Here is a 113042-nt window from a genome sequence, read left to right on the forward strand (position 1 = left end):
TCGCCATACGACGACACCCACTCCGCCGCCTGCTCCGGACCCGTCGCCAGCGACAACATGCCACCACGTCCGGCCAGTTCATCCCGGATCGCGGCGGACCGAAGCGCCACCACCCGAGCCGCGTCCTCAAGGCTCAGGGCACCGACCACCGCGGCGGCGGCGATCTCCCCCTGGGAGTGACCGATGACAGCGGCGGGTTCGATGCCCAGTGACTCCCAGACGGCGGCGAGCGAGACCATGACCGCCCACAGCACCGGCTGGACCATGTCCACCCGCCGCATCCAGCCGTCGTCGTCGCCCCTCAGCACCTCGGTCAACGACCAGTCCACGAACGGCCCGAGCGCCGCCTCGCACTCCCCGATCCGCGCCGCGAACACCGGCGAGGACTCCAGCAGCCTCCGCCCCATCCCCAGCCACTGCGACCCCTGGCCGGGGAACACGAACACCACACCCGCGCCCGAACCCGCCACCCCGGACACGGCATTGCCGGCCGCGCCGCCCGCTGCCAGGGCCTCCAGCCCGGCCGTCAGCTCGGCGCGCTCGCGCCCCCACACCACCGCCCGGTGCTCCAGCGCCGTGCGCCCCGAGACGAGCTGCCAGCCCACATCCACCGGCTCGCCGGCCACCCCCGCCAGCCGTCCCGCCTGCGCGGCCAACGCCCCGGTGGTACGAGCGGACACCACCCACGGCACCACCGGTGACCCCGACAATCCCTCGGGACCGGCGACCACTACGTGCCCCAATGCGGCCTCGGCAGGGGCCTCTTCCAGGATCACGTGGGCGTTCGTCCCGGAAATGCCGAAGGACGACACCGCGCCCCGGCGCGAGCGGCCGTCCGCCTTCCATTCCCGTTCGTCGGTGAGCAGGGAGACATGGCCTGCCGTCCAGTCCACGTGCGAAGTGGGCTCGTCCACGTGCAGGGTGCGGGGCAGGATGCGTGCCCGCATCGCCATCACCATTTTGATGACTCCGGCGACACCGGCCGCCGCCTGGCTGTGCCCGATGTTCGACTTCACCGACCCCAGCCACAACGGCCGCTCGGGCTCGCGCCCCTGCCCGTACGTGGCCAGCAGCGCCTGCGCCTCGATCGGGTCGCCCAGAGTGGTCCCCGTGCCGTGGGCCTCCACGACGTCCACCTCGGCGGCGGGGACCCCGGCGTTGGCGAGCCCGGCGCGGATGACCCGCTGCTGGGAGGGGCCGTTGGGGGCGGACAGGCCGTTGGACGCGCCGTCCTGGTTGATCGCCGAACCCCGCACCACCGCCAGTACCTGGTGACCGTTGCGGCGCGCGTCCGACAGGCGCTCCACCACCAGGATGCCGACGCCCTCCGCCCAGCACGTGCCGTCGGCCGCCGCCGCGAAGGGCTTGCACCGGCCGTCGGAGGCGAGGCCGCGCTGGCGGCTGAACTCGACGAACATGCCGGGCGTGGGCATGACGGTCACACCGCCCGCCAGGGCGAGGTCGCACTCGCCGTTCCGCAGCGACTGGACCGCGAGGTGCAGCGCCACCAGCGACGAGGAGCAGGCCGTGTCGACCGTGACGGCCGGGCCTTCCAGGCCGAGGGTGTAGGACAGGCGGCCGGAGACGACGCTCGCGGCGTTGCCCGTCAGGGTGAAGCCCTCGGCGGGTTCGGCGGCCTCGTGCAGCCGGTCTCCGTAGTCCTGGGACATGGCGCCCACGAACACGCCGGTCAGGCTGGAGCGCAGCGAGCCGGGGGCGATGCCGGCCCGTTCGATGGCCTCCCAGCTGGTTTCCAGCAGCAGGCGCTGCTGCGGGTCCATGGCCAGCGCCTCACGCGGCGAGATCCCGAAGAACTCGGCGTCGAACCCGGCGGCGTCGTCCAGGAAGCCGCCCTCACGGGCGTAGCTCGTGCCGTGGTGGGCGGGGTCGGGGTGGTAGAGCGCGTCGAGGTCCCAGCCCCGGTCGGCGGGGAAGGGGGAGACGACGTCGAGTCCGTCGCGGACCACGCGCCACAGGTCCTCGGGGGAGGTGATGCCACCGGGGTAGCGGCAGGCCATTCCGACGATGGCGATGGGCTCGCCGGTGTGGGTGCTGGTGCGATGGGTGCGGGGGGTGTCCGTGTCGCCGAGGAGTTCGGCGCGGAGGTGGTCCGCGAGGGCGGTGGGGGTGGGGTGGTCGAAGAGGAGGCTGGAGGGCAGGCGCAGGCCGGTGGCGGCGCCGAGCCGGTCGCGGAGTTCGACGGAGGTGAGGGAGTCGAAGCCGAGGTCCTTGAAGGTCCAGGTGACGTCGAGGGTCTCGGTGTCGTCGGGGCTGTGGCCGAGGACCATCGCGATGTCCTCGCGGATCTGGTCGAGGACGGCACGGGTCTGCTCGGCGGTGCTGGTGAGGCCGGTGAGGCGGGCCCGCCAGTCGGTGGCGGGGCCGTCGCCCACGGGGACGACATGGGTGTCCGGTGCGGGAGCCGACGCTGTGTGCCCGTCCTCCGTACCGGCGTTCTCGGTGCCGGTGCCGGTGAGCCAGTAGCGCTTGCGCTGGAAGGCGTAGGTGGGCAGGGGTACGCGGCGTGCGTCCGGGCCGGCGGCGAGGGCGGGCAGTGCCGGGGCGGCTCCGCGGACGTGCAGTCCCGCGACCGCGGTCAGCAGGGTCTGGGGTTCGGGGCGGTCGCGGCGCAGCGCGGTCAGGAACGCGGTGTCCGCGGGGCGGCCGTCGTCGGGACGGGCGGCGAGGCATTCGCGGGCCATGGCCGTGAGGGTGCCGTCGGGGCCGAGCTCCAGGAACGTGGTGACGCCTTGGTCCAGCAGCCAGTCGACGCCGTCGGCGAAGCGCACGGCCTGGCGGACGTGGCGTACCCAGTGGTCCGGGTCGCACAGTTCGTCGGCGGAGGCGGGGCGGCCGGTCAGGTTGGAGACGACGGGGACGGTGGGCGGGTGGAAGGTGAGGTCCCGTGCGACGGCGCGGAACTCCTCCAGCATTCCGTCCATGTGGGCGGAGTGGAAGGCGTGGCTGACCCGCAGGGCGCGGGTCTTGCGGCCGCGTTCGGCCCAGGTGGCGGCGTAGGCGGTGACGGTGTCGGCGTCGCCGGAGACGACGCAGGCGCCGGGGCTGTTGACGGCGGCGATGGTGATGTGGCCGTCGAGGGCGGCGAGTTCGGCGGCGACCTCGGCCTCGGTGGCCTCCAGGGCGGCCATGGCGCCGCCCTCGGGCTGGGCCTGCATGAGCCGGCCGCGTGCGGTGACGAGGGTGCAGGCGTCGGCGAGGGAGAGGACTCCGGCGACATGGGCGGCGGCCAGTTCGCCGACGGAGTGGCCGAGCAGATGGTCCGCGGTGACGCCGAGGGACTCGGTGAGGCGGTACAGGGCGACTTCGAGGGCGAAGAGGGCGGTCTGGGTGAGGGCGGTGCGGTCGAGCCGGGCGGAGTTGGCGGGCGTGGGTTCGGCGGTCAGGAGCAGTTCGCGGACCTCGGGGTCGAGGTGGTCGCAGACTGCGTCGAGTGCGCGGGCGAAGGCCGGCTGGGCGGCGTACAACTCGCGTCCCATGCCGAGGCGTTGGCTGCCCTGGCCGGAGAAGAGGACGGCGGTGCCGCCCTCGGTGACGGTGCCGCGGACCACGTCCGGCGAGGGGCGCCCGGCGGCGAGGGCGGCGAGCGCCTTGGCGCCCCGGTCGCGGTCGGGGGCGAGGACGACGGCGCGCTGGGCGAAGGGGGTCCGGGTGGCGGCCAGCGAGTGGCCGAGGTCCGCGGCGGTGTGCTCGGGGTGGGTGTCGAGATGCTCGCGGAGGCGGCGGGCCTGGGCGCGCAGGGCGGTGGCGGTACGGGCGGACAGCGGCCAGGCGACGGGCCCGGCGGGCTCGGGATCGGCGGCCGGTGAGGGTGGTGCGGCCGGGGCCTCGGCCAGCACGACGTGGCAGTTGGTGCCGCCCATGCCGAAGGAGCTGACGCCGGCGCGGAGCCGTTCGTCCGGCCGGGGCCAGTCGCTGAGCGCGGTGTGGACGCGCAGGCCCAGGTCGTCCAGCGGGATGTCGGGGTGGGGCTGCTCGAAGTTGAGGCTGGCGGGCAGTTGGCGGTGGCGCAGGGCGAGGACGGTCTTGAGGAGTCCGGCGATGCCGGCCGCGCCTTCGAGGTGCCCGATGTTGGTCTTGACGGAGCCGACGGCGACGGAGCGGCCCGAGGCCCGGGCGGCCGTGCCGACGGTGGCGCCGAGCGCGGCGGCCTCGACGGGGTCGCCGCGCCGGGTGCCGGTGCCGTGCAGTTCGACGTACTGGATGCCGGTGGGGTCGATGCCGGCGCGCCGGTATGCCTGGGTGAGGACGCGGCGCTGGCCCTCGGGGGTGGGGACGGTCAGGCCCTCGCCGCCGCCGTCGTTGCCGGTGGCGCTGCCCTCGATGACGCACAGGACGTGGTCGCCGTCGGCGAGGGCGCGGGAGAGGGGTTTGAGTACGACGAGACCCGCGCCTTCGCCGCGGACGTAGCCGTTGGCGCGGGCGTCGAAGGTGTAGCAGCGGCCGTCGGGCGAGAGGGCGCCGAACTTGGCGGCGCTGATGGTGCTGTCGGGGATGAGGTTGAGGTTGACGCCGCCGGCGAGGGCGATGTCGCTCTCGCCGCTGCGCAGGCTTTCGCAGGCGAGGTGGACGGCGACCAGGGAGGAGGACTGGCCGGTGTCGACGGTCATGCTGGGGCCGCTGAGCCGGAGCGTGTAGGAGAGACGGTTGGCGATGATGCTGCGGTGCAGGCCGGTGACGCTGTGCGCGCCGATGGCCGCGACGCCCTGGCGGTGCAGGAGCGAGGCGTAGTCGTCCCAGATGGCGCCGACGAAGACGCCGGTGCTGCGCTCGCCGAGAGCGTCGGGGAGGATTCCGGCGTCCTCCAGGCTCTCCCAGCCCAGTTCCAGCATGAGGCGCTGCTGGGGGTCCATGGCGGCGGCCTCGCGGGGCGAGATGCCGAAGAAGGCGGCGTCGAAGCGGTCGACCTGGTCGAGGTAGCCGCCCCGAGTTGTGTTGATCTTGCCTTTGGCGGTGGGGTCGGCGTCGAAGTGGGCGTCCGCGTCCCAGCGTTCGGGCGGGGTGGTGGTCACCGCCTCGCGGCCTTCGCGCAGCAGCGTCCAGAAGGCCGAGGGGTCCGGGGCGCCGGGGAGCCGGCAGGCGAGGCCGATCACGGCGATCTGCTCGGGCTGGGGCGCGTGCGCCGCCTGCGCGTCCGCGGAGTTCGCGTGTCCGCCGGAACTTCCCGTATTCGCCACCAGGTCTCCCATTGACGCTCGGCTCCCGTACCGCGGAGCCGAGTACCGGTTCGGACCGGACCGAGGTGAGGTGTCCGGGAGCGGAGCACCGCCCCGGGTTGCGCGAAACCCAGGGTTTCGGTCACCCGTACAGATGGTGCGGTGGTTCTGTGGCCCGGCCTTTTCGTCACCCCGTTGCTCCGGCCAAGATGGCCCCACACTAAGAACCCCTGACGGGAGACCCAACCCCTGATCTCATGTTCCCCGGGCAGGCAATTCAGGGGCGGGAATAGGGGTGGGGCCGGGTAGGGGTACCGCGGCCCGCGGCCCGGCTGTGACACTGCTCCGGTCCGTGTGCTGCCGAGCCGTGAGGGACGTGGACCGTGCCCGACGAAGCGACACGCAAGGCCCTGGCCGTCGCGCACTGCGAGCGCATCAACGCCGGTGATGTGGAGGGTCTGTTGGCCCTGTATTCCCCCGCCGTGCGCTTCGAGGATCCGGTGGGTGCCGGTCCTCGCGTCGGCCACGGGGCGCTGCGTTCGCACATCGGGGGCGCGCTGGCCGCCGGGGTCCACGATGCCTGTGGCGAGCCTGTAGCGGCGCCCGACGGGCGGCATGCCGCGGTTCCCGTGACGTCCACGATGAATTTCCTGCCGAACGGTCCGCTGATGGTGCGGCACGGAATTCTGACGGCGCCCGAGGAGCCGGAGAAGGCGCGTATGGAGTTCACCTGCATGCTGGTCATCGAGGTGGGCGAGAGCGGGTTGATCGAGGAGATGCGCGCTTATTGGGGCAGGTCGGACGTCCGGTTTCTCGAATGACTCCACGCTTTCAGGAAGGTGTGCCGCGATGCTGGACGAGGCGAAGCGCAAAGCGGTGGTCCTGGAGTACTGCCGGCTGATGAACGCCGGGGATCTGGACGGTGTTCTCGCCCTGTTCACGCCCGATGTGCGGTTCCAGGACCCGGTGGGCGCCCCGGTGCTGGTGGGACGGGAGGCGCTGCGGCGGCATCTGGGGGCGGCCGTCGCCGCGGGGATCGAGGAGCGGCCGGGCACGCTGACGGCGGCGCTGGACGGGTCGAGCGTGACCCTCGAAGTCTCCGGGACGATGGCCGTGCCGGGCGGCGCCGACGGCGAGCGGGTGGCGTTCCGGCTGGTCAGCCTGATGCGGGTGGACGAGACGGGGCTGATCTCGGAGGCCCGGGTCATCGCGGGCCGTTCCGATCTCACGCCGGTCACCTGAGGCGTACGGCGCTTCTGCGCGCGCCGGTCGTGTCAGGCACGCGGCGTCCCGGGGCGCGGTCAGCGCAGCAGCGCCCACTCCCCCTCGGTGAGGGGCGGCTCGGTCAGCGGCGGCTGGGCGGGGCCGGTCCGCAGGGCGTTGAGCACCGCGGGTGACTGAAGGCTGGAGACGGGGGCGGCGAGCGTGGTGACGCCCGCGGAGGCGGCGCTGACCAGGGGGTCGGACAGGCCCACGGTGCCGATGCGCTCGGAGAAGTCCTGGCGGCTGTGGAGCTCTTCGGACAGGCGGGGGTCCTTCGCCTCGACCCGGCAGTCGGGGTAGAAGACGTCCTGGGAGGCGGCGAGGATCCACGGGTCGTCGATGGCGGCGGCGATGCCCCGCATCGCGGTGCGGGCGAGCTCCGGCTTGCCCGACTGGCGGCGCAGCGTGCGGTCGAGGACGGCGACGGCTCGTGCGGCGGAGCTCATGCCGTGGCCGTACACGGGGTTGAAGGCGGCGAAGGCGTCGCCGAGGACGATGAGGTTGTCCGGCCAGCGCTCCAGGCGGTCGTAGTGGATCCGCCGGTTGGCGGTGGAGCGGGAGCCGCGGACGGGGCCCTCCGGTTCGGCGGTGGCGAGGACCTCGCCCACCAGGGGGTGGCGCAACCCTTCGGCGAAGGCGGTGAATCCGGCCTCGTCGGTGGGGGGTTCGCCGCCCCGGGTGCCGGAGAGGGTGACGATCCACCGGCCGTCCTCGATGGGCAGGATCAGGCCGCTGCGCCCGGGGACTCCGGACCGGTGGTCGGCGTACACGCTGACCATGGGGAAGCGGGCGGCGGCCCGTTCGGGCGCGCGGTAGAGGCGGGTGGAGTAGGTGATGCCGGAGTCGACCACGTCCTCCTCGGGCTGCGGGACGCCGAGGGGGGCGATCCACTGGCGGAGCCGTGAGCCGCGTCCGCTCGCGTCCACGACGATCTCGGCGTCCAGTGCGGTGGTATCGCCGCTGTCGAGGTGGCGGACCGTGAGGCCGGTGAGGTGCCCGCTAGTGCCGCGCAGTTCGTGGACCTCGGTGCGTTCCAGGACGGTGATGTTGTCGTCGGCGAGGACTTGGTCCCGGACGGTCCAGTCCAGCAGGGGCCGGCTGACCGCGATGAGGAACTGTGTCTCGGGGAAGCGCCGTTGCCAGCCGTAGGGGGACAGGTTGACCATGTCGGACTGGACGCCGATGCGGTGCGCGCCCGCGGCGCGCAGGCGTTCGACGGTGCCCGGCAGCAGTGATTCGACGATCCGCGCGCCGCCCGACCACAACAGGTGGGCGTGGCGGGCCTGGGGGACGCCCTTGCGCTGCTCCGGGCCACCGGGGAGGTCGTCGCGGTCGATGACGGTGACCCGGTCGAGGTGTCTGCGCAGGGCCCGGGCCGTGAGCATTCCGGCGAGTCCGCCGCCGATCACCGCACCGTGGCTGGGCTTTGTCGACACTGGGGATTCCTTCCGCCGCCACCCGGATCAGGTCTCGAAATGTAGGGAGACAAAGGCGGCGCACCAACCCCTAAAGTCACCGCTCCCCTATCGCGCGGCGCTCACTCGTGGCCGGAGGTACAAGCGGCTCGCCGTCAACCCCTAAACGGTTCAACAGGGGTATGCGATCACCCGACATCCGGAATATGTCGTACCGCTACCACGAGGTGTCGGAGAACGACGTGAGAAGCCATGAGTCGGCAAAGGTTCGGCAAGAATTCGGTCCTTGATCTGACGTAAGCTGTCGGCCCGGACGGCACTCAACGACGGCCCCGTGGCGCAAGCCTGACCAAGCGGGGCGTACGGGCGGACAGTCGGAGGTGGTCCTCGATACCAGCGTGGTCGGCCCGTATATACGCGAGCCTCCGCTCCGCTTCGACCCGGGCTCCACCACGCGAGGGCTACCGTCGACCGCACCTGGAGAAGCACTCGGCGCATCCCGTTGCCGGGAGGCGCCGGCCGCCGCGCGCGGCCGAACGAACATGAATGGCAACGCAGATGGCCAACGCCGGTTCATTCCATGTCATCGCGTTCGAGGGGGAAAGACGCGAGTGGACCTGATACAGCGGGAAGCACAGCTCGATCGGTTGCGCAGGGCATTCGACAATTGCAATGAACAGCACGACGGTCAGGTATGTCTGATCAGCGGCGGCGTCGGCAGCGGCAAAACCACGCTGCTGGAGGCCTTCGCCCGCCATGTGACCGGAAGGTCGGCCCAGCTGCTGAGGGCGGTCGGCTCACGAGCCGAACGCAATCTCCAGTTCGCCGTGATGGACCAGCTCATCGACAGCTCCGGCCTCAGCCGTTCCTCGATGCGCCAACTCGCCACCGCCGTACGTCATCTCGCGCTCCCCTCGCCTCAGGCACCACCCGGAGACGCCGCCGCGGGACCGGCCGGCAGGTCGGCCGCCCTCGCGGACAGCACGGCCCGTACGGTGGCGGAAGCGGCCGCCGCCTACCCGCCGACGCCGTCCTTAGGCACCGAACAGCCGCGCCCCTCCCCCGTGTCCACCGCACACGGCACGTTCACCTCCCTGCTCGACCTGGCCCGTCCCGCGCCCCTCGTGATCACCGTTGACGATGTGCACCACGCCGACCATGCCTCCTTACAGTGCCTGCTCTACGCGGTCCGCAGACTGCGGCACCGGCGGATCATGGTGGTGCTGACCGAGTCCTCGACCCTGTACACCCCTCACCCCCACTTCCGGGCCGAGCTGATGAGCCAGCCGTGCTTCTCCCGGATCGACCTCGCCCCCCTCACCGACGAGGCGCTGGGCCTGCTCGCCGAGACCCACCCGCTCCCCTCGGCCCGCCCCCGCATCGCCCGGCGGGCGCCGGCACTGACCGGCGGCAGCCCTCTGCTGATGCGCGCCCTCCTGGACGACCCCGCAGCGACCGGCACCGCCCCGCAGCCCGCGGCGCCCGCGACCGGCGCCGCCGGACCCGACACCGCGGTGGGCGGCAGCGACGGACCGCTCGCCCAGGCCGTGCTCCGCTCGCTCTACCGCCACGAGCCCGAAGTCCGCGCCGCCGCGCAGGCCCTCGCCGTACTGGACCGGCCCACACCGCTTCCGGTGCTGGCCCGGCTGCTCTCCCTGACCCCCGACCTGACGGCCCAGGCGCTCCAACTGCTGGGCCAGTCCGGGCTGGTGGACGGCGACCGGATCCGGCGCCCGCTCGTCGCGGCCGTGCTCTCGGACCTGCCGGCCGAGGACCGGCGCCGGATGCACCGCAAAGCGGCCGAAGCGCTGCACGAATTCGGTGCCGAGCCCGAGGTGCTCGCCGGTCATCTCATCAGCGCCGATTGGGCCGAGCCCGACTGGGCCGAGCCCGCGCTGTTCCGGGCCGCCGCCCAGGCGCTCGACTCCGGACGCCCCGACATCACCTCCGCCTGCCTGCGGCTGAGCCGGCGCCGGGGCCCGGACACCCCGTGGTGGAGCTCGTCCGACAGCCTGCTGCTGCGCTCCCGCTGGCAGTTGAACCCGCTGTCCGCCACCACCCACCTCGGCACGCTGGCCGCGGCCGAGCGGCCCGACGGCTACCCGCCGGCCGCCCTCGCCGGGGTGCCCGCGCTGCTGTGGCAGGGACGCAGCGAGACCGCCTGCTCGATCGTCACGGCCGTCGCCGCACTGCCCGACCCCACCCCCGAGACCCGCACCCGGCTCGCCACGGCACGGCTGCTGATCTCGCTGTTCAGTCCCGACCACTGCAGGCAAGCACGCACCGAAGCCCGGGCCATCACGGACTCCGGCATCGCCACCTCCGTCACCGGCCGCTACCTGGACGCGTTGGTGCTGCTCGCCGACACCCTCTTCCCGGGCGAGGCCACCGGCGACGCGGCGGCGAGCGCCGAGCTGATGATCCAGCGCCATCTCGACGACGACGGCGCGCTCGGGCTGCTGTCGGCCCTGCTGCTGGCGATGGTGTACGCGGGACGCCCCGCCCCGGTCCGCGAGTGGACACGGATGCTGCTGGCCCGGCCCTCGGTGGGGCACGTGCCGAGCTGGAAAGCCGTCCTGCACGCGATCCGGGCCGAGGCCGCGCTCCGGCTCGGCTGCCCCCAGGAGGCCGAGGACCAGGCGCGCGCCGCGCTGACCGTGATCACCCCGCAGGCCTGGGGGGTCGCGGTGGTCGGGCCGCTGGGCACCCTCGTGGCCGCGGCGACCGAGGAGGGCCGTTTGGAGGACGCCGACCGCTGGCTCGCCCGGCCCGTCCCCGCGGAGTCCTTCCGCACCCCGCTCGGACTGCACTATCTGGCGGCACGCGCCCGCTATCAGCTCGCCGTCGGCTCCCGGCGCTCCGCCGCCGACGATCTGCGGTGGATACGGCGGGAAATGGCGGACTGGCGGATGGACTCCGCGGCCCTGGTGCCGTGGCGGCTCGACCTGGCCCGGGTGCACATCGCCCGCGGGCAGCGGCAGGAGGCCGTACGACTGCTCAGGGAACAGCTCGAGCCCGCCCGCTCCGCGGACGAGCGGACCCGGGGCTCCGCCCTGCGGCTGCTCGCCGGTCTGCTGCCGCCGGAGCAGGGCGCTCCGCTGCTGGCGCGGGCGGTGGCGCTGCTGGAGTCCTGCGGGGACCGCCGGGAGCTGGCCCGCGCGCACGCCGACCGGGCACGGGCGCCCCGGCGCAGGACCGCACCGGACCCGACGGGCGGGGCCGTCCCTCCCCCGGCACGGCGCTCCCACTCCCGGACTCCGACGGAGGTGACGTACTACCCGGACATCGCGCGCCCCGCGCACCCGGAGCAGCAGGAGACTCGGGAGCGACCCGTACGTCCGGAACGTCTGGAGGGCGGGGAACGGCCTGCGCGTCCCGAACGTCAGGAGGGCAGGGGGCGCGCCGAGCGCCGGGACGACCGGGGAGTGCCCCTACGTCCCGAACGTCAGCAGGCCCAGCAGCGCGCCGAGCATCAGGACGGCCGGGAACAGCCCGTACGTCCCGGACGCCCGGAGCGGTCCGAGCGTCCGCACCGTCCGGAGCCGGTGGGCGGGCTGAGCGAGGCGGAGAGCAGGGTCGCCGCGCTGGCCGCGCAGGGCCACACCAACCGGCAGATCTCCAGCAAGCTGTTCATCACCGTGAGCACGGTCGAACAGCATCTGACCCGGATCTACCGCAAGTTGAACGTCAAGCACCGCAGGGACCTGGCGACCCGTCTGGCCGCCGCGGACGCAGTCGTCAAGTGACCCCCGGGATCAGGACGACGCCGACGCGTCCGCGGAGCGGAAGGCGGCCACGCTCTCGCGGATGGCCGCCGTCACGGCCCCCGGCTGGGCGTTGAGGTAGAAGTGGCCGCCGGGGAAGGAGCGGAAGCGGAAGGTGCCGCTCGTCAACTCCTGCCAGGCGCGGGCGTCGTCGAGGGACACCCGGGGGTCGCTCTCGCCGGTCAGCACGGTGACGGGCGCGGCCAGCGGAGGGGCACCGGAGTCGTGCCGGTAGGTCTCGACGGCCCGGTAGTCGGCGCGCAGCGCGGGCAGCACCAGGCGCAGCAGCTCCTCGTCGTCCAGGATGCCCTGCTCGGTGCCGCTCAGTTCACGGATCTCGGCGATGATCCCGTCGTCGTCCCGCAGATGGACCGTCTCCGCACGGAAGCGGTGCGGAGCGCGCCGCCCGGAGGCGATGAGGCCGAGCAGTTCACCGCCGCCGGAGTCCTCCAGCCGGCGTGCGATCTCGTAGCCGAGGACGGCGCCCATGCTGTGCCCGAAGAGCACCACGGGCCCTGCCGGGGCCGAGACAAGTGCCTTGTACACCTGGTCCGCGAGGTCTCGCAGATCGGTCGGGGCGGGCTCGCGATGCCGGTCGAGCCGGCCCGGGTACTGGACGCACAGGACGTCCAGCTCCGACCCGAGCGCCCGGGCCAGCGGCAGGAAGTAGGGGGCGGAACCACCGGCGTGCGGCAGCGCGAGGAGTTTGACGGCACCGGCCGGGCCGGGCTCGTACCGGCGGAACCAGGTGTCGAACTGACCGGAAACTGCCGGCATACGGGCCGTACCTCCTGCGATCGGCGTGCGTCGGGGCACGCGGACAGAACGCCAGATGATCACCACCCTACGAGCGGAACGGCCGCGACAGAACCCCTCACGCCCCCTACTCCTGGCGGACCGCCTGGCCGTACAGGGGTCCAGCGGACCCCCGCTGGACGCACGCACGAGTCGGGGTCGGTCACGGGCCGGGGACCGCGCGGCGTTCCGAGAAGTTTTCGGTAGCGGGTACGGGTGGCCGTCCGAGACGCCGACGACCGGGTGCCGCGCCGCGTGCGGGCCGCGGTGAGCCTGGGACGGCACGCGCCAACGGCACGGTGTGCAGGGCGTTTTGGCCCGTCGGCGCACAGCGTGCCCTCGCGTCCGGTTCCGCGGTGTGACATCCCTTGACGCGGGCCGGGCCGGTTTCTACAGTCCCATCCATCCGCCTACGTGTTTTTGCGCAATGTTTCGGAGCAGGCGCAGTCCGCTTTTCCGGCCCCTGGAGAGGACCGAGCGAGCACCATGAGCTATGCCAGACGACAGGCGTTGGTCGTGCGCGGTGGCCGGGCGGGCGAGAGCCCCGTCCGGACCACGAACCTCTTCCTGCCTTTCCTCCGCCGACAGGGATTCGATGTCCTCGTGGAGGACTGCCTGGAGGTGTACGAGGACAAGAAGCTGCTGGCGGAGACCGATCTGGTGGTCCAGTGCTGGCAAGGGGGCGACATCACGCCCAGGGAGAGCGCCGGTCTGCGTACGGCCGTCCAGAACGGCACAGGCCTCGCCGGCTGGTACACCGGCCTCATGAACGCCTTCCCCGAGGACCTCGACTACCAGCTGCTCGTCGGGGGGACGTTCCGGATCGACCCGTCGGAGACCGGCCGCCATCGGGTGCGGCTGGCCGCGGGGCGCGCCGACCACCCGGTGCTCACCGGTCTGACCGACTTCGACGCCGACGTCGTGCGGTACTGGCCACTCACCGATCCCATGATCGACGTCCTGGCGACCATCGGCTTCGACGGCGATGACAGCCGGCCGGGGGTGCAGGCCGTACCGGCGGTGTGGACGAGGACATGGGGGCGCGGCCGGGTCTTCGCCTCCGTCCTCGGCGCGCAGCCCGGTGACTTCGACATTCCCCAGGTACGCGCGCTGACAGAGCGCGGGCTGCTCTGGGCCGGCAGGTGAGGTGGCGGCCTGCGGCCCGCGTCCGCGAGGCCTTGACGGCCGCCGTGCTCTTCTAGCGTCGCTACCAATATTTTCGCAAATACCGCAGCCTTGTACCGGTAGTTCCAGTAAGCATCCTCTCGGCGGGACCCTCTGCCAGGGTTCACCGTCGCCTCACCGAGCACTTCGCACCGGGAAGAGAAGCCATGTCCTCAGCAGCCGCAGCGGGCCCCTTGCGCGTCACCGTATGGAGCGAGGGACGACACGAACGGCAGAACCCCGAGGTCGCCGCCCGTTATCCCGAGGGCATGCACGGCGCGGTGGCGGGAGCCGTCGCCGAGCACCTGGGCGAGCAGGTCACGCTGAGGACCGCGACGCTGGACGAGCCGGAGCACGGGCTGACCGAGGACGTACTGGCCGACACGGACGTGCTGACGTGGTGGGGGCACCTGGCGCACCGCGAGGTGTCGGACGAGGTGGTGACCCGCGTGCACCGCCGGGTGCTGGCCGGAATGGGCCTGGTCGTGCTGCACTCCGGGCACTGGTCGAAGATCTTCACCCGGCTCATGGGGACGACCTGCACACTGCGCTGGCGCAGCGAACGCGACCGCGAAGTGGTCTGGACGGTGGCCCCGACGCATCCCGTGGCGGCCGGTGTGCCCCACCCCTTCGTCATCGACGAGCAGGAGATGTACGGGGAGTTCTTCGACATCCCCGTCCCCGACGAGCTCGTCTTCGTCAGCTCCTTCAGCGGCGGCGAGGTGTTCCGCAGCGGCTGCGCCTTCCGGCGCGGCCACGGGAAGATCTTCTACTTCAGCCCCGGCGACCAGGACTACCCCGTCTACCACCATCCGCACGTCCGCCGCGTCATCGCCAACGCCGTGGGCTGGGCGGCTCCCGAGACGGAACCGTCTGCCCCCCGGCTGATCCACAGCGAGCCCGGCTGGTTCGAGTCCGACGGCGCACAGGGATGAGATCACCGTCCTTCAGGACGATGCCCCCGGACGGCGGTCCACTGCGGGTGCTGGTCGTGGGAGCCGGCGCCATGGCCCGGGTCTGGCTCCGCGCGGTCCTGGCCTCGCCGGACACGGTTCTCGCGGGCGTCGTCGACCTCGTCCCCGCCGCGGCCGAGGCGCTCGTACGCCGGGCCGGTGTGCCGGAGACGCCCACCGGCCCTGAACTGGCCGCGCTGGCGACGGCGACCCGGCCCGACGCCGTCGTGGACGTGACCGTTCCCGAGGCCCACCTCCCCGTCACGCTGGAGGCGCTGTCCCTGGGGCTGCCGGTTCTCGGCGAGAAGCCCGTGGCGGCCACCCTGCCCGAGGCGCTGCGGCTGGCCGCAGCCTCCGAGGCGGCCGGTGAACTGTTCATGGTCAGTCAGTCCCGCCGCTACGACCGGCACCTGGCCGCCCTCCGGGACCGCGTGCCGCTGCTGGGCAGGCCCGGCATCCTCACCACCGACTTCTTCCGGGCGCCGCATTTCGGCGGGTTCCGCGAGACCATGGCGCACCCGCTCCTCCTCGACATGGCGATCCACCCGTTCGACACCGCTCGATGGCTCCTGGACGCAGACCCGGTGTCCGTCCGCTGCGAGGCGTACAACCCCTCCTGGAGCTGGTACGCGGGCGACGCCGCCGCGACGGCCGTCTTCGAGATGGCCGGCGGCATCCGCTACGTCTACAACGGCAGCTGGTGCAGCGCGGGCCTGGAGACCTCCTGGAACGGGGCCTGGCGGCTGAGCGGCGAGCTGGGGTCGGCCACCTGGGACGGCGAGCACCCACCCGAGGTGGAGCTCTGCGAGGTCGACGCAGTACCGTCCTCGGAAGGCGAGGCCGGGCAGGCGGCCGACGCTCCGCAGGGAGTTGCCGATGCTCCGCAGGGAGTTGCCGACGCTCCGCAGGGAGTGGCGGGCGCCCTCGCGGAGTTCGTCCGCGCACTGCGCACCGGCACCGTTCCCGCCGGGGAGGTGCACGGCAACGTCCTCAGTCTGGCCATGGTGAAGGCCGCCGTGGCCTCCGCGCAGCGGGACCGCCGCGTGCACATCGGGCCGCTGATCGAGGAGGCCCTGACCGAGGCGCGGAAGGCTGCCACCGGACCGGAGGCAGCCCGCCTGCATGCCTGGCCGTCGGCGAGCGAGGCCCTGGCCGCCACACCGAGAGGACTGCACCGTGCTGGATGACGTCACGTCGACGGACAACGGGGTCCATGCCGCGACTCGGCTGCCGCGCCCCACCCTCGCGCAGATCGCCGAAACGGCGGGTGTGTCGGTGTCCACCGTCTCCAAGGTCCTCAACGACCGCACGGACGTCTCGCCGGACACCCGCGCCAAGGTCGACTCGGCACTGCGCGAGCACCGGTACGTGCGGCGCGGCGTGCCTGCCGCCGGTCCGACCGTCCGAACCGTGGACCTGGTGATGAGCGGACTGGACGGTTCGTGGCCGGCCAGCGTCGCCAGCGGCATGGAGGCGGCGGCGTACGAGGCCGGCGTGCACGTGGTGATCTCCGTGGCGCGCACCTCCCCGCCCCTGGGCAGGCAGCCGGGCAGGGACTGGGTGGACCGCATTCTGGAACGCGGCACCGTCGGCGTGGTGCTGGGCCTGATCGAGCCGACGGCGGACCAGTTGGCGCGGCTGAGGAAGGCCCAGGTGCCCTGCGTCGTCATCGACCCGCTCAGCGATCCCTCGCCCGATGTCATGTCCGTCGGTACGACGAACTGGGCGGGTGCCTACGAGGCGACGGCCCACCTCCTGGAACGAGGCCACCGCCGCATCGGGCTGGTGACGGGCCCGCCCGACCACCTCTACGCCCGGGCGCGCACGGCCGGTTACCGCTCGGCGATGGCCGCCGCGGACATCGAGGTGCCGCCGGAGCTGTTGCGGCACGGCACCTACGAGCGGGCCAGCGGCGCGGAGCAGGTCCGGGCGCTCATCGCGCTGCCCGAACCGCCGACCGCTCTGTTCATCTGCTCCGACCACATGGCCATCGGCGGGTACGAGGCGCTGGCCAAGGCCGGTCTGCGGGTGCCCGACGACGTCAGCGTGATCGGTTTCGACGACCTGCCCGAGGCCCGCTGGGTCTCTCCCGCCCTGACGACCGTGCGTCAGCCGCTCAAGGAGATGGGCGGCAGCGCCCTGCGTACCTTGCTGAGGCTGATCAACGGCGAGGAATTGGAGAGCCGCCGGGTCGAGCTGGCGACCACACTGGTGGTCCGGGACAGCACGGCCGTGCACAGGCCCGCGTGACGGGCGAACGAACTATTGCGCCACAGGCGGGATTTACGGCCCGCTGCTGCATACGAATGAATATGGCGAGCACGTGTTTTGGGGAGGCCGCCTTTCAGCAGGTCGTGGGCATCATGGAGGGGCATGTCCGCCCTCCGGAAGTCCCGGTGGGATATCCAAAGCGATGGGTTTTCATGGGATCTCAAGTCGCCGAGAAATTCACCGAGGACCGGCTGAAAGGTCTTCTTCAGTCCTACTTCCAGATCGATCCGGCAAGACTGGAGGGCTCGGTCAGGTTCTCCGATCTGGAGCTGGATTCGATTGCCGTGATGGAACTGGTCGTGGTGATCGAGGAGCAGACCGGGATCGACGTCCAGGAGAGCCTCCTCGAGCAGATGACCCTCGACACCACGCTCGCCCAGGCCGTCGAGGCCGTGGACCAGGCCTTGTCCACGAGCGGGGCCGCAGCGAAGAACGACGCATGAACCGTCACGCGGTGGCCGTTACCGGACTGGGTATGGTCACGCCCGCAGGAGTCGGCGTCGGCGCCACCTGGGACCGGCTGTGCAGCGGCGATCCCACGGTCACCCACGATCCGTTGCTGGACGGGCTGCCGGTGACGATCTCCGCCCAGGTGGCTGATGCCGACCTGGAGGCCGTGCTGGATCCCGGCCTGGCATGGCGCACCGACCGGTTCATCCGCTTCGCCCACGCGGCGGCCAAGGAGGCCGTCGTCGACTCCGGTCTCGACTCGGCGCAGTGGGACGGCAGTCGCGTCGCGGTGGTGATCGGCACCGGGGGCACGAGCTTCGACACCACCCTCAAGGTCTGCCAGATCATGGAGAAGGGTCGTCTCCTGGCGCTGTCGCCCGCCACGCTGCCCCGCAGTCTGCCGAACATGGCCGCCGGTGAAGTCGCGACCATGCTCGGGGCGCTGGGTCCCACCCTGGGCATCAGCACCGCCTGTGCGTCCGGTGCCACCGCCATCGGCATCGCGAGCATGCTGATCCGGTCCGGTGCGTGCGACATCGCGGTGGCCGGCGGTGCGGACTCGGGCCGGAACCGACCGGCGTCGGCGCTGTTCTGGCGGATGGGAGCGCTGTCCACCCGCGTCCACGACCCGGCCGGCGCCTCCCGTCCCTTCGACACCGACCGCGACGGCTTCGTCCTGTCCGAGGGCGCCGGCATCCTCGTCCTGGAACGGACCGAGCACGCCCAGGCGCGACAGGCCAGGGAGTACGCCCGGCTCAGCGGCTACGGCCTTTCCGGCGACGCGCACAACCCCACGGTCCCCCATCCGGAGGGTGCCGGTGCGGTGCGGGCCGTCAACGCCGCTCTGGCCGCTGCCGACATGGCGCCCGGCGACGTGGGACACGTCAATGCCCACGCCAGTGCCACACGGCTGAACGACCGTGCGGAAGCCGCAGCACTCCACAAGGTTTTCACCACCCCGCCCCCTGTCACCGCCGTCAAGAGCGTCCTGGGGCATCTGCTCGGCGCCGCCGGAGCCGTGGAAGCCGTCTGTTCGGTGCTTTCGCTGCACCATCAGCTCATCCCGCCGACCGCCAATCTCGACAAGATGGACCCGGAGATCGACCTCGACGTCGTCACCGGACTGCCCCGGCCTTCCCCCGGGGAGGCGGTGCTCTCGACCTCCTTCGGTTTCGGCGGCCAGAACGCGGCACTTGTGTTCCAGCGCTCCTGAATCGGCGCCCCGGCTTCGTGCGAGAGGCGGGCAGGCTGCTCCGGCAGCCCCCGTCGGACAGGGCCGAACCGCCGCCGACCGCCCGCCCCGAGGCCGAAAGTCCCTGATGAGCCTTCCTCCCGATCACCTGTCCGAACTCGAGCCGACCGTGGCCCGGCTGCTGAACCGCCATCTGGCCACCGCACCGGAGTGGTTCCCGCACGCCTACATCCCCTGGAACCAGGCCACCGACTTCGACGGCCCCCTCGACGGCTCCCCTTGGGAGGCCGACCAGTCCCAGCTCCCACCGGCCGTGGCGGACGCGCTGACGGTCAATCTGCTGACCGAGGACAACCTGCCGAGCTACCACTTCGAGATCGCCACCCAGTTCGGCCGCGACGGCGCCTGGGGCGCCTGGGTGCACCGCTGGACGGCCGAGGAGGACCGCCATGCCCACGCCCTGCGCGGCTACCTCCATGCCCGCCGTGCCGTGGACCCCGTCGCCCTGGAGCGGCAGCGCATGCGGCACGTGTCCGCCGGCTACACCAGCGATCACGCGTCCTTGCTGCACGGCCTGGCCTACGTCACGGTCCAGGAACTGGCCACCCGCGAGGCCCACCGCAACACCGGACTGGCCTGTGCCGATCCGGTGGCCCGTCAGCTGACCGCGCGGATCGCAGCCGACGAGAACCTCCACATGATCTTCTACCGGGACCTGTACGCGGCGGCGGTGGAGCTGGATCCCGACGGCGCCGTGGCCGCCCTCGCCGACGTCATCTGCGCCTTCGACATGCCGGGCACCACCATCCCCGGTTTCCGGCAGCGCGCCCTGCGGATCGCCGCGTCCGGCATCTACAACCTCGACGTCCACCGCCGTCATGTGCTGCAGCCACTGCTGCGCGCCCTGGGCGTGCTGACCCGCTCCGGTCTCGGCGCCGCCGGGGAACAGGCCCGGGACCGCATCGGGCGCCACCTCGACGAGTTGCAGACGCGCGCCGAACGCGCCGGCCGGCTGTTCGACCGGATGCGGGAAGCCGCTCCCGCGGCTCCGCTTCCCTGCCCGTCCTCATCCCTTCCGTACGACGAGAAAGGCGGCCCGTGAACTCCCGGACCGACGAGCTCCATCGCGCCGGCGCCACCACGGCGGACATCCAGGCCCACTACGACATCGGCAAGGACTTCTACGCCCTGTGGCTGGACCCCGGGCTGACGTACTCCTGCGCCCTGTGGGACGGCATCACAGGCGCGCCCGGGAGCACGGACGTGCTGATGCGGGCCCAGCGGGCCAAGCTCCGCCACCACCTCGGCCAAGCGGGCATCACGGCGGACAGCCGACTGCTGGACATCGGTTGCGGCTGGGGCAGCCTGCTGCGGACGGCCACGGAGGAGACCGGTGTCCGGCAGGCGGTCGGACTCACCCTCAGCGCCGACCAGCACGCACATGTCCGCTCGCTCGGACTGCCCGGTGTGGAGGTCAGGGTCGAGGACTGGCGTGACCACGAGCCGGACGACGTGTACACCGGCATCGTCTCGATCGGCGCGTTCGAGCACTTCACGCATCCGGCCATGTCCCGTGACGAACGGATCGGGGCCTACCGTGACTTCTTCGCGCGGTGTGCCGGATGGCTGCCGCCGCTCGGCCGGCTCAGCCTGCAGACCATCGCGCTCACCGACCACGCCGGCCACGACGACTCGGTGCCCGACTTCTTCGCCCGCGAGATCTTTCCCGGATCAGCGCTGCCACGGTTGTCCGAGATCGCCACCGCCTGCGAGCCGTACTTCGCGATCACCGCGCTGCGCGAGGACGGCGCGGACTACGCACGCACCGTGCGCGCCTGGTCCACCCGCCTCTTCCGGGCCCGGGAACAGGCCCAACTGCTCGTCGGCCCCGACATCTACCGGCGGTACCGCACCTATCTGCGGGCCAGCGAGATGGTCTTCATGCGCCAGGCCTCCACGCTGTACCGCCTCACCCTGCGTCGCTGGCCCGTCCGCCCGGGTCTCGCAGGGACCTCAGGACGTCAGGCTCTCCCCGAGTGACTGCAGGAGCTCGCGCCGGTGCGGATCGGTGTTCTCCATGGAGAGCAGGAGGTAGAGGCTGGCCTCGTCGTGGTGCGGGTCGTACGCGAACTCACTGCACACCCAGGCGCCGGCCGCCAGGTATCCACGGAGCTTGGGGGCGATCTGGAGACCCGGCTGACGGTCGGCCGCTGCGGGATCCCACCCGGCACGGGGGCGAACGCGGTAGCGCTCCGGGGCGAAGTGACCACCGGACACCACGTGGTCCCAACAGGCCGCGGCCAGAGCCCCGCCGTCGAAGAGAGGCACTGTCATGCGTCCGGTGAGCCAGGTGTGACCGCTGCGGGTCATGTACCGGATGATCCCGGCCCACAGCATGGTGATCACAGCTCCGGCACGGTGGTCGGGGTGAACGCAGCCCCGGCTGAGCTCCACCAGGTCCGGCCCCAGGTCACGGTGCGGGCTGAGGTCGAACAGGGCCTCTGACGTCAGTCCGCCCGTCCGGGCCGCGCCTTCGGGCGGGAGGAGCCGGTACATGCCGACCACCTCGCCGGTGTCCGTGCGGCGAACGACGAGATGGTCGCAATGCGGATCGAAGCCGTCCATCTCCCGGCCGCGCTCCGCACGGTAAGGGCTTTTGAGTTCTTCATTGAAAACCAGATAACGCAGCTTCTGGGCTTCCCGGATCGTATCTTCGTCGCGCGCGACAGAAACCGTGTAGCGCCTTTCTTCGGTATTCCGGGGCGAGGTGAAAGTACTCATATTCGTCCTTGCGGCGGTCTCGGCGGTGCACGGGCGTGTCGCAATTCGATGCAACCTGTTTACCATGCGTCTCCGGAACCCATCGCGAGGCGGGCGGACATCAGGCGGAGGAATTGCGGATACAGTCGCCCCATGCTTTCGGTCCAGTGGATTGTCAAGTATCCGTGGCGGGTTCTCATCGCGGTCGCGGTGCTGGGTGTGGCCCTGCTTCCAGCCGTGATCGGATGTTTCGGCCGGTTGTCCCCGTCCGGATTCACCGCCACCGGGACCGAGTCCGGGCGAGCCGACCGCTTGATCGAAGAGCAGTTCAACGAGCCCGCCGCCGACTTGCTTTTCCTGGTATCCGGTCCGAATTCCATGAAGCACGGCAAGGCGGCTGCGACGGGCCGCGCACTTGCCCGCTCGGCAACCGATCAGGCCGGGGTGGCACGGGTATGGAGCTATTGGGATACGGCGCATCCCGCTCTGCTGTCCCGTGACGAGCACAACGCCCTGATCGGAGTCGAACTGACCGGAACGGGAGCCGAGGCGGTCAAGACCGCGAAGCGAATTGTTCCGGGGCTGGCCGGAAAGCACGGGGACATCGCGGTAGCCGCGGCCGGTCCCGTGTGGAGCAGTGCGGAGGCAGTCCGGCTGAGCAGAGAGGACCTGCGCGGCGCCGAGCTGGTCGCCGCTCCCGTGGTGCTGCTCATCCTCATGGTGACCCTGCGCTCGGCAGCCTTGGCGTTGCTGCCGATGGCGATCGGACTCGTCTCGGTCTCGGCAACGCTGGGCGTGCTCGGCGGGCTGACGTCGGTCATGCCGGTGTCCGTGTTCGCCGTGAATGTGGCAGCGGCCCTCGGGTTCGGTCTTTCGGTGGATTACGGCCTTCTGGTCATGATGCGGTGCCGTGAGGAGATGGCAGGCGGGACGAAGGTGGCGGACGCCGTCGCCCGCTCGGTCCGGTCGGCCGGACGCGCCGTGCTGTTCTCCGCCGCCACGGTGGTGGCGTGCATGGCAGCGCTGCTGATCTTCCCCGTGCCGTTCCTGCGCTCACTGGCTATCGGTGGAATCACGGTGGTCGTGTTCTCCGCGCTGACCACGGTGCTGGTCTATCCCGCGCTCCTGCGCGTCAGTCTGCTTCCCGCCTCGCGGCTCGATCGGTGGTTGTCCGACCGGGTGCAATGCCTGCACCCTAGGCGAGAGTTCTCCGCCCGGCCGAGCAAGGACCCGGCCGTTCCCGGGTACAGCAGAGCGTGGGCATGGCTGGGAAACAAGGCAACGAAGCGTCCCGTACTGATCGGCGCTTCGGCGGCGGTACTGCTGCTGATCTGTGCGATGCCTTTGGGCACAGCCCGGTTCGGCATCACCGACGAACGTGCCCTCCCCGCATCCACGCTGGTGCGACAGACCACTGCGCGTGTGCGTACGGAGTTTCCGGAGGCTGTCGGGACGAGAATCCCCGTGGTGCTCGACGTGGCCGATCCGCGGTCCGCGGACACGACGGCGCAAGTGGACCGCTACGCTCGCCGGCTGTCCACGCTCCCCGGTGTCGCCCGGGTGGACGCGGTGAGCGGTTCCTACCGTGACGGCAGCCGGGTCACCCCGCCGGCTCCGGCACATCAGGCGTTGGCCGGTGACGGTGTGACGCTGCTGCATGCGCGCATTCCCACGGACGCCCAGGCGTCGGCTTCCGAGCGCGTGGTGGAACGCATGCGCGCGCTGCCCGCCTTTGCGCCGCGGGTGGTCGGAGGACCCACCGCGCGCACCGCGGACACGAAGACGGAACTGTCGCGACGCCTTCCGCTTGCCGCGCTGCTGGCCGGGGGCAGTGCGCTCCTGGTGGTCCTGTCGTTCACCGGTGGCCTGCTCGTCTCCTTCAAGGCGGTTGCCCTGGCCGTGCTCAGCCTCGGCGCCGGCGTGGGCTGCCTGGTCCCGCTCACCGGGCAGCTCGACATCAGCATGCTGCTGCTGATGATCTGCCTCGCCCTCGGCCTGTCCGTCGACTACGAGATCTTTCTGCTGGCGCGGATCGAGGAGCAGTACCGATCGACGGGGAACGTCCGCTCCTCGATCGTCCATGGAATGGCCAGTACGGGGCGTCTCATCAGTGCGTCCTCCTTGGTGGTGGTGACGACGATGAGCGCCTTGGCGATGTCCCGCATCACCTCGCTGCGGATACTGGGTGCGGGTCTGGCGTTGACGGTCCTGCTGGACGCGACGCTGGTCCGGGCCCTGCTGGTGCCGGCGGCCATGCAGCTGGCGGGACGGGCGAACTGGTGGCTGCCGGGGTGGTTGCGCACCGCACCCGTGCGCGCGGCTTCAGCGGTGTCACCGTCAACTCCGGGGCAGGCGGCGGAACATCGTCGTATCTCTTGATTCCCGCTGCCGCCTCGGACAGCCGGCTCAGGTCTCCATGAGGGTGTTCACCACGGCCTGGGCGACGCGGCCGGCGCGCTCCGCCGTCCAGTAGGCCGGCTCCTCCAGGCTGGAGACGTAGTAGCCGCGGGTCAGCAGCGAGAGCACGTCCGCGGCAAGGTCGGCGTCGGACACTCCGGCGGCGGTCGACGCTTCGAGGAACTCCTGGCGCGCCTCACGCGGCTCCTCCCGGTCGACGCCGTCGGGGTCGACGTGCGCCGAGGAGAGCATCTCGACCCACAGGGCGCGCAGCAGCAGGTCCTCGGGGTCGGTGCTGAGATGCCATTCCACGGTTGCCCGCAGCCGGTCCGCTCCGGTCAGGTCGCCCAGCTGGGCTTCCAGGTCGACCCGCCACCGGGACTCGGCGGCGCGGACGGCATTGGTGATCAGCGCGGTGCGCGTGGGCACGTAGTTGGTGACCATCGCGGTGGATCCGCCGAGCTCCTTGGCCACGGCGCGGATGGTGATGGCGCGGGCCCCGTCCCGGGCGGCGACGGCGAGGGTCGCCTCGGCGATTGCCTTGCGGCGCTGGACTTCGTCGACGTCGATCGGCATGGAAGCAACCTAGCTCAGAGGGGGGTTGACGTTGAACTCACCTAGATGCAACGCTGTTATATCACGTTGTTTTCTCAACATTTGCTTCCGTGGAGGGCCCTATGAGCCTTGCCGTCAGACGCGTCACACCGGAGCCCGTCCCCCCGCAGGCACAGCAGCACATGGTGCGCATGCGTGACGGCATCCTGCTGGCCACCGACGTGTACGACGCCGACCCTGCGGTGCCGAAACCGACCGTGCTGGCCCGGGTGCCGTACGACAAGAACAGCCGGTACGTCTTCTTCGACCGGATCGCGGAGCGGTTCGCGGCCCACGGCTACGTCGTGGTCGTCCAGGACGTCCGCGGCAAGTTCCGCTCGCAGGGGCAGACGCTGGGCTGGACCGGAGAAGTGGACGACGGGTACGACACCCTCGAGTGGATCAGCCGCCAGCCGTGGTCCGACGGCATCGTGGGCATGTTCGGCGACTCGTACTACGGATTCACCCAGTGGTCGGCGGTGGCCGGCCAGCACCCCGCGCTGCGCGCCATCGTCCCCCGGGTGACCTGCACCAGCAACGGGCCCGGAATCGCGAGCTTCGACACCGGCTCCGGTCCGCAGCCCCCGTGGCTGGAGGGCACCACCTATCAGGCACAGGTCTGGACGGACAACAGCATCTACGAGTTCGACGTCGACCTGACCCGGCGGCCTGTCCTCGCGGCGTACGAGGAGGCGTTCACCGCGATCGGGAAGCGCTCGGCCGGTTTCGACCTCATCGTCGGCGGCATCCCCCTCCCCCCGTACAACGGCCCCCACCCCTACGACGCGCGACCGGTGCCCGTCCTGCACTGCGTCGGCTGGTTCGACAACCTCGGCATCGCCCACATGCGCGACGTCACCGAGCTGGCCCGGCGCCCCGGTTGGGCGGCCGTGCAGTACCTGATCGCCGACACCATCGACCACGAGAACTACTTCCTGGAGGACGCCCCGGTCGCGCCGGACGCCGACCACCTGCTCGACGCCGCCGCCCTGGAGACCATGCTCGACTCCTACACCGGCCCGGCCATCGAGTTCTTCGACGTCTTCCTGAAGGGCGTCGCGCAGCCCGAGTCGCTGCCCCGGGTGCGGTGGAAGCTCGGCCATGTGGGCTGGCGCACGGCCTCCGCATGGCCGCCGCCCGAGGCCACGCGGACCGAGCTGTACCTCACCCAGCCGTCCGCCGCGACCGCCCCGGCGCCCGGCGGAACGCTCGCCCGGCACCCGGCCGACGGCACGGAATCGGCGCAGTGGCGGTACGACCCGGACGATCTCGTGCCGTCCGCGGCGGCCGACACCTTCATGCTGCTGCGCGACCGTGCCGACGAGCGCCGCACCCTCGACCGCGACGACGTCCTGGTGTTCACGGCTCCGGCCACGGACCGGCCGCTCGATCTCGCCGGCCCGGTCCACGCGGTGCTGCACGTGGAGAGCACGGCACCGACGTACGACATCTTCGTCCGCCTCCTCGACCTGGCCCCGGACGGTACGGCGCGCCTTATCGTGCGCGGCTGCGCCCAGGCCGACCGGCCCCGGGAGGTGAGCATCGACCTGGGACACACCGGGTACCGCCTGCGCCCCGGCCACCGTCTCGCGTTCATGATCGCGGGCAGTGACTTCCCCAACCACCTGCCCAACTCCGGCTCCCACGAGAGCCCTTGGCGGACCACCGCTCCGAAGGCGAGTCAGCAGACGCTGCGGACCGGTTCCGTGCACCCCTCCCGCCTGTGTCTGACCGTCCTGCCCGGAAGCGGCGAAGAGCCGGGGAAGTGATCGGGATGAGCCTCCGGTTCGTCGCCGCCCGAGCAGGCATGCTCGTCGTGACCGTCCTCGTCTCCAGCCTGGCCATCTACGGCGCGATGTTCCTCACGCCCGGAGACCCCGCCACCCTGCTCGTCGGCGGCAGCCGCGACCCCGACCCCGCCGTGCTGGCGCAGATCCACCGCGAGTACCACCTGGACGATCCGTTCGTCCAGGGCTACTGGCACTGGCTGAGCAACTGTTTCCAGGGCGACTTCGGGAAGTCGCTGGTCTACCGGGACTCCGTGGCCGACCTCATCGACGCCCGCGCCGGAGACACCCTCGCGCTCGTCGCCTACGCCGCCGTCCTCATCCTCACCGTCGGCATCGTCCTCGGTACCGTCTCAGCCCTGCGCGGCGGCCGCACCGATGCGCTGGTCACGACGGTGACGGCGGGGGCGATGGCGGTACCGACCTTCGTCATGGCCGTGCTGCTCATCTGGCTCTTCGCCGTCCAGCTCCCCTGGTTCCCCGTCTACGGCTCCGGCGAGGGCTTCACCGGCACCCTGTCCCATCTGACCCTGCCCGCCGTCGCGTTGGCGATGACCTGGATCGGCTACGTCGCCCAGGTGACCCGGACCGCCGTGCGGGCGGAGTTGGGCGCGGAGCACGTGGAGACGGCGCGCAGTCGCGGCGTACCGGAGTGGACGGTGATCAGGAGGCATGTGCTGCACAACGCCTTGGGGCCCGTCTTCGCGGTCTCCGGTGTCGGCATCGCGGGCCTCTTCGCCACCGCGGCCGTCGCCGAGCAGGCCTTCGGCACCGGAGGGCTCGGCGCCCTCATGATCGAGGCCGCCGCCAAGCAGGACATGGCCGTGGTCCAGGCCGTGTCCCTGATCTTCGTGGTCGTGTTCGTCGTCCTCAACACCACCGTCGACCTGGTCAGCGCCGCGCTCGACCCCCGAACCGCACAGAAGGGGGCCGTCCGATGACCGCCGCCCTGTTCTCCCGCACCGCGCCCCGGCAGCGGACCGGACGCCCCCGCGACCATCTGACCCTGGGTGCGGGATGCGTGGTCGGCCTGTTCGTCCTGCTCGCCGTGATCGGGCCGCTGCTCACCCCGCACGACCCGAACGCGGTCGACCCGCTGAACGTCCATGCCGGATCGACCGCCGGCCATCTCCTGGGCACGGACGACACCGGACGCGATCTGCTGTCCCGCCTGATCGCGGGTACCCGCGCCAGCCTCGCCGCCCCCGCCGTTGTGATCGCCGTGTCCACCACGGTGGGCACCTTCCTCGCACTGGCCGGCGCGTGGTTCGGCGGCCGCCTCGACCGGTTCGTGTCCGGCGCGTTGGACATCGTGTTCGGTTTTCCCGGGCTCATCATGGCCGTCGTCGTCGCCGCGGTCTTCGGCGCCGGCCTCACCGCACCGATCGTCGCCCTGTCGATCGCGTATCTCCCGCTGATCACCCGGGTCGTACGGTCCGCCGCGGTCAGGGAACGCAACCTGCCCTACGTCTCCGCACTCCAGTTCCTCGGCGCGCCCACCGCCCGCATCTGGCTCAGGCACCTGCTGCCGAATCTGCTCCCTCTCGTCCTCGTCCAGGCCACCATCGGCTTCGGATATGCCCTGCTCGACGTGGCCGCCATCTCCTTCCTCGGCCTCGGCAGCCAGCCGCCGGACCCGGAGTGGGGACTCATGGTGGCCAACGGGGCCCCCTCCATCCTGGCCGGCCAGCCGCAGCAGTCGCTGTACGCGGGCCTCGCCGTGCTGATCGTCGTCGTCGCGTTCAACCTGCTCGGAACCGGGCTGTCCCGGCGTCTGCTCGGAGAGAGAGCATGAGCACACCACCCCTGCTCCACATCGACGCCCTCCGCATCGACCTGCCCCTCGACGGCAGGCTCCGGACCGTCGTCCACCGCGCCGAGGTGAGCATCCCCGAGGGATCGGCCGTCGCCCTGGTCGGCGAGTCCGGGTCCGGGAAGTCCCTGACCGCACGCTCCGTCATGGGCCTGCTGCCCAGAGGCGCGCGGGTCCACGGAGACGTGCGGTTCGCCGGGGAGTCCGTCCCCGCGATGACGCCCGAACGGCTGCGCGCCTTCCGCGCCCGCGAGGTCGCCATGGTGTTCCAGGACCCCCGCGCCCACATCAATCCGGCCCGCGGCATCGGCGACTTCCTCATCGAGGGTCTGACGACCGCACGCGGCGTCCCGGCCGCCGAAGCGACCAGGAAGGTGGTGACGATCCTGCGGGAGGTCGGCATCGCCGACGCCGAACGGCGCATGCGCCAGCGGCCCCACGAGCTGTCGGGCGGTCTGCTCCAGCGCGTGATGATCGCCGCCGCGCTGGCCGCCGAACCACGCCTGCTGCTCGCCGACGAACCGACCACCGCGCTCGACGTGACCACGCAGGAGGAGGTGATGGCCATCGTCGCGGAGGCCCGCGAAGCCCGCGGTCTCGCCCTGCTGTTCATCACCCACGACCTGGAACTCGCGGCCGCCGTGTGCGACCGGGTGGCCGTGATGTACGCGGGCACGACCGTGGAGGAACTCCCCGCCGAGCGCCTGCACCGAGGGGCCGCCCACCCGTACGCGCGCGCACTGCTCGCCTCCCGGCCCCCGCTCTCCGACACCGGCGCGCGGCTCTCCCCGATTCCCGGCAGGCCGCTGTCCGGCTTCGAGGTGCCGGACGGATGCGCGTTCAGCGACCGATGTCCCCGCGTCCAGGAACTCTGCCGCAGCGAGCGGCCGCACCCCAGTCCCACCGGAGACGCGATGACGGCCTGCCACTTCCCCCACATCAGCGATTCCGAGGAGGTCGGCAGACATGCTTGAGGTACACAACCTCCGCAAGGAGTTCGGCGACTTCGTCGCCGTGGACGATGTGACGTTCTCGCTGCCGGAGCGGGGATCGCTGGCGATCGTCGGCGAGTCCGGGTCCGGCAAGACGACCACCGCCCGCATGATCGCCGGACTCGAGACGCCCACCGGCGGACACATCGTCGTCGCGGGCGACGAGCGCCGACGGGGGCGGTTGCGGTCGGCCGAGCGCCGCGCCCGTGGCCGGCAGATCCAGATGGTCTTCCAGGACCCCTACTCCTCCCTCGACCGGCGCCAGCGCGTGGGCGACGCCGTCGCCGAGGCGGTCGCGCTGCACCGGCGGATGCCCGCGGACCGGCTCCGGGCCCGGGTGGCCGAACTGTTCGACATGGTCGGCCTGGACGACCGGCAGGCACGGTCCCTGCCCAAGGCGCTCTCCGGCGGACAGCGCCAGCGCGTCGCCATCGCCCGCGCCCTGGCCACCGAGCCACGGCTGCTGATCCTGGACGAGGCCCTGGCCGCCCTGGACGTGTCCATCCAGGCCCAGATCCTGGCCCTGCTCGCCCGGATCCGCGCGGACACCGGAACCGGGCTGCTGTTCATCACCCACGACCTCGGAGCCGTCCGGCACATCAGCGACGAGGTGCTGGTGATGCGGGCAGGCAAGGTGGTCGAGCACGGTACGGTCGCCACCGTCCTGACCAGCCCTCAGGAGCCGTACACCCAGGCCCTCATCGCCGCCGTCCCGAAGCCCGGCTGGACACCGCGCAGAAGGGCGGGCGCGCTCGGCGCCTGAGGCACGGAGGACCGCACGGTCAAGACGTCCGGCCCGTCCCTGAGGGGGCGGGCCGGACGTCGTCGTGTCGAAGAAGGACAGGGCCGAAGAGGGACAGGGGCGAAGAGGGAGCAGAGGGAAACGGCGTGCCCCGGCGGTCGGTGGGACCGTCGGGGCACGCCGTCGATGCGCTCAGGGAGCGGGCGGTCAGCCGGTCCGCGTCCAGGACAGGGTGGGCCGGGTGCGCGGGGCCCGGGCCTCGATGGCCGTGGCGACGTGCAGGAGGAGGTCCTCCTGGAAGCGTCCGCCGATCAGCTGCACGCCCGACGGCAGGCCGTCGCGCAGTCCGGTGGGCACGGAGACGGCCGGGAACCCGAGCACGGGGACCGCCTGCATCGGCCACTGCGCGGCCAGCAGCTCGCTGACGCGGGTGTCGCCGGCGAGGTCGGCGTCCTGCTCGAACGGCGGCTCGGCGGCGACCGGCGTCAGCACGATCCGGTCCTGGCCGAGGAACTGCTGGAGCCGGCTGATGAGGGTGCCGCGGCGGGCGTAGCCGCGGATGTAGTCGGTGAGGGTGGGCTGCTCGCCCCAGATCTCCGCGGCGGCGGCGAAGGAGGACGCGAGGGAGACGCGTACGCCGTCGTCACCGAACTGGTCGATCTCCGACATCATCGTCTTCAGCTCCTGGTACAGCAGGAGCGACCACAGCCGGGCGGCCTCGCCGAGCAGGGGTAGCTCGACCTCCTCCACCTCGTGGCCGGCCTCACTGAGCCAGCGGGCGGCGTCGTCCACGGCGGCGTTCACGGCGGGGTGGGACTTGGCCGCTCCGGCGTCGCGGACGACCGCGACCTTCACCCGGTGGGGCTCCCCCAGCGGCGGACGCGCCGCGAGCCCCACGGGGTCCGTCAGGTCGGGCGTCACCATGGCGTGCAGGCCCAGCCGGACGTCGTCGACGGTCCAGCCGAGCGGACCGTGGACCGCCATGGTCTGGAACGACAGCGGGCTGTCGAACTCCACCGCACCGCGCGGTTCCATCCCGGAGACCAGGCCCATGGTGGGGCGCAGACCGACGGCACCGCAGCAGTAGGCCGGGAAGCGGATGGAACCGCCGATGTCGTTGCCCTGCGAGATGGGGGTCATGCCGGCGGCGACGGCCGCGGCGGCGCCCCCGGAGGAGCCGCCCGGGGTGTGGCCCGGGTGCCACGGGTTGAGCGTCTTGCCGTGCAGGTCGTTGGCGGTGAACCAGCGCACGGCGAAGGCGGGGCTGTTGCTGCGGCCCATCAGGGTCGCGCCGGCCTGGCGCAGTGCGGCGATGCAGACGGCGTCCTGCTGGGCCACGGCGCCGGCCCAGGCCGGGACGCCGTGCGAACTGGCGTAACCGCGCTGCGAAGTGTTGATCTTGGTGGAGACCGGGACGCCGAGCAGCGGGGGCAGGTCCCCGCCCGCGGCGACCGCGGCGTCGGCGGCGGCTGCCTGGGCGAGGGCCTCCTCGGGCCGGACGTCCACCAGGGCGTTGAGGGCCGGGTTGGTCGCCTCGACACGCGCGAGGAACGCCTCGGCCACCTCGGTCGCCGAGAAGGACTTCGCGCGGATTCCGGCGGCCAGTTCGGCCGCCGAGCGGTCCCACAGCGGTGCGTCGGCCGTGGCGTGGGTCATCGTCGTCTCCTGGTGCGAGGGGGTTGTGGTCACTTGCCGGTACCGCCGAGGTGCGCGGCCCACGGCATGCCCATGTAGGCGAAGGAGGCCGGGGCGCCGCTGAGGCGCTTGTTCATGAACATCCGCTCGTGCGTGGTGGCGAGGAAGACCGCGGGGACGGTCGGCGTGAACAGGGCCTGCGCCTCGCCGTACGCCGTGGCCGACGCCACCGGGTCGGAGGAGGTGCGGGCCCGGTCGAGCAGCCGGGTCACCTCGGGGTTGTGGTAGTTCGTCCAGTTGAAGATGCCACGGGGATTGACCATCTCGGCGACGTAGGACGCCGGGTCCGGCATGCCGACGTAACCGAAGGTGAGGACGAGGTCGAGACCCTTGCGGACCGAGGGATCGTAGAACAGCGAGGACATCTCGGCGGGCTGGAGCTGCTTGATCTCGATGTCGATGCCGATCTCCTCCGCCGCGGCCTGGATGAAGGTCAGCGCCTGGAGTCCGCGCTGGTCACCGGCGGGGATGGCGGCCACCAGCGGGCGCTGGACGGGACCGGCCTGGGCGACCAGCTTCTTCGCCTTCTCCGGGTCCGGTTTCGGTGCGTCGGGGAGCTTCGCGTAGGCGGCGTCGAACTGGGCGGCGGCCTTGTCCCCGCGCCAGGTGTGCGGCGGGACCAGTGACTTGAGGGTGGTGGCGTCACCCCCGAAGACGTTCTTGATCAACGCGTCGCGGTCGATGACCAGGGACAGGGCGTCCAGCAGTCTGCGGTCGGCGGCGGGCGAGTCGGCGTGGCCGGGGATCAGCAGGACGTTCTGGGTCGAGGGGCCGAGGTGGACGGTGCCGTTGTCGGTCCTGCCGAGCGCGGTCGCGCTGCTGGGCGGCAGTTCGTAGGTGCCGTCCACCTCGCCGGACAGCAGGGCGCTGGTCAGCGTGTTGTTGTTGGTGATGAACCGGAATTCGACCTGCTTCGCCTTCGGTCTCAGCTCGGTGTCCCAGTAGGCGTCGTTGCGCTCCAGGGTGATGCTGCCGCCGGACTTCCAGGACCCCAGCTCGAAGGGGCCGGTACACATCAGGCCGCCCTTGGCCGTTCCGTAGGCGGGGCCGGCCTTCTCGGCGTACGCCTTCTTGCTGACCGCGCCGAACGAGGTGGACAGCGCCTTCGTGAGCGTCTGGTCGTAGCCCTTGGTCCGCAGCGTCACCTGGTGCGGACCGGTGGCCTTGAGGGACGTCACGGCGGCCAGGTAGGCGCCGTACAGGCCCTGCGTCCTGGGGTCCCGCTGCCGTTCCAGGCTGTGGATCACGTCCTCGGGTGTCATGGGTGTGCCGTCCCAGAACCTGACGTCGGAGCGCAGGTCGAGCACGAGGGTGCGGTCGTCGGTCCAGGTGACCTTGCGGGCGAGCCCGGGGGTCAGGGAGAAGTCCGCGTTCATCCGGGTCAGGGTGTCGCAGAGGTTGCTCTCGACCGTCTGGGGCGAGTAGTCGCCGATCTTCGCGGGGTCCAGGGTGTTGGGCTCGCCGTAGGGCAGGGCCCAGGTCACCCGGTCCAGTTCGGAGCCGCCGGGAGGGGTGGTGGTGGTGAGACGGTGGGCCGTGGGGGCTTCGCCGTCGACGTTCGACGAGCCGGTGCAGGCCGTGGCGGCCAGCAGTCCCACGCCCGTGAGCACCGTCAGCACCGATTTCTTCGCAGCCATGGCTGATGCTCCTTGCGGAGAGGAGTGAGAAGAGGGGAAACACGCTCGACATGGGGGGACGGGAACGCCGACGAGCCGTTATAAACGAACGTCATACAACGCTGTTGCATCTCAAGCTGGCATCTGGTGAGCTAACGAGTCAAGAGCAGGACGTGACCATCTCGTGCAGCAGACGTCCGCCCCGCCGGGCCCGACCCGGCACCCTCGGCGCGCCCAGCGCTGGCGCGCCGACCCCTTTCACAGAAGCGGAGAACCACCATGTCCTTCACTCCCGCCCTCGACTTCGCCTTCGAGATCCGCGCCGAGGTGTCCGACACGCTGCACATCGGCAACGGCGACGGGGAGGTCACCGAGTTCACCCCCATCACCGGCGGCAGCGTGGACGGCCCCCGGCTGCGCGGGACGGTCCTGCCCGGCGGAGGCGACTGGAGCAGCACGCGCGGGGAGGTCTGCGAGCTGGAGGCCCGCTACCTGCTCCAGGCGGAGGACGGTGCCGTGATCGACATCGTCAACCGCGGCTACTACCGGCCCCGGGCCGATGCCCCGGACCAGTTCGACGGCGATCTGCAGGTCTCCGAGGCGGGGCACTACTACCGCACGTCCCCGGTCTTCCGCACGGACGCCCCCGCCCACCGCTGGCTCGCGGAGACGGTCTTCGTCGGCCTGGCCCGCCCGGACGGCGAGAACGCCGTCGTCATCCGGATGTACGCGCTCAAGTAACCGGTCCGCGCCGTGACCCGAGCGCTGTCACCTCGGGCCACGGCGGAGCCGCCTAGGACAGGGCTCGCCATGCCGCGTTCAGCGCCTCGCGGAACGCGGCGGTCTGCTCCGCGCTCAGGTCAGCGACCATGGCCTCCTCCAGCCGGCGCGCCGGTTCGGCGTACTCGGCGAGCAGCCGCCGGCCCGGGGCCGCGAGCAGGATGAGGCGTTCGCGGCGGTTGGCGGGGTTGGGCTCGCGGTGGATCAGGCCGCGGCTCTCCAGCGCACGGACCATGTCGGCCATGGTCTGGGCCGTGACGAAGGAGTCGCGGGCCAGCTGCGCGGCGGAGATGCCGTCGTGGCGCTCCAGCACGGTGAGGGCGGTGTACTGCAGCGCCGTGATGCCGGCGGGCTTGAGCAGCTCGTCCAGGCGGGCGCGCACCGCCAGCTCCGCCCTCTTGACCAGGTAGAGCAGCGAGGTGCTCACGTTCGGCCTCCCGTGGTGGCGTCTTCCCGCGGGTGACCACGGGGTGCCGCCGGGGGTGGCGGCTCGTGGCCACTCTAGGCCGTTGACAGGAATCCTGTTGATTGCCCAGACTGCGTTCATCAGGATTCCTGTCGATCGCGGATTCTCGTCGATCTCGGATTCCTGTCATCCCGGCGCGTGCCGGCTCTTCGGCATCCCCGTATGCCCCTTCCCCCTCCTCATTTCCCCCTCCTCATCCCCTTCCGAGAGGCACCTCTCATGGACCTTCAGGGCAAAGTCGCCGTCGTCACCGGCAGTGGCCGCGGTCTGGGGCTGGCGTACGCCCAGGCCCTCGCCGCGGCCGGCGCGGCCGTCGTCGTCAACGACATCGACCAGGCCGTCGTCGACGCCGCCGTCGCCTCGATCACCTCGCAGGGCGGCGCGGCGTCCGGCGTCGTCGCGGCGGTGGGCGACAGCGAGGCGGCCCAGCAGCTGGTGGACACGGCGGTGCGGGAGTTCGGGCGCCTCGACGTGCTCGTCACCAACGCCGGCATCCTGCGCGACCGCGTGCTGTGGAAGATGACCGACGACGACTTCGACGCCGTCGTCCGCGTCCACCTGCGCGGCACGTTCACCTGCGCCCGGGCGGCCGCCGTCCGGATGCGGGAGCAAGGCACCGGTGGCCGGCTCGTGCTGATCTCCTCGCCGGCCGGCCAGCGCGGCAACTTCGGGCAGACCAACTACGCCGCGGCCAAGGCGGGCATCGTCGCCATGGCCCGCACCTGGGCGCTGGAGCTGGGCCGCGCCGGCATCACCGTCAACGCCGTCGTGCCCGTCGCCGCCACCGAGATGACCAAGACCATCCCGGCGTTCGCACCGGTCATCGAGGAGGCCGAACGCACCGGCAAGCCGCTGCCGGACTGGCTGCGCAAGGACGAGGGCCTCGGCACCGTCGAGGACGTCGCCGCCCTGATCACCTTCCTGGCCTCCGACGCCTCGGCGGGGGTGACCGGGCAGGCGATCGGCATCGGCGGCGACCGGCTGGCCCTGTGGGCGCACCCGAAGGAGAAGGCCGTGGCCTTCGCCGACGGCGGCTGGAGCGCCGACACCATCGCCGAGGAGTGGCCGGCCGGTGTCGGCGCCGAGCCCGAGACCTACGGCATCCCCGCGCCCAGCACCCCGGAGGCGTGACATGGCCGACCTCGCTCTCGACCTCGACCGGCTGACCGCCATCGACGTGCACACGCATGCCGAGATCTCCAAGGACGGCCACGGCGCGCTCAGTCCGGAGCTGTTCGGCGCCTCCGAGGCGTACTTCAAGGCCCACGGACACCGGCAGCCGACCATCGACGAGATGGCCGGCCACTACCGCGAACGCCGGATGGCGGCCGTGGTGTTCACCGTCGACGCCGAACACGCCACCGGGCATCCGCGGATCTCCAACGAGGAGATAGCGGAAAGCTGCGCGGCCCATCCCGACGTGCTGATCCCGTTCGCCGGCATCGACCCGTACAAGGGCCGCGCGGGGGTGCGGGAAGCCCGTCGTCTCGTGGAGCAGTACGGCGTACGCGGGTTCAAGTTCCATCCCAGCATCCAGGCGTTCTCCCCCGACGACCGGCTCGCCTACCCGCTGTACGAGGCCATCGAGGAACTCGGCGTCCCCGCCCTGTTCCACACCGGCCAGACAGGCATCGGCGCCGGGGTGCCGGGCGGCGGCGGCATCCGCCTGAAGTACTCCAACCCCATGCTGGTCGACGATGTCGCCGTCGACTTCCCCGAGTTGCGGATCATCCTCGCCCACCCGTCCTTCCCCTGGCAGGACGAGGCTCTGGCGGTGGCCACGCACAAGCCGCACGTCTACATCGACCTGTCGGGCTGGTCACCCAAGTACTTCCCGCCGCAGCTCGTGCGCTACGCCAACACCCTGCTCAAGGACAAGGTCCTCTTCGGCTCCGACTACCCCGTCATCACACCGGACCGATGGCTGGCGGACTTCGCCGCGCTCGACATCAAGCCCGAGGTCCGGCCGAAGATCCTCAAGGACAACGCCGCCCGGCTGCTCGGTCTGCTCAAGGACTGAAGGAGCCGTTCATGCTGAATCAAGGCATCGGGTCATGGCCGGCCCGCCGGGCCCGCAAGACCCCCGACCGGGTCGCCGTCGTCCACGACGACCGGACCTGGACCTACGGCGAGCTGCACCGGCGCGTGCTGCGCCTCGCCCACGCCCTGCGCGCGCTGGGCACCCGGCGCGGTGACCGGATCGCGTATCTGGGGCCCAATCATCCGGCGGTCCTGGAGACGCTGTTCGCCGCCGGCGCGATCGGGGCGGTCTTCGTCCCGCTCAACACCCGGCTCGCCGCCCCTGAACTGGCGTACAACCTGGCCGACTCGGGCAGCACGGTGCTCATCCACGCGCCGGAGCAGGCCGAGGCCGCCCGCGCCGCGGCCGACGAGGCACGGGTCCCCCACCGGATCGCGCTCCAGGGGCCCGGCGACGGCGCCCTCGGCTACGAGGAGTTCCTCGCGGGCGGCGGAACGGCGCCGCTGGACGAGCCCGTCGCCCCGGACGACCCCTGCATGATCATGTACACCTCGGGGACGACGGGGCGCCCGAAGGGAGCCGTCCTCTCGCACGCCAACATCATCTGGAACAGCGTCAACGTCCTCGTCGACACCGATCTGTCCGGCGACGAGGTGACCCTGGTCGTGGCGCCGCTGTTCCACACCGCCGGTCTCAACATGACCTGCCTGCCGACCCTCCTGAAGGGCGGCCGGGTGGTCCTGCTCGCCGCGTTCGACGCCGCGCGCGTCCTGGAGGTCGTCGAGAGCCGGCGGGTGACGTACATGTTCGGCGTTCCCACCATGTACGACGCCATGGCCGCCCACCCGCGGTGGGCCACGACGGACCTGTCCGGCCTGCGCACCCTCACCTGCGGCGGGGCGCCCGTGCCCAGCCGCACCATCGCCGCGTACCTCGCCCGGGGGCTGGCCTTCAGCCAGGGCTACGGCATGACCGAGGCGTCGCCCGGAGTCCTCTTCCTGGACCGGGAGCAGACCTCGGCCAAGGCCGGCTCGGCGGGGATGCCGCACTTCTTCACGGACACCCGGGTGGTACGGGCCGACGGCAGCGACGCCGCCCCGGGGGAGGACGGTGAGGTCCTCGTCCACGGCCCCAACGTCATGACCGGCTACTGGGGCAGGCCGGAGGACACCGAGGCCGCCTTCACCGACGGCCGCTGGCTGCGCACCGGCGATGTCGCCCGTATCGACGCCGACGGTTACGGCTACATCGTCGACCGGGTCAAGGACATGTTCGTCTCGGGCGGCGAGAACGTGTACCCCGCCGAGGTCGAGGACGCGCTGCTCACCCACTCCGCCGTCACCGAATGCGCGGTCATCGGCGTGCCCGACCCCGTCTGGGGCGAGGTCGGCCGCGCCGTCGTCGTCCTCGCACCCGGCGTCCGGGCCGACGAGGACGACATCCTCGGCCATCTGCGGGACCGGCTCGCCAAGTACAAGATCCCCAAGTCCCTCGTCGTGGCCCGGTCCCTGCCCCGCACGGCCTCCGGGAAGATCATCAAGCCCGCCGTGCGCGACACCTACGGGACCGGTCCGGCCGCACGCCCCCGCCCCGATTCACCTACAACGTAAGGACTCCCGCATGCCCACCGTCGCCAACGGCCTCGCCGACCTCATCTCCCTCAGCGGAGCCGACCTCGGCCGCACCGGGTGGATCGACATCACCCAGGACCGGGTGAACACCTTCGCCGACGCCACCGACGACCACCAGTGGATCCACACGGATCCGGAGAAGGCCAAAGAGGGACCCTTCGGCGGCCCCATCGCCCACGGCTACCTCACCCTCTCCCTCGTCATCCCGCTCTTCGGCGAGCTGCTGACCATCACCGGCACCAGGCTGAGCGTCAACTACGGCCTGGAGAAGGTGCGTTTCCCCAGCCCCGTCCCCGTCGGCGCGAGGATCCGCCTCCACGGCGTCGTGGGCACGGTGGAGGAGGTCAAGGGCAACGGCGTGCAGATGCCGCTGACGTTCACCGTCGAGGTGGAGGGAGCCGAGAAGCCGGCCTGCGTCGCGGAGGCCGTCTACCGCCACTACGCCTGAGCCGCGCCGCACCGACCGGCGTGTCGTCGACGACAGTCAGCGCACCCGCCCGCGCGGTTTCAGCGGTGTCACCGGCAGCTCGGGGGCAGGCAGCGGAGCACCGTCGTAACCCCTGACCTCGCCGAACCCGGCGCAGGCCCGCCTCCGACTCGACGCGCAGCGGGAGTTCGGTGCGGCAGCAGCCGAGGTAGAGCATCGAGCCGGGCAGGACCGGAACGCCGTCGACATGGGCCTCCCCGGACATGGACAGCACGGCGTACTCGAAGTCCGGCTCCAGCGGCAGGCGTACGTCCGCGTCGCGGGCGTGCGCCCTCGGGCTCTCCTCGAAGTGGCTGATGGCCCGGCCCGAGGTCATCAGACCCAGCTCGCGGGGGCGGATCGTCCGGACGCTGCCGGGCGCACCTCGGAGGACGCGCCGAGCCGGACCCGGGGCGGGCTGAGGAGTTCCCGGACGGGCTCCGCCACGACGAAGCCACGGCCGCCGCACACCGCGGGCACTGCCTCGCGATCAAGATTGCTCATGCCGCCCAAGCCAGCCGCGCCGGAGCCGCCGCGTCAGGCCGAATCCCGGGCTTCACGCCCACGCCAAAACAGTAGCCATGTACATAGTAGCCATGTACTGTATCGGTCATGAGTACGGCATCCGAGGGCGCAACGCCCGGTTTCCTGGTCTGGCGGCTTTCGATGAAGTGGCGGGTCGCGGTCGATCGCGCGGTGGCCCCGCTGGGGCTGACGCACGCTCAGTACGCCCTGGTGGCCTCGCTCTACGGCATGCACCGCACCGGACTGCGCCCCAGCCAGCGGCGCCTGGCCGACCACACCGGACTCGAACCGCTCTACGTCTCCAAGCTCGCCCGCGCCCTGGAGTCGGCCGGCCTGCTGGAGCGCACCCGCGACCCGCAGGATCCGCGCGCCGTGCAGCTCGCGCTCACCGAGCAGGGCAGGGAGGTCACCCGGAAGGCGATCCAGGTCGTCCAGGGGCTCCTGCAGCAGCTGCTGGAACCGCTCGGCGGCCTGGACAGCCCCCGGGTCCGGGAGTTCACCGCCGACCTGGCGACCCTGCTCGACACACCACTGAACACCGAGAGCACCGAACACACCGAGGAGCAGTCATGACCGCCACCACTCCCCGCCTCGACCCCCGCGTCATCGCGCTCGCCCACTACGCCGCCCGCGCGGTTCTCGAGCGCGTCCTGGCCCGCCACGGCACCACCTTCCAGCAGTCCGTCACCCTCCGGCTCGCCGCCCTCGCCGACGGACCGGCCGAGCGCGAGCACCTCGTCGACGGCGTCGTCGGTTCCCTGAAGATCGACGCGGCCGACGCGGACGGCGTGCTCGACGAACTGCTCGCCGCCGGACTGCTGGCCCCGGACGGGCCGTCCCGCGTGCGGATCACGGACGCCGGACGGGAGCGGTTCGACACCACCTCCGCCGAGACCGCCCCCATCTCCGCCCGCATCTACGCCGGCATCCCCGAGGAGGACCTGGCCGTCGTGGGCCGGGTGCTCACCCTCATCACCGAGCGGGCCAACGCCGAGCTGGCGGCCCTCAGCGCGTAGCCGCCGCCCGACCGCGCCGGTGGGCGATCCCGCCGAGCACGATGTCGACGGCGAGGAAGGCCAGCAGGGAGAGCCCCAGCAGCGGGACGAAGTATCCGATCACCGCGACCACGACGGCCAGCGGCAGCAGGATCTGCGGGGGCACCTGCTGCCAGGCGCCGCGCGGGATCGGCCGGCCGAAGGCGGAGCCCCGGCCGCGCAGCCACCACATCCGGTAGCCCCAGACGATCAGCACGATCAGCGAGAGGGCGAGCAGCATCAGGGCGATCTGGCTGACCAGTCCGAACAGCACGCCGGTGTGCAGGTCGATGCCCCAGCGGGTCAGCTTGGCGAGCACCGGGTAGTCGGCGAACCGCAGTTCGTCGGTGACCTGGCCACTGCCCGGGTCGACGGCGACGGAGTCCTGCTTGGTGGGCCAGCTGCGCTGGATCTGCTTGACCACGTACGCCGATTCCGCGTCCGCGGGCGGCACGATCTCGACCGGGTCGCCGAGCCCCTCGGCCCGGGCCGCCGCGAGCACCATGTCGAGGCCGACGCCGTGCGCGGCGTCCCCGGAGGCGGCCGAGGCCCCGTGACCGGAGTGCTCTCCGCCCGCGCCAGCCGAGATCGACGGGGTGGCCCCGCCCAGGGAGGTTCGCAGTTCGTCGATGTTGGCGCCGGTGTACTGCGACCAGGTCAGACCGGTCGCCGACAGGAAGAGCAAGCCGGCCGCGGCCCAGGCGCCGACCGTGCCGTGCAGACCCAGGGTGCGGCGACGGCCGGTAGTGCCGCGCACCTTGCGGCGGGCCCGGCGCCGGGAGAACCACAGCACCAGACCGCCCAGGGCGACCACCCACAGCCAGCTGGCGGCGAGTTCGCTGTACAGCCGGCCCGTCTCCCCCAGCCGCAGATCGCGGTGGAACTCGTCGATCCAGGTCCGCAACGGCAGCGCGCCGGTCGAGCCGTACTGTTCGAGTGAGCCGCGGACCTCGGCGGTGTACGGGTCGACGAAGACGGCGAGGGTGTAGTCCTCGTCGACGCCCTCGACACCGGAGAGCATCACCCTGGTGGTCGCGTCGTCCTGCGGCGAGGGGCGCACGGCGGCGACCGCGCCCTCGGGGTGGGCCTTGCGGGCGGCGGCGACCTGCTCGGAGATCGGCAGCTTCGCGTCGCCGACGGGGACGGTCAGCTCATGCGCGTACACGATCTTCTCGGCCGGGAAGGACGCGGCGTACAGAAAGCCGGTCGCGGCGGCGAGGAGCAGGAAGGGGGCGATGAGCACTCCGGCGTAGAAGTGCAGCCGCAGGACCAGCGGGCGCAGGGGGGCCCAGGTGCGGCGGGCCGGCGCCGGGGCAGCGCCGGACGGTCGTGGCTCGTCCGACGGGGGTCCCCCCGCTGGTTCGGAGCCGGATGTGGGGGAGGTCGGGGGAGCGGTGGACATCGGCGGGTGCCTCTCCGGGGACTGGGGACGCTTGATGTGCTGCAGCGGTCCAGTAGTCGGGGCGCGCGCCCCCGGAGTTCCCGGCAAGCGAAGTGACCTGAGTCACACGAGGCGGCGCATGGCATCCTGACCCGATGGCATCACCGAACGACCACGCGCCCCTGGCCGAGCAGGTCGAGCAACTCCTGTCCACGGGCGGCCCGTTGCCGATCGTCACGGCGGGCGACCCGGTACTGCGGCGGCAGACCGAGCGCTACGACGGCCAGTTGGGCCCCGCCCTGCTGTCCCGGTTCGTCGAGGCCCTGCGCCTGACCATGCACGCGGCGCCCGGCGTGGGCGTGGCGGCGCCGCAGGTCGGCGTCCCGCTGCGGATCGCCGTGCTCGAGGATCCGGCGCCGGTGCCGGACGAGGTCCGTCTGGCCCGCGGCCGGGTGCCACAGCCGTTCCGGGTCCTGGTGAACCCGTCGTACGAGCCCGTGGGTTCGGCCCGGGCCGCCTTCTTCGAGGGCTGTCTGAGCGTGCCGGGCTGGCAGGCGGTGGTGGCGAGGGCTGCCGAGGTGCGCCTGACCGGTGAGGACGAGCACGGCCGCGCGCTGGACGAGGTGTTCACCGGCTGGCCGGCCCGGATCGTCCAGCACGAGACGGACCACCTCGACGGGACGCTCTACCTCGACCGGGCCGAGCTGCGCTCGCTGTCGTCGAACCGGGCGATGGCCGAGCGCTGGACCCAGCCGACCCCGGCCGGTGCCGCGGCAGCGCTCGGCTTCGACCTGCCGTAGTGCCGAACGGCCACGGGCGACCGTGCCGCCCCGGGCGGCGGCACGACGCCCCTGTCCCCCTGGGCTCAGCTGTCCCGGTACGTCTCCAGCAGCCGCAGCCACACCTCGCTGATCGTCGGGTACGACGGAACCGCGTGCCACAGCCTGCTGATCGGGACCTCGCCCGCGACCGCGATGGTCGCGGAGTGGATGAGTTCGCCGACGCCGGGGCCGACGAAGGTGACGCCGAGGAGGATCTCGCGTTCCACGTCGACGATCATGCGGGCGCGGCCCCGGTAGCCGTCGCCGTAGAGCGAGGCGCCGGCGACGTTGGCGATGTCGTAGTCCACCGCGCGGACCCGGTGGCCCGCCTGTTCGGCCTCCGCCAGGGAGAGGCCCACGGAGGCTGCCTCGGGGTCGGTGAAGACGACCTGGGGGACGGCCGCGTGGTCGGCGGTGGCCGCATGGGCTCCCCACGGCTCCGATTCCAGGAGCGGGTCGCCCGAGGCGCGGGCGGCGATCGCGGCGCCCGCGATCCGGGCCTGGTACTTGCCCTGGTGGGTGAGGAGCGCGCGCTGGTTGACGTCGCCGACGGCGTAGAGCCAGTCGCTGCCGGTGACGCGCAGGCTGTCGTCGACCGGGAGCCAGGAGCCGGGGTCGAGGCCGATCGAGTCCAGGCCGATGTCGTCGGTGTGCGGGGCGCGGCCGGTGGCGAAGAGGATCTCGTCGGCCTCGATCCGGTCGCCGCCGTCGGTGACGACCACGACGGTGCCGTTCTCGCGGGTCACGGACTCCACCGAGGTGCCGGTGCGGACGTCGGCGCCCGCCTCGGTGAGCGCCTCGGCGACCAGCTCACCGGCGAACGGCTCCATCCGGGGCAGCAGGCCCTTGCCCCGGACCAGCAGGGTGACCCGGGAGCCGAGGCCCTGCCAGGCGCAGGCCATCTCGGTGGCGACCACTCCCCCGCCCACCACGACCAGGCGCCCGGGGGCCAGCTTGGCGCTGGTGGCCTCGCGGCTGGTCCAGGGCTTCACCTCGGCGAGTCCGGGCAGATCGGGCAGGACGGCGCGGGTGCCGGTGCACACGGCGACGGCGTGCCGGGCGGTCAGGACGCGCTCGGTGCCGCCGGAGCCGGTCACGGTGACCGTGCGGGTCCCGGTGATCCGGCCGTGGCCGCGGTAGAGGTCGGCGCCGATGGACTCCAGCCAGCCGACCTGGCCGTCGTCCGTCCAGTGGGAGGTGAAGCCGTCCCGCCGGTCCGTCACCTCCGATGTGTCGAGGGGTCCCTGCACGGCGGCGCTGAGACCGGGCAGGCGGCGGGCGTCGGACTGGGCGATGACCGGGCGCAGCAGGGCCTTGCTGGGCATGCAGGCCCAGTACGAGCACTCGCCGCCGACCAGTTCGCTCTCCACGACCGCGGTGGACAGGCCGGCCGCGCGGGTGCGGTCGGCCACGTTCTCCCCCACGGGCCCGGCCCCGAGCACCACGACGTCGTACGCGATGGTTTCCGTTTCCGTCATGGGGTCAGTCTGGTGGGTGGTGTGCTCCAAGGCCACACGGGTAAGTGCGCCGATGCGTGCCTGTCCGCGCACGGAATACCCGCCGGTCCGGCCGTGTTGTGCCGACGGCTTCGCCCGACACCAGGAAGAGGGAGCACGCCATGAGCAGCACCGTGGAACTCACCAAGGAGAACTTCGACCAGACGGTCACGGACAACGAGTTCGTCCTGATCGACTTCTGGGCGGCCTGGTGCGGCCCGTGCCGGCAGTTCGCCCCGGTCTACGAGAAGGCGGCGGAGGCGAACCCCGATCTGGTGTTCGGCAAGGTGGACACCGAGGCGCAGCCGGAGCTGGCCGCGGCCTTCGGTATCCAGTCCATCCCGACGCTGATGATCGTCCGGGACCAGGTCGCCGTGTTCGCGCAGCCGGGCGCGCTGCCCGAGGCCGCCCTGACGGACGTCATCGGGCAGGCCCGCAAGCTCGACATGGACGAGGTCCGCAAGGCCGTGGCCGCCCAGCAGGCGCAGTCCGAGCAGGACGGCCAGTAGTTCCCGGTCCCAGAAGGTCCTGGAAGGTCCTAGAAGGGGTACGCCGCCACGTCGCCGCGTACCGTCGTCCAGCGCACGTCCGTGAAGGCGTCCAGATTGGCCTCGCCGCCGAACCGTGCGCCGGTCCCGGAGGCCGCCGTACCGCCGAAGGGCGCGACCGCCTCGTCGTTCACGGTCTGGTCGTTGATGTGCACGATGCCGGTCGGGATGCGCTCGGCGAGGTCCAGGCCGCGGGCCGCGTCCCGGGTGACGATGCCCAGGGAGAGGCCGTAGGGTCCGTCCGCCGCGAGGGCGGCGGCCTCCTCGGCGGTACTGAAGGGCCGTACGGGCGCGACGGGTCCGAAGACCTCCTCCGCGTAGGCGGGGGTGTCGTCGGCGGCGTCGGCGAGGACCGTCGGCCGGTAGAACAGCGACTCGTGCGTACCGCCCGCGGCGAGCTTGGCGCCGCGCGCGGCGCTGGCCTCGACCAGGCCGTGCACCTTGGCGAGCTGGTGGCGGTCGATGAGCGGGCCGAGGTGGACCTGGTCGCGGTGCGGGTCGCCGACGGCGAGCGAGTCGGCCTTCGCGGCGAGGCGTTCGACGTACTCCCGGTACAGCGAGCGGTGCACCAGGTGGCGGCCGGTCGTCATGCAGATCTGGCCCTGGTGGAAGAAGGAGCCCCAGGCGGCGGTGGAGATCACCGCGTCCAGGTCGGCGTCCTCCATCACGATCAGGGCGGAGTTGCCGCCCAGCTCCAGGTGCGCGCGCTTGAGGTGGCGTCCGGCGGCCTCGCCGACGGCCCGGCCCGCCGCGGTGGAGCCGGTGAAGGAGATCACCGGCACCCTCGGGTCGGCGACCAGGGCGGTTCCGGTCTCCGCGCCGCCGGGCAGCACGTGCAGCAGGTTCTCGGGCAGGCCCGCCTCGGCGAAGACCGCGGCGAGTGCCAGGCCGCCGCAGACGGCGGTGCGCGGGTCCGGCTTGAGGACGACCGCGTTGCCGAGGGCGAGGGCGGGGGCCACGGAGCGTATGGAGAGGATCAGCGGGGCGTTGAACGGGGCGATCACGCCCACCACGCCGACCGGGATCCGGCGGGTGTAGGACAGCCGGGGCGCCTCGGTGGGCAGGACGTGTCCGGCCGGGCGGGAGGCCAGGGCGGCGGCCTCGTAGCACTCCTGGGCGGCGACGTGCAGCTCGAAGTCGGCCTTGCCGGGGATCGAGCCGGACTCGCGCACCAGCCATTCGCGCAGTTCGTCGGCGTGCGCGGTGAACAGGTCGCCCGCCCTGCGCAGGACCCCGGCGCGCACGAAGTGCGGCAGTCGCGCCCACTCGGCCTGTGCCGCGCGGGCGGCCTCGGCGGCGGGGGCGACGTCCTCGGCGGCGGCGAGCGTGACCGTGCCGAGCGCGTCGCCGGTGGCGGGCTCGGTGACGGTGTGCTCGGGGCCCGCCAGGGGGCGGGGCTGCCAGGACTGGGGGTCGAGCAACGACATGGGGGCTCTCCGTTCGGTCACCGCGGGACTCACTCGGGGAGCGGAAGTCCCGTGTAGTTCGCCGCCAGTTCGGCGGCCGCGTGGCGGGATGCGGTGATCCGGCGCAGACGTGCGAGCTGCATCCGCTGATCGAACGCATCCCCGTCTGGTTGAGCGTGCAACATCTTAGTCATGTCGTAGGAGAAACGCGTGGCCTGCCACACGCGCGCCAGGCACACTTCCGAGTATCTGTCGATCAGTTGCGTCTCGCCTGTGGAGCGCCAGGCGGCGAGCGCGCGGCTCAGGACGCGGACGTCGGAGACGGCGAGGTTGAGGCCCTTGGCGCCGGTCGGCGGGACGATGTGGGCGGCGTCCCCGGCGAGCAGCAGCCGGCCGTGCCGCATCGGCTCGTGGACGTAACTGCGCATCGAGGTCACGGACTTGGCGGTGATGGGTCCGCGTTCCAGGGTCCAGTCGGCGTCGATGGCGAACCGGGCGGAGAGTTCCTCCCAGATCCGGTCGTCGGGCCAGTCCCGCGGGTCGGTGCCGACCGGGACCTGGAGGTAGAGCCGCGACACCGACGGTGAGCGCATGCTGTGCAGGGCGAAGCCGCGCTCGCCCCGGGCGTAGATCAACTCCTCGCAGGACGGCGGCACTTCGGCGAGGATCCCGAGCCAGGCGTACGGGTGGTCGTGCGCGTACGCCCGGCTCACCGCGGCCGGTACGGCGTCCCGCGACACGCCGTGGAAGCCGTCGCAGCCGACGACCCAGTCGCAGGCCAGCGTCTCCTCCCGGCCCTCGCGCAGATACCGCACGACGGGCCGCTCGCTCTCGGCGCCCTCGACGGTCAGGGCCCGCGCCTCGAACAACAGCGGTGGCCCGTCGGCCAGTTGGATGGCGATGAGATCCCGCACGATCTCGGTCTGGGCGTAGATGGTGACGGTACGGCCGCCGGTGAGGGCCGGGAAGTCGATGTGGTGCCGCTCCCGCTCGAAGCGCAGCTCGATGCCCCGGTGCACCATGCCCTCGGCCCGCAGCCGATCGGCGGCGCCCGCCTCCCGCAGGGTGTCGACGGTGCCCTGCTCCAGCATGCCCGCGCGCTGGCGGTGCTCGACGTAGTGACGGGTTCTGCTCTCCAGGACGACGCAGTCGACGCCGGCGCGGTGCAGCAGACGGGCGAGGAGCAGCCCGGCGGGGCCACCGCCGATGATGCCGACGGTCGTGCGCATGGCCTGCCTCCCGTACGTCAGCTGGAGTCGCGGTGCACCACCGATGCACCCAGTACCTTGTGCGTCTCGGGCGCGGCGGCGGGGTCGCGCACCGCGCGGTCGACCAGTTCGGCCAGGTCGCGGCCGGACGGCAGCTCGATATGGACGGTACTCAGTCTGGGCCTGAGCAGCCTGCCGAGCATCAGGTCGTCGGCGCCGATGACGGCCGTGTCCCCGGGCACCTCCACGCCCTCGTCCTGCAGGGCCCTCATCAGGAGCATCGCGTATTCGTCGTTGTAGGCGAACACGGCGTCCAGGGCGAGCTCGCGCCAGCGCGCGGCGAGACGGGCGGCGGCCTGCTCGTCGTAGCCGAGGGGCAGCTCCGTCACCGTGGCGTCGGTGCCGGCCAGGGCGCGCCGCACGCCGTCGAGGCGGGGCCCGGAGAACGCCTCCAGGCCGGGCTCGGCGGGCACCACCACGCCGATCCGGCGCCGGCCGCGCTCGTAGAGGTGGCGCCCCGCGCCGTGGCCGACCGCCGAGTGGTCCATCTGGAGGGTGTGGGCGCCCTCGACGCACTGGGAGCCGATGGTGACCACGGCCCGGGCACCGGAACGCTTGAGGACCGTCACGCCCTGCGGGCCGAGCCCGGAGCCCGGCACCAGGACGGCGACGGGACGCAGTTCCGCCCAGGCGCGGGCGGCCTCGTCCCCGTGCAGGCCGACGCTGCCGTACTGCACGACGGTGTAGTCGAGGCGGCCGAGGGCGGACTGGAGGTCGCTGATGAACTGGCTGTACAGCGGCCCGACCGGGAAGGCCGGGGCGGGCATCAGGACCATCCGGCTGTGCCCGGCGCGCAGGCTGCGGGCGGCCGCGTGCGGGACGTAGCCCAGTTCCTCGGCGGCCTCGCGCACCCGGCGCCGGGTGGGTTCGCTGATCCGTACGGCACTGGTGTTGTTGAGGACGTAGGAGACGGTCGCGCGCGAGACGCCGGCCAGGCGGGCCACATCGGCGCTCGTGGGAACGGAGCGCGGTGCGGGAGACGCGGACGCGGGCGTATTCGGTATCTGCACCATGACGTACGGCATCTTTGCAGAAGCTGTGAAGACGCGTCCGGGCGGGGCTGTCACGCCGTCAGGAGGGCGGACCGGTCCTCGTGAGGCGGTCGACGAGATCCAGCCAGCCGGCCTCGACGCGCTCTTGCGGCATCCCGCGGACCTTGCTGCGGTAGTGGACCATCGGGGGATCGAGGTACGCCATCAGGGTCAGGGCGAGCAAGTCGCAGTCAGCGTCGGGGACTATCTGGCGCAGCAGCATGAGGACATGGCCGCGCAGGAAGCGGCGGGGGGCGATGTCGTAGCGGCGCTGCGGGTCGGCCTCGGCGGCGAGCTGGAGCTCCAGCTGGTCGACGCAGCGGCGCAGCAGGGCGAGGCCGAACGCCCTGAGCCGCTCCAGGGGCGGCGCGCCGGGACCGAGGGGCGGGGGGCCGGTGATGACCGCGGACTGGAAGTTCTTCTCGGAGTGGTCGAGCAGGGCGGTGAGCAGGCCGGTGCGGTCACCGAAGCGGCGGAACACCGTCCCCTTGCCGACCTGGGCCGCCGCGGCCACCGCCTCCATCGTGACCCCGGCCGCGCCGTGCTGCGCCACCAGCTGCCCCGCGGCCTCCAGCAGTCGGGCGCGGTTGCGGGCGGCGTCGGCGCGCAGGCAGGGCTCGTCCTCCGGACGGCCCAGCTGGAGCAGTTCCGGCTCGCCGACGGGCTCCTGGGGCAGCGGGAAGGGCGGCAGGGAGGCGGACATGAAGCCAGCGTAAAGCATCGGGAATGAAACTGGACCGCGGTCCGCTTAGGATGCTACAAACTAAACGGACCCCGGTCCGGTTACTCCCCCGCCGCTGTTTCACACTTGGAGTTCGCATGTCTGTTCGCATCCTCGCGCTCGTCGGCAGCCTTCGCGCCGGTTCGCACAACCGCCAGCTCGCCGAGGCCGCCGTGCAGCTCGCGCCGGAGGGCGCCGAGGTCGAGCTCTTCGAGGGCCTGGCCGAGATCCCCTTCTACAACGAGGACATCGACGTCGAGGGCAGCGTCCCGGCGCCCGCCGCCAAGCTGCGCGCGGCCGCCCAGGCCACCGACGCGTTCCTGCTGTTCTCCCCCGAGTACAACGGCAGCATCCCGGCCGTCCTGAAGAACGCCATCGACTGGCTGTCCCGCCCCTACGGCGCCGGCGCCTTCGGCGGCAAGCCGGTGGCCGTGGTGGGCACCGCCTTCGGCCAGTACGGCGGCGTGTGGGCGCAGGACGAGACCCGCAAGGCCGTGGGCATCGCCGGCGGCAAGGTGCTGGAGGACGTCAAGCTGTCCATCCCGGGCTCCCTCACCCGCTTCGCCGAGACGCACCCGGCCGACGACACCGAGATCGCCGCGCAGCTGACCGAGGTCATCGCCCGCGTGCACGAGTACGCCGGCGAGACGGCCGCCGCCTGAGGCACCTCGCTTGCCGGAGCGGGGCGGGAACCCGACGGTTCCCGCCCCGCTCCGGCATGTCAGCGCACCGCCGTGGCCGACAGCGCCCTCAGCTCCTCCAGCGCGGCGGCGACCGCGGGCCGGGTGCGGCAGCCGCTGCGGGTGGCGCTGAGCAGCTTGCGGTGCGGATGGCCGGCGCAGCGCACCCGCGCGACCGGCAGACGCGGGGACAGCCGGGCGAGGCGCGGGATGAGCGCGACCCCCAGCCCGTGGGCCACCAGATCGGCGGTGGCGTTCCAGTCGTGCGCGTGATGGACCACGCCGGGGGTGAACCCGGCCTCCTGGCACGCCGAGATCACATGGGTGCGGCACGGGCTCTCGGGCACCGGCGCGATCCAGTCCTCGTGCGCGGCCTCGGCGAGGTCGATGCCCGTGCGCCCGGCCAGCGGGTGATCCTCGGACACGACCAGGTCGTAGGGGTCGTCGAGCAGGGGCTGCTGGTCGAACCGGGCGTCGCCGAGCGGCGGGTTGTGCGGGGTCGCCTGGACCACGGCCAGGTCCAGCTCCCCCTCGAAGAGCAGGTCGAAGCTCTCGGCCACCGCGGTCTCCTGGATCAGCACGCGCAGCTTGGGGTGCCGCTCGCGCAGCCGTACGGCCATGGGGGCGAGGAGCACCGAGACGGCGACCGGGAAACCGCCGACGCGCACCGGCCCGGCGGGGGCGCCGTACTCCGCGCGCAGATCGCGTTCGGCCTCCTCCCAGCGGGCCTGGATGGCGTCGGCATGGGCGAGCAGGCTCTCCGCGGCGGGGGTGAGCCGGACCCCGCGCCCCTGCGGTTCCAGCAGGTCGACGCCCAGGTCACGGGCGAGCTGCCGGACCTGCTGGGAGGCCGCGGACGGGGTGAAGTGCAGGGCTCGGGCGGCCGCGGTGACCGTGCCGTAGTGGGCGACGGCCCTCAGGACGTGCAGTCGGCGCAGGTCAATCATGAAGCTCACGCTTCAAGGTGTCGTGCAGAAAGTCAACCTGGACGTAAATGAAGGCGGGGCAGCAGGCTGGTCAGTGAACCGAACACGGCCTACGAGGAGTTGCCATGACCAGCACCGCCGCCACCACCGGCACCGCCTGCCCGCACTGCGGCCGGCCCGACGCCGCCGAGCCCTTCCAGGTGGTCTCCCGGCACGACACCGCCGCGGGCCGCACGGTGTGGACCCGGTGCGGCTGCGGTTCACTGCAGGTCCGGATCGTCGAGGCGAGCGGTGTCCGGGTCGTCTCGCGCAGCCGGCCGCCGGTGACCGCGCAGGCGTGACCGGCCGGCCGCTGAACTCCTGGACGCCACCCGCCCGTTGTAAAGCGTTCAAACAGGGGACCGATTCCGGTCAACTCTGCCAGGGTGGGCGGATGCAGACCCTTTACCGCAGACTGCTCCAGCTGATGCCCCGTCTCGGCTTGCGGGTGACGGATGTGGCCCCGGGGACCGCGCTGGTCTCGCGGCGCGGCCGGTACACGGTGAAATCCCTGGACAAGGACACCTGGCTGGTCCTGCGCGGCGCCCCGCGCGCCTGGACCACCGTCCCGCTGGGCGAGAGCGGGGCCCGGCTCGTCCTCGGCGAGACATCCGCGGCGGACGAGCGCAAGCTCCAGATGGCGGCGGCCGAATACCTGTGCACCCAGCACGTCACCGCGATGTTCGACCTGTACGGCGTGAACTGCGTGCTGGACGTGGGCGCCAACAACGGCCAGTACGCCAAGAGGCTGCGCAAGCACGGCTACCGGGGCCGGATCGTGTCCTTCGAACCGACCTCGGAGGCCTTCGCCAAGCTGAGCAAGGCCGCCGAACACGATCCGAAGTGGCAGGTGCACCACTGCGGCCTGGGCCGCGAGGACACCACGGCCGAGATCCACGTCGGCTGGAACACCATGAACTCCCTGCTCCCGGCCAGCGACTACGGCCGCGACCGCTACAAACGCTTCCGCACCACCCGCACCGAGGAGATCCGCATCCGGCGCCTGGACGCCGTACTCGACGAGGCCCTCGACGGCATCGACGACCCGCGGCCCTTCCTGAAGATGGACACCCAGGGCTACGACCTGGAGGTGTACGCCGGCGCCGGGGAACGGATCGCCGACTTCGCGGGCCTGCAGTCGGAGGTCGCCATGCTGCGCCTGTACGAGGGCAGCCCGCCGATGAGCGAGTCCGTCGCCGCGTACGAGGACGGCGGTTTCGAGATCACCGGCATGTACCCGGTGACCCGCGAGGCGGCCACCGGGCGGGTGGTGGAGTTCGACTGCGTGATGATGCGGGCGAAGGCGGCGCCCGAGACCACCTAGGCCCTCGTCCGGCCGCCCTCAGCCGTGCTGCGCGCGGAAGGTCCGCCGATAGGTGTCCGGGGGCACTCCGAGGGTGCGGTGGAAGTGGCGGCGCAAGGTGGTGGCGGTGCCCATGCCGGTGGCGGTCGCGATGGCGTCGACGCTGTCGTCGGTGGTCTCCAGCAGCTCCTGGGCGCGGCGGAGGCGCTGGTTGAGCAGCCACTGCAGCGGGGTGGTGCCGGTCGCCGCCCGGAAGTGGCGGCCCAGGGTGCGGGAACTGGTCCGGGCCCGGCGGGCCAGGTCCTCCACGGTCAGCGGCTGATCGAGGCGTGCCATCACCCAGGGCAGCAGGGCGGCGAGCGGATGGTCGTCCCGGGCGGGCACCGGGGTGGTGACGAACTGCGCCTGGCCGCCGGCCCGGTGCGGGGGCACGACCAGCCGGCGGGCGACGGTGTTGGCGACGGCGGAGCCGCGGTCCTGCCGGACCAGGTGCAGGCACAGGTCCAGGGCGGCGGCCTTCCCGGCCGAGGTGAGCACGCTGCCGTTGTCGACGTAGAGCACGTCCGGGTCGACCTCCACCCGGGGATGGCGGGCGGCCAGCGCGTCGGTGTGCGCCCAGTGCGTCGTCGCGCGTCTGCCGTCCAGCAGGCCCGCGGCGGCCAGCACGAACGCCCCGGTGCACAGGGAGGCGACCCGGCTGCCCGCCTCGTGCGCCGCGCGGACCGCGTCGACCAGTTCGGCGGGCGGCTCGACGTCGATGTCCGCCCAGCCGGGCACGATCACGGTGTCGGCCTCCCGGAGCCGGTCGAGCCCGTGGTCGGGCTCCAGCCGGAACCGGCCGACCCGCACCGCGCCGGGTCCGCACACGGCCACGTCGTACCAGGGTCCCGGGACCGCGTCCGGGGCGTCGCCGAACACCTCCTGGGCTACGGCCAGTTCGAAGTGCAGCATCCCGTCGGTGACGGCGAACGCGACTGATCTCATGTCCGTAATTGTATGGGCAGTGTCGTTCCGGACACTCACGGTGGGGCGCCCGTCCTTGCCAGGATGATCTCAACGGAACGGACGAGGACGGGGAGAGATCATGGGACAGCGGGTTGCGGTGTTCGGCGCGTACGGGCACACCGGGCGGTTCGTGGTGGCGGAACTGCTGGAGCGCGGGTTCGTGCCGGTGCTGTCCGGGCGGGACGCCGACAAGCTGCGGGCGTCGGCCGCGCCGGGCCTGGAGGTCCGTCCGGCGTCCGTCGACGACGCGGCCTCGCTGGACCGCGCGCTGGCCGGGACGGCGGCCGTGATCAATGCCGCCGGGCCCTTCGCGACGACCGCCGCGCCGGTCATCGAGGCGGCGCTGCGGGCCGGGATCCCGTACGTGGACGTGGCGGCCGAGATCGAGGCGAACGACGACACGTTCACGCACTTCGGCGAGCGCGCCCGGGCGGCGGGCACGCTGGTCGTCCCCGCGATGGCCTTCTACGGGGGACTCGGCGACCTGCTCGTCACCGCGGCGATGGGTGACTGGACGAGCGCCGACGAGGCGCACATCGCGTACGGCCTGAACGGCTGGCACCCCACCGCCGGGACGCGGATCGCGGGCGAGGTGTCCCGGGAGCGGCGCGGGGGCCGCCGGGTCCGCTTCAGCAAGGGGCGCCTGGAGTACCACGACGACGCGACGACCGTCGTGGACTGGCCGTTCCCCGAGCCGCTGGGCGAGCGTCCGGTCGTCGCCGAGTTCACGATGGCCGACGTCGTCACCGTCCCCAGCCATCTGACCGTGCCGGAGGTGCGGACCTACATGACGACCGAGGCGGCCACGGACATCGCGACCCCGGACACGCCCGCCCCGACCGCCTCCGACGAGCGGGGACGCTCCGACCAGACCTTCCTCGTCGACGTCGTCGTCCGCTCGGCGGGCCGCGAACGCCGGGCGGTGGCCCGCGGCCGGGACATCTACGCGGTCACCGCCCCCCTCGCCGTGGAGGCGGTGCGCCGGATCCTCACCGGGCGGACGAGGACGCTCGGCGTCGCCTCGGCCGGGGCGGCCTTCGACGCGGCGGACTTCCTCGCCTCGCTGTCGGAGCACGTGTCCGTGGAGGTGACCCGGTAGGAGTGGGCCGCGGGGTCAACGCCGGAACTCGTGCACGACCTCGATCGTGCCGACGATGTGGGCGTTGAACTCGTCGAGGTCCTCGGCCGGTACCCACAGCTCCAGGATCGTCTCGCCGCCCGCCTGCTGCACCGGGTAGCGGCTGACGAACCCGGACTCGACCTCGAAACGGGTCACGAAGCCGGCGCCGCTGTGCTTGACGTTCCAGTCCCGGGCGATCCGCACCGCGTAGTCCTCGTTGAGCACCGGGTAGAAGATCGGCTGCTCCGGCAGCCGCGGCGGCCAGGCCCGCCACTCCAGCTCCCGGACCAGGGCCAGCTCCTCGGGCCCGGTGGGGCGCCAGAGGGTCGTCGTCACGGGCCGGCGGCTGCTCATCGGATCGGTCTCTCTCTTCGTGGCTGGAGCCTGACCGTAGCGGCGGAGCGCGGCGGGGCGCCATCGGCTTTTCCGCAGGCGCCCGCCGCGCGCAGTACTTGCGGGTGAGATAATTGCGCACGACGGCAATTTCGCGGATGGCATATCCTGGGGGCAGTCACACCAGGACGGAGGAGCCAGGCCCCATGACCGCCACAGACCCCGCACTCACCGCCCTTGCCCAGGGCTGGTGCGCGCTCTCCCTGCTGCACGGGCGGATCGAGGCCCACATCGAGCGTGCCCTGCAGTCCGGGCACGACCTCAGTGTGCGCGAGTACTCGCTGCTCGACGTCCTCAGCCGGCAGCACTCCGGCGAGGGCGGCCATCTCCAGATGAAGCAGGTCGCCGACGCCGTCGTGCTCAGCCAGAGCGCCACCACCCGGCTGGTGACCCGCCTGGAGGACCGCGGCCTGCTCTCCCGCTACCTCTGCCCCACCGACCGCCGCGGCATCTACACCGACGTCACGGAAGCCGGTCTCAAGCTGCTCGAAGAGGCCCGCCCCACCAACGAGTCCGCCCTGCGCGAGGCCCTCGACGAGGCGGCCCTGAACCCCGAACTCGCCCCGCTGGTCAAGGCCGTGGAGACCCTGCGCGTCCCCGCCTGACCAGGTCAGCGCGTCAGCGCCGACCGTGCCGCCGCCAGCGCCTGTTCCGCGTAGCCCCGGCCGAACAGGACCGCGTGGACCAGCAGCGGGAAGAGCTGGTGCAGGGCGATCCGGTCGGGCCAGTCGTCGCTGAGCGGTGCCGCCCGCCGGTAGCCGTCCAGGAGGCGGTCCAGGTGGGGGCAGCCGAAGAGGTGGAGCATCGCCAGGTCCGTCTCGCGGTGGCCGCCGTGCGCGGCCGGGTCGATCAGCCAGGCGTGCCCGTCGGCGCCCCACAGGACGTTGCCGTTCCACAGGTCGCCGTGGAGCCGGGCCGGAGGCTCCGCGGGGCCCGCCAGTTCGGGCAGCCGGGCGCAGACCCGCTCGAACTCCGTCGCCTCGGCGGCATCCAGCGTGCCGCCGTCGACCGCCCGGCGCACATACGGCAGCACCCGGTACTCGGCGTACCAGCGCGGCCAGTCCGTGCCGTCGACGTTCTCCATCGGGGCCAGGCCGATGTAGGCGTCCCTCGGGCCGCCGGGCGGCGGCGCCCCGAACGCCAGGGCTCCCGCGGCGTGCAACGCGGCCAGCTCGCGGCCCAGTCGCTCCGCCGCCTCGGGACTCGGGCGACCCACCGGGACGCGGTCCGTCACCAGCCACTCCTCGTCGTGTCCGTGCACGGCCGGCGTCCGGACCGTGCCGGAGTCCCTCAGCCAGCGCAGCCCCGCCGCCTCGGCCCGGGTCGCACCGGGCCCGCCGTCGCCGCGCTTCACCATCACCACCCGCCCGCCGTCGAGGGCGACTTCGGCCAGCGTGCCGGACAGACGCCGCGTGCCGAGCACGGCACCGCCGGTGAAGCGGGCCGCCACGGCGGCCTCCTGCTCCTGTGGATCCCTCATGACGGCAGCGTAGGCCGCCGCGCCGTCGGCCAGGGCTTGCCGAGCGGTCAGAGGGCAGCGAGCAGATCGTCGAGCGGGGCGGGAACGCGGTCGGGCTCCAGGGCCTCGACGAGAACCCGGCCGTAGTGGATCTTGCGCCCCTTCTTCGTGCCGAAGAAGCGCCTGAGCTGCTGCTGGGGGGCGCGGCCCTGCTGGGCGGGCTGGCGCAGGAACGTCCGCAGGGGGCGCGCGTCGCCTTCCGCGTGGACGAGTTCTTCGATCCGGGACACGCCCAGCGCGCGGATCAGCTCGTCCTCCAGGTCCGCCGCGCAGACGAAGAAGTCCCGCTCCGCCGCGCCCGCCCGGACGAAACCGCGGGCGTAGTAGGGGCGTTCCGCCTCGTCGCACAGGCCCGTGAGGCGCAGGCCCAGGCCGGGTGCGCCGAGGAGCTGGGCATAGCGGCCGACGCTCATCGCGCCGCCCATGGACAGGACGCAGACACCGTCCTCGGCCAGGTTCCGCCCGCGGCGCTCCGCCAGCGCGTCGACGGCCGCGACGTCACTGAGCCCTTCGAGCAGGACGACCGTCCGGATGGGGTGCCGCGCGGCCAGTTCGTGCGCGGGTCCGGCCGGGCCGCCCGCCGCCCATTCGGTGACCGCGTCCCGGAACGCTCCCATGTCCGCCATGAGGCGAGTCTCGGCCAGTTCCGGCCCCGGAGCCAGGCATTTTTCGCCCCGCACCGATCGGGCAGGACGCGTTCGGCGACGTACGCACCGCCGCCGAACACCCCCACACCCGAGCAGGGACTGCGCAATGGGCTTTGGCCCTACGGCAGTTTCACGAACGGCGACAGGAAGGAGCGTGCCCCCGGCGTGTCCAGACGGTACGTCACATTCGTCGCGTAGCACGGGCCGTCACCGGTGATGGTGGTGGCCGCCAGGATCCTCTTCCCCTGCAGGGTGACGAAGTTGGGGCCGCCGGAGTCGCCGTAGCAGGCGCCGCCGTTGCCCTGGGGCGCGGTCATGCCCAGGCGGACCCAGGAGGGGTTCAGGGCGTTGAAGGTGACGGGCGCCTTCATCCGCACGCCGCCGCCCGGATGGGTGTGGCCGCCCGGTCCGCGCACGGCCTCCTGCGTGCCGTACCCGGCGACGACCCAGTCGGCCGAGTTCAGGTCCCCCGTGCCGAGCTGGTTCGCGGTGGGCAGGGCGGCGGGCGTGTAGCTCCAGCGGGCCGCCATCCTCGCCGCGGGCACCTCGACCACGGAGATGTCCCGGGTGTCGGACGCGGGGCCCGGATAGCCGGGGTGGTTGTGGGCGGTGCCCTCGACGGCGACGGCGTTCGCCTGCGCGGCCGGGTCGCCCGGGTACTTCGCGGCGGCGGCGTCGAGCCCGGCCTGCACGTCCTGGTCCAGGGACACGTAGAAGCGCACGTTGTCCGGCCAGTCGGTGGTGCAGTGCGCTGCCGTCAGGAAGGTGTTCGTGTCGATCATGGTTCCGGAGCAGACCCAGTCGACCCGGTCCGGGGTGGTGGGGTCGTCGTCGTTGTCCCACGTCGCGACGAGCGCGCCGACCTCGGTGCGCTCGGGTGCGGGCGTCGCGTTGTAGGAGTTGATGGCCGAGGACGGCAGTGCGGTGGTGAGCACGGCCGCACAGGCCGCCGCGGTGACGGCGGTGGCACGGATCGCTGACAAAAGAACTACCTCTTCTGCAGGTGGGATCAGGTGTTCTCCTGTGGGAGGTGCGCCAAGTGAAGCGCCTGAGTGAGGTGCTGGCAAGGGGCACGCGGTCATCGGCCGACGGGATCGGGCGCCCCCGCCGCCTGCTTCACGAGGCGCAGCAGCCGCCCGTGTCGCGCCGGCAGAAGCAGGACGACTCGATCGGTACGTCCGCCAGAGCGGCGGCGACGCGCAACTGCTGGGCGATGATCCGTGCCTCGCCCTCCTTGCCCTGGCGCACCAGGCATTCGTGCAGGCCGTGCAGCGCCCATACGTTGCCGGGGTGCTGGCACGCCCTCGGCAGGGTGCCGTCCAGGCCGAGGTCGGCCCGGTAGACCGCCTCCGCCTCGGCGACCCGGCCCTGTTCCAGGAGGAGGGCGCCGTAGGCGTGCCGGGTGGGCTGCATCCACCCCCACGGCTCGTCGTAGGGGAGGTGGTCGTCGAGGTCGATCGAGCGTTCCAGCGCGGCGAAGGCGGCCTCGAACCGGCCCTTGCGGTACTGCAGTTCGCCCTCCAGCATGGCCGCGGCGATGGCGAGGATGTCGGCGCAGGTGTTGTTGAACAGCATGCGGGTCCCGGGGACCCTGGCCGCCGCCTCCTGGAACAGGCGCTGTTCCGTCTCGGCCTCGGGGACGCGGCCGGTGGCGGAGAGGGCGACGCCGCGGGCGTAGTGGAGCATGGCGGTCGTCATGCAGTACAGCCCGGGATCGGCGGGCAGCGGCAGCTCGAGGATCTCGGACCAGCGGCCGAAGCGGACCAGGACGTGGACCCGCATGGCGAGGAAGGCCTCCAGCCAGTCCGCCATGGGCGGGCTCTGCACCCGCAGCAGATCCTCCGGTACGGCCGCCTCCAACTGGTCGGCGGTCTCCAGCGCGATGCGGGACTGGCCGAGGAACATGGCTCCGTAGATCCGGAAGTGGTAGTTGTGCGCGCGGTACAGGGTGTAGAAGTTCATCGCGCCGGAGCGCTTCAGGACCTTTTCGTCGGCGAGGATCGCCGTGGTGTTGTCCGAGACGACGCGCCGGTAGTCCCCGCACAGCACCTCCAGGTGGGAGGGCATGTGGTGGAGGTGTCCGGCGTCGGGGACGAGTCCGCGCAGCCGGTCGGCGGCGGTCAGCGCGACCTCGGGGGTCGGGGACATCTCCATGAGGTGGATGTACAGGTGCAGGACGCCCGGGTGCAGTCGGCCCTGCGGTGACTCCACGACCCGCTCCAGCACCTCCCTGGCCTCGGTGGTGCGGGCGCCTTCGGCGGGCCGTCCGGTGTGCAGGTCCCACAGGTGCCAGGGCGTGAGGTTCATCAGCGCGTCGGCGTACAGGGCGGCGATGTCCGGGTCGTCCGGGGCGAGTGCGTGGACGGCGCCCATGGCGTCGGCGTAGGGGGCGTTCCACACCGAGCAGTCCTCGACGGCCTTCGCCTGGGGGTAGCGGGCGCGCAGGGCGCCGATCAGGGCCTGTTCGACGGGGGTGCAGCCGACCGCCTTGGCGTGCGCCGACTCGACGGCGTGGTGGGTGCGTTCGACGGTGCGCAGCAGGTCCCGTTCGTCGAAGAACTCCCAGGGCTTGTTGTAGTTCGGGCCGAGGGCGTAGGCGATGCCCCAGTGGGCCATGGCGCAGTCGGGGTCGGCCTCGGCGGCCTTCCGGAAGCACTCGGCGGCTTCCTCGTGGTGGAAGGCGTACGTCCAGGTCAGGCCGCGGTCGAACCAGAGCTGCGCCTCGGGCGATGCGGTGGTGACGGTCCGGCCGTGCGGGCCGAGGTCGTAGTAGTCCACGGGTGTCTCCTGACGCCGACTCGGAGTCAGGATTCTTCCGGAGTTCCCGGCGCTCGCCCGGGATCTAGCGTTTTTGTCTCACTCGTACGTGGGGCTCGGCGCTGCGGGCGAGGAGTGCGGCCCCGATCAGCGCGCCGACGGCGACGAGTGTGGTGCCCCGCATGCCGATGGCGTCCAGCAGCGGCCCGGCGAGGGCCGTGCCGAGGGCGCCGACGGCGAAGTACAGCACCAGGTAGGCGCCGCTGAGGCTGCCGGAGTCGGCGGGGTCGATGCCGATGACGAGGCTCTGGTTGGCCGCCTGGGCGACGAAGCAGCCCGCGTCGAACACCGCGAGGCCGACGGCGACGGCCGCGAGGTCGTCCGGGGCGCAGGCGATCAGCAGGGTGCCGCACGCCGCGACGGCCACGGCGCCGGTCATCACGGTGTGCGGGCCGTGGCGGTCGACGAGGCGCCCGGTGAACGGCAGGACGGCGAACCCGAGCAGCCCGGCCAGGCCGAACAGGCCGATGGCGGTGGGGTCCAGGGAGTGCGGGGGCCGGGCCAGGGCGAGCGCGAGGCCGACCCAGAGCAGGGTGAAGGCGAGGTACCACAGCCCTCCGGTGGCGACCGCCCGGCGCAGCCGCGCCTCGCGCAGCGGGAGCCGGGGCAGGGCGGCCAGCGCGGTGCGGTAGGGGCTGCGGGCCCGGGGCCGTTCGCCGGGCAGGAGCGCCGCGGCCGCACCCGCGCCGAGCAGGGCGAGGGCGGCACAGGCCAGGAGCATCGCGCGCCAGCCGAGCAGGTCGGTGAGGGCGCCGCCGACGAGTCGGCTGAGCAGGATGCCGGCGGACAGGCCGGTCGCCACGAGCGCGACGGCGGCGCCGCGGCGGCCGGGTGCGGCCAGGCGTCCCGCGATGACGCTCGCCTGGGCGGCGACCGAGGCGGCGGCGCCGATGACCAGGTGGGCGGCCACCAGTACGGCCGCGTCGGAGGCGGTGGCGGCCAGGACGAGACCGGCGGTCAGGGCGGTGAAGTGGGCGGCGACCAGGCGGTTCGGGGCGATGCGGTCGGCCAGGGGCAGCAGCAGGGCGAACCCGGTCATGGAGCCGGCGAGGGCGGCGGACGGGACGAGGCTGATCGCGGAGAGCGGGACGTCCAGGTCGGCGGCGACGACGGTGAGGGCGGGCTGGAGGGTGTAGTTGTCGGCTATAGCCGTACCGGCCATGGCGGCGAGCAGGGCGGTGCCGCCCCGGCGCGGGGTTCGGTTCACGGCCGCGAGGCCCTGCTGAGGACCACGGCGTAACGGCAGGCGTCCGTGCCGGTGTTGGCGAAGACACGCGGGGCGGGGTCGCCGAGTTCGATGATGTCCCCGGCGCCGAGGTCATGGACGGTGTCGCCGTCCTCGAAGGTGAGCCGGCCCTCCAGGACCCATACGAGCTGGTGGAGGAAGGCGAAGGCGGCGGCCGGATAGGGGACGCGGGCCCCCGGCGGGAGGTGGATCTCGGCGATCTCGGCGGGGAAGCGCGGCGAGGTGATCTGGCGGCGCCGGTAGCCGGTCTCCGGGTCGGTCCACTCGGCGTCGTCGGCCCGCCGCCGTACGCCCACCGCCTGCGTCTGGGCCGGGGGCTCCTCGGCCTGCGCGAGCAGGGATGCGACGCTGATCCGGAACGCCGCCGACAGTTTGCCCAGCACGACGGCCGTGGGGTTGCTCTCGCCGCGCTCGATCCGGTTGATCATCGCCCGGGAGACCCCGGAGGCGTCCGCGAGCTGGGCCAGCGTCCACCGGCGGCGCTCGCGCTCCGCACGGATGCGGGTGGCGATGCGCTCCACGAGAGGATCTATCATATTGGACATGATTCCAATATACGAGAAGCGAGGGGGCGTGACGGTCCGCGCGGCACGGCCGGAGGACACCGAGGCCGTCGTCGCGATCCGCAACCACGCCGTCGAGCACTCGACGGCCCTGTGGACGCAGGTCCCGCACTCCCCCGCCGAGGGACAGGCGTGGTTCGCCGACCACCTCGAGCGCGGCTCGGCCCTGGTGGCGGAGGTGGCCGGGGAGATCGCCGGATACGCCTCCTACGCCCCCTGGCGGGCCCTGGAGGGCTACCGCCACACGGTGGAGGACTCGGTCTACGTCCGCGACGGCCACCAGGGTCTGGGCATCGGCGGCTCCCTGCTCACCGCGCTGATCGCCACGGCGCGCGCCACGGGGCAGCACAGCATGATCGCCGCCATCGAGTCGGGCAACAGCACGTCGATACGGCTGCACGAGCACCGCGGGTTCGATCACGTCGGCACGCTGAAGGAGGCCGGGACGAAGTTCGGCCGCTGGTTCGACCTGACCCTGATGCAGCTGCGGCTCGGCGGGTAGCGCGGGGCGTCCCGGGGGCCGCGCATGAGCCCGGGCGGGGCGGGAACCCGGTGATCACCGCAGTCCGCCCGCCATGAATCCGGAGAGTGCCATGAGTCTGCTGCGTGTAGCCGGACGTCCGATGCTTGCCTCGATGTTCGTCGCCGGAGGCCTGGACTCCCTGCGCAACCCCAAGGACGTGGCCCCCGCCGCGGAGCCCGTCGTCCAGCCGATCACCGAACGGGTGGAGGCCCTGCCCGACCGCACGGAACAGCTGGTGCGGCTCAACGGCGCCGTCCAGGTCGCCGCGGGCGTCATGCTCGGCATCGGCCGGATGCCCCGGATCGCCGCGCTCGCCGTCGCGGCGACGCTGGTGCCGACCACGCTGGCCGGCCACCGCTTCTGGGAGGAGGACGACCCGGACCAGCGGTCGCAGCAGCGCATCCACTTCCTGAAGAACATGTCGATGCTCGGCGGCCTGCTGATCGCCGCCGACGACACCGGCGGCTCCCCCTCCCTGGCCTGGCGCAGCCGCCACACCGCCAAGGGCCTGCGCCGCGACGCCCGCCTGGTCAGCCGCTCCGTGCGCACGACCGCCCGCCCGGCGGCAAAGGCGGCCGGCGCCCGCGCAAAGCTGTCCCGCTGACGCCGACCGGCGCTGCGTAGGGCGTGGTCCCGGCCGTACGACGCTCGGACCGGCCCTGCGCAAGCCACCCCCGTCCCCGCGCACCCGCCCCGGCCGGTCCGCCGCCTGCGGTCCGGCCGGCCGCCCCTTGGGCACCATCACGCCGGTTGCCGCGCCGGCCGCTTCCGGCTGCGCAGGCCGGTCTCGGGCAACTGCCCCACCACCTCGGGCACTCCGGACCTCCTCGCCCGGCACGGACTCCACAGGCGTGCGCGGCGGACAGGGCCGCGGGCCGCGAACGCCCGTGCAGGCAGGGGATGTTGACGCCCCTCAGCCGCCCGTCAGCCGCCCGTCAGCCGCCCAGGGCCGTCAGCACCACCGACCTGGCCTCCTCCTGGACCTGGCGCAGATGGTCCTCCCCGCGGAACGACTCGCCGTAGATCTTGTAGACGTCCTCCGTGCCCGAAGGCCGCGCCGCGAACCAGGCGTTGGCCGTGCACACCTTGATGCCGCCGAGTGCGGCGCCGTTGCCCGGGGCCTCGGTCAGGACCGCCGTGACCGGGTCCCCGGCGAGGGTGTCGGCGGTGACCTGCTGCGGTGACAGCTTCGCGAGGAGGGCCTTCTCCTCCCGGGACGCGGGTGCGTCGACACGCGCGTATGCGGGCGCGCCGAAGCGGTCGGTGAGATCGGCGTAGTGCCGCGACGGGGACTTGCCCGTGACCGCCGTGATCTCGGAGGCGAGCAGCGCCAGGATGATGCCGTCCTTGTCGGTGGTCCACACCGAGCCGTCCCGGCGCAGGAAGGACGCGCCCGCCGACTCCTCGCCGCCGAAGCCGAGGGTGCCGTCGGCCAGGCCGTCCACGAACCACTTGAATCCGACGGGGACTTCGACGAGCGGGCGGCCGACCTCCGCCGCGACCCGGTCGATCATGCTGGACGAGACCAGCGTCTTGCCGACCCCGGCGCCCGCCGGCCACCGCTCGCGGTGCGAGAAGAGGTAGGAGATCGCCACCGCCAGGTAGTGGTTGGGGTTCATCAGACCGCCGTCCGGGGTGACGATGCCGTGCCGGTCGGCGTCGGCGTCGTTGCCGGTGGCGATGTCGTACCGGTCGCGCTGCTCGATGAGCGAGGCCATGGCGTACGGCGAGGAGCAGTCCATGCGGATCTTGCCGTCCCAGTCCAGCGTCATGAAGCGCCAGGTGGGATCGGTGAGCGGATTGACCACGGTGAGGTCGAGCCGGTGCTGCTCGGCGATCCGGCCCCAGTAGGCCACCGAGGCGCCGCCCAGCGGGTCCGCGCCGATGCGTACGCCCGCGGTCCGGATCGCCTCCAGGTCCAGCACGTCCGGCAGGTCGGCCACGTACGTGCCGAGGAAGTCGTAGCGGCCGGTGCCGGGCGCGGCCAGGGCGCGGGCGTACGGGATGCGCCGTACGTCCTTCAGGCCGCCGGTGATGATCTCGTTGGCGCGGTCCTGGACCCAGGAGGTCGCGTCGGAACCGGCGGGGCCGCCGCTCGGCGGGTTGTACTTGAAGCCGCCGTCCGCGGGCGGGTTGTGCGAGGGGGTGACCACCACACCGTCGGCGAGGCCGGAGGTGCGGCCGCGGTTGTGCGCGAGGATGGCGTGCGAGACCGCCGGGGTGGGCGTGTAGCCGTCGGTCTGGTCGATGAGGACGGTGACGTCGTTGGCCGCGAACACCTCCAGCGCCGTGATCCGGGCGGGCTCCGACAGGGCGTGGGTGTCGGCGCCGAGGAAGAGGGGCCCGTCGGTGCCCTGGGCCGTGCGGTACTCGCAGATGGCCTGGCTGGTGGCGGCGATGTGGTCCTCGTTGAACGCCGCCGCGAGGGAGGAGCCGCGGTGTCCCGAGGTGCCGAACGCCACCCGCTGGCCCGGCTCGGCCGGGTCGGGGTGCAGCGCGTAGTACGCCGTCACCAGGCGGGCCACATCGATCAGGTCCTCGGGCCCGGCGACCTGCCCCGCTCGCTCGTCCTGCATCTCCGGCTCCTCAGCACGCTTCGACCGTCGCTTACGGATCTCATTTTCCCCTGCTGGGCGCCGGCACGCGCACCGGGCCGCCGTTGTGGCGCGGATCCGCCGGATGCGACGATACGGGCCGCCGAGCGAAGGGATGCGAGACGTGCCGCACGAGGAGCAACGCCCGCCCGCCGCAGCGCTGTTCGACGCGCTGGGTGCCGACTACGAGAAGGCGTTCGCCCACGCCCCCGCCCATCTGTCCGCCCTGGAGTGGCTGCTCGAACGGCTGCCGTCCGCCGCCCGGACGCTGGACGTGGGCAGCGGCACCGGACGGCCGACCGCGGCGGCGCTCGCCGCGGCGGGCCACTCGGTGCTGGGCGTCGACGTCTCCCCCGTGATGGCCGACCTCGCCGCGCGGCAGGTCCCCGACGCCGAGTTCCGCTGCGCCGACATCCGTGAACTCCCGCTGGAGGATGCCTCCTTCGACGGAGTGTGCGTGTTCTTCTCACTGCTGCAGATGACCCGCGCGGAGCAGACGGCAGTGGTGCACCGGCTGGCCCGCGCCCTGAAGCCCGGGGGCCATCTGGTGCTGGCGACCGTGCCCGCCGACGTGGCGGACGTCGAGGTGGTCTTCATGGGCCGACCGGTCCGCGCGACGAGCTTTGCCGAGGCGGACCTGGTCGCCCTGCTGGAGGCGGCGGGGCTGACGGTGCTGTCCCGGAACAGCACCGTCTTCACCCCGGACCACCCCGGAGCGGGGCCCGAGCCCCACGTCTTCCTGTACTGCCGTCGCTGACCTCAGCCGATCTCCACCAGCAGGTCACCGCCCTCGACCTGCTGGATCCGGTTGACCGCGAGCCGGGAGACCGTGCCGTCCTTCGCGGCGGTGATCGACGCCTCCATCTTCATCGCCTCGATGGTCGCCACCGTCGCCCCGGCCGCCACCTGGTCGCCCTCGGCGACCGCGAGGGTCACCACGCCCGCGAACGGCGCCGCGACATGGCCGGAATTGGAGCGGTCGGCCTTCTCGGTGGCCGGGACGTCCGAGGCCACCTGCCGGTCGCGGACCTGGATGGGCCGCAACTGGCCGTTCAGGGAGGACATCACCGTCCGCATGCCCCGCTCGTCCGCCTCACCGACCGCCTGGAGCTCGATCAGCAGCCGCACCCCGGGTTCGAGGTCGATGGCGTACTCCTTGGCCTGGCGCAGGCCGTAGAAGAAGTCCTTGCTGTCCAGCACGCTGGTGTCGCCGTAGGACTGGCGGTGGGTCTCGAACTCGCGGGTCGGGCCGGGGAACAGCAGCCGGTTGAGGGTGGCGCGCCGGTCCTTGACCAGTCCCTCGCGATCCTCGGCACCGAGGTCCGCGGGCGGCTTGGCCTCGGCGCGCCCGCGCAGCGCCTTGCTGCGGAACGGCTCGGGCCAGCCGCCGGGCGGGGTGCCCAGCTCGCCGCGGAGGAAGCCGATGACGGAGTCGGGGATGTCGAACCGGTCGGGCTCCGCCTCGAATTCCTTCGGGTCGACGCCCGCACCCACCAGGTGCAGGGCCAGGTCGCCGACGACCTTGGAGGACGGGGTGACCTTCACCAGCCGGCCCAGCATCCGGTCGGCGGCGGCGTACATGGCCTCGATGTCCTCGAAGCGGTCGCCGAGGCCGAGCGCGATGGCCTGGGTGCGCAGGTTGGACAGCTGACCGCCGGGGATCTCGTGGTGGTAGACCCGGCCGGTCGGCGCGGGCAGGCCCGCCTCGAAGGGTGCGTAGACCTTGCGGACGCTCTCCCAGTACGGCTCCAGGTCGCCGACGGCCTGGATGTCGAGGCCGGTCGGGCGGGCGGAGTGGTCGGTCGCGGCCACGATCGCCGACAGGGACGGCTGGGAGGTGCTGCCCGCCATGGACGCCACCGCTCCGTCCACGGCGTCCGCTCCCGCCTGGACCGCGGCGAGGTAGGTGGCGAGCTGGCCGCCCGCGGTGTCGTGGGTGTGCAGATGCACCGGCAGGTCGAACTCCCTGCGCAGCGCCGTCACGAGGGTGGCGGCGGCCGGGGCCCGCAGCAGTCCGGCCATGTCTTTGACGGCCAGGACATGGGCGCCCGCGTCGACGATCTTCTCGGCGAGGCGCAGGTAGTAGTCGAGGGTGTAGAGCCGCTCGTTCGGGTCGGAGAGGTCGGCGGTGTAGCACAGGGCCACCTCCGCGACGGCGGTCCCGGTCCGGCGTACGGCGTCGATGGCGGGGCGCATCTGGTCGACGTCGTTGAGGGCGTCGAAGATGCGGAAGATGTCGATGCCGGTGGCGGCGGCCTCCTGCACGAAGGCGTCGGTGACCTCGGTCGGGTACGGGGTGTAGCCGACCGTGTTGCGGCCGCGCAGCAGCATCTGCAGGCAGATGTTCGGGACGGCCTCGCGCAGGGCGGCCAGCCGCTCCCAGGGGTCCTCGGCGAGGAACCGCAGGGCGACGTCGTAGGTGGCGCCGCCCCAGCACTCCAGCGAGAGCAGCTCGGGCAGGGTGCGGGCGACGACCGGGGCGACGGCGAGCATGTCCTTCGTACGGACCCGGGTGGCGAGCAGGGACTGGTGGGCGTCGCGGAAGGTGGTGTCGGTGACGCCGAGGGTGGGTGCCTCGCGCAGGTTCCGGGCGAAGCCCTCGGGGCCGAGGTCGACCAGCCGCTGCCGGGAGCCCGCGGGCGGCTGGCCCTCGGGCAGCGGGGGCAGCTTGGCCATCGGGTCGGCCAGGTCGGGCCGCTCGCCGTGCGGCCGGTTCACCGTGACGTCGGCCAGGTAGGTCAGCAGCTTGGTGCCGCGGTCGGCGGAGTGGCGGGAGGTGAGCAGATGCGGGCGCTGCTCGATGAACGAGGTGGTGACCCGGCCGGCCTGGAAGTCCGGATCGTCCAGTACCGCCTGGAGGAACGGGATGTTGGTGGCCACCCCGCGGATGCGGAACTCGGCGACGGCACGCCGGGCGCGGCCCACCGCGGCGGCGAAGTCGCGGCCCCGGCAGGTGAGCTTGACCAGCATGGAGTCGAAGTGGGCGCTGATGTCCGTACCGGCGTGGGTGGTACCGCCGTCGAGGCGGATGCCGGAGCCGCCGGGTGAACGGTAGGCGCTGATCCGGCCGGTGTCCGGGCGGAAGCCGTTGGCGGGGTCCTCGGTGGTGATACGGCACTGCAGGGCGGCGCCGCGCAGCGTGATGGTCTCCTGGGCGAGCCCGAGGTCGGCGAGGCTCTCACCGGCGGCGATGCGCAGCTGGGACTGGACCAGGTCGACGTCGGTGACCTCCTCGGTGACCGTGTGCTCGACCTGGATGCGCGGGTTCATCTCGATGAAGACGTGGTTGCCGTCGCGGTCCAGGAGGAACTCCACGGTGCCCGCGTTGCGGTAGCCGATCCGCCGGGCGAACCGGACGGCGTCGGCGCAGATGCGGTCGCGCAGCGCCGGGTCGAGGTTGGGGGCGGGCGCGAGTTCGATGACCTTCTGGTGGCGGCGCTGCACCGAGCAGTCCCGCTCGAAGAGGTGGATGACGTTGCCCTGACCGTCGGCGAGGATCTGCACCTCGATGTGGCGCGGCTCGACGACGGCCTTCTCCAGGAAGACCGTGGGGTCGCCGAACGCGGACGCCGCCTCGCGGGAGGCCGCCTCGATGGACTCCCTGAGCTGGGCGGGGTCCTCGACGCGGCGCATCCCGCGCCCGCCGCCGCCTGCGACGGCCTTGACGAAGATCGGGAAGCCCACGTCCTCGGCGGCGCGGACGAGTTCGTCGACGTCGTTGGAGGGCGCGGAGGAGCCGAGCACGGGTACGCCGGCCTCGCGGGCGGCGGCCACCGCGCGGGCCTTGTTGCCGGTCAGCTCCAGGATGTCCGCGTCCGGTCCGACGAACGTGATGCCCGCCGCCGCGCAGGCCCGGGCCAGCTCGGGGTTCTCGGAGAGGAAGCCGTAGCCGGGGTAGACGGCGTCCGCGCCGGCGCGCTGCGCGGCCCTGACGATCTCGTCCACGGAGAGATAGGCGCGCACCGGATGTCCCGGTTCGCCGATCTCGTAGGCCTCGTCGGCCTTCAGCCGGTGCAGCGAGTTGCGGTCCTCGTGCGGGAAGACTGCGACGGTCCGCGCGCCGAGCTCGTAGCCCGCACGAAAGGCCCTAATCGCGATCTCGCCTCGGTTGGCGACCAGCACCTTGCGGAACATTCGTGATCCCTTCGCCTGCCGGTGAGGTGCACCATGGTGTCGGCCCCGTGGCGCCGACGCCATGTGAACCTGGCCACGGCGAGCCCTGACACCCCTAGTAGCCGAACACCTGGGTCCAGGTCCAGTCGTCCTCCACCAGGCCGATGCCCATGGTGGTGAGGGAACAGTTGAGGATGTTCTCGCGGTGGCCCGGGGAGTTCATCCACGCCTCCATCACCGCTTCCGGGGAGGTCTGGCCCCGGGCGATGTTCTCGGCTCCGGGCGACGGATGCCCCTGGGCGGCGGCCCGGTCGGCGAAGCTGCGGCCGTCCTGGCTGGTGTGGTCGAAGTACTGGTTCTGCGACATGTCCTCGCTGTGCAGCTGGGCGGCGCGGGCGAGGCGGCCGTCGAGCTTCACGGGCTGACAACCGGCGTTCGCCCGCTCGTTGTTGACGAGGGCGAGGACCTGTGCGGAAGGGGCGTCCGCGGGTGCGGCGGCGGGGGTCGCCGACGGCCGGGGCGCGGGTGGCGTCGTCTCCGGCCGCGGCTTCGTGCGGGACGGTGTCGGCGTGGGCTTGGGGGACTTGGTGCTCGGCTCGGGCGAGGGGGACTTGCTCGGCGACCGGGACGGGGAGGGAGAAGGGGACGCCGAGGCGGTGGGGGAAGCCGAGGAGGGGGCCGGGGGCGTGTCGGCAGCGGACTGGACCTTGTCGCCCTCCCCGTCCGGCTGCAGGCTCAGGGTCGCGACGGTGCCGCCGGATATCAGTACGGCGACCGCGGCGGCCACGCCGGTGATGCGGCGGCGCTGCGGTATTCGTCTCCGCCGGCCATGACCGTGCCGGCCCGGGGAGGATGCGGTGCGCACCGGCGCGAGTACGGCGGTGGGGTCGCCGCCTGCGGCTTCGGAGCCGGGATCCGGGTGGGCGTGCGCCGCCGAGTGACCGGGGTCCGGATGCTGCGGCCCACCGTAGGCCCCGCCGTGCCCATGGACCGAGTGCTCCGGCCCGCCGTAGGCCTCGCCGTACCCGGGAACCGGATCCCCCGGCCCACCGTAAGCCGCCGCGTGACCGGGGTCCTGGTACCCCGGCACCCCGTACGCCGCGGACGCGGTTTCGGTGCCCGTGACGGCGGTCAACCCGGCGAGACCCGTGAGGGCGGCGGCCACCGGCACCAGGCCCAGGCCGACGAGGAGCCCCTCCGCGGGCACCAGCTCGGTCTGGTGGCCCGAGCACCGCACGCAGTCCCGGGCGTGCCGGGCGATGCGCTTGCGCCACAGCGGCGACGGGCGGCCGTCCCAGTTCCCGGTCACCTGGCCGAGATGACCGCAGGGCGGCGCCGCGGCGAGCGCACGTACCACCAGCCGGGCCGTCTCCAGCTGGGCCTTCATCCGCTGCACGCGCACCGCCGTGTGCTGCTGGGACAGCTCCAGCGCGGCGGAGACCTCCGCCCGGCTCAGCTCGCCGACGGCCTCCAGCCACCACAGCGACAGCAGCATCCGGTCGTCGCCGTCCAGCCAGCGCGTGGCCTGCGCCACCTCGCGCCGCTGGCCGTCCAGACCGAGGCGCAGGATCGTCAGGTCCACGAAGTCCGCGCCGGGGTCGGCCAGGTCGTAGGCGTCCTCCAGCTCCGAGCCCGCCGGTGCCGCCTGCTGCCGGTGGTGGTAGGTCCGGATCTGGTTCATCGTGATGGCCACCAGCCAGGACCGGAAGCTGGCCGGGTGATGCAGCGAGCCGAGCGCGCGCAGCGCGCGGAGCATGGACTCCTGCACGACGTCGTCGACGTCGGCATGTCCGTTCAGCGCCCGCCCCACGATGTTGTAGACCAGCGGCAGATACGCGCCGACCAGCTCGTCCTGCGCCCGGAGGTCACCGCGGCGAGCCGCCTCGACCACGGCGTACTCGTGCTCTCCCCTAGCTGCCATGCCTGACCACCACATCCCTTTCGGTTGCCGCATTCTTGCGCCCGGTACAAGAGGAGACCTCCGGCGGGGGGCGCCATAACAAAAACCCCCTCGCTGACCTGCGGCCGCCGAAACGGCTGCCCCTGCGTGGTTCGTGGCGATGCGGTCTGCGGTACGCGACCATACGGACGCCGCCCCGGCACGAAACGGACACGGTGACAGGAAGAAGGACAGACATGCCCGGCAGTGAGAGCGAGAACCCGGTAATCCCCTCCCCGAGTCCCGCATCGACTCGGCCTAGGACGAACCGGGACTGGTGGCCCAACCAGCTGGACCTCCAGGTCCTGCACCAGCACTCGTCCCGCTCCAATCCGATGGAGGAGGACTTCGACTACGCGAAGGAGTTCGCGACCCTCGACGTCGAGGAGTTGAAGCGGGACGTCTTCGAGGTGATGACGACGTCCCAGGACTGGTGGCCCGCCGACTACGGCCACTACGGGCCGCTCTTCATCCGGATGAGCTGGCATGCCGCGGGCACCTACCGCGTCGCCGACGGCCGGGGCGGCGGCGGCAGCGGCGCACAGCGCTTCGCGCCGCTCAACAGCTGGCCGGACAACGCGAGCCTGGACAAGGCACGCCGTCTGCTCTGGCCGGTCAAGCAGAAGTACGGCCGGAAGATCTCCTGGGCCGACCTCCTCGTCTTCACCGGCAACTGCGCCATGGAGTCGATGGGGTTCAAGACGTTCGGGTTCGGCTTCGGACGCGAGGACATCTGGGAGCCGGAGGAGATCTTCTGGGGGCCCGAGGACTCCTGGCTCGGGGACGAGCGCTACAGCGGCGACCGGGAACTCTCCGGTCCGTTCGGTGCCGTGCAGATGGGCCTGATCTACGTCAACCCGGAGGGGCCCAACGGCAATCCGGATCCGCTGGCCGCCGCCAGGGACATCCGCGAGACGTTCGGGCGGATGGCGATGAACGACGAGGAGACGGTCGCGCTCATCGTCGGCGGCCACACCTTCGGCAAGTGCCATGGTGCGGTCGACGTCAGCTACATCGGCCCGGAGCCCGAGGCGGCCCCCGTCGAGCAGCAGGGTCTCGGCTGGCGCAACACCTACGGCAGCGGCGTCGGCCCCCACGCGCTCACCAGCGGGCTCGAGGGCGCGTGGACCTCCGCGCCGACCCGGTGGGACAACGGATACCTCAACAACCTGTTCGGGTACGAGTGGGAGCTGACGACGAGCCCCGCCGGTGCGAAGCAGTGGACTCCGACGGATGCCTCGGCCCAGGGCACCGTGCCCGACGCCCACGATCCGTCGAAGAGGCACGCGCCCATGATGCTGACGACGGACCTGGCGCTGAAGGTGGACCCGGTCTACGGGCCGATCGCCAAGAGCTTCCACGAGAACCCGGACAAGCTCGCGGAAGCGTTCGCCAAGGCCTGGTACAAGCTGCTGCACCGCGACATGGGGCCCCTGTCGCGTTACCTCGGCCCGTGGATCCCCGAGCCGCAGCTGTGGCAGGACCCCGTCCCCGACATCGATCACGAGCTGGTCGGGGACGAGGACATCGCCGCCCTCAAGGCCACGATCCTCGACTCGGGACTGTCCGTCTCCCAGCTGGTCACCACGGCATGGGCAGCGGCGGCGAGCTTCCGCGGCACCGACAAGCGCGGCGGCGCCAACGGAGCACGGATCCGCCTGGCACCGCAGAAGGACTGGGAGCAGAACGACGTGCCCGAGGTCACCGGGACGGTGGCGGCCCTGGAGCGGATCCAGCAGGACTTCAACGCGGCGCAGACCGGCGGTACGAAGGTGTCGCTCGCCGACCTGATCGTCCTGGGCGGCTGCGCGGCCGTCGAGCGGGCCGCGCGGGACGCCGGGCACACCGTCACGGTCCCGTTCGCCCCCGGCCGCACGGACGCCTCCCAGGAGCAGACCGACGTCGAGTCGTTCGCCATGCTCGAGCCCAAGGCGGACGGGTTCCGCAATTACCTGCGGACGGGGGAGAAGCTGTCGCCGGAGACCCTGCTGCTGGACCGGGCCAACATGCTCACCCTGACCGCTCCCGAGATGACGGTTCTGATCGGCGGCATGCGGGCCCTGGACACCGGCTTCAAGCAGGCCCGGCACGGGGTCCTCACGGACCGGCCGGGGACGCTGACCAACGACTTCTTCGTCAACCTGCTCGACATGGACACGGAGTGGAAGGCGTCGGCCGCGGACGAGAACGTCTTCGAGGGCCGGGAGCGCGCCACGGGCGAGGTGCGGTGGACCGCCACGGCCGTCGACCTCATCTTCGGTTCGCACTCCCAGCTCCGGGCCCTGACGGAGGTGTACGGCTCCCGGGACGCGGGCGAGAAGTTCGTGCGTGACTTCGTGGCGGCGTGGGACAAGGTGATGAACCTGGACCGGTTCGACCTCTCCTGAGCCCGATGGTTCGGCTCCTGCTCGCCGCGACGCACGGCGAGCCGGAGCCCGGCCGGCCGCCCCTCAGAGGCGGGTCCACTTCTGGTTGGCCTGGCCGTTGCAGGTCCACAGGACCAGCGGGGTACCGTTCGCGGTGCCCGCCCCGTTGGCGTCGAGGCAGAGCCCGGCGTGGACGTTGCGGATGGACCCGTCGGAGCCGACCGTCCACTTCTGGTTGTTCTGGCCGTTGCAGGGCCAGGTGATGACGCGGGTGCCGTTGGATGTGCCCTGGTTGACGGCGTCCAGGCACTTGTCGCCGAAGACGCGGATCTCGCCGCCCGCCCACGTGGTCCACAGCTGATTGGCGGCGGTGTGGCAGTCCCAGAGCAGGACCGTGGCCCCGGCGGCGGTGGAGGCGTTGTCGACGTCCACGCAGCGGCCGGCCCCGCTGCCCCGCAGACGCGAGGTGGTGGCGGCCACCGGGCTGCCCCCGCTCACCCGGAACACGGCGACGCCGTGTGCGGGCACGTTCGCCGAGATCTGCCCGGAGGTGCCGGACGTGCCGCCGGTCCACAGGTCGGTGAGGGTGAACTGTCCGCCGGACAGGCCGACTTGCGCGGCCGATGTGGTGACCGTCGTGGTGCCGCTGCCGCGGTTGAACAGGCCGACCGCCACCGAACCGTCCGACAGGGGCTTGGCGAACACCTCGGTGGCGCCGTCGTCGCGCACCTTGCGCCCGCCCGCGCCGAGCGCGTCCTGGTTCACCGCCAGCAGACGCGGGTTGCGCAGGATGGCGCTCACGTCGGCGGACATGGTGCGGATGTCGTTGCCGGCCATCAGCGGGGCGCTCATGAGCGCCCACAGGGCGAAGTGGGACCGGGACTCGGTCAGTGACAGGCCGGGCCGGCCGACGACGAGCATGTCGGGGTCGTTCCAGTGTCCCGGGCCCGACTGTGCCGCCAGCGGTGCGTTGACGTCCAGGACGTTGCCGACGCCCATGGGATAGCTGTTGGTGTTGCCGTTCTGCCAGATGTCGAGCAGATCCTCGGTCGTCCGCCACAGGTCGGCGACCTCGCCCCAGTTGTACGTGGCGCCGGTGATGGCGTGGAAGCTGTTGGGGTTGATGCTGTAGACGATCGGGCGCCCGGTGGCGCGCAGGGCGTCGCGCATGAGGGTGAACCGCGCGACCTGCTCGTCGCGGGTGCCGCTGGACGAACACCAGTCGTACTTGAGGTAGTCGACACCCCACGAGGCGAACGTGGCGGCGTCCTGGGCCTCATGGCCCTTGCTGCCCGTGGACCCGGGGTAGGTCCCCACGGTCTGCGCGCAGGTGCGCTCCCCCGGCACCTGGTAGATGCCGAACTTCAGCCCCTTGCTGTGGATGTAGTCCCCGAGCGCCTTCATCCCGCTCGGGAACTTGGTGGGATTGGCCCGCAGGTTGCCCGCCGTGTCCCGCTGCGGGTCGAACCAGCAGTCGTCGACCACCACGTAGCGGTAGCCGGCGTCCCGCATGCCCGAGGACACCATCGCGTCGGCGGCCTGGCGCACCTGCGCCTCGGTGATCCCACACCCGAAGCTGTTCCAGCTGTTCCACCCGAGCGGTGGGGTGAGCGCCGGGCTGCCCGGCGCGGCGGAGGCGGTGGAGGAGGAGTTGGCCGTCACGGACGCGGTGACCGTCAGCGCGGCGGCTACGAGAAGGCGGAGCAGTCCGCCTGATCGTCGGGGCACCAGGGCTCCTTTGCGCGTGGGGGCGCCGCACGAACGCCAGGTTCGAAATTTCGTACGGCATTCGGAAACTCGAGGTGTCACGGATAGTAGAGATGCGGCTGAACATGTCAACACTGTCAACTGGCGGCTCAGCCCCAGGCCCCCACCGGCAGGAACGAACTGTCCTGCCGGAACAGGTCCGTCCCGTCGGACCGTTCCACCCGCAGCTGATAGCCGTAGTGCCGCAGATAGCGGCCCGGGTAGTTGTACGACTCGAAGCGCAGGGCGCCCGTCGCCGTGCCGGTGCGGGCGATGAACGTGGCATCCCTGGCGAAGGCCGTGGTGCCGTTGTCGGTGTCGAAGCGGGCGCGGAAGTCGTAGTGGCGCAGGTAGGCGCCGGAGGCGTCGCGGAAGGAGTAACCGCCCGCGTCGGCGAGGCCGGCGGTGACCGTGAAGGTGGCCGCCTGCTTCTCGGCGGTGGCGCTGGAGGCGCTCACCACGGGGAGGTTGAGGAGGGCCGACTGCTGCTGCCAGTAGCGGGTGGGGTAGTTGGCGGACCGGAAGGAGCGGGTGACGTCGCGGGCCAGGCTCGGACCGCCCGGCACGGTCTCCTTGACCACGCTGAAGTGCCGGGCCGTTCCGGAGATCGCGGGCAGCGCGGCCGGCGCCGACCACGTGGCGAAGGTGTCGTAACTGTCGCTGTAGTAGTAGCTGCCGTCCCCATAACCGTCGAAGAACATCCGCCAGGCTCCGTTGTCGAGCTGGATCAGGGCCGGGCCCTCGCGATAGCTGCCCCAGCCCGCCCAGTTGCCCGTGCGGGTGATCGTGTACGGGCCGGTGAGGCTCGACGCCGTGCCGTACTCGATGTACTTCGTCGTCTCGTTCTTGGTGAAGGCGTGGTACGTCGAACCGGTCCGCACGAGGAACGTGTCGATGTGGTTGGCGCCGATGCCGGTCAGGGCGACCGGTGAACTCCACGCGGCGAGCGCGGAGTTGGTGGCCCTGAGCCGGTACGGCGTGAAGATCCACTCGTTGTCCGTGGTGGAGCAGGACACGATGATGTGCACGCTGCCGTCGCCGTCGACGAAGAACTCCGGCGCCCAGGCGCGGGAGAGGTTCGCTATCGGGACCGGGTAGTCATAGAGGAAGGTCCAGTTGACCCGGTCCGCGCTGCGCGCGAAGCCGATGGTGGTGCTGGTGTCCTGCCAGGTGCGGGTCGTGTACGTGACGTAGTAGTAGCCGTCGGTGTGCCGGATGACGCTGGCGTCGCGGATGCGGCCGGCGGGCGGGGTGTAGGCGGCGGAGCGCAGCAGCCGGAAGTCGGTGGCGTCGTCGGACTGGTAGACGTTGACGGTGCCGTCATTGCTGTTGAGGAACGGCACGATGGTGTAGCGGGTGGCGGAACCGCTCGGCGGCGCGGCGGCGCCGGCCGTGCCGAGCAGTCCGGGCGCTTCGGACAGCAGCAGCGCCGAGGCGGGTACGGCGGTCATCGCCCGGAGCAGGGTGCGGCGGGACGTGCTGGGGCGTTGCGGGGTCATGGGCGGCTCTCCCTCTGACGCGTGGGGCACACACCGACGTGTTCGACTTACCGAACCTGGTTCGGAAGATCGGTCAGAAGGTAGGGGTGTGACGAAGGTGCGTCAATGGTCCGCGCACCACTCCACGCCGGCCCCCGAACGGCCGCCCTAGAGGCTACTGTTCAGTAGACAAGGCCGTCCCCGGAGGTGCCCGGTATGACGTTCGACCGTTCCGCAGGGCTCGCCGAGTCCGCCCGCGCCCTGGCCGACGGGGACGTGACGTCCCGGACGCTGGTCGAGCAAGCCCTCGCGCGCATCGAGGCGACGCGGGGTTCCCTCAACGCCTTCCGGACCGTCCGGGCCGAGGCCGCGCTCGCCGAGGCGGACGAGGCGGACCGGGAACTCGCCGCCGGCGCACGGCGACCGCTGCTCGGCGTGCCGGTCGCCGTCAAGGACGACATGGACGTGGCCGGGGAGCCCACCGCGTTCGGCTGCCAGGGGGAGTTCCCGCCGGTCGCCGAGGACGGCGAGGCGGTACGGCGGCTGCGTGCGGCCGGGGCCGTGATCGTCGGCAAGACCAACACCTGCGAACTGGGGCAGTGGCCCTTCACCGAGGGCCCGGCCTTCGGCGAGACCCGCAATCCGTGGAACCCCGAGCACACGCCGGGCGGGTCCTCGGGCGGTTCAGCCGCCGCCGTCGCCGCCGGCCTGGTCCCCGCCGCGCTCGGTTCGGACGGCGCCGGGTCGGTGCGGATCCCGGCGTCGTGGACCAACCTGGTCGGCATCAAGCCGCAGCGCGGCCGGATCTCGACCTGGCCGCGCGGCGAGTCCTTCCAGGGCATCACGGTCAACGGCACGCTGGCCCGTACGGTCGCCGACGCGGCCCTGCTGCTGGACGCGGCGAGCGGCAACCACGCCGGGGACCCCTACCGTCCGCCGGCCGTCGACGCCTCGGCGGCCGTGGGCCGCGACCCCGGACGACTGCGCATCGCCCTCGCCCTGAAGCCCCCGTTCACCGCACTGCCCGCCCGGCTCCGGCCCGAGGTGCGCGACAGGGTCGTCGAACTCGCCGAGAAGCTGGCCGCATTGGGGCACACCGTCGAGGAGGCGGATCCGCCGTACGGGCAGATCGGGCTGACCTTCGTGCCGCGGGCCACCGCCGGGATCGCCGAGTTCGTGAGCGAGTCGCCCTTTCCCGCGCTGCTGGACCGGCGCACCCTGGGCGCCGCCCGGCTGGGCCGGATGCTGGGCGGGGCGCCGCTGCGGGCGGCCCGGCGCGCGGAGGCGGTCCTGCACCGCCGTATCGGCGCCTTCTTCGACACGTACGACGTGCTGCTCGCGCCGACGACCGCCGCTCCCCCGCCGCGGATCGGCGCGATGCTGGGGCTCGGCGGGCTCGCCACCGACCGCGCGATGATCGCCGCCTGCCCCTTCGCCTGGCCGTGGAACGTGCTGGGCTGGCCCGGCGTGAACGTCCCCGCGGGGTTCGTCGAGGGCGGTCTGCCGGTCGGCGCCCAACTGCTGGGACCGGCCCACAGCGAGCCCCTGCTGCTGTCGCTCGCCGCCCAGTTGGAGGCGGAGCTGCGCTGGCACGAGGCGTGGCCGCCGGGGCAGGTCGCCTCGGACATCCCGGCCGTGTAGAGGAAGGGCGGGGTGCCCGGCGTCGGTTCGCCCCCGCCCACGCTCTACGGTGATCCCCGTGACTGCGTCCACCGAAGAGAACGTCCCCGGCCGTCAGGGCCCCTTCGCCACCGTCGAGGCCGTCCCCCGCGAGGTGGGCCGGGTGCGCACCGAGTACGCGCCCGCGCACGACGGCGACCCCGATCCCGGGGAGATCGTGTGGACCTGGGTGCCGTACGAGGAGAACGACGGCCGGGGCAAGGACCGGCCCGTGCTGGTGGTGGCCCGGGAGCCGGGCGGCACCCTGCTGGCGGTGCAGCTGTCCAGCAAGCGGCATGACGCGCACCGGGACTGGGTGGCGATCGGGAACGGGCCCTGGGACCGGACCGGGCGGGACTCCTGGGTCGCCGTGGACCGGGTGCTGCGGCTGCACGAGCGGGGCATGCGGCGCGAGGCGTGCGCGCTGGACCGGATGCGGTTCAACGCGGTCCGGCACCGGCTGCGGGAGCGCTACGGCTGGAGCTGAGGCTCCGGGAACGCCCGTTCGAAGGCCGCTCGGGTCGTCGTCCGCGGGGTGCGGTCGAGGATGCCGAACACGACGTGCTCGAAGCGGCCGGCGAACAGCCCGCCCGGACCGAGCAGCGCCCGGAACGCACCCGCCACCTGCCCCGGTTCGTTCTGGAACACCCCGCAGCCCCAGGCGCCGAGCACCAGGCGCCGGTAGCCGTGGACGGCGGCCACCTCCAGCACCCGCTCGGCGCGCACCGCCAGGGCCCCGGGGAGGTCCGCGGCGCGCTCCGGTGCCGTACGCCTGACGACTCCCGCGTTCGGCGCCGCGGAGGTGAGGAATCCGGCCGTGTACGGCGAGTCCAGCAGGCGTCCGCGGTCGTCGCGGAAGACGGGCACGGCAGGTGAGTGGATGACCCGGTCGGTGTAGAAGGGGTCGCGGTGGGCCCGGTGGTGGTCGTAGAACTCGCGGACCTCGATCAGGCAGGTGTAGAGCGCGGAGGCCCGGCACAGGGCCTCCTCCTGGGCCTGGGCGCCGTTGAGGTAGCCGCCGCCGGGGTTGCGGGCCGAGGAGAAGTTCAGCACGGCCGTCCCGGCGCCGAGCCGGCGCGCCGCCTCCAGGCTGCTCTCGCCGGTGACCTCGATGCGCGTGTCCGCCGACGGCGCCGCGGGCACCGGCACGGGGCCGGGGCCGTACATGCGCGTGCCCTGTCTGGCGGCTTCCACCGCTGCGGCGATCAGCACCTCGCGGCCGTCGGACGCGGGGTAGGAACCCGCGGCCACGATCCGCTCCGTCCGTTGTGCGAGCTCCCGCAGGCGCGCGCTCATGGCGCCACCCCCGTGAGCGCCTTGAGCGCGCGCCGGGCGCACTCCCCCGTCGTGCTCATGTACGCATCGTGGGCGATGGGCCACGGGTGGTGCAACGGAGTTTTTCCGGCCCGCGAACGGACCCGGAAACCGGCGGGAACTGGATGTGTCCGCTCCGGAACATCCCGGGAGGCGCCCTTGTGCGGAGCCCTTTCAGCGTCTTGGGTGGGACGAGTGTGCCGTCCCGGCCCACCCGAAATGCCGGGCCGGTGGCATGGTGGAATATCAGGAGGATTCCGATATGCCAGATTCATCCAGCGGGTCGCCACCGAGCGGCTGTACCAAGCCCCGGACCTCGGTGTCCGAGGCCGAGGTCGAGGCCCTCGTCCGCGGCATCTGCTTCAAGACCGGCCCGCCGCGCACCCTCGGGGTCGAGGTGGAATGGCTCGTCCACGAGCTGCGCAGTCCGCAGCTCCCCGTCACACCCGAACGACTGCGCGCGGCCTACGCCGCCCTGCAAACCGTGCCCCTGAGGTCGGCGCTCACCGTCGAGCCCGGCGGCCAGCTGGAGCTCAGCTCGCCGCCCGCCGCCTCCCTGATGGAGTGCATCGGTACCGTCTCCGCCGACCTGGACGCCGTCCGCGCGGCCCTGCGCGAGCACGGTCTGGGACTGGTCGGCATCGGCCATGATCCCTGGCACGAACCCCGCCGCTATCTGCGCGAGCCCCGCTACGACGCCATGGAGGCCTGCCTGGACCGCAGAGGTCCGGCCGGGCGCGCCATGATGTGCACCTCGGCCTCCGTCCAGGTCTGCGTCGACGCCGGCCACGAGGAGCCGGGCCCCCTGGGTCACGTACGGCGCTGGTGGCTCGCCCATCAGCTCGGCGCGGTCCTGGTGGCGGCCTTCGCCAACTCCCCCCTCGCCGGGAACGAGCCCACCGGCTGGCGCTCCACCCGGCAGCTGCTGTGGATGGAGATCGGCGAGGAGCGGGCGGGCGGTCCCCCGCTGGACGGCGACCCGCGCGCCGCCTGGGCCCGGCATGTGCTGGACGCGCCGGTGATGTGCGTACGCCAGGACAGCGGACCGTGGGAGGTCCCGGACGGGCTCACCTTCCGGGAGTGGACCCGGTCGGCGGCGCCGAGGCCGCCCACCCGGGAGGATCTCGGCTACCACCTGACGACCCTGTTCCCGCCGGTCAGACCGCGGGGCCATCTGGAACTGCGCATGATCGACGCGCAGCCGGGCGAGGACGGCTGGATCGTGCCGCTCGCCGTGACGGCGGCGCTGTTCGACGACCCCGAGGCCGCGGAGACCGCCTACCGCGCGGTGAAGCCGCTGGCCGAGCGGGCGGTGCCGGTGCCCGCCCCGCACAACCCGCTGTGGACCGACGCGGCCCGGCACGCGATGAGCGACCCCGAACTGCACGAGGCCGCCGTCGTCTGCTTCGCCGCCGCGCTGGAGGCACTGCCGAGGATGGGCGCCACCCCCGAGGTCACGGAAGCCGTCACGGCCTACCGGGACCGCTACATCGCCCGGGGCCGATGTCCCGCCGACGACCTGCTCGACCGCCTGCCCGGGAAGGACATCCGCACATGACCGACCCCGCCATCGATCCCGAGACGCTCCGGGAGCGGGCCGTGACCACCCTGGTCACCGCGCGGGACCGCACCACCCTGCTCACCAGTTGCGTCGAGGACCCCGACCTCACCGCGCAGCACTCCCCGCTGATGTCGCCGCTGGTGTGGGACCTGGCGCACATCGGCAACCAGGAGGAGCAGTGGCTGCTGCGGGCCGTGGCGGGCCGGGAGGCCATGCGCCCCGAGATCGACAGCCTCTACGACGCCTTCGAGCATCCGCGTTCCGAGCGCCCCACCCTGCCGCTGCTGCCGCCCGCCGAGGCCCGCCGGTACGCCGCCGACGTACGCGGCCGGGTGCTGGACCTGCTGGAGAGCACCGCCTTCCACGGCACCCGGCTGACCGAGGCGGGCTTCGCCTTCGGAATGATCGCCCAGCACGAACAGCAGCACGACGAGACGATGCTGATCACCCATCAGCTGCGCAAGGGGCCGCAGGCCCTCACCGCCCCGGACCCGGAACCGGCCCCGCTGTTCACCGGCCCGGCCGAAGTCCTGGTCCCCGGCGGCCCGTTCACCATGGGCACCTCCACCGAGCCGTGGGCGCTGGACAACGAACGCCCCGCGCACCGACGCGAGGTGGCGCCCTTCCACATCGACACCACCCCCGTCTCCAACGGCGCCTACCAGGCGTTCATCGAGGACGGCGGCTACGAGAACGAGCGCTGGTGGGACCCGGCGGGGTGGGCCCACATCCGGCAGCACGCCATCCACGCGCCGCTGTTCTGGCGCCGGGACGGCAAGCAGTGGCTGCGGCGCCGGTTCGGGGTGACCGAGGTCGTACCGCCCGACGAGCCGGTGCTGCACGTGTGCTGGTACGAGGCCGACGCCTACGCCCGCTGGGCGGGACGCCGGCTGCCCACCGAGGCCGAGTGGGAGAAGGCCGCCCGCCACGACCCGGCCGGCGACCACTCCGCCCGCTACCCCTGGGGCGACGCCGACCCGGCCCCCGAGCACGCCAACCTCGGCCAGCGCCATCTGCGCCCGGCCCCGGTCGGCAGCTACCCGGAGGGTGAATCACCGCTCGGTGTACGGCAGTTGATCGGCGATGTGTGGGAGTGGACGGCGAGCGACTTCCTGCCCTACCCCGGCTTCGTGGCGTTCCCGTACAAGGAGTACTCGGAGGTGTTCTTCGGGCCGGAGCACAAGGTGCTGCGCGGCGGTTCGTTCGCCGTGGACGCGGTCGCCTGCCGGGGCACGTTCCGCAACTGGGACTACCCGATCCGCCGGCAGATCTTCGCCGGGTTCCGCACGGCCCGCTCGGAGACCGTCTGATGTGCCGTCATGTGGCCTACCTGGGGCCCGAGGAGCCGCTCGCCGGCTGCCTGGTGCGGCCCCCGCACGCCCTGTACCGCCAGTCCTGGGCCCCCCGGCGGCAGCGGCACGGGACGGTCAACGCCGACGGCTTCGGCGTCGGCTGGTACGCCGCCGGTGACCCGGTGCCGGCCCGGTACCGGCGGGCCGGGCCCATCTGGGCGGACCTGTCCTTCGCCGACCTCGCACGCGTCGTCAGGACGACGTCCCTGCTGGCCGCGGTGCGGGACGCGACGCTCTCCGGGGCGGACGCGGAGGCCGCGGCGGCGCCCTTCGCCTCCGGTACCTGGCTGTTCAGCCACAACGGCGCCGTCCCGGGCTGGCCGGACTCCCTCGCGCCGCTCGCCCGGACGCTGTCCGCGGCGGACCTGCTGTCGCTGGAGGCCCGCAACGACTCGGCGTTCGTGTGGGCGCTGGTCCTGGCCCGGCTGCGCGCCGGGGACAGCACGGGCCAGGCACTGGCCGACACCGTCCGGGAGGTCGCCGAGGCGGCCCCGGGCGCCCGGCTGAACCTGCTGCTGACCAGCGGCGACAGCATCACGGCGACCGCCTGGGGCGACACGCTGTGGTACCTCACCGCACCCGGCCGCGGCACGGTCGTGGCCTCGGAACCGTACGACGACGATCCGCTCTGGCACGAGGTCCCCGACCGCACGCTCCTCGTCGCGAGCCGCACGGACGTCACTCTCACTCTGCTGAAGGAGCCGGGCGAGTCCTCGGCCTCCGCACCGTCGAAGGAGCCCCGCACGTGAGCCCGTTCCTGCTCACCCGCCACCTGCCCGAGGACGCCACCGAGGCCGCCCTGCGCGCCGACGTCCTGCACGGCCTGACCCGCACCCCGAAGACGCTCCCGCCGAAGTGGTTCTACGACGCCCACGGCAGCGAACTCTTCGAACAGATCACGGAGTTGCCCGAGTACTACCCCACACGCGCCGAACGGGAGATCCTGATCGCCCGCGCCGAGGAGATCGCCGCCGCCACCCGCGCCCGCACCTTGGTGGAACTCGGCTCCGGCTCCTCGGAGAAGACCCGGTACGTCATCGACGCGCTCACCGAACTGCACACGTACGTCCCCGTCGACGTCAGCGAGAGCGCCCTGACCCAGGCCGGGCACGCCCTCATCGGGGAACGGCCCGCCCTGGACGTGCACGCGCTGATCGCCGACTTCACCGGCGGGCTCACCCTGCCCGGCACCCCGGGCCCCCGGCTGATGGCGTTCCTCGGCGGCACGATCGGCAACCTGCTGCCCGCCGAGCGCGCGGCCTTCCTCGCCCGGGTCCGCGCGCTGATGGCGCCGGGGGACGCCCTGCTGCTCGGCACCGACCTGGTCAAGGACGAGCAGGTGCTGGTCAGGGCCTACGACGACGCGGCCGGGGTGACGGCCGCGTTCAACAAGAACGTCCTGACCGTCGTCAACCGGGAACTGGGCGCCGACTTCGATCCCGGCGCCTTCGAGCACGTGGCGCTGTGGGACGCCGACAACGAGTGGATCGAGATGCGGCTGCGGTCCCTCACCGCGCAGACGGTGAAGGTGCCCGCCCTGGACCTCGCCGTCGACTTCGCGGCCGGGGAGGAACTGCGCACCGAGGTGTCGGCGAAGTTCCGGAAGGAGGGCGTGCGCGGCGAACTGGTCGCGGCAGGGCTGGAGCTGACCCACTGGTGGACGGACGAAGACGGCCGGTTCGCGCTGTCGCTGAGCGTGGCACGGTGACGGACGGCTCGCGCGATGTCCCGCCGTGGGGCACCGTGGAGTGACGCGTGTGAGAGGAGCACCCACATGTCGAACCACACCTACCGGGTCACGGATATCGTCGGCACCTCGCCCGAGGGCGTGGACCAGGCCATTCGCAACGGTATCGAGCGGGCTTCGCAGACCCTGCGCAACCTGGACTGGTTCGAGGTGACCGAGGTGCGCGGCCAGCTCGAGGACGGGCAGATCGCGCACTGGCAGGTGACCATGAAGGTCGGCTTCCGCCTGGAGTAGACCGGCCGGCGACCTCGCCAACCGGTCTGCTCAGGTCCGCCCCTCCCGCTCCTGCGCGGTCTTCAGCGCGGCGGAAGGGGCGGTCCAGCGCGCCCGGACGACGGTGAACCCGGCCTTTTCGGCGTCCGCGCAGACCAGTTCGTCGTCGTCCACCAGGACCCGGATCTCCCGGGTCCTGGCCAGGCGGCGGAGGATCTCCAGCTTGGTGCGCCGGGCGGGCCTGCGGTCGGTGTTGCGCCGCATGTACACGCGACCCTCGGGCAGTTCCTGGGCCGCGAGCCATTCCAGGGTGTCCGCGCGGCAGCGTTCGGGCCGCCCGGTCAGGTAGACGACCTCGCACTCCTCGGCGCTGGCCAGTACCAGCGCGATGCCCTCGGGGATCGGCGGGTCCGCGGGCGCGGCGGCGAAGAAGGCGTCCCAGTCGCGGGGCTTGGACTCCAGGAACCGCTGCCGGTGGGCGGTGTCGGCGAGCGTGTTGTCGAGGTCGAACACGGCGAGCGGGCGTTTGGGGCTGTCGGTCACGCCGTCCACCCTACGCAGCGGCGGCCCGGTGACTGGGGCGGCCACCGCAGGCGCCACACTTCTGTCATGCCTTTGACGCGCCGCACGTCCCTGACCGGTTCCGCCTGCACGCTCGTCGTCTGCCGCGGCTGTTGCTGCGGCAACGCCCGCAAGCATCCGGGCACCGATCACGAGGGGCAACTGGAGGTGCTGCGCGCGGCGGCCGCGGAGCACGGCTTCCGGATCCGTACGACCGACTGCCTGGGACCGTGCGATCAGGCCAATGTCGTCGTGGTCGGCCCCTCGGCGGCGGGCCGCCGGGCGGGAGGGCGGCCGACGTGGGTGGGGTTCGCCACGGACCACGACAGCACCGAGGAGGTCGTGCGCTGGCTGGCGGCCGGCGGACCCGGCGTGGCCGAGCCGCCGGTCACGCTGGAACTCCAGTTCATCGACCCGCCGAAGGACGCCCGGGTCCGCTCCCGCCGCTGACCACCACCCCAGTTGTTAATGGGATCCATTTTCATGTAGCGTCCTCGGCGTTCACCCACCGAGGAGGTTCGTCATGGCCGTCCCCAAGCGGAAGATGTCCCGCAGCAACACCCGCCACCGCCGAGCGCAGCGGAAGGCCGCCACCCCGGCCCTGGTACCGGTCACCGTCGACGGCGTCCGGCACCTGGTGCCGCAGCACCTGGTCAAGGCCTACGAACGCGGGCTGCTGCGGCCCGAGGGCTGAGCCGCGAGCGGCCAGCGCAGGGCCGGGATGACTCCGGCGGCCTCCAGGCCCGCCGGGTCCGCGCGCAGGATCGCCTCCTGGGCGAGCCGCAGCGACGGTCCCGGCTCGACGCCCAGTTCCTCCCTCAGCACCCGGCGGGCACTGCGGTACACCGCCAGCGCGTCGCCCTGGCGGCCCGCCCGGTACAGGGCCACCATCAGCTGGTGGTAGAAGGGCTCCCGCAGCGGGTGCTGGACGACCAGGCCGCGCAGTTCCTCGATCATCTCGTGATGGCAGCCGAGCGCCAGCGCCGCATCCATTCTCAGTTCGGTGCAATTCAGCCGTTTCTCGTCCTGGACAGCAGTGAACGAATCGATGACCAGCGACCCCGGAATGCCCTCCAGAACCGGGCCGCGCCACAGTGACAGCGCCCGCCGCAGCAGTTCCGCCGCATGCGAGTAATCAGCCGCCACATAGCGCTCCCGGCCATGGGTGTAGAGCGCCTCGAATTGCCGGATGTCCGATACCGTTCCGTTCGTGTCGAGAATGTACCCGAGCGGTGTCGTGATGATCGGTGACATTCCCCGCGGACCGCTCAGGAGCTTCCGCAGTTGTGACACGTACACCCGCAGGCTCGCGAAGGCGCAGCGCGGCGGGTCCCGCTCCCACAGTTCGGCCACGAGCTTCTCGCCGGCCACCGGCTCACCCGCCCTGATCAGCAGAAGCGCGAGCAGTTTGACGAGCTTGGGTGGCTCGGGCGTCACGTCGGCACTCCCCCGGGTCACCCGCAGGCGCCCGAGCAGGTCGTAGCGCAGTGGCTGGTCGGCCTGTACAGAGGACAGGGCCACAACAAACCCCCCAGAATGCGTGGGTACGCATTCAACTGATTCTGGTTCCCCCGTCCGCCCTCAGGTCTGGGACGCCACCTGGTCGGCAATTTCCCGACCGGTGCGTGAAGCATATGCTAGCCCGTCGGCCGCTACCACCCCCTCCTCGTTACGCGGTTATTAAGGAGTATAAAACCGGGGCCGCCGAGAGGCCTATGGGAATGAATTCGGCCGCGTGAATTGCGGCGGCCGGAATTATGTCCCGCAGGCGGCCCGTCCCGTCCCGACGGTCGTGGTCAGCCAGGAGAAGAGCCGGTCGTGGAACAGCCGCATGGCACCCGAGTGGCAGTGCGCCCCGCCGCCCTCGTCCGCGGTGAACACCTGGAGGGTCTTGGGCGAGTTCAGCCCCGTGTAGACCTTCTTCGCGTGTTCCAGTCCCGCGAAGAACAGGTCCTCCTCCGCGTCCATCACGAGCACGGGACAGCGCACCCGGCCGATGACCTCCGCCAGGCCGAACGCGGGCAGCCGGCGCAGCAGCGCGGCCGGGGTCTCGGCGCCGAAGGTCCACATGGCGTGCCGCAGCAGCCAGCGGGTGAAGGTCTGCTGGGCGGCGACCCCCCACATCACCGGGTTGGCGAAGTCGTCGTGTCCCTGCTCCACCCAGTCCAGTACGAACGGCGGCAGCGGAACGACATCGCCCAGCTGCCAGACCGCGTCGTGGGCGACGCAGCCCGCCAGCCGGTGCTCGGACGCGGCCGCCCGCACGGCGAGCAGGCCGCCGAGGCTGGTGCCGACCAGCGCCAGGCGGTCGGGATCGACGCCGGGCAGGGTCAGGGCGTGGTCCACCACCGGCGTGACGACCTTCTCCCAGTCGGGCCGGAAGACCAGCCCCTGCTCCCGCAGGACGGTGCCCTGCCCCGGTCCCTCGAAGCACAGGCAGTTCCAGCCGTGGGCGAGGGCCGCCGCGGCCACGAAGAAGTAGCCCTCCTCGACCGTGGAGTCGAGCCCGCCGTGGTGGATGACGGTCGGCCGGGGCTCGTCGGAGTCGTCCACCCGGTAGAAGTAGGCGGGCAGTGAGGTGTCCTCGTACGGGATGCGCAGGTACTGCGGTGGCCGGTGCATGAGGGCGGCGGCGTCGGCGAAGGTCTCCCGGGACAGGCGCATCAGCCGCAGCGCCTCGGTGTCCCGGGGATCGTCCCGCTCGAAGAACTCGGCGGTGCGGTAGTAGTTGTGCGCCCGCAGCAGGGCGGTCCGGGCGTCCTCGGTGCGGCCCTCGGCGCGGGCCGCGGTGGCCAGCCGGTGGACGCGTTCGGCGAGCTGGGTCCACGCGTGCCGCCAGGCGTCGGTGTCTCCGCCGGGGATCCGGGAGGCGACCGCGACGACCTCGCCGAGCTGCGCGCCGCCGTAGTCGGCGTAGCCGGCCGCGCGCAGCGCCTGGTAGTCGAAGGCGGGGTCGTCGAAGAGGAATTTCATGGCAGCGGCTCCTCTGCTGGGTGGCGGTGCTCCGGTGTCGTGCCCGGCCCTGTCCCGGTCCGGGCCGTGCGGGTTCCGTTCAGGAACGTGTCGACGATCCGCTCGGCGAACGCAACCGATTCCACCGGGCGTTGACGCAGGATCAGCCGGGCGGCCATCGGTCCGGTGAGCATCTCGATCGCGTCGTCCAGGTCGAGGTCGGCGCGCAGCTCACCGCTGTCGACGCCGTCCCGCAGGACCCGCAGCAGCGCCTCGTGCCGGGCGGCGACGACCGTGGCCTCGAACCGCTCCACCAGCTGCGGGCGGCGTACCGCCTCGCCGAGCAGGCTGCCGATGAGCCGGTGCAGATTGGTGTCCTGGCCGCGGTGGCGGAGCTGGTCGACGAGGGTCACCAGCCGGTCCCGCAGGCCGAGTCCGTCGAGCGGCGGGACGGGCAGGTCGAGGCTGCCCAGCGCGGCCAGCACCAGCTCTTCCTTGTTGCGCCAGCGGCGGTAGATGGTGGCCCGGGCGACGCCCGCGCGCTGGGCGACCAGGTCCATGGACAGGTCGCCGAAGCTGCAGCCTTCGCCGAGCAGGCCCAGGGTGCTGTCCAGGATCGCCAGGTCGGCGGCGGGGTCGCGCCGGCGGCCGCCCCGGGATTCGGGCCCCGTGGCGGTTGCCGGCCGGTCGGCGTGCTGCATGCTCTTCAGACCTCCGTGGGGTGGACTTCTCGCCCGGTCGACTCCGGCGTCGGCCCGGACACCGGGGGCTCCAGGACGACCGGCAGCACCGTCGGCGGGCGCCGGCGGTGCGGGTGCGCGGTCGGTGACGTGCGGTCAGGAGGCGTGCGGCCGGGCGGATTTGTCACGTGCTTCCGCTCCCCGGGGAGAAGAGGGTGATCGTGAGCCGAATGCCGTTGAGGTGCCGTGGCGTTGACGGTAGCCCCGGCGGGCAATCGAGTCAACGCTGTATCGAAACATGGCTGACTCGATTGCCGTGGCGGCGGTCAGGGGGCGTCGGGTCCCAGGGCGCGGGCCACCAGGAAGCGGTCCAGGACGCGGTCGCAGCGCAGCCGCCACCCCGGGGCGGCGGCATCCAGCCACCAGCCGCTCCCCGGGTCGGGGCGGGGACGCAGCCCGCGGAAGTCATGGGCGAGTCCGACGCCGAGCGCCTTGGTGTAGGCCTCCTTGAGCGTCCACAGCCGTACCAGCGCCGCATTGCGTGCGGCGGGCGGCAGTTCACCGAGTTCCGCCAGCTCCTGAGGGTGGCAGAACCGCTCCGCGAGCCCGGGCGCCAGCAGCGGGCGGTCCGACGCCTCGACGTCCACGCCGATCCGCCGGCCGCGGGCGACACCGACCACGAGCACGTCGGCGGTGTGGCTGATGCTCACGTCCAGCCCCTCGGGAGCCCGCAGGACCGGTCGCCCCCGGCCGTCGCGGTCCACCGTCACGCGGTGCGGCTGCGTGCCGGCGGCCACGGCCACGGCATGGCGCAGCAGCAGCCGGGACCCCAACAACCTTTCCTGTACGACTGGTTCGCGCGTCGCACGGTAGCGCTGCCGGTCCGGTCCCAGCACGTCCTCGGTGAGCGCACCGGGCGCCCGCGCCCACTCCGCGAGCCGCCCGAGGCGCACGGCATGCCCGCCGGGGGCGAGCGGGCCGCCCTCGGCCCCTTCGACGGGTACGTCCGGTCCGTCCATCGAGCCCTCCTTGCGGCGACGTCTCAGGCACCGCGTGCCAGCACCGTACGTGCCCTCGCGCACACCCACCGTGGCATCCAGCCACGTGCTGCCTGGTCGTAGAAGGCGAAACCCTTGACGTGCGCACCAATTTTCGCTTTACGCCGCCTTTTCACCGCCCGTCGAGGCTGGGGGCATCGGTGGCACTCGGTGCCGCCGCAAGGACCGCCCTCGGAGAGGACAGCCCGTGCCACACCAGCTTCACCACCGGACGTTGACGGACGCCGTACGCACCGGCGTCGAACGCCATCCCGAGCGTGCCGCCTTCGTGTACCTGCACGAGGACGGCTCGGGCCTGCGGCCCGAAGAGCTCAGCTACGCGGAACTGGACCGCCGGGCCCGGGTGGTGGCCACCCGGCTGACGCAGTCGTCCAAGGGCGACCCCTCGCGTCCGGTGCTGCTGCTCTATCCGCCGACCCTGGACTTCGTCACGGCCTTCCTCGGCTGCTTCTACGCCGGGCGCACCGCCATCCCGGCCCCGCTGCCCGACGAGCCGGGCGAGCGGCTGGCCCGGGTCCACGGCATCCTGCGGGACGCGAAGGTCGGGGCGGTGCTGACGCTCCCGGAGTACCGGCAGGCCATCGGGGCCTGGCTGGTCGCCGCGGGCGAGCAGGACGTGCTGTGCCTGGCGACCGGCGGGGACGACGAGGAGACGGCCGACCCGGACCTGTGGACCCCGCCCCGGGTGCGGGACAGCGATGTGGCCTTCCTCCAGTACAGCTCCGGCTCCACCAGCGAGCCCAAGGGCGTCATGGTCAGCCACGGCAACCTCGCCGCCAACGAGGAGGCCATCCGCGCCGCCATGGTGACCCCGGAGGGTGTCGTGGCCGGCAGCTGGCTGCCGCTCTACCACGACATGGGGCTCATCGGCATGACCCTGCACCCGCTGTGGAGGGGCGGCACCAGCGTGCAGATGTCGCCGATCGCCTTCATCAAGCAGCCGCACCGCTGGCTGCGCATGATCCACGACTACCGCGTCGAGGGCACAGCCTCCCCCGACTTCGGCTACGCGCTGTGCACCCGCCGCGTCACCGAGGAGCAGTCCGCGGACCTGGACCTGTCCAGTCTGCGCGTGGCCCTGAATGGAGCCGAACCGGTACGCGCCGACACCCTGCGTGCCTTCGTCCGCCGCTTCGCGGGCAACGGGCTGCGCCCGCAGGCGCTGCTGCCGTGCTACGGACTGGCCGAGAACACCCTGCTGGTCTCCAGCGGGGACACCGAGTCCGCCCACCTCGAACTCACCGTGGACGCCCGGGCCCTGGAGCAGGACGAGCTGCGGCCCGCCCGCAGCGACCGGCCCGCGCGCACCCTGGTCGGTTGCGGCCGGCCGAAGGACACCGAGGTGCTGATCGTCGACCCGATGACCCTGCACGTGCTGCCCGGCGGCCGGATCGGCGAGATCTGGCTGCGCGGCCGATCGGTGGCCGAGGGCTACTGGAACCGGAAGGAACTGACCGCCGAGACGTTCCGGGCGACCACGGCCGACGGCCGGACGGGCTGGTTCCGCACCGGTGATCTCGGGGCCCTGCTCGACGAGGAGCTCTACGTCACCGGCCGGATCAAGGAAATGCTGATCCAGCACGGCCGCAACCTCTACCCGCAGGACATCGAGCAGGCCGTGCAGGACTCCGGCGAGGCGTTCCGGCGCGGCGGGGGCGCGGTGTTCACCGTCACCGACGAGGCCGCCCGGCTGGCGCACGTGGTCGTGGTGCAGGAGCTGCGCGGCCGGGCCCCCGAGGAGCAGTACCTGGCTCGCCTCGCCGCCTCCGTCCAGGCCCTGGTCAGCCGTCAGTTCCAGCTGCCCGCCGTGAGCGTGGTGCTGGTGCGCCCCGGCGCGATCCGCAAGACCACCAGCGGCAAGACCCAGCGCACCCTCATGCGGCGGCTCTTCCTCGGCGGCGACCTGCCGGTGCTGCACCAGCGGCTGCACGCCCCGGTCGCCGCCCTGGTCACCGGCGCGGGCGCGGCACCCGAGCCCGCCGCCACCCGCCGCTGAGACCCGAACATCCGAAGGTCCGAGAGAGGGACACCCATGAGCATCGCCTCCCGAACCCATGACATCCGCCCCGCCCCGCCCCAGCACCGCCCCTCGCCCGCGGCCGTCGGCCTGGACCTGTGGCTGATCGAGCGGGTCGCCTTCCATCTCCGCAGGACCGCCGACGAGATCGACCCGGACACCCCGCTCGCCGACTACGGCATCGACTCCGTCGCGGCGATCAGCATCTGCGGCGAGATCGAGCAGGCGTACCGGATCCCGGTCTCCCCCACGATCGCCTACGACTTCCCGACCGTCCACGCGATCGCCTCCCACCTCGCCGAACGCCTGGCCGCGCCGGCGGCGGACGGCGGCAACCGGTCATGAGCGAGCGCGAGCCCATCGCGGTCGTCGGCCTCGACTGCCGGTTCCCCGGCGCCCGCGACGCCGACGAGTACTGGGCGCTCCTGATGGACGGACGGGACGGCACGGGCCGGGTGCCCGAGCAGCGCTGGGACGCCGAGCGCTACCACGTCGCCGACCCGTCCGGCCCGGACAGCGCCCACACCGCACGGCAGCCCGGCCGCAGCAACACCGTGCGCGGCGGCTTCCTGCACGACGCCGACGCCTTCGATCCCGCCTTCTTCGGGATCGCGCCGCGGGAGGCCGCCGCGATGGACCCGCAGCAGCGGCTGCTGCTGCAGTGCTCGTGGCGGGCCGTCGAGGACGCCGCGACCGCCCCCCAGGACCTGGCCGGGACGGCGACCGGCGTGTTCGTCGGAGTGATGGCCAACGAGTGGGCCCATCTGGCGCTCAAGGACTACGACGAGATCACCGCCCACCACGGCTCCGGCAACGGCTACTTCATGGGCGCGAACCGGGTCTCGTACCACCTCGACCTCAAGGGCCCCAGCCTGGCCGTGGACACGGCCTGCTCGTCCTCGCTCGTCGCCGTGCACCTCGCCATGAACTCGCTGCGCTGGGGAGAGTGCGACCACGCCCTGGTGGCCGGCACCAACCTGATCATGACGCCGGTCATCAACATCTTCTACACCCAGGCCGGCCTCTCGGCACCCGACGGCCGGTGCAAGCCGTTCAGCGCCTCGGCCGACGGGATCGGGCGGGCCGAGGGCGTGGCGGTGCTGGTGCTGCGCCGGCTCAGCGACGCCCTGGCGGACCGTCAGCCGGTGTACGCGGTGCTGAAGGAGACCGGGAGCAACCAGGACGGCCGCAGCAACGGCATCACCGCGCCCAACCGGTGGGCGCAGGAGCAGCTGATCGGGTCCGTGTGGCAGCGGGCCGGCATCACCGCCGACGACATCGCCTTCGTGGAGGCGCACGGCACCGGGACCCTGCTCGGCGACTTCATCGAGGCGCAGGCGCTCGGCCGGCTGACCAGCGGCCGCAGCGGCGGCAGCGTCGCACTGGGCTCGGTCAAGAGCAACTTCGGGCACGCCGAGGGCGCGGCGGGCATCGCCGGGCTCATCAAGACCGTCCTGGCGCTGCACCACCGCACGGTGCCGCCGAGCAGGTTCGCCCACGACGAGAACACGAAGCTGGACCTGCCCGGCCAACGGCTGTCGCTGCTGAAGTCGCCGCTCAGGCTGCCCTCGGGCACGGTGCACGCCGCGGTGAGCAGCTTCGGCATGGGCGGCAGCAACGCGCACGCGGTCCTGGCCTCCGCGCCCCGGACCGTCCACCGCACCCAGCCCGGGGCACCGGGCGTATTCACCGTCTCGGCCCGGGGCGCGGAGCGGCTGCGGGCCAATCTCCTGGCCCAGGCGGACGCCCTGTCCCGGCGCCCGGGCGACCAGCTGGCGCAACTGTGCTGGACCAGCAACCGGGTCAAGTCCCGGCTGCCGCAGCGGGTGGCGGTCGCCGCCACGGATCTGCCCGCCCTGGTGGCCGGGTTGCGGGAAGCGGCGCGTCGAAGCGACGACCCGGGCCCCGGACGGCGCCCGGCGCCGTCGGTGGCGTTCGCCTTCACCGGACAGGGCGCGCAGCACCCCGGGATGGCCGCCGCCTGGTACCGGTCCTGCCCCGCCTACGCCCGGCACCTCGACGCGCTCGACGAGCTGCTCGCCCCGCACACCGGGCGGTCCGTGCGCGACCTGCTGCTCGAGGGCGACGCCGACATCCACCGCCCGCGACTGGCCCAGCCCGCCCTGTTCGCGGTCGGCTACGCGATGGCCGCCACCCTGGCCGAGGCCGGGATCAAGCCGTCGTACGTCCTCGGGCACAGCATCGGGGAGTTCGCCGCCGCCTGCGTGGCCGGGGCACTCGACCCGGCGGACGCCGCCCGCCTGGTCGCCCGGCGCGGCGCACTGATGGAGACGCTGCCGGAAGACGGCGGGATGCTCGCGGTGTCCCTGGACACCGCGGAGGTGGAGCCGCTGCTGACGGGACGGCAACGGCTCGGCCTGGCCGCCGTCAACGGACCCGGCCGTACGGTGATCGCCGGCGACCGCGGTGAACTCGCGGCGCTCGCCGACCAGTTGACCGAACGCAAGGTGGCCGTCCGGCCCCTCGCGGTCTCCCACGCCTTCCACTCGCCGCTGATGCTGCCCGTCGTCGAGGAGTTCCGCCGGGTGTGCGCGGACGTCCCGCGCCGCCGCGCGGACCTGCCGTTCTTCTCGACCGTGCACGGCCGGGAGCTGACCGGCGAGGAGTTCCTGGACGCCGACTACTGGGCCCGCCAGATCACCGCGCCGGTGCGGTTCGCCGAGGCCGCCCGACGGCTCTTCGCCACCGGGGTCACCCACGTGGTGGAGATCGGCCCGGCCGCCGTACTCACCGGGCTGCTGGCCCGGCTCCGGCCGGCCGACGGCTCCCCGGTGAGCCTGCACGCCGCGCACCCCGGCGAGCACGCGCCCGGCCACCGGCCCCAGCAGCTCTTCGGCGAGCTGTGGTGCGCGGGCCTCACCCCCGACTGGGACCTGCTGTACGCCGACTCCGACCGGCTGCCGCGGCGGCTGCCGCCCTACCTGTTCGACGCGTCGTTCCGGGCCTGGCGCTCCGGCGACGGACCGGATCTCCCGGAACCGTCCGCGTCCCACGCCCCCCGCAGCGCGGACACCGAGGCACCGGCCCCCACGGACGGCGGGCAGTCGAGGGCGGGCGAAGCGCCGGACCCCCTGGCCGCCCTCGCGCACCGTCTGGTGTGCCGGATCGGCGGGCACGACCCCGGCCTGGTGCACGACGACTCCCGGCTCCACGAGGACCTGGGCTTCGACTCGATCCAGGCGGTGGAGCTGAAGACCCGCATCGAGCGCGAGCTTCCCCTCCTCGGCACGCTCCCGGTCGAGGAGCTGCTGGAGAGCATGCGCACCGTGGGCGACCTCGTCCGCTACCTGCGCGACCGCGCCCTCGCCGACGCCACCCCGACCCTCACCCCGGAAGGAACCGGTCGATGACCGCTCCCCTCGCCCACCTGGCCTCGGTCGGCACCTGCCTGCCCGGGGACCCGGTGGACAACGCGACCCTCGCCAAGCTGGTCGGCGTCGACGAGACCTGGGCCGAGATGTTCATCGGCAACACCAGCCGGTACTTCGCCGTCGACCTGGCCACCGGCCAGGTACGGCACACCCTGGCCGACATCGCGGCGACCGCCGCCGACCGGGCGCTGGCCCAGGCCGGCCTCGACCCGCACGACATCGACTGCATCGTCATGGGCACCGCCACCCCGGACCATCTGATGCCCGCCACCGTGAACCTCGTCGCGGACCGGCTCGGCATCGACAACGTCCCCACCTACCAGCTCCAGTCCGGCTGCGCCGGTGCCGTGCAGGCCCTCGACGTGGCCCGCACCCTGCTGCAGGCCCGGCGCTGCGACACCGTGCTGGTGATCGGCGGCGACGTGTGCGCCAAGCACCTGGAACGGGACTTCGACCCCGGCACCCGCACCTCCGCCGAACTCGTCAACTACGCCCTCTTCGGCGACGGGGCCGGCGCGGCCGTACTCAGCGCCGACCCGCTGGGCCCCGGGATCGCCGTCCGGCACGTGCTCAACCGGCTGGTGGGCCTGGGCCGCGCACCGGGCCAGATCATCGACTGGTTCGGCCTGGGCGACCGGCACAGCGACCGGCCCGCGGTCTCGGAGGACTACAAGGCGATCGAGGAGACCGTGCCGCTCCTGGCCCAGCAGATGTTCTGGGAACTCCTCGCCGACCTGGGCTGGAGCGCCGACCAGGTGGACTTCCTGCTGCCTCCACAGCTCTCCGGCCGGATGAGCGACCGTATCTCGGCGGCCATGCCCGCGCCGGACGCCCGGCGGATCAACGTGGTGCGCACGGTCGGCAACAACGGCAACGCCCTGCCCTTCCTCCAGCTCGCCGAACTCCTGCGGCAGTGGGACGGCCCCGGACGCGCGATCGCGGTGGCCGTCGAGTCCAGCAAGTGGATCAAGTCCGGTATCGCGCTGGAGCGGACATGACACAGGCCCAGGAACGGATCCCGGCCCCGGCAGCCCCGGCCGGCCCGCCCGACCCGACGGCGCTGGCCACCCTGCGCGGCCGGTACCGCGCCGGGCAACTGGCCGCGGAGTACGGCTCGGTGCGGGCGCTGCTGTCCCGGATGCCCAGGGGCGATCTCCCGGCCGCCGGCCAGCTGCTGGCCCGGCTCGACCCGGCGGAGGTGCGCCGCCACGTCCCCGACCTGCCGGTGGTCCGGGTGGCGGTGACCGGCGAGTCCACGGTGGCCCCGGTGGTGGGACCGCTCACCGCCGAACTGGCCCGGCACGGGCTGTGGCTCGAGGCGAAGGTCGCGCCCTTCGGGTCGTACCTCCACGACCTGATGCGGCCGGACGACACGGGCGGTGGCCAGAACGACGGCAGCCCGGACGACACGGCCGGGCACCAGGAGCACGGCCGCCCCGACGACACGGCCGGGCGCCAGAACGACAGCAGCCCGGACCACACCGCCGGGCACCGGGACCACGGCCGCCCTGACCTCATGCTCTGCGTGCTCGACGCGCACACCGTCCTCGGTGACCTCAGCGTCCCCTGGCGCGCCGAGGACGTCGAAGGCGCGGCGCGGACCAAACTCGCGCTGATCCGTGCCGCCGTACGCGCCCACCAGCGGGCCGGCCGAGGCCTGCTCGTGCTCAACACGGTCCCCCTGCACCGCCACCTCACCCACCAGCTGATCGACCTGCGCTGCCGCGCCCGACTCGGCGCGGTGTGGCGGGAGTTCAACAGCGGACTGCTGTCGCTGGCCGCCGAGCACGCGGGCGTGGTCGTCGTCGACCTCGATCCGCTGATCGGTGAGGGCGTGCCCGCCGCGGAGCCGCGCGCCGCCCAGTACGCCCGGGCCCGGCTGTCCGAAGCGCTGCTCGCCGCCTACGCCCGGGAGGCCGCCCACATCGTCCGCGCGCGCCTCGGCCGGACCCGCAAGGTCCTCGCGCTGGACCTGGACGGGACGCTGTGGGGCGGAGTGCTCGGCGAGGACGGCCCCGGCGGCATCGAACTCGGGGACGGGCTGCGCGGCGAGGCCTTCCAGGCCTTTCAACGGGTCGTCCGCCAGCTCGGCTCCCAGGGCGTCCTGCTCGCCGTCAGCAGCAAGAACGACGCCGAAACGGTGAGCCGGACCCTGCGCGAGCATCCGGCCATGCTGCTGCGCGAGGACGACTTCGTGCTGGTGAGCGCCAACTGGAAGCCCAAGCACGACAATCTGCGGGACATCGCCGAGCGGCTCGGACTCGGCCTGGACAGCTTCGTCTTCGCCGACGACAGCCCCTTCGAGTGCGGACTGGTCGGCGAGCAGCTGCCCGAGGTCGCCGTCATCCGCGTCGACGACGACCCGGCCCTGCACCCTTCGGCGCTGCTGGCCGACGGCTGGTTCGATCTGTTCGACCTGACCGAGGCCGATCTGGAGCGGGCGGACCGCTACCGAACCGAGGCCCGGCGGCAGGAGTTCCGCGAGGACGTCGACTCCTACCAGGCCTACCTCGACGGGCTCGGCCTCGAGGTCACCCTCCGCCCGCCGGCCGGGCCCGAGCTGGCGCGCGTCGCGCAACTCACCCTGCGCACCAACCAGTTCCACCTGGCCACCGAACGGCTCGACGTCCCGGAGGTGGCCGACCGGATGGCGCGGCCGGGGCACCACGTGCTGGCGGTGCACGCGCGTGACCGGTTCGGCGACCAGGGACTGGTCGGCGCGCTGTTCCTGCGCCGCGACGGCGAGGTGCTGCGCATCGACAACTTCGCGCTGAGCTGCAGGGTGTTCTCCCGGGGCATCGAGAGCGCCTGCGTGGCCGCCGTGCTCCGGTTCGCCCGCGACACCACGGCCCGGGCCGTGACCGGTCGCTATCTTCCCTCGCCGCGCAACGCCGCCTTCGCCGCCTTCTACGGCGACCAGGGCTTCACGCCGGTCGGCACCGACCCGGACGAGCCCGGTGCCGTCCTGTTCCGGCACGACCTGCGCGACCTCGCCCCCGCCCCCGCTCATCTGCGGCTGGACGCCGCGTTCGGGCCCGACGACGGAGACCGCACATGACCACAGCCCTCGCCGGCACGACCGAATTCCGCACACTCCTGGAGGAGGAACTGGGCCTGTACCTGCGGGAGGAGGACCTGGACCGGCCGCTGGACGACTTCCCCGACTGGGACTCGGTGCTGCTGCTGCGGCTGGTGACCGTGGTGGAGGGCGCCGTCGGCGGGCGGATCCCGGTGGCCGACCTGCTCCAGGCCAGGACGTTCCGGCAGATGCACCAGGTGGTGACGGACCGATGACCACCACTCCCACCCTCGACACCACCGCCCCCGAGGAACCCGCCGCCTGCCTGCACTTCCACGCGCTGTTCCTCGACACCCAGCTGGACGTGGTCTGGTCCCCCGGCCTCGGCAGGCGGCTGCGGGCCTGCCTCACCCGGCTCCTCACGGGCCGCGAGAACGGACCGGCGCCCCGGACCGTGCCCGCGCGGCCGGCCGAGGAGAAGGGAGCGGCACGATGATCCCCGCGGCGGAGCTGCACCGGTTCGCCCTCCCGCACGCGCACGCCCAGGGCATCCCCGGCGATGTCATCCACCGCGTGACACACCGGCTCCGCGACGACGAGGAGCCCGGCGCCTGGACCCACGCGTGGTCCTCGCTCGCCCGGGCGGCCGAGGCCCGGGGCCGCGATCTGGACGCGGTCCGCTACTGGTCCATGGCCCGCTTCCCGTACGTCGACGGCCCGGACCGGCTCGCCGCGCAGCAGTCCTGTGTGGCCGCCTTCGACCGCTGGCGCAAGGGCGTCCGCGGCATCTCCCGGCTCGATCTGCCCTTCGAGGGCTCCGGCTTCGCCTGCTGGACCGGCGGCCTGTCCGCCCGCGACAGGCTCCCGCTGATCCTCGTCATCGGCGGCATCGCCGGCGTCAAGGAGCAGTGGGCGCCGGTGCTCGCCGAGTCCGGCCGGCTCGGCGCGGCCGTCGTGGTGACCGAGCTGCCGGGGGTCGGCGAGAACTCCCTGCCCTACGGAACGGACAGTGTGCGCATGCTCAGCCACCTCGTCGATCTGCTCGGCCGGGCCGCCGACACCTCCCGCAGTTGCGTCGTCGGCCTGGGCTTCGGCGGGCATCTGGCCCTGCGCCATGTGCTGGAGGACGACCGCCTCCGGGGACTGGCCGTCGTCGGGGCGCCGGTGCGGGACTTCTTCGCCCGGGCCGCGGACGGCACACCGCTGCCGCATCTGGTCAGCCGCACCCTGTCCCACCTGACGGACACGCCGGTGGACCGCCTCCCGGCCGCGCTCGCCGACTGGGGTGTGGCCGGGGAACAGCTGGCCGGACTGCGCATCCCGGTCGCCTGCGTGGCCGGCCGCGACGACGGGACCGTCCCGTACTCCGACGCCCAGCTGCTCGAACGGACCGTGCCGCGGCTGCGGTTGATGGAGAACGGCACGCTGGGCGGGCGGCCCGAGCAGGCCGCCGAGACCCGGCTGTGGCTGCTGGCGCAGGCGCTGCGGATGGCGGGCACGGCGAGCGGGGCGCGCCGGGCGGCCTCGGCCCGCGCCGGCGTCCTGCGGGCTCGCCGCCGGCTGAACGGCACGCCGTCGGGAGCGCCCGCGTGACCGCCGCGGCAGCGGTGTCCTGGCTCGGTCGGGCACCCCGTGCGGATGCCCGGCTGCGGCTGTTCTGCTTCCACCACGCGGGCGGCGGCGCCTCGTTCTTCCGTTCCTGGGCCGACCGTGTCCCGTCCGGCGTGGAGGTGCTGCCGGTGCAGCTGCCCGGGCGGGAGGCGCGCTACCGCGAACGCCGCTTCCAGGACGCCGGGGAGCTGGTGGAGGCCCTCGGGCGGGACCTCGCCCCCTGGCTCGACGAGGGGCCCTGGGCCGCGTACGGCCACAGCATGGGCGCCCTGGTGGCGGTCGGTCTGGCAGCGGCCCGGCTGCGGGAGAACGGCCGCGGCCCCGAGGCGGTCTTCCTGGGCGCGTACGCCGCCCCGCACCTGACGCCCGTGCTGCCCCCGCCGGACCGGTACGACGACCGTGAACTGGCCCGGCTGCTGGTGGACTTCGGCGGCATGGACGCGCGGTTCCTGGAGCGGGAGGACTGGCTGCGGGTGCTGCTGCCGATCGTCCGGGACGATCTGCGGATCTGCGCGAGCCACGCCGGGGCGGGGCTGCCGGACCCGGACGACGAACGGGCCCGGCTGCCCCTGGCCGTCGAGGCGTTCGCGGGCCTCGACGACCCGCTGGTGGAACCGGGACGGGTGCGCGCGTGGGAGCGGTACGCACACGACTTCCGGCTGACCCTGGTGCCCGGCGGTCACTTCTTCCCGCGCGAGGAACCCGGCCCGTTCTTCGCCCGGCTCAACAGGTCTCTGGGCCGCCTTCTCGGCGAGCCGGCGCCGGCCGGACCACTCGCGGCACCCGGCTGATCCGGCGCGCGCTGTCGTCGGCGTTCTTCTCGTACAGCGCGCGCTGTTCCTGGATGCCCGGCATCACCCACAGCGGCCGGGCCGAGGCGTCGGCGAACGCGAGGCCCGCGGTGCCGGGCCCCACCCCGGTCAGGGTGAGGGCGAAGGGCGCCAGGTAGTCGATGCCGTTGTCCGCGGTGAGCCGGAACGGGCGGTCGTGGCCGGGGTAGATCACGTCGGACACGTCCAGGATCCGCCCGATGCTCCGCTCGGCCTGCTCGGCGTCCCAGAAGACGAGCGGGTTGCGCCCGGTCGTGGCCACGTAGGCGAAGTGCAGGGCGTCGCCGGTGATCGTGGCGCGCCCCGCCTCGGTGCGCACCACCAGGCCGATGCTGCCCGGTGAGTGCCCGGGCAGGCCGATGACCTCGACGCCGGGGATGATCTCCTCGCCGTCCGTGACCTCGCGGACGGGGAGCTGCTCCAGCAGCAGGCCCGTCCAGGCGGGCGTGGCCCAGTCGTTGGCGTGCGGGGTGTGCGCGTACCGGCGCTCGTCGGGATGGAGGACCAGTGTCGCCCGGGGGAAGAGGTCGATGTTCTGCACGTGGTCCCAGTGGGCGTGGGTGAGGACGACCGTGTCGATGTCGTCGGCGCTCAGGCCGCGTTCGGCGAGCGCGGCCCACAGGAAGGGACGGCGGCCGACGTGGGCGGCGTCGACGAGGATGTTCCGGGGCCGCCCGGCGGCGTCCGGGCCGCGTACCAGGAACACTCCGCAGAAGGCGGGGTAGCCCTGATCGGTGTCGAGGCCGAAGCCGGGCAGGAGGATGTCGATGGTCGGCATGGAACTCCCTTGCTGCAGGGGCGGGTTGTCCGTCGTCAGTGCTGCTGCCGTACGGCCGTGCGCAGGGCGTCGAGGCTCTCGGGGTTGACGAGGGTGGACAGGTCGCCGGGCTCCTCGCCGGTGACCACGTCGCGGATCAGGCGCCGCATCACCTTGCCGTTGCGGGTCCTGGGCAGCTGGGGCACGGCGACGACCCGGCCGGGCCGGAACGCGGCGCCGAGGGCGTCGGCGACCCGGGCGCGGATCCGCTCGCGCTCCGGTGCGCCGAGCGGCCCGTCGGCCACCGGGACCGCGAAGCACCACAGTGCCTCGCCCTTGACGGGGTGCGGGATGCCGACCGCGGCCGCCTCACCGACGGCCGGGTCGCCGAGGACGGCGTCCTCCACCTCGGTGGGGCCGAGGCGTTTGCCGGCCACCTTGATGACGTCGTCGAGCCGGCCGTGCACGAACCACTCCCCGCCAGCGCGGGAGACGAGGTCCCCGTGCGACCAACGGCCCGGCCTGCGGGTGAAGTAGGCCCGGGCGAACCGTTCGCGGGCCCGCCACAGCCCCAGGGTCATGCCCGGCCACGACTGCCGTACGACCAGCTCACCGGCCTGTCCTTCGGGCGGCTCGGCGCCCAGGGCGTCCTCGACGGCCGCGTCGACGCCCAGGCAGGGGCCCGCGAAGCCGCAGGGCGACTGGGGCAGGGTGGGCGCGGAGGCGAGCAGGGAGCCGCCGACCTCGGTGCCGCCGCAGATGTTGATGACCGGGCAGCGTTTCCCGCCGAGTTCGGCGAAGTACCAGTGCCAGGCCTCCTCGGTCCACGGTTCCCCGGTGGAGCCGAGGATCCGCAGCCGGCCGGGGGACTCGGGGTGGCGCGCGCCGTGCCGCATCAGGGTCCGGGACAGGCTGGGCGAGCTGCCGAAGACGGTGACCCGGTGGTCGTCGAGCAGCCGCCACAGGCGCGTGGTGTCCGGATGGTCGATCGCTCCCTCGTACGTCAGCACGCAGGCACCGGCGAGGGTGGCGCCGACGGCGACGAGCGGGAACATGATCCAGCCCGGGTCGGTCACCCAGCACACGACGTCGTCGGGCCGGAGGTCGAGGTTGTACCGGGTCTCGCTGCCCACCTGCGCCGGGAAGCCGCCGTGGGTGTGGACGGCGCCCTTGGGCCGGCCGGTGGTGCCGGAGGTGTGCAGCAGGAGGAAGGGCGTGTCGACGGCGAGCGGGACGCACTCGGCGGGCTCGGCCCCGGCCAGCGTGTCCCATGTCGGGCCCGAATCCCCGGCCGCGCCCGCCCGGTCGGGGACGACGACGAGGTGCCGTACGCACGACACCGTCCGCGCTGCCGTGCGGGCGGTACCCACCATGTCGTGGCGGCGTCCGCGGCGGACCGTGGCCGTCGCGGTCACCAGGACCCGGGGCTCGGCGTCGGCGAGCCGGACCGCGATCGCGTCGGCGCCGAACCCGGAGAACAGCGGCACCAGGACGGCGCCGATGCGCGCGCAGGCGAAGAGCAGGACGAAGGCCTCGGGGCCCGGGGGCAGGTACGCGGCCACCCGGTCCCCGACCGTGACGCCCAGCTCGCGCAGCCCGCCCGCCACCCGGGCGCTCCGGGTGGCCGCCTCGCCGTAGGTGAGCACTCCGCGCCTGCCGTCCTCGCGTTCCCAGCGCAGTGCGGGGTCGCCCCCGCGTCCCAGCCGTACCTGGCGTTCCAGACAGGACTCCACGAGGTTGGTGCGGCCGCCCGGGAACCACCGGGTGAACGCGATGCCCCCGCTGTCGTCGCGGACGCGCTGCGGCGGCACGTGCCAGACGATGCCGAGGTCCTGCACGGCCCGCTCCCAGAACCACTCGGGGTCGGCGACGGACCGGGCCTGCAGGGTGCGGTAGCCGCCGTCGACGCCGTGCCGGCGGCAGAAGGCCGCGATGTTGCTGTGCTCGACGTGCTCAGGGTCCGGGTACCAGGCGTAGCCGCTCACCGGAGCGCGCCCGGGTTCTCGATCAGCGCGGCGATGCCCTGGCCGCCGCCGATGCACAGGGCGATCACGGCGAACCTGCCGCCGGTGCGGCGCAGTTCGTGTGCCGCCTTGAGCAGCAGCACCGCTCCGGTGGCCCCGACGGGATGGCCCAGGGCGATCGCGCCGCCGTTCGGGTTGACCCGGTCCGGGTCCAGCTTGAGACCGTCCATGACGGCGAGGACCTGGGCCGCGAACGCCTCGTTGAGCTCGATCACGTCGATGTCGTCCAGGGTCAGGTCGCTCCGGTGCAGCAGGGCCCGGATCGCCTCGGTGGGCGCGACGCCCATGATCTCCGGTTCGAGGGCCCGGACGACCACTTCGCGCAGCTCGCACAGCGGTGTGACGCCCTCGGCGAGGTCCGCGGTGCGCGTCAGCAGGACGGCGGCGGCGCCGTCGTTGATGCCGGCGCTGTTCCCGGCGGTGATCGTGCCGCTCCGCGCGAACACGGCGGGCAGAGCGGCCAGCTTCTCGAGCGTCGTGCCGGGCCGGGGATGCTCGTCCCGCTCGACGGTGCCGTCCGGGATGTCCACGGGCACGATCTGGTCCCGGAACCGCCCCTCCCGGACGGCGACGGCGGCCCGGCGCTGGCTCTCGGCGGCCCACCGGTCCTGACGCCCTCGCGCGACGCCGTACCGGTCCGCCACCACCTCGCCCGTCATGCCCATCGGGTACTGCCCGAAGGGATCGGTGACCAGGGAGAGGGTGCCGTCGACGACGGCCGCGCCGGGCACCTCGCCGGCGGCGCGCCCGCTGTAGTCCAGTGCGGGCTGCCGGGTCATCGACTCGTTGCCGCCGGCCACGACGACGTCGGCCGCGCCGACGGTGAGGGACTGCGCGGCCGACCACAGGGCCTGGAGCCCGGACCCGCACAGCCGGTTGACGTTGTACGCGGTGGTGCGCGTCGCCAGCCCGGCGGCCAGGGCCGCCCGCCGGGCGTTGAAGGCGTCGGGGCCGACCTGGCCGACGCAGCCGAGGACGACCTCGTCGACGGCGGCGAGATCGGTGCCGGCGCGGGCGACCGCCTCCCGGATCACGAGGGCGCCGAGCCGGTGGGCCGGTACGGACGCCAGTGCGCCCTGGTACCGGCCGATCGGGGTACGGGCCCCTTCGACGACGGCGATGTCCATGGGCATCGGCGGTCACTCCTTCGCTGAGGGCTCTGAGTTCGCGGCGGACAGGCCCGGCTGCGGGGCGGTGTGCCCGAGCAGGATCCGGGCGTCGCGGTCGGGACGGATCAGGAGCATCGAGAGCACGGCCCCGGCGATCAGCAGCCAGGCGGCCAGGTCGAAGGCCCGGCCGTAGCCGATGCCCTCGGTCGGCGCCGCGTCGATGATCCGGCCGGTGACATAGGGGGCGAACAGGCTGGAGAGAGAGGCGAGGGCGTACGAGAGTCCGAGGGCGGCGCTGCGCCGGCCGGGCGGGCAGATGTCGGCGATGGCCGCGTTGGTCAGCGGGGTCTGGCCGTTGCCCGCGGAAAAGGCCAGCACCAGCAGCGGCAGCAGCAGGGCGGTGCCGGGGGCGGGGGTCATCAGGAACAGGCACGCCCCCGCGAGCAGCGGCAGCAGCGCTCCGATCAGTCCCTGGGCGACCCGGGCGGTCACCCCTCGGCGCAGGAGGTGGTGCGCGAGCGCGCCGGCGCCGAGCACCAGCACGGCCATCGACAGCGCGGGCAGGCCGACGATCGCGCTGACCTCCGCGTCGCTGAACCCCGCCTGCTCCTCCAGGTAGAGCGGCACCCAGGCGAAGCCGAGCGCGAGCGTCCACATCACCGCGAAGGTGGAGAGGGTGGCCCCCAGCCAGGTGCCGGTGGCGAGAACGCGCCAGAAGGGGACGGCGGCCGGTGCCGCTCGGGGCACCTCGTCCTTCGGGCCGAGCCGGGCGGTGTACGGGCCGCCGCCGCCGACCCGCAGCCAGAGCGCGGTCCACAGCAGGCCCGCGACGCCGAGCAGGCCGAACGCGGCCCGCCAGCCGAGGGTTTCGCTGACCAGGACGACCAGCGGGGCGGCCAGCACGGTGCCGCCCGCGCCGCCCGCGACCACGACGGCCGAGGGCAGGGCGCGCCGCTTCTCCGGATACCAGGTGAAGGCGGTGTAGTTGGCCAGCGGATAGCCCGGCCCCTCACCCGCGCCCAGCAGCACCCGGGTCGCGACGAGCGCGCCGAATCCTGCGGCGGGGAGGAGGATCGGCAGTTGCGCCGCCGCCCAGACCAGGGCGAGCACGGCGAGCAGGGGCCGGGGGCGGATGCGGTCGCCGAGGAAGCCGACCGAGACGGCGGAGAGGCTGAACAGCAGATAGAAGCTTCCGGCGATGGTGCCGAACTCGGTTGCCGTCAGGCCGAGTTCGTCCTTGATGGGGCCCGCGGTCAGACCGAGTACGGCCTTGTCGGCGGCGTTGATCACGATGAAGAGCGCCAGCACGATCAGGACGGTGCGGGCCCGGCGCCGGGTACCGTCCGCCTCGGCCGGCTGGGTGTCGGCCTCCAGGGTCATGTGCGGCGGGCCCCCTTTGCCCTCTGCGGAACGGAACGGGGCCGTTCCGTCTCGGCGGAACGTACTCCCGGGCCGGACGGAACGCAACCGTTCCGTCCGGTGTTAATCTCCCGCCGTGGAGTCGACCAGCCGCCAAGCGGCCGACCGCGGGCCCACCGGCTCGGCGGTGCTGCGGGAATCCGTGACCGAGACGATCAGACGGGCCGTGTTCGAGGAACTGGCCGAGACCGGGTACGCCCGGATGTCGATGGAGGCCGTCACCCGCCGGGCCCGCGTCGGCAAGGCGGCGCTGTACCGCCGCTGGCCCGCCAAGGAGGCCATGGTGGTGGAACTGGTCTCCGAGGCGGCCGCCGCCCACCTCCCCGAGCCGGCCGGCTCCGGTTCGCTCCGCGACGACGTCGAGCGCTTCGTCCGGCACACCATGGCCGACCTCCACCACCCGCTGGTCGGCCGGATCATCCCCGACCTGGTGGCCGAGTCGGCCCGTAACCCGTCCCTGCGCGACGCGCTCCACCAGGCGGTCCTCGCCCCCCGCCGCGCGGCGGTGGCGACCCTCGTGCGCCAAGCCGTGGACCGCGGCGAACTGCCCCCCGACACCGACATGGGCCTGGCCGTCGACCTCTTCGGCGCCCCGCTGTACTTCAGGATGCTCGCCGTGGGCGGCCCCACCGACGACGCGTATGTCACCCGCCTCACCAAAGCCGTCATGGCGGCACTCAAGGAATCCTGACGGCGGTCCGGTGTTGTACCCGGTATGAGTTCCGTGATCGCGCAGACCCGCTTCTCCGTCCTCGACCGCTCCCGCACCCGCGAGGGCCACTCGAACGCCGAGGCGCTGCGCGACACCGTCGCCCTCGCCCGGGAGCTGGAAGGCCTCGGCTACCACCGGCTGTGGGTCTCGGAACACCACGGCGTGCCCGGCGACGCCGGTTCCGCCCCGACCGTGCTGGCCGCCGCGGTCGCCTCGGCCACCCGCACGATCCGGGTGGGAACCGGCGGGGTGATGCTGCCGAACCACCGCCCGCTCGTCGTCGCCGAGCAGTTCGGGGTGCTGGAGTCGCTCTTCCCGGGCCGGATCGACATGGGCCTCGGCCGTTCCGTCGGCTTCACCGACGGGGTGCGCAGGGCGCTGGGCCGGGACAAGGACGACGCCGAGGACTTCGCCGGGCAGCTCGACGAGCTGCTCGGCTGGTTCCGGGGCACCTCGCCCACCGGAGTGCACGCCCGCCCCGCCGAGGGGCTGACCGTGCCGCCGTTCGTGCTCGCGATGGGGGAAGGCGCCGCCATCGCGGCCCGCGCCGGGCTGCCCATGGTCATCGGCGACCTCAGGAACCGCCCGAAGATGCAGCGCGGCATCGATCACTACCGCGCGAACTTCCGCCCCTCCCCCTGGGCGGCGGAACCCTACGTCGTCGTCTCCGGCACGATCGCCGTGGCCGCCGGCCCGGAGGAGGCCCGGCGCCTGCTGATCCCGGAGGCCTGGTCGATGGCGTACTCCCGCACGCACGGCACCTTCCCGCCTCTGCCGCCCGCCGAACGCGTCGAGGCGCTGACCATGACAGCCAAGGAGCGCGGCTTCTACGAGCAGGGCCTGACCGGTCACATCGCGGGCACCGAGGAACAGGTCGCGGACGAGCTGGACATCCTGCTGAAGGAGACCGGCGCCCAGGAAGTCCTGGTCACCACCAGCACCTACGACCGCGGGTCCCTGCTGGACTCCTACCGCCGCCTCGCCAGGATCAGGGAAGCCGCCCGCGGACCGGTCCCGTAGAATTGCGGGGTTTGTCCCCCCGCCCCACCGGAGTCCCTCCATGCCCGAGCCCCACGACCCGTACGTCCGTGTCCGGGGCGCCCGTGAGCACAACCTCAAGGGCGTGGACGTCGACATCCCGCGGGACGTGCTGGCCGTGTTCACCGGCGTCTCCGGCTCGGGGAAGTCCTCGCTCGCCTTCGGCACGATCTACGCCGAGGCGCAGCGCCGCTACTTCGAGTCGGTGGCGCCGTACGCGCGCAGGCTGATCCACCAGGTGGGGGCGCCGAAGGTCGGGGAGATCACCGGGCTGCCGCCCGCGGTCTCGCTCCAGCAGCGCCGCTCGGCACCCACCTCACGCTCCTCGGTCGGCACGGTCACCAACCTCTCCAACTCGCTGCGCATGCTGTTCTCCCGCGCCGGCGACTACCCGCCGGGCGCCGAGCGGCTCGACTCCGACGCCTTCTCCCCCAACACGGCGGCCGGAGCCTGCCCCGAGTGCCACGGCCTGGGCCGAGTCCACCGCACGACCGAGGAGTTGCTGGTCCCCGACCCCTCGCTGTCGATCCGGGACGGCGCCGTCGCCGCCTGGCCGGGCGCCTGGCAGGGCAAGAACCTGCGGGACATCCTCGACGCGCTCGGCCACGACGTGGACCGGCCCTGGCGCGAACTGCCGGCCGAGCAGCGGGAGTGGATCCTGTTCACCGACGAGCAGCCGGTCGTCACGGTGCATCCGGTGCGGGACGCCGACCGGATCCAACGGCCGTACCAGGGCACGTACATGAGCGCCCGGCGGTACGTCATGAAGACGTTCTCCGACTCCAGGAGCGCGACCCTGCGCGCCAAGGCGGAGCGCTTCCTGGTCAGTGCGCCCTGTCCGGCCTGCGGCGGCAGCAGGCTGCGCCCCGAGGCCCTCGCGGTGACCTTCGCGGGCCGTACGATCGCCCAACTCGCGGCGCTGCCGCTGGTGGAGCTCGCCGATGTCCTGCACGGCACCTCCCCGACCGCCCGTGTCCTCACCGAGGACCTCCGCTCCCGGATCGCCCCGGTCCTGGAGCTGGGCCTCGGCTACCTCAGCCTCGGCCGCGCCACCCCCACCCTCTCCGCGGGCGAGCTCCAGCGCCTGCGCCTGGCCACCCAACTGCGTTCCGGGCTCTTCGGCGTCGTCTACGTCCTCGACGAGCCGTCCGCCGGACTGCACCCGGCGGACACGGAGGCGCTGCTGACGGTGCTGGCGCGGCTGAAGGCCGCCGGGAACTCGGTGTTCGTGGTGGAGCACCACCTGGACGTGATGCGCGGCGCCGACTGGCTGGTGGACGTAGGCCCGCGCGCGGGCGAGCACGGCGGGCAGGTGCTGTACAGCGGACCGCCGGAGCAGCTCGCCGCGGTCGAGGAGTCGGCGACGGCCCGCTTCCTCTTCGACCGCACCCCCGCCCCCGTACGCGAAGTGCGCACGCCCAGCGGGCAGGTGAAGGTCGGCCCGGTCACCCGGCACAATCTGCGCGCGGTGACGGCCGAGTTCCCGCTCGGGGTGTTCACTGCGGTGACCGGGGTCTCCGGTTCCGGGAAGTCCACCCTGGTCGGGGAGATCACGGAGGACCTCACGGGCGTCGGACGCCTGGTCCGTGTCGACCAGAAGCCCATCGGGCGCACCCCGCGCTCCAACCTCGCCACCTACACCGGTCTGTTCGACGTCGTCCGCAAGGCGTTCGCGGCCACGGACCAGGCACGTCAGCGGGGTTACGGCGTCGGCCGGTTCTCCTTCAACGTCGCCGGGGGCCGCTGCGAGACCTGCCAGGGCGAGGGGTTCGTCAGCGTCGAGCTGCTGTTCCTGCCGAGCACGTACGCGGCGTGTCCCGACTGCGGGGGCGCCCGCTACCGCCCCGAGACACTGGACGTGACGTACCGGGGGCGGAACATCGCGCAGGTGCTGGACCTCACGGTGGAGGCGGCGGCGGACTTCTTCGCGGACACCCCGCCCGTCGCCCGCAGCCTCGGCACGCTCCTCGACGTCGGCCTCGGCTATCTGCGGCTCGGGCAGCCCGCGACCGAACTGTCCGGCGGCGAGGCCCAGCGGATCAAGCTGGCGAACGAACTCCAGCGCGGGCGCCGCGGGCACACCCTCTACCTCCTCGACGAGCCGACGACCGGACTCCACCCGGCCGACGTCGAGGTGCTGATGCGGCAACTGCACGGCCTCGTCGACGCCGGGCACACCGTGGTCGTCGTCGAGCACGACATGGCGGTGGTCGCGGGCGCGGACTGGGTGATCGACCTCGGCCCCGGCGGCGGCGACGCGGGCGGCCGCATCGTGGCGGCGGGACCACCGGCCGAGGTGGCGCGGGCGCAGGGAAGCGTCACGGCGGGGTATCTGGCCCGCGCGGTGGCGGATTCCTAGGCGATCAGGCTCCTAAAGCAGGCTGAGGGCCAGCATCGCGTCGCGTTCGACGCGGGCGAGCTCGTGGAGGACGACGCCGGCCTGATCGAGGTGCTCCACGTCGCCGGATTCCCCTGCTGCCGCGACGAGTGCGGCCACCTCGGTCCATAGGGTGGCGGCCTCGGTGTACAGACGGTGGCCGGTGCGCAGTTGGCTGCTGTCGATCAGCTGGGCGCACTCGGCGAGGAAGTCCCGGTAGAGATTGCGGAACAGGGCGCCGCCGGTGCCGGCCCGCTCCATGAGAACGGCCGCCCGGGGCAGGTCCTGCCGCGGATTCCCGCTGCGCCGCAGCCACTTCGGTACTTCTCTGGCCGCTTTCTCGATGCCCCGGTGACCCAGGTTCGCGATGGGTGGGTTCAGGACGGCGTCGGCGCACTTCTTGATCGCGGGGATGATCCGGTCCTGCGGTGACGGCGGGCTGCCGGGCACCGTCAGGGTGAAGGACCGGTGCCTTGCGGTCATGGGGCCGCGCTCGGCCCTGGCCCTGGCCAGGCCAGCGAGGCCGGTCGACACGGCTCCGCCCTGCGGGGCGGTGTCCACCAGGTAGGCGTCCTGGTCGTCGTAGCCGTACATGGCCACGACGTGCCCGCCGAAGTGCACCTTGTTGCTGAAGTAGTCCAGGTGGTAGCTGTCGAGCTGCAGGCCGACCGGCCGGCCCGCGTCGAGGGGTGCTGCCACGTCCTGCCATGCCTTGCGTGGCGAGGTGGTCTCCTTGACCAGCAGTTCGAGTCCGAGGGCGGTGGCCAGGTTCCTGGTGAGCTCGAACGGCTTGACCCGGCCTCCCAGGAAGGGAAAGCCCATGGCCTTGCTGTCCCAGTAGACGAAGGACAGCCCGGAACCGAGCCCGAACAGCATGGGCTCGGACAAGTCGAGTCCCTCGTGCCGCAGCAGCACGCCCAGCGCCGTCGTCTCGCAGTGCTGCATACCGCGGGCATCGACGTCCTTCACCATCGTCATGCCGTCATTCTTACCGAGCCGCACGCCCCCTCGGCCCCGGCACCTGCTCCGCCGCCAGTGCCGCGTGGGCCCCGGCGAGTTCCGCTGCGGCCGGTTGCGGCTGCGCCGCGCGGGCCAGGGCCCGGCGGTCGGGGTGGGCGCCCGCCGGGATCTCGGGGAGTACCTCGACCTCGGCCACCAGGTGCCGGGCCATGACCACCCGCCACAGCGAGGAGAGCAGCGAGTCCTCCCCGACGAAGGCGGGCGCGGTGCTCGCCGGGCCGCCCTCCGACCGGTAGTGCAGCCGCACCGGCTGCACCGCCACGCCCGCATCCAGCGCGGCCTGGAACACCGCCCGGCGAAAGGGGCCCTGTGCCCGGCCGCACCAGGTGCTGCCCTCGGGGAAGGCGACCACCGCGGCGCCGGAGCGCAGGGTCCCGGCGATCCGGGCGACCGTGTGCGGCAGCGCCCGCAGCCGGTCCCGCTCGATGAACAGGGCGCCGCTGCGCGCGGTGAGCGCGCCCGCCACCGGCCACCGCCGGATCTCCGCCTTGGCCAGCATCCGCGCCGGGCGCACCGCGGCGAGCAACGGGATGTCCAGCCACGAGATGTGGTTGGCGACCAGCAGCAGACCGCCGTGGGGCGCCGCCGCACCGGTGAGGCGCGTCCGTACCCCGCCGGCCCGGACCACCGCCCGGCTCCATGCGCGGATCAGCGGGTCCCGGCGGGCGGCGGGCACGGCCCCGAACACCGGCACCAGGGCGATGCCCACGGCCAGCGTGACCAGCAGCGCCCCGAGCCGCAGCGCCGCGCGCGGCACGGCCGCCAGGGAGCGGGCGGAGGCGACGCAGACCTGCGGGGAGCAGGGCGCGGTGGGCAGCCAGGCGCTCGTCGGCACGACCGGGCGGGGCACGGCCGCCGCCGCCCGGCGCTCGCGCCGCGGGGCCAGGACCCGCACCCCCGCGGGCACCGTGCGCAGCGTGTCGGTCATCAGGCCGGGACGAGCGAGAGGAAGTGCTTCAGGTAGCGCGCGTTGACCCGGCGCATCGACAGCAGCACGTACAGGTCGGCGACCCCGAAGTCCGGGTCGTGCGCGGGCTCCGAGCAGACCCAGGCACCGAGGCGGAGGTAGCCGCGCAGCAGCGGGGGCAGTTCGGTACGGCCCTCGGGGCGGGCCACGCCCTCGGCGTTCCAGGGCAGCAGCGGACGGACCCGGTACTCCTCGGGCGCCAGGTGCTTGTCCCGCACCCGGTCCCAGGTGCCGGCCGCGAGGGCGCCGCCGTCGGCGAGCGGGACGGAGCAGCAGCCGGCCAGCCACTCGTGGCCGTTGCCCACCATGTACCGGGCTATTCCGGCCCAGATCAGGCCGATGACCGCGCCGTCGCGGTGGTCGGGGTGGACGCAGGAGCGCCCCACCTCGACCAGGCCCGGGCGGATCGGGCCGAGGGGGGCGAGGTCGAACTCGCCCTCCGAGTAGAGCCGCCCGGCGACCGCGGCGCGGTCCGGGGGCAGCAGCCGGTAGGTGCCCACGACCTGGTCCGTGAACGTGTCACGGACCAGCAGGTGGTCGCAGTACGCGTCGAAGGCGTCGATGTCGTGCCCCGGCTGCGGGGTGGACAGCAGGGCGCCCATCTCCCCGGCGAAGACGTCGTGCCGCAGCCGCTGGGCGGCCCGCACGTCGTCCTCGGTGCGGGCGACGCTCACGGTGTAGCGGGTGGGGGCCGCCGGCTGCGGGGGGCGGTCGAGCGTGGAAACGCCGGTCATGGCTGACTCCTGGTCACGGGCCGGGGACGGTTGAGCGGCCGAACCAGTTCTTCCGACCCGGGGCGTCCGGCGCGTGACCGGCGTCAGGAGCGGGGATGTGAGGTTGTTGAACGGAACGCTCGGGCCACCGTCACCTGGGCGGCACGCACCCCTCCAGCCAGTACCGCGTCTCCGCGGCGTCGAGTACCCGCTCCAGGACGAGGTCACCCGTCATGTGCGGGAAGAACCGGCCCGAGGGCCAGCTGCGCTCGTAGGGCGGCGGGTCCAGGACGAGCAGGCGTACGCCGTCCACGACCGGGATGTCGGTGGGCGTGCCCTCGTTCCACACCCATTCCCCGCCGGGGGTGACCAGGTTGAACGATCCCACGGTGTTCACCTGCCCCGGCGCGTCCCGGCACACCGCCGCCTCCTGCGGGGAGGGGGCCCGGCCGGGCACATGGCCGCCGCCGACGAGGACGTCCGCGAGCAGGGTGTGCAGCTGGAAGTTGTCGCCGATCCCGCTCATCCGCATCCGGTAGCCGGTGCCGGTGGGGCGGTGCAGCACGACCAGCGGCTCGTCGTCGAGGACGAGCAGGGCGTACGTCAGGCACTTGAACTCGTGGCCCGAGGCCTCCGCCACGGCCCGCACCGCCCGCAGCAGCCGGGCCCGCAGCGAGCCGTCCAGCCCGGTGCGCACGGCGGGGTCGTTGAGCATGGCGAGGGACGCCATCTCCCACTGGGGCATCGACAGCCAGGCAAGGGCCGGCTCCCATCCGACGCGTTCCAGGAGCGCCGGGTCCGCCCCGCCGGGCTCCGGATCGGGGAAGTCCCCGCCACCGGTCTCCGCCCAGCGCTCGCAGAACTCCCCCACGGCGGCCAGCGTCTCGGCGAGCTCCACGAAGATGTACGGCGCGCAGGGCACCGGGTCGGCGCCGCCCTCGACGCAGGCGCCGACGATGACGGCTATGGTGGCGCGCGGTCCCGGGGGCACGTCGGGCAGCAGCGCGGCCAGCCGCGGGGCGGCCCGGGCGACCTCCTGCGGTGCCGCGTCCTGGAAGCTCCGGTACAGCTCGTCGAACGCGTCCTCCGCCCGGTCCGGTTCCTGTGCGCGCACGGCGGCCTCGAAACGGCCGACGGCCTCAACGAACCGCTCCCGCTGGTGACTTCCCATGATCATACGGGCAGCGTACCGAGCCCGGTCAGGCGAAACGGGGCCGGGGAGCACCCTCCCAGCCCCGCTCGTCCGCACCTGTCGGCGAACGTTCTTGCCCCGCTGCGCTACCGCTTGCCCGCCTTGCGGGTGGCCCGCAGCCACTCCTTGTTCATGCTGGTGATGGAGACCAGCGGGATGCCCTTGGGGCAGGCGGTGGCGCACTCGCCGGCCAGGGTGCAGCCGCCGAACCCCTCGTCGTCCATCTGGGCCACCATGTCCAGCACCCGGGTCTCCCGCTCGGGAGCGCCCTGGGGCAGCACGTTGAGGTGGTTGACCTTGGCGGAGGTGAACAGCATCGCCGCGCCGTTCGGGCAGGCG

The 113042-nt window shown here is 72.7% G+C and carries 99 protein-coding genes and 1 pseudogene (1 of these 100 running past the window's edge); 56 read left to right on the forward strand and 44 right to left on the reverse strand.

The genetic code is table 11. From position 1 onward, the window contains the following. Positions 1-5111 (reverse strand): type I polyketide synthase (locus M8H82_RS25120; RefSeq protein ID WP_250077386.1); only part of this gene is annotated, 5111 nt, incomplete at its 3' end. Between the two features lie 446 nt (positions 5112-5557). Between M8H82_RS25120 and M8H82_RS25125 the strand changes: the two genes are divergently transcribed. After that, entirely contained in the window at positions 5558-5995 is a 438-nt protein-coding gene (locus M8H82_RS25125; RefSeq protein WP_250077286.1) for a nuclear transport factor 2 family protein, read from the forward strand. A 28-nt stretch (positions 5996-6023) separates the two neighbouring features. Continuing rightward, a complete protein-coding gene (locus M8H82_RS25130) occupies positions 6024-6416 on the forward strand; it encodes a nuclear transport factor 2 family protein (protein WP_250077287.1) in 393 nt (130 codons plus the stop codon). A 59-nt stretch (positions 6417-6475) separates the two neighbouring features. Here M8H82_RS25130 and M8H82_RS25135 read toward each other — a convergent pair whose 3' ends face one another. Further along, positions 6476-7873, reverse strand: a complete 1398-nt coding sequence (locus M8H82_RS25135; RefSeq protein ID WP_250077288.1) for an NAD(P)/FAD-dependent oxidoreductase — start codon at positions 7871-7873, stop codon at positions 6476-6478. 590 nt (positions 7874-8463) lie between these two features. Here M8H82_RS25135 and M8H82_RS25140 point away from each other — a divergent pair. Further along, positions 8464-11598, forward strand: a complete 3135-nt coding sequence (locus M8H82_RS25140) for a LuxR family transcriptional regulator (protein WP_250077289.1) — start codon at positions 8464-8466, stop codon at positions 11596-11598. Positions 11599-11607: 9 nt separating this feature from the next. On the opposite strand, the gene M8H82_RS25145 is transcribed toward M8H82_RS25140, so the two are convergent. Next, on the reverse strand, positions 11608-12393 hold the full coding sequence (locus M8H82_RS25145; RefSeq protein WP_250077290.1) for a thioesterase II family protein: 786 nt from the start codon (positions 12391-12393) through the stop codon (positions 11608-11610). Positions 12394-12897: 504 nt separating this feature from the next. Between M8H82_RS25145 and M8H82_RS25150 the strand changes: the two genes are divergently transcribed. The 8 genes from M8H82_RS25150 to M8H82_RS25185 all read left to right on the forward strand — a co-directional run bounded on the left by M8H82_RS25150 (position 12898) and on the right by M8H82_RS25185 (position 20481). After that, complete coding sequence (locus M8H82_RS25150; protein ID WP_250077291.1) at positions 12898-13557, forward strand: ThuA domain-containing protein; 660 nt, start codon at positions 12898-12900, stop codon at positions 13555-13557. Between the two features lie 185 nt (positions 13558-13742). Further along, positions 13743-14510 carry a ThuA domain-containing protein gene (locus M8H82_RS25155; protein ID WP_250077292.1) on the forward strand — a complete coding sequence of 256 codons (768 nt, stop codon included), beginning with the start codon at positions 13743-13745 and terminating at the stop codon, positions 14508-14510. Beyond that, positions 14507-15715 (forward strand): Gfo/Idh/MocA family protein, encoded by a 1209-nt coding sequence (locus M8H82_RS25160; protein WP_250077293.1) that lies wholly within the window; start codon positions 14507-14509, stop codon positions 15713-15715. Before M8H82_RS25155 ends, M8H82_RS25160 begins: the two co-directional genes overlap by 4 nt. Before the next feature lie 40 nt (positions 15716-15755). Continuing rightward, the gene (locus tag M8H82_RS25165; RefSeq protein ID WP_250077387.1) at positions 15756-16778 is read left to right on the forward strand and encodes a LacI family DNA-binding transcriptional regulator; all 1023 of its coding nucleotides are present in this window, start codon (positions 15756-15758) and stop codon (positions 16776-16778) included. Between the two features lie 113 nt (positions 16779-16891). Beyond that, a complete protein-coding gene (locus M8H82_RS25170) occupies positions 16892-17242 on the forward strand; it encodes an acyl carrier protein (RefSeq protein WP_250077388.1) in 351 nt (116 codons plus the stop codon). Further along, positions 17239-18462, forward strand: coding sequence for a beta-ketoacyl-[acyl-carrier-protein] synthase family protein (locus M8H82_RS25175; protein WP_284049322.1), 1224 nt, complete (start codon positions 17239-17241; stop codon positions 18460-18462). The genes M8H82_RS25170 and M8H82_RS25175 overlap by 4 nt, the downstream gene beginning before the upstream one ends. A gap of 106 nt (positions 18463-18568) precedes the next feature. Next, a complete protein-coding gene (locus tag M8H82_RS25180) occupies positions 18569-19543 on the forward strand; it encodes an acyl-ACP desaturase (protein WP_250077295.1) in 975 nt (324 codons plus the stop codon). Continuing rightward, positions 19540-20481 (forward strand): cyclopropane-fatty-acyl-phospholipid synthase family protein, encoded by a 942-nt coding sequence (locus M8H82_RS25185; RefSeq protein ID WP_250077296.1) that lies wholly within the window; start codon positions 19540-19542, stop codon positions 20479-20481. Before M8H82_RS25180 ends, M8H82_RS25185 begins: the two co-directional genes overlap by 4 nt. On the opposite strand, the gene M8H82_RS25190 is transcribed toward M8H82_RS25185, so the two are convergent. Beyond that, positions 20455-21222: a GNAT family N-acetyltransferase gene (locus M8H82_RS25190; RefSeq protein WP_250077297.1), complete on the reverse strand. Its 768-nt coding sequence runs from the start codon at positions 21220-21222 to the stop codon at positions 20455-20457. The two genes, M8H82_RS25185 and M8H82_RS25190, sit on opposite strands and share 27 nt — an antisense overlap. Before the next feature lie 132 nt (positions 21223-21354). Between M8H82_RS25190 and M8H82_RS25195 the strand changes: the two genes are divergently transcribed. After that, complete coding sequence (locus M8H82_RS25195) at positions 21355-23580, forward strand: MMPL family transporter (protein ID WP_250077298.1); 2226 nt, start codon at positions 21355-21357, stop codon at positions 23578-23580. A gap of 27 nt (positions 23581-23607) precedes the next feature. Here the strand turns inward: M8H82_RS25195 and M8H82_RS25200 are convergent, their stop codons facing one another. Beyond that, positions 23608-24174, reverse strand: coding sequence for a TetR/AcrR family transcriptional regulator (locus M8H82_RS25200; protein ID WP_250077299.1), 567 nt, complete (start codon positions 24172-24174; stop codon positions 23608-23610). A gap of 101 nt (positions 24175-24275) precedes the next feature. Here M8H82_RS25200 and M8H82_RS25205 point away from each other — a divergent pair, with 101 nt between their 5' ends. The 5 genes from M8H82_RS25205 to M8H82_RS25225 are packed head-to-tail and all read left to right on the forward strand — an operon-like array spanning position 24276 to position 29547. Beyond that, positions 24276-25961, forward strand: a complete 1686-nt coding sequence (locus M8H82_RS25205; protein ID WP_250077300.1) for a CocE/NonD family hydrolase — start codon at positions 24276-24278, stop codon at positions 25959-25961. 5 nt (positions 25962-25966) lie between these two features. Continuing rightward, positions 25967-26920, forward strand: coding sequence for an ABC transporter permease (locus M8H82_RS25210; RefSeq protein WP_250077301.1), 954 nt, complete (start codon positions 25967-25969; stop codon positions 26918-26920). Continuing rightward, on the forward strand, positions 26917-27774 hold the full coding sequence (locus M8H82_RS25215; RefSeq protein ID WP_250077302.1) for an ABC transporter permease: 858 nt from the start codon (positions 26917-26919) through the stop codon (positions 27772-27774). Before M8H82_RS25210 ends, M8H82_RS25215 begins: the two co-directional genes overlap by 4 nt. Beyond that, positions 27771-28766: an ABC transporter ATP-binding protein gene (locus tag M8H82_RS25220; protein WP_250077303.1), complete on the forward strand. Its 996-nt coding sequence runs from the start codon at positions 27771-27773 to the stop codon at positions 28764-28766. Before M8H82_RS25215 ends, M8H82_RS25220 begins: the two co-directional genes overlap by 4 nt. Beyond that, a complete protein-coding gene (locus M8H82_RS25225; RefSeq protein WP_250077304.1) occupies positions 28759-29547 on the forward strand; it encodes an ABC transporter ATP-binding protein in 789 nt (262 codons plus the stop codon). The genes M8H82_RS25220 and M8H82_RS25225 overlap by 8 nt, the downstream gene beginning before the upstream one ends. 186 nt (positions 29548-29733) lie before the next feature. Here the strand turns inward: M8H82_RS25225 and M8H82_RS25230 are convergent, their stop codons facing one another. Together M8H82_RS25230 and M8H82_RS25235 are read right to left on the reverse strand one after the other, a co-directional pair. After that, positions 29734-31182 (reverse strand): amidase, encoded by a 1449-nt coding sequence (locus M8H82_RS25230; RefSeq protein WP_250077305.1) that lies wholly within the window; start codon positions 31180-31182, stop codon positions 29734-29736. A gap of 29 nt (positions 31183-31211) precedes the next feature. Next, positions 31212-32858, reverse strand: a complete 1647-nt coding sequence (locus M8H82_RS25235; protein ID WP_250077306.1) for an ABC transporter substrate-binding protein — start codon at positions 32856-32858, stop codon at positions 31212-31214. Between the two features lie 258 nt (positions 32859-33116). On the opposite strand from M8H82_RS25235, the gene M8H82_RS25240 reads away from it, so the two are divergent. Beyond that, complete coding sequence (locus M8H82_RS25240; RefSeq protein ID WP_250077307.1) at positions 33117-33578, forward strand: DUF3237 domain-containing protein; 462 nt, start codon at positions 33117-33119, stop codon at positions 33576-33578. A 52-nt stretch (positions 33579-33630) separates the two neighbouring features. On the opposite strand, the gene M8H82_RS25245 is transcribed toward M8H82_RS25240, so the two are convergent. Continuing rightward, on the reverse strand, positions 33631-34044 hold the full coding sequence (locus M8H82_RS25245; RefSeq protein ID WP_250077308.1) for a MarR family transcriptional regulator: 414 nt from the start codon (positions 34042-34044) through the stop codon (positions 33631-33633). A gap of 258 nt (positions 34045-34302) precedes the next feature. Here M8H82_RS25245 and M8H82_RS25250 point away from each other — a divergent pair, with 258 nt between their 5' ends. Genes M8H82_RS25250 through M8H82_RS25265 form a run of 4 tightly spaced genes read left to right on the forward strand, consistent with a single transcriptional unit; the run spans position 34303 to position 38143 of the window. Next, positions 34303-35214: an SDR family NAD(P)-dependent oxidoreductase gene (locus M8H82_RS25250; protein ID WP_250077309.1), complete on the forward strand. Its 912-nt coding sequence runs from the start codon at positions 34303-34305 to the stop codon at positions 35212-35214. Position 35215: 1 nt separating this feature from the next. Continuing rightward, positions 35216-36103, forward strand: a complete 888-nt coding sequence (locus M8H82_RS25255; protein ID WP_250077310.1) for an amidohydrolase family protein — start codon at positions 35216-35218, stop codon at positions 36101-36103. A gap of 11 nt (positions 36104-36114) precedes the next feature. Next, entirely contained in the window at positions 36115-37674 is a 1560-nt protein-coding gene (locus tag M8H82_RS25260; RefSeq protein WP_250077311.1) for a long-chain fatty acid--CoA ligase, read from the forward strand. A gap of 10 nt (positions 37675-37684) precedes the next feature. Then, on the forward strand, positions 37685-38143 hold the full coding sequence (locus M8H82_RS25265; RefSeq protein WP_250077312.1) for a MaoC family dehydratase: 459 nt from the start codon (positions 37685-37687) through the stop codon (positions 38141-38143). A gap of 36 nt (positions 38144-38179) precedes the next feature. On the opposite strand, the pseudogene M8H82_RS25270 reads toward M8H82_RS25265, so the two are convergent. Further along, a pseudogene (locus M8H82_RS25270) lies at positions 38180-38665 on the reverse strand (hypothetical protein). 108 nt (positions 38666-38773) lie between these two features. Between M8H82_RS25270 and M8H82_RS25275 the strand changes: the two are divergent. Continuing rightward, on the forward strand, positions 38774-39259 hold the full coding sequence (locus tag M8H82_RS25275; RefSeq protein WP_250077313.1) for a MarR family winged helix-turn-helix transcriptional regulator: 486 nt from the start codon (positions 38774-38776) through the stop codon (positions 39257-39259). Continuing rightward, positions 39256-39702, forward strand: a complete 447-nt coding sequence (locus M8H82_RS25280) for a MarR family transcriptional regulator (protein WP_250077314.1) — start codon at positions 39256-39258, stop codon at positions 39700-39702. The genes M8H82_RS25275 and M8H82_RS25280 overlap by 4 nt, the downstream gene beginning before the upstream one ends. Here M8H82_RS25280 and M8H82_RS25285 read toward each other — a convergent pair. After that, positions 39692-41122, reverse strand: a complete 1431-nt coding sequence (locus M8H82_RS25285; RefSeq protein ID WP_250077315.1) for a PepSY domain-containing protein — start codon at positions 41120-41122, stop codon at positions 39692-39694. The two genes, M8H82_RS25280 and M8H82_RS25285, sit on opposite strands and share 11 nt — an antisense overlap. A 134-nt stretch (positions 41123-41256) precedes the next feature. On the opposite strand from M8H82_RS25285, the gene M8H82_RS25290 reads away from it, so the two are divergent. Beyond that, on the forward strand, positions 41257-41901 hold the full coding sequence (locus M8H82_RS25290; RefSeq protein ID WP_250077316.1) for a peptide deformylase: 645 nt from the start codon (positions 41257-41259) through the stop codon (positions 41899-41901). 65 nt (positions 41902-41966) lie between these two features. Here M8H82_RS25290 and M8H82_RS25295 read toward each other — a convergent pair whose 3' ends face one another. Further along, positions 41967-43400 (reverse strand): NAD(P)/FAD-dependent oxidoreductase, encoded by a 1434-nt coding sequence (locus M8H82_RS25295; RefSeq protein ID WP_250077317.1) that lies wholly within the window; start codon positions 43398-43400, stop codon positions 41967-41969. 140 nt (positions 43401-43540) lie between these two features. Here M8H82_RS25295 and trxA point away from each other — a divergent pair, with 140 nt between their 5' ends. After that, positions 43541-43927 (forward strand): thioredoxin, encoded by a 387-nt coding sequence (gene trxA / locus M8H82_RS25300; RefSeq protein ID WP_250077318.1) that lies wholly within the window; start codon positions 43541-43543, stop codon positions 43925-43927. Positions 43928-43956: 29 nt separating this feature from the next. Here trxA and M8H82_RS25305 read toward each other — a convergent pair whose 3' ends face one another. The 4 genes from M8H82_RS25305 to M8H82_RS25320 are packed head-to-tail and all read right to left on the reverse strand — an operon-like array spanning position 43957 to position 48392. Beyond that, a complete protein-coding gene (locus M8H82_RS25305; RefSeq protein ID WP_250077319.1) occupies positions 43957-45393 on the reverse strand; it encodes a benzaldehyde dehydrogenase in 1437 nt (478 codons plus the stop codon). 29 nt (positions 45394-45422) lie between these two features. Further along, complete coding sequence (locus M8H82_RS25310; protein WP_250077320.1) at positions 45423-46601, reverse strand: 4-hydroxybenzoate 3-monooxygenase; 1179 nt, start codon at positions 46599-46601, stop codon at positions 45423-45425. Between the two features lie 17 nt (positions 46602-46618). After that, positions 46619-47653, reverse strand: coding sequence for a LacI family DNA-binding transcriptional regulator (locus M8H82_RS25315; RefSeq protein ID WP_250077321.1), 1035 nt, complete (start codon positions 47651-47653; stop codon positions 46619-46621). Between the two features lie 58 nt (positions 47654-47711). Further along, positions 47712-48392, reverse strand: a complete 681-nt coding sequence (locus tag M8H82_RS25320) for a TetR/AcrR family transcriptional regulator (protein WP_250077322.1) — start codon at positions 48390-48392, stop codon at positions 47712-47714. 98 nt (positions 48393-48490) lie between these two features. Here M8H82_RS25320 and M8H82_RS25325 point away from each other — a divergent pair, with 98 nt between their 5' ends. Continuing rightward, the gene (locus tag M8H82_RS25325) at positions 48491-49054 is read left to right on the forward strand and encodes an NAD(P)H-dependent oxidoreductase (RefSeq protein ID WP_250077323.1); all 564 of its coding nucleotides are present in this window, start codon (positions 48491-48493) and stop codon (positions 49052-49054) included. A 59-nt stretch (positions 49055-49113) separates the two neighbouring features. On the opposite strand, the gene M8H82_RS25330 is transcribed toward M8H82_RS25325, so the two are convergent. Then, on the reverse strand, positions 49114-50019 hold the full coding sequence (locus M8H82_RS25330) for a LysR family transcriptional regulator (RefSeq protein ID WP_250077389.1): 906 nt from the start codon (positions 50017-50019) through the stop codon (positions 49114-49116). Positions 50020-50123: 104 nt separating this feature from the next. On the opposite strand from M8H82_RS25330, the gene M8H82_RS25335 reads away from it, so the two are divergent. After that, positions 50124-50339, forward strand: coding sequence for a hypothetical protein (locus M8H82_RS25335; RefSeq protein WP_250077324.1), 216 nt, complete (start codon positions 50124-50126; stop codon positions 50337-50339). Positions 50340-50431: 92 nt separating this feature from the next. Beyond that, entirely contained in the window at positions 50432-51361 is a 930-nt protein-coding gene (locus tag M8H82_RS25340; protein ID WP_250077325.1) for an FkbM family methyltransferase, read from the forward strand. Positions 51362-51379: 18 nt separating this feature from the next. Here the strand turns inward: M8H82_RS25340 and M8H82_RS25345 are convergent, their stop codons facing one another. Beyond that, positions 51380-52324 carry a helix-turn-helix domain-containing protein gene (locus M8H82_RS25345; protein ID WP_250077326.1) on the reverse strand — a complete coding sequence of 315 codons (945 nt, stop codon included), beginning with the start codon at positions 52322-52324 and terminating at the stop codon, positions 51380-51382. Positions 52325-52424: 100 nt separating this feature from the next. Here M8H82_RS25345 and M8H82_RS25350 point away from each other — a divergent pair, with 100 nt between their 5' ends. Further along, entirely contained in the window at positions 52425-53444 is a 1020-nt protein-coding gene (locus M8H82_RS25350) for a trans-acting enoyl reductase family protein (protein WP_250077327.1), read from the forward strand. Between the two features lie 15 nt (positions 53445-53459). On the opposite strand, the gene M8H82_RS25355 is transcribed toward M8H82_RS25350, so the two are convergent. Beyond that, complete coding sequence (locus M8H82_RS25355; RefSeq protein WP_250077328.1) at positions 53460-53819, reverse strand: hypothetical protein; 360 nt, start codon at positions 53817-53819, stop codon at positions 53460-53462. 185 nt (positions 53820-54004) lie between these two features. Here M8H82_RS25355 and M8H82_RS25360 point away from each other — a divergent pair, with 185 nt between their 5' ends. Then, entirely contained in the window at positions 54005-54463 is a 459-nt protein-coding gene (locus tag M8H82_RS25360) for a MarR family winged helix-turn-helix transcriptional regulator (RefSeq protein WP_250077329.1), read from the forward strand. A gap of 5 nt (positions 54464-54468) precedes the next feature. Here the strand turns inward: M8H82_RS25360 and M8H82_RS25365 are convergent, their stop codons facing one another. The 6 genes from M8H82_RS25365 to M8H82_RS25390 form a co-directional block, all read right to left on the reverse strand. After that, positions 54469-55338: a fructosamine kinase family protein gene (locus M8H82_RS25365; protein ID WP_250077330.1), complete on the reverse strand. Its 870-nt coding sequence runs from the start codon at positions 55336-55338 to the stop codon at positions 54469-54471. A 47-nt stretch (positions 55339-55385) separates the two neighbouring features. Continuing rightward, positions 55386-56003 carry a TOPRIM nucleotidyl transferase/hydrolase domain-containing protein gene (locus M8H82_RS25370; RefSeq protein WP_250077331.1) on the reverse strand — a complete coding sequence of 206 codons (618 nt, stop codon included), beginning with the start codon at positions 56001-56003 and terminating at the stop codon, positions 55386-55388. A gap of 140 nt (positions 56004-56143) precedes the next feature. Then, on the reverse strand, positions 56144-57007 hold the full coding sequence (locus tag M8H82_RS25375; RefSeq protein WP_250077332.1) for a trypsin-like serine protease: 864 nt from the start codon (positions 57005-57007) through the stop codon (positions 56144-56146). Between the two features lie 133 nt (positions 57008-57140). Then, positions 57141-58802 (reverse strand): hypothetical protein, encoded by a 1662-nt coding sequence (locus tag M8H82_RS25380; RefSeq protein WP_250077333.1) that lies wholly within the window; start codon positions 58800-58802, stop codon positions 57141-57143. A 64-nt stretch (positions 58803-58866) separates the two neighbouring features. Then, positions 58867-60048: an MFS transporter gene (locus M8H82_RS25385; RefSeq protein WP_250077334.1), complete on the reverse strand. Its 1182-nt coding sequence runs from the start codon at positions 60046-60048 to the stop codon at positions 58867-58869. After that, positions 60045-60623, reverse strand: coding sequence for an XRE family transcriptional regulator (locus M8H82_RS25390; RefSeq protein WP_250077390.1), 579 nt, complete (start codon positions 60621-60623; stop codon positions 60045-60047). Before M8H82_RS25390 ends, M8H82_RS25385 begins: the two co-directional genes overlap by 4 nt. A gap of 7 nt (positions 60624-60630) precedes the next feature. Between M8H82_RS25390 and M8H82_RS25395 the strand changes: the two genes are divergently transcribed. Together M8H82_RS25395 and M8H82_RS25400 are read left to right on the forward strand one after the other, a co-directional pair. Next, a complete protein-coding gene (locus M8H82_RS25395; RefSeq protein ID WP_250077335.1) occupies positions 60631-61152 on the forward strand; it encodes a GNAT family N-acetyltransferase in 522 nt (173 codons plus the stop codon). A 91-nt stretch (positions 61153-61243) separates the two neighbouring features. Next, on the forward strand, positions 61244-61777 hold the full coding sequence (locus tag M8H82_RS25400; protein WP_250077336.1) for a DoxX family protein: 534 nt from the start codon (positions 61244-61246) through the stop codon (positions 61775-61777). 331 nt (positions 61778-62108) lie between these two features. Here the strand turns inward: M8H82_RS25400 and pgm are convergent, their stop codons facing one another. Continuing rightward, positions 62109-63749: a phosphoglucomutase (alpha-D-glucose-1,6-bisphosphate-dependent) gene (gene pgm / locus M8H82_RS25405; protein WP_250077337.1), complete on the reverse strand. Its 1641-nt coding sequence runs from the start codon at positions 63747-63749 to the stop codon at positions 62109-62111. 133 nt (positions 63750-63882) lie between these two features. Here pgm and M8H82_RS25410 point away from each other — a divergent pair, with 133 nt between their 5' ends. Beyond that, positions 63883-64524: a class I SAM-dependent methyltransferase gene (locus M8H82_RS25410; RefSeq protein WP_250077338.1), complete on the forward strand. Its 642-nt coding sequence runs from the start codon at positions 63883-63885 to the stop codon at positions 64522-64524. Between the two features lie 2 nt (positions 64525-64526). Here M8H82_RS25410 and M8H82_RS25415 read toward each other — a convergent pair whose 3' ends face one another. Beyond that, positions 64527-67901, reverse strand: coding sequence for a pyruvate carboxylase (locus M8H82_RS25415; protein ID WP_250077339.1), 3375 nt, complete (start codon positions 67899-67901; stop codon positions 64527-64529). 94 nt (positions 67902-67995) lie between these two features. Further along, complete coding sequence (locus M8H82_RS25420; protein ID WP_250077340.1) at positions 67996-69801, reverse strand: sigma-70 family RNA polymerase sigma factor; 1806 nt, start codon at positions 69799-69801, stop codon at positions 67996-67998. 215 nt (positions 69802-70016) lie between these two features. On the opposite strand from M8H82_RS25420, the gene katG reads away from it, so the two are divergent. Further along, positions 70017-72206 carry a catalase/peroxidase HPI gene (gene katG / locus M8H82_RS25425; RefSeq protein ID WP_250077341.1) on the forward strand — a complete coding sequence of 730 codons (2190 nt, stop codon included), beginning with the start codon at positions 70017-70019 and terminating at the stop codon, positions 72204-72206. A 63-nt stretch (positions 72207-72269) separates the two neighbouring features. On the opposite strand, the gene M8H82_RS25430 is transcribed toward katG, so the two are convergent. Further along, positions 72270-73913: a ricin-type beta-trefoil lectin domain protein gene (locus M8H82_RS25430; protein ID WP_250077342.1), complete on the reverse strand. Its 1644-nt coding sequence runs from the start codon at positions 73911-73913 to the stop codon at positions 72270-72272. 128 nt (positions 73914-74041) lie between these two features. After that, entirely contained in the window at positions 74042-75430 is a 1389-nt protein-coding gene (locus tag M8H82_RS25435) for a glycoside hydrolase family 43 protein (RefSeq protein ID WP_250077343.1), read from the reverse strand. A 195-nt stretch (positions 75431-75625) separates the two neighbouring features. On the opposite strand from M8H82_RS25435, the gene M8H82_RS25440 reads away from it, so the two are divergent. Both M8H82_RS25440 and M8H82_RS25445 read left to right on the forward strand, forming a co-directional pair. Continuing rightward, positions 75626-77050 (forward strand): amidase, encoded by a 1425-nt coding sequence (locus M8H82_RS25440; RefSeq protein ID WP_250077344.1) that lies wholly within the window; start codon positions 75626-75628, stop codon positions 77048-77050. Positions 77051-77108: 58 nt separating this feature from the next. After that, the gene (locus M8H82_RS25445) at positions 77109-77555 is read left to right on the forward strand and encodes a type II toxin-antitoxin system PemK/MazF family toxin (RefSeq protein WP_250077345.1); all 447 of its coding nucleotides are present in this window, start codon (positions 77109-77111) and stop codon (positions 77553-77555) included. Here the strand turns inward: M8H82_RS25445 and M8H82_RS25450 are convergent. Continuing rightward, a complete protein-coding gene (locus M8H82_RS25450; RefSeq protein ID WP_250077346.1) occupies positions 77540-78364 on the reverse strand; it encodes a TIGR02452 family protein in 825 nt (274 codons plus the stop codon). The two genes, M8H82_RS25445 and M8H82_RS25450, sit on opposite strands and share 16 nt — an antisense overlap. A 280-nt stretch (positions 78365-78644) precedes the next feature. On the opposite strand from M8H82_RS25450, the gene egtA reads away from it, so the two are divergent. The 5 genes from egtA (at position 78645) to M8H82_RS25475 (ending at position 83276) form a co-directional block, all read left to right on the forward strand. Next, a complete protein-coding gene (gene egtA, locus M8H82_RS25455; RefSeq protein WP_250077347.1) occupies positions 78645-79940 on the forward strand; it encodes an ergothioneine biosynthesis glutamate--cysteine ligase EgtA in 1296 nt (431 codons plus the stop codon). Next, positions 79937-81253: an ergothioneine biosynthesis protein EgtB gene (egtB, locus tag M8H82_RS25460; protein WP_250077348.1), complete on the forward strand. Its 1317-nt coding sequence runs from the start codon at positions 79937-79939 to the stop codon at positions 81251-81253. Before egtA ends, egtB begins: the two co-directional genes overlap by 4 nt. Then, positions 81253-82044: an ergothioneine biosynthesis protein EgtC gene (gene egtC / locus M8H82_RS25465; protein ID WP_250077349.1), complete on the forward strand. Its 792-nt coding sequence runs from the start codon at positions 81253-81255 to the stop codon at positions 82042-82044. The genes egtB and egtC overlap by 1 nt, the downstream gene beginning before the upstream one ends. Next, on the forward strand, positions 82041-83003 hold the full coding sequence (gene egtD, locus M8H82_RS25470) for an L-histidine N(alpha)-methyltransferase (RefSeq protein WP_250077350.1): 963 nt from the start codon (positions 82041-82043) through the stop codon (positions 83001-83003). Before egtC ends, egtD begins: the two co-directional genes overlap by 4 nt. A gap of 66 nt (positions 83004-83069) precedes the next feature. After that, complete coding sequence (locus M8H82_RS25475) at positions 83070-83276, forward strand: dodecin (RefSeq protein ID WP_250077351.1); 207 nt, start codon at positions 83070-83072, stop codon at positions 83274-83276. Positions 83277-83306: 30 nt separating this feature from the next. Here M8H82_RS25475 and M8H82_RS25480 read toward each other — a convergent pair whose 3' ends face one another. Then, a complete protein-coding gene (locus tag M8H82_RS25480; protein ID WP_250077352.1) occupies positions 83307-83798 on the reverse strand; it encodes a hypothetical protein in 492 nt (163 codons plus the stop codon). A 66-nt stretch (positions 83799-83864) separates the two neighbouring features. On the opposite strand from M8H82_RS25480, the gene M8H82_RS25485 reads away from it, so the two are divergent. Both M8H82_RS25485 and rpmF read left to right on the forward strand, forming a co-directional pair. Then, positions 83865-84266, forward strand: coding sequence for a (2Fe-2S) ferredoxin domain-containing protein (locus M8H82_RS25485; RefSeq protein WP_250077353.1), 402 nt, complete (start codon positions 83865-83867; stop codon positions 84264-84266). 73 nt (positions 84267-84339) lie between these two features. After that, positions 84340-84510, forward strand: a complete 171-nt coding sequence (rpmF, locus tag M8H82_RS25490) for a 50S ribosomal protein L32 (protein WP_250077354.1) — start codon at positions 84340-84342, stop codon at positions 84508-84510. Here the strand turns inward: rpmF and M8H82_RS25495 are convergent. The 4 genes from M8H82_RS25495 to M8H82_RS25510 all read right to left on the reverse strand — a co-directional run bounded on the left by M8H82_RS25495 (position 84477) and on the right by M8H82_RS25510 (position 88467). Next, on the reverse strand, positions 84477-85337 hold the full coding sequence (locus M8H82_RS25495; protein ID WP_250077355.1) for an AfsR/SARP family transcriptional regulator: 861 nt from the start codon (positions 85335-85337) through the stop codon (positions 84477-84479). The genes rpmF and M8H82_RS25495 overlap by 34 nt on opposite strands. Positions 85338-85571: 234 nt before the next feature. Next, a complete protein-coding gene (locus tag M8H82_RS25500) occupies positions 85572-86789 on the reverse strand; it encodes a S9 family peptidase (RefSeq protein WP_250077356.1) in 1218 nt (405 codons plus the stop codon). Further along, entirely contained in the window at positions 86786-87469 is a 684-nt protein-coding gene (locus M8H82_RS25505; protein ID WP_250077357.1) for a TetR/AcrR family transcriptional regulator, read from the reverse strand. The genes M8H82_RS25500 and M8H82_RS25505 overlap by 4 nt, the downstream gene beginning before the upstream one ends. Before the next feature lie 305 nt (positions 87470-87774). After that, on the reverse strand, positions 87775-88467 hold the full coding sequence (locus M8H82_RS25510; protein WP_250077358.1) for a 4'-phosphopantetheinyl transferase superfamily protein: 693 nt from the start codon (positions 88465-88467) through the stop codon (positions 87775-87777). Positions 88468-88693: 226 nt separating this feature from the next. Between M8H82_RS25510 and M8H82_RS25515 the strand changes: the two genes are divergently transcribed. The 9 genes from M8H82_RS25515 to M8H82_RS25555 are packed head-to-tail and all read left to right on the forward strand — an operon-like array spanning position 88694 to position 99336. Then, positions 88694-90502 carry a fatty acyl-AMP ligase gene (locus M8H82_RS25515; protein WP_250077359.1) on the forward strand — a complete coding sequence of 603 codons (1809 nt, stop codon included), beginning with the start codon at positions 88694-88696 and terminating at the stop codon, positions 90500-90502. A gap of 36 nt (positions 90503-90538) precedes the next feature. After that, the gene (locus M8H82_RS25520; protein WP_250077360.1) at positions 90539-90868 is read left to right on the forward strand and encodes an acyl carrier protein; all 330 of its coding nucleotides are present in this window, start codon (positions 90539-90541) and stop codon (positions 90866-90868) included. Next, on the forward strand, positions 90865-93894 hold the full coding sequence (locus M8H82_RS25525; RefSeq protein WP_250077361.1) for a type I polyketide synthase: 3030 nt from the start codon (positions 90865-90867) through the stop codon (positions 93892-93894). The genes M8H82_RS25520 and M8H82_RS25525 overlap by 4 nt, the downstream gene beginning before the upstream one ends. Next, positions 93891-94913, forward strand: a complete 1023-nt coding sequence (locus tag M8H82_RS25530) for a 3-oxoacyl-ACP synthase III family protein (protein WP_250077362.1) — start codon at positions 93891-93893, stop codon at positions 94911-94913. Before M8H82_RS25525 ends, M8H82_RS25530 begins: the two co-directional genes overlap by 4 nt. Further along, positions 94910-96973: an HAD family hydrolase gene (locus M8H82_RS25535; RefSeq protein WP_250077363.1), complete on the forward strand. Its 2064-nt coding sequence runs from the start codon at positions 94910-94912 to the stop codon at positions 96971-96973. The genes M8H82_RS25530 and M8H82_RS25535 overlap by 4 nt, the downstream gene beginning before the upstream one ends. Next, positions 96970-97209 (forward strand): phosphopantetheine-binding protein, encoded by a 240-nt coding sequence (locus M8H82_RS25540; protein WP_250077364.1) that lies wholly within the window; start codon positions 96970-96972, stop codon positions 97207-97209. The genes M8H82_RS25535 and M8H82_RS25540 overlap by 4 nt, the downstream gene beginning before the upstream one ends. Further along, positions 97206-97430 carry a hypothetical protein gene (locus tag M8H82_RS25545; protein ID WP_250077365.1) on the forward strand — a complete coding sequence of 75 codons (225 nt, stop codon included), beginning with the start codon at positions 97206-97208 and terminating at the stop codon, positions 97428-97430. Before M8H82_RS25540 ends, M8H82_RS25545 begins: the two co-directional genes overlap by 4 nt. Continuing rightward, positions 97427-98527, forward strand: a complete 1101-nt coding sequence (locus tag M8H82_RS25550) for an alpha/beta hydrolase (RefSeq protein ID WP_250077366.1) — start codon at positions 97427-97429, stop codon at positions 98525-98527. Before M8H82_RS25545 ends, M8H82_RS25550 begins: the two co-directional genes overlap by 4 nt. Further along, a complete protein-coding gene (locus tag M8H82_RS25555; RefSeq protein WP_250077367.1) occupies positions 98524-99336 on the forward strand; it encodes a thioesterase domain-containing protein in 813 nt (270 codons plus the stop codon). Before M8H82_RS25550 ends, M8H82_RS25555 begins: the two co-directional genes overlap by 4 nt. Here the strand turns inward: M8H82_RS25555 and M8H82_RS25560 are convergent. Genes M8H82_RS25560 through M8H82_RS25575 form a run of 4 tightly spaced genes read right to left on the reverse strand, consistent with a single transcriptional unit; the run spans position 99269 to position 104645 of the window. Then, positions 99269-100153 carry an MBL fold metallo-hydrolase gene (locus tag M8H82_RS25560; RefSeq protein ID WP_250077368.1) on the reverse strand — a complete coding sequence of 295 codons (885 nt, stop codon included), beginning with the start codon at positions 100151-100153 and terminating at the stop codon, positions 99269-99271. The two genes, M8H82_RS25555 and M8H82_RS25560, sit on opposite strands and share 68 nt — an antisense overlap. Positions 100154-100188: 35 nt before the next feature. Next, entirely contained in the window at positions 100189-102117 is a 1929-nt protein-coding gene (locus M8H82_RS25565; RefSeq protein ID WP_250077369.1) for an AMP-binding protein, read from the reverse strand. After that, complete coding sequence (locus M8H82_RS25570) at positions 102114-103289, reverse strand: thiolase family protein (RefSeq protein ID WP_250077370.1); 1176 nt, start codon at positions 103287-103289, stop codon at positions 102114-102116. Before M8H82_RS25570 ends, M8H82_RS25565 begins: the two co-directional genes overlap by 4 nt. A gap of 6 nt (positions 103290-103295) precedes the next feature. Then, positions 103296-104645: an MFS transporter gene (locus M8H82_RS25575; RefSeq protein WP_250077371.1), complete on the reverse strand. Its 1350-nt coding sequence runs from the start codon at positions 104643-104645 to the stop codon at positions 103296-103298. Between the two features lie 115 nt (positions 104646-104760). Between M8H82_RS25575 and M8H82_RS25580 the strand changes: the two genes are divergently transcribed. Genes M8H82_RS25580 through M8H82_RS25590 form a run of 3 tightly spaced genes read left to right on the forward strand, consistent with a single transcriptional unit; the run spans position 104761 to position 108793 of the window. Beyond that, positions 104761-105375, forward strand: a complete 615-nt coding sequence (locus M8H82_RS25580; protein ID WP_250077372.1) for a TetR/AcrR family transcriptional regulator — start codon at positions 104761-104763, stop codon at positions 105373-105375. A 24-nt stretch (positions 105376-105399) separates the two neighbouring features. Then, positions 105400-106416, forward strand: coding sequence for an LLM class flavin-dependent oxidoreductase (locus M8H82_RS25585; protein ID WP_250077373.1), 1017 nt, complete (start codon positions 105400-105402; stop codon positions 106414-106416). Between the two features lie 40 nt (positions 106417-106456). Then, positions 106457-108793 (forward strand): excinuclease ABC subunit UvrA, encoded by a 2337-nt coding sequence (locus tag M8H82_RS25590; protein WP_250077374.1) that lies wholly within the window; start codon positions 106457-106459, stop codon positions 108791-108793. A gap of 12 nt (positions 108794-108805) precedes the next feature. Here the strand turns inward: M8H82_RS25590 and M8H82_RS25595 are convergent, their stop codons facing one another. From M8H82_RS25595 to M8H82_RS25615, 5 genes are all read right to left on the reverse strand, one after another. Beyond that, positions 108806-109789 carry a BtrH N-terminal domain-containing protein gene (locus M8H82_RS25595; protein ID WP_250077375.1) on the reverse strand — a complete coding sequence of 328 codons (984 nt, stop codon included), beginning with the start codon at positions 109787-109789 and terminating at the stop codon, positions 108806-108808. Positions 109790-109799: 10 nt separating this feature from the next. Beyond that, positions 109800-110759, reverse strand: a complete 960-nt coding sequence (locus M8H82_RS25600; RefSeq protein WP_250077376.1) for a 1-acyl-sn-glycerol-3-phosphate acyltransferase — start codon at positions 110757-110759, stop codon at positions 109800-109802. Continuing rightward, positions 110759-111532: a GNAT family N-acetyltransferase gene (locus M8H82_RS25605; protein ID WP_250077377.1), complete on the reverse strand. Its 774-nt coding sequence runs from the start codon at positions 111530-111532 to the stop codon at positions 110759-110761. Before M8H82_RS25605 ends, M8H82_RS25600 begins: the two co-directional genes overlap by 1 nt. Positions 111533-111662: 130 nt before the next feature. Continuing rightward, complete coding sequence (locus M8H82_RS25610) at positions 111663-112688, reverse strand: hypothetical protein (RefSeq protein ID WP_250077378.1); 1026 nt, start codon at positions 112686-112688, stop codon at positions 111663-111665. 101 nt (positions 112689-112789) lie between these two features. Then, positions 112790-113042: the 3' portion of a succinate dehydrogenase/fumarate reductase iron-sulfur subunit gene (locus tag M8H82_RS25615; protein WP_250077379.1), read on the reverse strand. It continues 497 nt past the right edge of the window; the window shows 253 of its 750 coding nt (coding positions 498-750); its start codon lies off the right edge, out of view; its stop codon occupies positions 112790-112792.

The organism is Streptomyces sp. YS415 (assembly GCF_023544665.1).
Taxonomy (GTDB): Bacteria; Actinomycetota; Actinomycetes; order Streptomycetales; family Streptomycetaceae; genus Streptomyces.

Bases quoted from the DNA above. Each gene is read 5' to 3' on its own strand.
- M8H82_RS25130 (WP_250077287.1), top strand. From the start codon at position 6,024: ATGCTGGACGAGGCGAAGCGCAAAGCGGTGGTCCTGGAGTACTGCCGG.
- M8H82_RS25145 (WP_250077290.1), bottom strand. From the start codon at position 12,393: ATGCCGGCAGTTTCCGGTCAGTTCGACACCTGGTTCCGCCGGTACGAG.
- M8H82_RS25150 (WP_250077291.1), top strand. From the start codon at position 12,898: ATGAGCTATGCCAGACGACAGGCGTTGGTCGTGCGCGGTGGCCGGGCG.
- M8H82_RS25155 (WP_250077292.1), top strand. From the start codon at position 13,743: ATGTCCTCAGCAGCCGCAGCGGGCCCCTTGCGCGTCACCGTATGGAGC.
- M8H82_RS25160 (WP_250077293.1), top strand. From the start codon at position 14,507: ATGAGATCACCGTCCTTCAGGACGATGCCCCCGGACGGCGGTCCACTG.
- M8H82_RS25170 (WP_250077388.1), top strand. From the start codon at position 16,892: ATGGAGGGGCATGTCCGCCCTCCGGAAGTCCCGGTGGGATATCCAAAG.
- M8H82_RS25175 (WP_284049322.1), top strand. From the start codon at position 17,239: ATGAACCGTCACGCGGTGGCCGTTACCGGACTGGGTATGGTCACGCCC.
- M8H82_RS25180 (WP_250077295.1), top strand. From the start codon at position 18,569: ATGAGCCTTCCTCCCGATCACCTGTCCGAACTCGAGCCGACCGTGGCC.
- M8H82_RS25190 (WP_250077297.1), bottom strand. From the start codon at position 21,222: ATGAGTACTTTCACCTCGCCCCGGAATACCGAAGAAAGGCGCTACACG.
- M8H82_RS25195 (WP_250077298.1), top strand. From the start codon at position 21,355: ATGCTTTCGGTCCAGTGGATTGTCAAGTATCCGTGGCGGGTTCTCATC.
- M8H82_RS25200 (WP_250077299.1), bottom strand. From the start codon at position 24,174: ATGCCGATCGACGTCGACGAAGTCCAGCGCCGCAAGGCAATCGCCGAG.
- M8H82_RS25205 (WP_250077300.1), top strand. From the start codon at position 24,276: ATGAGCCTTGCCGTCAGACGCGTCACACCGGAGCCCGTCCCCCCGCAG.
- M8H82_RS25210 (WP_250077301.1), top strand. From the start codon at position 25,967: ATGAGCCTCCGGTTCGTCGCCGCCCGAGCAGGCATGCTCGTCGTGACC.
- M8H82_RS25215 (WP_250077302.1), top strand. From the start codon at position 26,917: ATGACCGCCGCCCTGTTCTCCCGCACCGCGCCCCGGCAGCGGACCGGA.
- M8H82_RS25220 (WP_250077303.1), top strand. From the start codon at position 27,771: ATGAGCACACCACCCCTGCTCCACATCGACGCCCTCCGCATCGACCTG.
- M8H82_RS25225 (WP_250077304.1), top strand. From the start codon at position 28,759: ATGCTTGAGGTACACAACCTCCGCAAGGAGTTCGGCGACTTCGTCGCC.
- M8H82_RS25230 (WP_250077305.1), bottom strand. From the start codon at position 31,182: ATGACCCACGCCACGGCCGACGCACCGCTGTGGGACCGCTCGGCGGCC.
- M8H82_RS25235 (WP_250077306.1), bottom strand. From the start codon at position 32,858: ATGGCTGCGAAGAAATCGGTGCTGACGGTGCTCACGGGCGTGGGACTG.
- M8H82_RS25240 (WP_250077307.1), top strand. From the start codon at position 33,117: ATGTCCTTCACTCCCGCCCTCGACTTCGCCTTCGAGATCCGCGCCGAG.
- M8H82_RS25250 (WP_250077309.1), top strand. From the start codon at position 34,303: ATGGACCTTCAGGGCAAAGTCGCCGTCGTCACCGGCAGTGGCCGCGGT.
- M8H82_RS25255 (WP_250077310.1), top strand. From the start codon at position 35,216: ATGGCCGACCTCGCTCTCGACCTCGACCGGCTGACCGCCATCGACGTG.
- M8H82_RS25260 (WP_250077311.1), top strand. From the start codon at position 36,115: ATGCTGAATCAAGGCATCGGGTCATGGCCGGCCCGCCGGGCCCGCAAG.
- M8H82_RS25265 (WP_250077312.1), top strand. From the start codon at position 37,685: ATGCCCACCGTCGCCAACGGCCTCGCCGACCTCATCTCCCTCAGCGGA.
- M8H82_RS25275 (WP_250077313.1), top strand. From the start codon at position 38,774: ATGAGTACGGCATCCGAGGGCGCAACGCCCGGTTTCCTGGTCTGGCGG.
- M8H82_RS25280 (WP_250077314.1), top strand. From the start codon at position 39,256: ATGACCGCCACCACTCCCCGCCTCGACCCCCGCGTCATCGCGCTCGCC.
- M8H82_RS25285 (WP_250077315.1), bottom strand. From the start codon at position 41,122: ATGTCCACCGCTCCCCCGACCTCCCCCACATCCGGCTCCGAACCAGCG.
- M8H82_RS25290 (WP_250077316.1), top strand. From the start codon at position 41,257: ATGGCATCACCGAACGACCACGCGCCCCTGGCCGAGCAGGTCGAGCAA.
- M8H82_RS25295 (WP_250077317.1), bottom strand. From the start codon at position 43,400: ATGACGGAAACGGAAACCATCGCGTACGACGTCGTGGTGCTCGGGGCC.
- trxA (WP_250077318.1), top strand. From the start codon at position 43,541: ATGAGCAGCACCGTGGAACTCACCAAGGAGAACTTCGACCAGACGGTC.
- M8H82_RS25305 (WP_250077319.1), bottom strand. From the start codon at position 45,393: ATGTCGTTGCTCGACCCCCAGTCCTGGCAGCCCCGCCCCCTGGCGGGC.
- M8H82_RS25310 (WP_250077320.1), bottom strand. From the start codon at position 46,601: ATGCGCACGACCGTCGGCATCATCGGCGGTGGCCCCGCCGGGCTGCTC.
- M8H82_RS25315 (WP_250077321.1), bottom strand. From the start codon at position 47,653: ATGGTGCAGATACCGAATACGCCCGCGTCCGCGTCTCCCGCACCGCGC.
- M8H82_RS25320 (WP_250077322.1), bottom strand. From the start codon at position 48,392: ATGCTTTACGCTGGCTTCATGTCCGCCTCCCTGCCGCCCTTCCCGCTG.
- M8H82_RS25325 (WP_250077323.1), top strand. From the start codon at position 48,491: ATGTCTGTTCGCATCCTCGCGCTCGTCGGCAGCCTTCGCGCCGGTTCG.
- M8H82_RS25330 (WP_250077389.1), bottom strand. From the start codon at position 50,019: ATGATTGACCTGCGCCGACTGCACGTCCTGAGGGCCGTCGCCCACTAC.
- M8H82_RS25335 (WP_250077324.1), top strand. From the start codon at position 50,124: ATGACCAGCACCGCCGCCACCACCGGCACCGCCTGCCCGCACTGCGGC.
- M8H82_RS25340 (WP_250077325.1), top strand. From the start codon at position 50,432: ATGCAGACCCTTTACCGCAGACTGCTCCAGCTGATGCCCCGTCTCGGC.
- M8H82_RS25345 (WP_250077326.1), bottom strand. From the start codon at position 52,324: ATGAGATCAGTCGCGTTCGCCGTCACCGACGGGATGCTGCACTTCGAA.
- M8H82_RS25350 (WP_250077327.1), top strand. From the start codon at position 52,425: ATGGGACAGCGGGTTGCGGTGTTCGGCGCGTACGGGCACACCGGGCGG.
- M8H82_RS25355 (WP_250077328.1), bottom strand. From the start codon at position 53,819: ATGAGCAGCCGCCGGCCCGTGACGACGACCCTCTGGCGCCCCACCGGG.
- M8H82_RS25360 (WP_250077329.1), top strand. From the start codon at position 54,005: ATGACCGCCACAGACCCCGCACTCACCGCCCTTGCCCAGGGCTGGTGC.
- M8H82_RS25365 (WP_250077330.1), bottom strand. From the start codon at position 55,338: ATGAGGGATCCACAGGAGCAGGAGGCCGCCGTGGCGGCCCGCTTCACC.
- M8H82_RS25370 (WP_250077331.1), bottom strand. From the start codon at position 56,003: ATGGCGGACATGGGAGCGTTCCGGGACGCGGTCACCGAATGGGCGGCG.
- M8H82_RS25390 (WP_250077390.1), bottom strand. From the start codon at position 60,623: ATGATAGATCCTCTCGTGGAGCGCATCGCCACCCGCATCCGTGCGGAG.
- M8H82_RS25395 (WP_250077335.1), top strand. From the start codon at position 60,631: ATGATTCCAATATACGAGAAGCGAGGGGGCGTGACGGTCCGCGCGGCA.
- M8H82_RS25400 (WP_250077336.1), top strand. From the start codon at position 61,244: ATGAGTCTGCTGCGTGTAGCCGGACGTCCGATGCTTGCCTCGATGTTC.
- pgm (WP_250077337.1), bottom strand. From the start codon at position 63,749: ATGCAGGACGAGCGAGCGGGGCAGGTCGCCGGGCCCGAGGACCTGATC.
- M8H82_RS25410 (WP_250077338.1), top strand. From the start codon at position 63,883: ATGCGAGACGTGCCGCACGAGGAGCAACGCCCGCCCGCCGCAGCGCTG.
- M8H82_RS25415 (WP_250077339.1), bottom strand. From the start codon at position 67,901: ATGTTCCGCAAGGTGCTGGTCGCCAACCGAGGCGAGATCGCGATTAGG.
- M8H82_RS25420 (WP_250077340.1), bottom strand. From the start codon at position 69,801: ATGGCAGCTAGGGGAGAGCACGAGTACGCCGTGGTCGAGGCGGCTCGC.
- katG (WP_250077341.1), top strand. From the start codon at position 70,017: ATGCCCGGCAGTGAGAGCGAGAACCCGGTAATCCCCTCCCCGAGTCCC.
- M8H82_RS25435 (WP_250077343.1), bottom strand. From the start codon at position 75,430: ATGACCCCGCAACGCCCCAGCACGTCCCGCCGCACCCTGCTCCGGGCG.
- M8H82_RS25440 (WP_250077344.1), top strand. From the start codon at position 75,626: ATGACGTTCGACCGTTCCGCAGGGCTCGCCGAGTCCGCCCGCGCCCTG.
- M8H82_RS25450 (WP_250077346.1), bottom strand. From the start codon at position 78,364: ATGAGCGCGCGCCTGCGGGAGCTCGCACAACGGACGGAGCGGATCGTG.
- egtA (WP_250077347.1), top strand. From the start codon at position 78,645: ATGCCAGATTCATCCAGCGGGTCGCCACCGAGCGGCTGTACCAAGCCC.
- egtB (WP_250077348.1), top strand. From the start codon at position 79,937: ATGACCGACCCCGCCATCGATCCCGAGACGCTCCGGGAGCGGGCCGTG.
- egtC (WP_250077349.1), top strand. From the start codon at position 81,253: ATGTGCCGTCATGTGGCCTACCTGGGGCCCGAGGAGCCGCTCGCCGGC.
- M8H82_RS25475 (WP_250077351.1), top strand. From the start codon at position 83,070: ATGTCGAACCACACCTACCGGGTCACGGATATCGTCGGCACCTCGCCC.
- M8H82_RS25485 (WP_250077353.1), top strand. From the start codon at position 83,865: ATGCCTTTGACGCGCCGCACGTCCCTGACCGGTTCCGCCTGCACGCTC.
- rpmF (WP_250077354.1), top strand. From the start codon at position 84,340: ATGGCCGTCCCCAAGCGGAAGATGTCCCGCAGCAACACCCGCCACCGC.
- M8H82_RS25500 (WP_250077356.1), bottom strand. From the start codon at position 86,789: ATGAAATTCCTCTTCGACGACCCCGCCTTCGACTACCAGGCGCTGCGC.
- M8H82_RS25505 (WP_250077357.1), bottom strand. From the start codon at position 87,469: ATGCAGCACGCCGACCGGCCGGCAACCGCCACGGGGCCCGAATCCCGG.
- M8H82_RS25510 (WP_250077358.1), bottom strand. From the start codon at position 88,467: ATGGACGGACCGGACGTACCCGTCGAAGGGGCCGAGGGCGGCCCGCTC.
- M8H82_RS25520 (WP_250077360.1), top strand. From the start codon at position 90,539: ATGAGCATCGCCTCCCGAACCCATGACATCCGCCCCGCCCCGCCCCAG.
- M8H82_RS25525 (WP_250077361.1), top strand. From the start codon at position 90,865: ATGAGCGAGCGCGAGCCCATCGCGGTCGTCGGCCTCGACTGCCGGTTC.
- M8H82_RS25530 (WP_250077362.1), top strand. From the start codon at position 93,891: ATGACCGCTCCCCTCGCCCACCTGGCCTCGGTCGGCACCTGCCTGCCC.
- M8H82_RS25535 (WP_250077363.1), top strand. From the start codon at position 94,910: ATGACACAGGCCCAGGAACGGATCCCGGCCCCGGCAGCCCCGGCCGGC.
- M8H82_RS25540 (WP_250077364.1), top strand. From the start codon at position 96,970: ATGACCACAGCCCTCGCCGGCACGACCGAATTCCGCACACTCCTGGAG.
- M8H82_RS25545 (WP_250077365.1), top strand. From the start codon at position 97,206: ATGACCACCACTCCCACCCTCGACACCACCGCCCCCGAGGAACCCGCC.
- M8H82_RS25550 (WP_250077366.1), top strand. From the start codon at position 97,427: ATGATCCCCGCGGCGGAGCTGCACCGGTTCGCCCTCCCGCACGCGCAC.
- M8H82_RS25560 (WP_250077368.1), bottom strand. From the start codon at position 100,153: ATGCCGACCATCGACATCCTCCTGCCCGGCTTCGGCCTCGACACCGAT.
- M8H82_RS25570 (WP_250077370.1), bottom strand. From the start codon at position 103,289: ATGCCCATGGACATCGCCGTCGTCGAAGGGGCCCGTACCCCGATCGGC.
- M8H82_RS25575 (WP_250077371.1), bottom strand. From the start codon at position 104,645: ATGACCCTGGAGGCCGACACCCAGCCGGCCGAGGCGGACGGTACCCGG.
- M8H82_RS25585 (WP_250077373.1), top strand. From the start codon at position 105,400: ATGAGTTCCGTGATCGCGCAGACCCGCTTCTCCGTCCTCGACCGCTCC.
- M8H82_RS25590 (WP_250077374.1), top strand. From the start codon at position 106,457: ATGCCCGAGCCCCACGACCCGTACGTCCGTGTCCGGGGCGCCCGTGAG.
- M8H82_RS25595 (WP_250077375.1), bottom strand. From the start codon at position 109,789: ATGACGATGGTGAAGGACGTCGATGCCCGCGGTATGCAGCACTGCGAG.
- M8H82_RS25600 (WP_250077376.1), bottom strand. From the start codon at position 110,759: ATGACCGACACGCTGCGCACGGTGCCCGCGGGGGTGCGGGTCCTGGCC.
- M8H82_RS25605 (WP_250077377.1), bottom strand. From the start codon at position 111,532: ATGACCGGCGTTTCCACGCTCGACCGCCCCCCGCAGCCGGCGGCCCCC.
- M8H82_RS25610 (WP_250077378.1), bottom strand. From the start codon at position 112,688: ATGATCATGGGAAGTCACCAGCGGGAGCGGTTCGTTGAGGCCGTCGGC.